Source organism: Virgibacillus siamensis, assembly GCF_900162695.1.
Lineage (GTDB): Bacteria > Bacillota > Bacilli > Bacillales > Amphibacillaceae > Lentibacillus > Lentibacillus siamensis_A.
On the sequence record NZ_FUIH01000007.1, the window covers coordinates 2069963 to 2185305 of the forward strand.

The 115343-nt window shown below is 43.4% G+C and carries 105 protein-coding genes and 3 tRNA genes (2 of these 108 running past the window's edge); 28 read left to right on the forward strand and 80 right to left on the reverse strand.

Annotated features, from left to right (window positions below; genetic code table 11):
- The 16 genes from B1K71_RS14200 to B1K71_RS14275 all read right to left on the reverse strand — a co-directional run.
- Positions 1-1133, reverse strand: partial view of a Na+/H+ antiporter NhaC family protein gene (locus tag B1K71_RS14200; RefSeq protein WP_077328174.1) — the 5' portion only. Its footprint begins 355 nt before the window's first position; the window shows 1133 of its 1488 coding nt (coding positions 1-1133); the start codon lies at positions 1131-1133; the stop codon falls past the left edge of the window.
- Between the two features lie 252 nt (positions 1134-1385).
- Positions 1386-3542: a DNA topoisomerase III gene (locus B1K71_RS14205; protein ID WP_077328176.1), complete on the reverse strand. Its 2157-nt coding sequence runs from the start codon at positions 3540-3542 to the stop codon at positions 1386-1388.
- Positions 3543-3626: 84 nt separating this feature from the next.
- The gene (locus B1K71_RS14210; protein WP_077328178.1) at positions 3627-4418 is read right to left on the reverse strand and encodes an SDR family oxidoreductase; all 792 of its coding nucleotides are present in this window, start codon (positions 4416-4418) and stop codon (positions 3627-3629) included.
- Between the two features lie 147 nt (positions 4419-4565).
- A complete protein-coding gene (locus B1K71_RS14215; RefSeq protein WP_077328180.1) occupies positions 4566-4949 on the reverse strand; it encodes a 5-carboxymethyl-2-hydroxymuconate Delta-isomerase in 384 nt (127 codons plus the stop codon).
- A 14-nt stretch (positions 4950-4963) separates the two neighbouring features.
- Positions 4964-5719 carry a fumarylacetoacetate hydrolase family protein gene (locus B1K71_RS14220; RefSeq protein WP_077328181.1) on the reverse strand — a complete coding sequence of 252 codons (756 nt, stop codon included), beginning with the start codon at positions 5717-5719 and terminating at the stop codon, positions 4964-4966.
- Entirely contained in the window at positions 5716-6384 is a 669-nt protein-coding gene (locus tag B1K71_RS14225) for a fumarylacetoacetate hydrolase family protein (protein ID WP_077328183.1), read from the reverse strand. Before B1K71_RS14225 ends, B1K71_RS14220 begins: the two co-directional genes overlap by 4 nt.
- A gap of 15 nt (positions 6385-6399) precedes the next feature.
- Entirely contained in the window at positions 6400-7803 is a 1404-nt protein-coding gene (locus B1K71_RS14230; protein ID WP_077328184.1) for a dihydrolipoyl dehydrogenase family protein, read from the reverse strand.
- On the reverse strand, positions 7804-9021 hold the full coding sequence (locus B1K71_RS14235; RefSeq protein WP_077328186.1) for a dihydrolipoamide acetyltransferase family protein: 1218 nt from the start codon (positions 9019-9021) through the stop codon (positions 7804-7806).
- A gap of 24 nt (positions 9022-9045) precedes the next feature.
- A complete protein-coding gene (locus tag B1K71_RS14240) occupies positions 9046-10185 on the reverse strand; it encodes a Leu/Phe/Val dehydrogenase (RefSeq protein ID WP_077328188.1) in 1140 nt (379 codons plus the stop codon).
- A 35-nt stretch (positions 10186-10220) separates the two neighbouring features.
- A complete protein-coding gene (locus B1K71_RS14245; protein WP_077328190.1) occupies positions 10221-10697 on the reverse strand; it encodes a flavin reductase family protein in 477 nt (158 codons plus the stop codon).
- 22 nt (positions 10698-10719) lie between these two features.
- Positions 10720-11703 carry a 3,4-dihydroxyphenylacetate 2,3-dioxygenase gene (gene hpaD / locus B1K71_RS14250; RefSeq protein WP_077328192.1) on the reverse strand — a complete coding sequence of 328 codons (984 nt, stop codon included), beginning with the start codon at positions 11701-11703 and terminating at the stop codon, positions 10720-10722.
- A gap of 35 nt (positions 11704-11738) precedes the next feature.
- Positions 11739-13199, reverse strand: a complete 1461-nt coding sequence (gene hpaB, locus B1K71_RS14255) for a 4-hydroxyphenylacetate 3-monooxygenase, oxygenase component (RefSeq protein WP_077328194.1) — start codon at positions 13197-13199, stop codon at positions 11739-11741.
- 15 nt (positions 13200-13214) lie between these two features.
- The gene (hpaE, locus tag B1K71_RS14260; RefSeq protein ID WP_077328196.1) at positions 13215-14699 is read right to left on the reverse strand and encodes a 5-carboxymethyl-2-hydroxymuconate semialdehyde dehydrogenase; all 1485 of its coding nucleotides are present in this window, start codon (positions 14697-14699) and stop codon (positions 13215-13217) included.
- A gap of 18 nt (positions 14700-14717) precedes the next feature.
- Positions 14718-15620: a 2,4-dihydroxyhept-2-ene-1,7-dioic acid aldolase gene (gene hpaI / locus B1K71_RS14265; RefSeq protein WP_077328198.1), complete on the reverse strand. Its 903-nt coding sequence runs from the start codon at positions 15618-15620 to the stop codon at positions 14718-14720.
- 229 nt (positions 15621-15849) lie between these two features.
- Entirely contained in the window at positions 15850-16524 is a 675-nt protein-coding gene (locus B1K71_RS14270) for a GntR family transcriptional regulator (protein ID WP_077328199.1), read from the reverse strand.
- Between the two features lie 224 nt (positions 16525-16748).
- Positions 16749-17645 (reverse strand): AEC family transporter, encoded by an 897-nt coding sequence (locus B1K71_RS14275; RefSeq protein ID WP_077328201.1) that lies wholly within the window; start codon positions 17643-17645, stop codon positions 16749-16751.
- 633 nt (positions 17646-18278) lie between these two features.
- On the opposite strand from B1K71_RS14275, the gene B1K71_RS14285 reads away from it, so the two are divergent.
- A complete protein-coding gene (locus B1K71_RS14285; protein ID WP_077328205.1) occupies positions 18279-19118 on the forward strand; it encodes a CvfB family protein in 840 nt (279 codons plus the stop codon).
- A gap of 52 nt (positions 19119-19170) precedes the next feature.
- On the opposite strand, the gene B1K71_RS14290 is transcribed toward B1K71_RS14285, so the two are convergent.
- On the reverse strand, positions 19171-19446 hold the full coding sequence (locus B1K71_RS14290) for a hypothetical protein (RefSeq protein WP_077328207.1): 276 nt from the start codon (positions 19444-19446) through the stop codon (positions 19171-19173).
- 105 nt (positions 19447-19551) lie between these two features.
- Positions 19552-19779 (reverse strand): DUF2164 domain-containing protein, encoded by a 228-nt coding sequence (locus B1K71_RS14295; protein ID WP_077328209.1) that lies wholly within the window; start codon positions 19777-19779, stop codon positions 19552-19554.
- Between the two features lie 134 nt (positions 19780-19913).
- Here B1K71_RS14295 and B1K71_RS14300 point away from each other — a divergent pair, with 134 nt between their 5' ends.
- The gene (locus B1K71_RS14300) at positions 19914-21611 is read left to right on the forward strand and encodes a M3 family oligoendopeptidase (RefSeq protein ID WP_077328211.1); all 1698 of its coding nucleotides are present in this window, start codon (positions 19914-19916) and stop codon (positions 21609-21611) included.
- 111 nt (positions 21612-21722) lie between these two features.
- Here the strand turns inward: B1K71_RS14300 and B1K71_RS14305 are convergent, their stop codons facing one another.
- Positions 21723-21923: an alpha/beta-type small acid-soluble spore protein gene (locus B1K71_RS14305; RefSeq protein WP_077328213.1), complete on the reverse strand. Its 201-nt coding sequence runs from the start codon at positions 21921-21923 to the stop codon at positions 21723-21725.
- Between the two features lie 166 nt (positions 21924-22089).
- Here B1K71_RS14305 and B1K71_RS14310 point away from each other — a divergent pair, with 166 nt between their 5' ends.
- Positions 22090-22875 (forward strand): HAD family hydrolase, encoded by a 786-nt coding sequence (locus tag B1K71_RS14310; protein ID WP_077328215.1) that lies wholly within the window; start codon positions 22090-22092, stop codon positions 22873-22875.
- A gap of 85 nt (positions 22876-22960) precedes the next feature.
- On the opposite strand, the gene B1K71_RS14315 is transcribed toward B1K71_RS14310, so the two are convergent.
- The 5 genes from B1K71_RS14315 to B1K71_RS14335 form a co-directional block, all read right to left on the reverse strand.
- Positions 22961-26371 (reverse strand): phosphodiester glycosidase family protein, encoded by a 3411-nt coding sequence (locus B1K71_RS14315; protein ID WP_175631920.1) that lies wholly within the window; start codon positions 26369-26371, stop codon positions 22961-22963.
- Between the two features lie 510 nt (positions 26372-26881).
- Positions 26882-27790, reverse strand: coding sequence for a homoserine O-acetyltransferase MetA (gene metA, locus B1K71_RS14320; protein ID WP_077328219.1), 909 nt, complete (start codon positions 27788-27790; stop codon positions 26882-26884).
- A 330-nt stretch (positions 27791-28120) separates the two neighbouring features.
- Positions 28121-29734, reverse strand: coding sequence for an FMN-binding glutamate synthase family protein (locus B1K71_RS14325; RefSeq protein WP_077328221.1), 1614 nt, complete (start codon positions 29732-29734; stop codon positions 28121-28123).
- A gap of 142 nt (positions 29735-29876) precedes the next feature.
- Positions 29877-32252: a penicillin acylase family protein gene (locus tag B1K71_RS14330; protein WP_077328223.1), complete on the reverse strand. Its 2376-nt coding sequence runs from the start codon at positions 32250-32252 to the stop codon at positions 29877-29879.
- Between the two features lie 87 nt (positions 32253-32339).
- Complete coding sequence (locus B1K71_RS14335; protein ID WP_077328225.1) at positions 32340-33194, reverse strand: chemotaxis protein; 855 nt, start codon at positions 33192-33194, stop codon at positions 32340-32342.
- Positions 33195-33444: 250 nt separating this feature from the next.
- On the opposite strand from B1K71_RS14335, the gene rfbA reads away from it, so the two are divergent.
- The 8 genes from rfbA to B1K71_RS14375 all read left to right on the forward strand — a co-directional run bounded on the left by rfbA (position 33445) and on the right by B1K71_RS14375 (position 41469).
- Complete coding sequence (gene rfbA, locus B1K71_RS14340) at positions 33445-34377, forward strand: glucose-1-phosphate thymidylyltransferase RfbA (RefSeq protein WP_077328227.1); 933 nt, start codon at positions 33445-33447, stop codon at positions 34375-34377.
- On the forward strand, positions 34370-35377 hold the full coding sequence (rfbB, locus tag B1K71_RS14345) for a dTDP-glucose 4,6-dehydratase (protein WP_077328229.1): 1008 nt from the start codon (positions 34370-34372) through the stop codon (positions 35375-35377). The genes rfbA and rfbB overlap by 8 nt, the downstream gene beginning before the upstream one ends.
- On the forward strand, positions 35356-36306 hold the full coding sequence (locus B1K71_RS14350; protein ID WP_077328231.1) for a glycosyltransferase family 2 protein: 951 nt from the start codon (positions 35356-35358) through the stop codon (positions 36304-36306). Before rfbB ends, B1K71_RS14350 begins: the two co-directional genes overlap by 22 nt.
- Positions 36307-36310: 4 nt before the next feature.
- Positions 36311-36985: a GNAT family N-acetyltransferase gene (locus tag B1K71_RS14355; protein WP_077328233.1), complete on the forward strand. Its 675-nt coding sequence runs from the start codon at positions 36311-36313 to the stop codon at positions 36983-36985.
- Positions 36986-36987: 2 nt separating this feature from the next.
- Complete coding sequence (locus tag B1K71_RS14360; protein WP_077328235.1) at positions 36988-37353, forward strand: EamA family transporter; 366 nt, start codon at positions 36988-36990, stop codon at positions 37351-37353.
- Positions 37354-37365: 12 nt separating this feature from the next.
- Complete coding sequence (gene rffA / locus B1K71_RS14365) at positions 37366-38478, forward strand: dTDP-4-amino-4,6-dideoxygalactose transaminase (RefSeq protein ID WP_077328237.1); 1113 nt, start codon at positions 37366-37368, stop codon at positions 38476-38478.
- Positions 38441-40120, forward strand: coding sequence for a DUF6044 family protein (locus B1K71_RS14370; RefSeq protein WP_077328239.1), 1680 nt, complete (start codon positions 38441-38443; stop codon positions 40118-40120). The genes rffA and B1K71_RS14370 overlap by 38 nt, the downstream gene beginning before the upstream one ends.
- A gap of 233 nt (positions 40121-40353) precedes the next feature.
- Positions 40354-41469: an NADH:flavin oxidoreductase gene (locus B1K71_RS14375; protein ID WP_245799286.1), complete on the forward strand. Its 1116-nt coding sequence runs from the start codon at positions 40354-40356 to the stop codon at positions 41467-41469.
- Between the two features lie 217 nt (positions 41470-41686).
- Here the strand turns inward: B1K71_RS14375 and B1K71_RS14380 are convergent, their stop codons facing one another.
- Positions 41687-42172 (reverse strand): NUDIX hydrolase, encoded by a 486-nt coding sequence (locus B1K71_RS14380; protein ID WP_077328241.1) that lies wholly within the window; start codon positions 42170-42172, stop codon positions 41687-41689.
- A gap of 263 nt (positions 42173-42435) precedes the next feature.
- Here B1K71_RS14380 and B1K71_RS14385 point away from each other — a divergent pair, with 263 nt between their 5' ends.
- Positions 42436-43887, forward strand: a complete 1452-nt coding sequence (locus B1K71_RS14385; protein ID WP_077328243.1) for an MFS transporter — start codon at positions 42436-42438, stop codon at positions 43885-43887.
- A gap of 292 nt (positions 43888-44179) precedes the next feature.
- Here B1K71_RS14385 and B1K71_RS20415 read toward each other — a convergent pair whose 3' ends face one another.
- Together B1K71_RS20415 and B1K71_RS14390 are read right to left on the reverse strand one after the other, a co-directional pair.
- Positions 44180-44257, reverse strand: a complete 78-nt coding sequence (locus B1K71_RS20415; RefSeq protein ID WP_428848874.1) for a putative holin-like toxin — start codon at positions 44255-44257, stop codon at positions 44180-44182.
- 338 nt (positions 44258-44595) lie between these two features.
- Positions 44596-45177, reverse strand: coding sequence for a GrpB family protein (locus B1K71_RS14390; protein WP_077330269.1), 582 nt, complete (start codon positions 45175-45177; stop codon positions 44596-44598).
- Positions 45178-45719: 542 nt separating this feature from the next.
- Between B1K71_RS14390 and B1K71_RS20420 the strand changes: the two genes are divergently transcribed.
- Positions 45720-47281, forward strand: a protein-coding gene (locus B1K71_RS20420) for an IS3 family transposase (RefSeq protein WP_428848847.1) whose coding sequence is annotated in 2 segments (ribosomal slippage) — positions 45720-46377 and positions 46377-47281 — 1563 coding nt in all. Because the reading frame shifts where the segments join, the coding sequence is not laid out codon by codon here.
- Between the two features lie 774 nt (positions 47282-48055).
- Positions 48056-49213 (forward strand): acyl-CoA dehydrogenase family protein, encoded by a 1158-nt coding sequence (locus tag B1K71_RS14405; protein WP_077328245.1) that lies wholly within the window; start codon positions 48056-48058, stop codon positions 49211-49213.
- Positions 49214-49258: 45 nt separating this feature from the next.
- Here the strand turns inward: B1K71_RS14405 and B1K71_RS14410 are convergent, their stop codons facing one another.
- The 10 genes from B1K71_RS14410 to B1K71_RS14455 form a co-directional block, all read right to left on the reverse strand.
- The gene (locus B1K71_RS14410) at positions 49259-50326 is read right to left on the reverse strand and encodes a tartrate dehydrogenase (protein ID WP_077328247.1); all 1068 of its coding nucleotides are present in this window, start codon (positions 50324-50326) and stop codon (positions 49259-49261) included.
- Positions 50327-50355: 29 nt separating this feature from the next.
- The gene (locus B1K71_RS14415; protein WP_077328249.1) at positions 50356-51903 is read right to left on the reverse strand and encodes a Na+/H+ antiporter NhaC family protein; all 1548 of its coding nucleotides are present in this window, start codon (positions 51901-51903) and stop codon (positions 50356-50358) included.
- Positions 51904-51925: 22 nt separating this feature from the next.
- Positions 51926-53062, reverse strand: coding sequence for an alanine racemase (gene alr / locus B1K71_RS14420; protein WP_077328251.1), 1137 nt, complete (start codon positions 53060-53062; stop codon positions 51926-51928).
- Between the two features lie 36 nt (positions 53063-53098).
- Positions 53099-53953 carry a D-amino-acid transaminase gene (gene dat / locus B1K71_RS14425; RefSeq protein WP_077328253.1) on the reverse strand — a complete coding sequence of 285 codons (855 nt, stop codon included), beginning with the start codon at positions 53951-53953 and terminating at the stop codon, positions 53099-53101.
- Positions 53954-53965: 12 nt separating this feature from the next.
- Entirely contained in the window at positions 53966-54946 is a 981-nt protein-coding gene (locus tag B1K71_RS14430) for a pyridoxal-phosphate dependent enzyme (protein WP_077328255.1), read from the reverse strand.
- A gap of 234 nt (positions 54947-55180) precedes the next feature.
- Complete coding sequence (locus B1K71_RS14435; RefSeq protein ID WP_245799288.1) at positions 55181-56371, reverse strand: M20 metallopeptidase family protein; 1191 nt, start codon at positions 56369-56371, stop codon at positions 55181-55183.
- 281 nt (positions 56372-56652) lie between these two features.
- Positions 56653-57021 carry a RidA family protein gene (locus B1K71_RS14440; protein ID WP_077328257.1) on the reverse strand — a complete coding sequence of 123 codons (369 nt, stop codon included), beginning with the start codon at positions 57019-57021 and terminating at the stop codon, positions 56653-56655.
- Positions 57022-57062: 41 nt separating this feature from the next.
- Positions 57063-58499 (reverse strand): NAD-dependent succinate-semialdehyde dehydrogenase, encoded by a 1437-nt coding sequence (locus tag B1K71_RS14445; RefSeq protein WP_077328259.1) that lies wholly within the window; start codon positions 58497-58499, stop codon positions 57063-57065.
- A 21-nt stretch (positions 58500-58520) separates the two neighbouring features.
- Entirely contained in the window at positions 58521-59873 is a 1353-nt protein-coding gene (gabT, locus tag B1K71_RS14450; RefSeq protein WP_077328261.1) for a 4-aminobutyrate--2-oxoglutarate transaminase, read from the reverse strand.
- Between the two features lie 55 nt (positions 59874-59928).
- Positions 59929-60606 (reverse strand): GntR family transcriptional regulator, encoded by a 678-nt coding sequence (locus B1K71_RS14455; protein ID WP_077328263.1) that lies wholly within the window; start codon positions 60604-60606, stop codon positions 59929-59931.
- 200 nt (positions 60607-60806) lie between these two features.
- Here B1K71_RS14455 and B1K71_RS14460 point away from each other — a divergent pair, with 200 nt between their 5' ends.
- Positions 60807-61793 (forward strand): 2-hydroxyacid dehydrogenase, encoded by a 987-nt coding sequence (locus B1K71_RS14460; protein ID WP_077328265.1) that lies wholly within the window; start codon positions 60807-60809, stop codon positions 61791-61793.
- A 75-nt stretch (positions 61794-61868) separates the two neighbouring features.
- On the opposite strand, the gene B1K71_RS14465 is transcribed toward B1K71_RS14460, so the two are convergent.
- From B1K71_RS14465 to B1K71_RS14480, 4 genes are all read right to left on the reverse strand, one after another.
- Positions 61869-63056 (reverse strand): M24 family metallopeptidase, encoded by a 1188-nt coding sequence (locus tag B1K71_RS14465; protein ID WP_077328267.1) that lies wholly within the window; start codon positions 63054-63056, stop codon positions 61869-61871.
- A 294-nt stretch (positions 63057-63350) separates the two neighbouring features.
- Positions 63351-64760, reverse strand: a complete 1410-nt coding sequence (locus B1K71_RS14470; protein ID WP_077328269.1) for an APC family permease — start codon at positions 64758-64760, stop codon at positions 63351-63353.
- A gap of 73 nt (positions 64761-64833) precedes the next feature.
- A complete protein-coding gene (locus tag B1K71_RS14475; RefSeq protein ID WP_077328271.1) occupies positions 64834-66171 on the reverse strand; it encodes an aminotransferase family protein in 1338 nt (445 codons plus the stop codon).
- Positions 66172-66440: 269 nt separating this feature from the next.
- Positions 66441-67265, reverse strand: a complete 825-nt coding sequence (locus tag B1K71_RS14480; protein ID WP_077328273.1) for an aldo/keto reductase — start codon at positions 67263-67265, stop codon at positions 66441-66443.
- Positions 67266-67417: 152 nt separating this feature from the next.
- Between B1K71_RS14480 and B1K71_RS14485 the strand changes: the two genes are divergently transcribed.
- Positions 67418-67493 (forward strand) — tRNA-Thr (locus tag B1K71_RS14485).
- Positions 67494-67503: 10 nt separating this feature from the next.
- A tRNA-Ser gene (locus B1K71_RS14490) sits at positions 67504-67593 on the forward strand.
- Between the two features lie 52 nt (positions 67594-67645).
- Here B1K71_RS14490 and B1K71_RS14495 read toward each other — a convergent pair.
- A complete protein-coding gene (locus B1K71_RS14495; protein ID WP_077328274.1) occupies positions 67646-68410 on the reverse strand; it encodes an alpha/beta hydrolase in 765 nt (254 codons plus the stop codon).
- Positions 68411-68552: 142 nt separating this feature from the next.
- Between B1K71_RS14495 and B1K71_RS14500 the strand changes: the two genes are divergently transcribed.
- The 7 genes from B1K71_RS14500 to B1K71_RS14530 all read left to right on the forward strand — a co-directional run bounded on the left by B1K71_RS14500 (position 68553) and on the right by B1K71_RS14530 (position 76154).
- Complete coding sequence (locus tag B1K71_RS14500) at positions 68553-69320, forward strand: 2-keto-4-pentenoate hydratase (RefSeq protein WP_077328275.1); 768 nt, start codon at positions 68553-68555, stop codon at positions 69318-69320.
- A gap of 208 nt (positions 69321-69528) precedes the next feature.
- Positions 69529-70626 carry a branched-chain amino acid aminotransferase gene (locus B1K71_RS14505; RefSeq protein WP_077328277.1) on the forward strand — a complete coding sequence of 366 codons (1098 nt, stop codon included), beginning with the start codon at positions 69529-69531 and terminating at the stop codon, positions 70624-70626.
- A 105-nt stretch (positions 70627-70731) separates the two neighbouring features.
- Positions 70732-71235, forward strand: coding sequence for an AMP-binding enzyme (locus B1K71_RS14510; RefSeq protein WP_077328279.1), 504 nt, complete (start codon positions 70732-70734; stop codon positions 71233-71235).
- 227 nt (positions 71236-71462) lie between these two features.
- The gene (locus B1K71_RS14515; protein WP_077328281.1) at positions 71463-72848 is read left to right on the forward strand and encodes an MmgE/PrpD family protein; all 1386 of its coding nucleotides are present in this window, start codon (positions 71463-71465) and stop codon (positions 72846-72848) included.
- Position 72849: 1 nt separating this feature from the next.
- A complete protein-coding gene (locus B1K71_RS14520) occupies positions 72850-73677 on the forward strand; it encodes a phosphosulfolactate synthase (protein ID WP_077328283.1) in 828 nt (275 codons plus the stop codon).
- Between the two features lie 563 nt (positions 73678-74240).
- The gene (locus tag B1K71_RS14525; protein WP_077328285.1) at positions 74241-75083 is read left to right on the forward strand and encodes a YitT family protein; all 843 of its coding nucleotides are present in this window, start codon (positions 74241-74243) and stop codon (positions 75081-75083) included.
- A gap of 18 nt (positions 75084-75101) precedes the next feature.
- The gene (locus B1K71_RS14530; RefSeq protein WP_077328287.1) at positions 75102-76154 is read left to right on the forward strand and encodes a dipeptidase; all 1053 of its coding nucleotides are present in this window, start codon (positions 75102-75104) and stop codon (positions 76152-76154) included.
- A 295-nt stretch (positions 76155-76449) separates the two neighbouring features.
- On the opposite strand, the gene B1K71_RS14535 is transcribed toward B1K71_RS14530, so the two are convergent.
- The 20 genes from B1K71_RS14535 to B1K71_RS14625 form a co-directional block, all read right to left on the reverse strand.
- Positions 76450-77646, reverse strand: coding sequence for a pyridoxal phosphate-dependent aminotransferase (locus B1K71_RS14535; protein WP_077328289.1), 1197 nt, complete (start codon positions 77644-77646; stop codon positions 76450-76452).
- 57 nt (positions 77647-77703) lie between these two features.
- Positions 77704-78666 (reverse strand): threonine ammonia-lyase, encoded by a 963-nt coding sequence (gene ilvA / locus B1K71_RS19950; RefSeq protein WP_245799290.1) that lies wholly within the window; start codon positions 78664-78666, stop codon positions 77704-77706.
- A gap of 30 nt (positions 78667-78696) precedes the next feature.
- Positions 78697-79281 carry a 3-isopropylmalate dehydratase small subunit gene (leuD, locus tag B1K71_RS19955; RefSeq protein ID WP_077328291.1) on the reverse strand — a complete coding sequence of 195 codons (585 nt, stop codon included), beginning with the start codon at positions 79279-79281 and terminating at the stop codon, positions 78697-78699.
- A 12-nt stretch (positions 79282-79293) separates the two neighbouring features.
- Positions 79294-80700 carry a 3-isopropylmalate dehydratase large subunit gene (gene leuC, locus B1K71_RS14550; protein ID WP_077328292.1) on the reverse strand — a complete coding sequence of 469 codons (1407 nt, stop codon included), beginning with the start codon at positions 80698-80700 and terminating at the stop codon, positions 79294-79296.
- Between the two features lie 21 nt (positions 80701-80721).
- Positions 80722-81828 (reverse strand): 3-isopropylmalate dehydrogenase, encoded by a 1107-nt coding sequence (gene leuB, locus B1K71_RS14555; RefSeq protein WP_077328294.1) that lies wholly within the window; start codon positions 81826-81828, stop codon positions 80722-80724.
- A gap of 1 nt (position 81829) precedes the next feature.
- Positions 81830-83386 (reverse strand): 2-isopropylmalate synthase, encoded by a 1557-nt coding sequence (locus B1K71_RS14560; protein ID WP_077328296.1) that lies wholly within the window; start codon positions 83384-83386, stop codon positions 81830-81832.
- The gene (ilvC, locus tag B1K71_RS14565) at positions 83373-84416 is read right to left on the reverse strand and encodes a ketol-acid reductoisomerase (protein ID WP_077328298.1); all 1044 of its coding nucleotides are present in this window, start codon (positions 84414-84416) and stop codon (positions 83373-83375) included. The genes B1K71_RS14560 and ilvC overlap by 14 nt, the downstream gene beginning before the upstream one ends.
- On the reverse strand, positions 84397-84585 hold the full coding sequence (locus tag B1K71_RS14570; protein WP_077328300.1) for a hypothetical protein: 189 nt from the start codon (positions 84583-84585) through the stop codon (positions 84397-84399). Before B1K71_RS14570 ends, ilvC begins: the two co-directional genes overlap by 20 nt.
- Before the next feature lie 30 nt (positions 84586-84615).
- Positions 84616-85134: an acetolactate synthase small subunit gene (ilvN, locus tag B1K71_RS14575; protein WP_077328302.1), complete on the reverse strand. Its 519-nt coding sequence runs from the start codon at positions 85132-85134 to the stop codon at positions 84616-84618.
- The gene (ilvB, locus tag B1K71_RS14580; protein WP_077328304.1) at positions 85131-86852 is read right to left on the reverse strand and encodes a biosynthetic-type acetolactate synthase large subunit; all 1722 of its coding nucleotides are present in this window, start codon (positions 86850-86852) and stop codon (positions 85131-85133) included. Before ilvB ends, ilvN begins: the two co-directional genes overlap by 4 nt.
- Before the next feature lie 145 nt (positions 86853-86997).
- Positions 86998-87159, reverse strand: a complete 162-nt coding sequence (locus B1K71_RS19960) for a hypothetical protein (RefSeq protein ID WP_175631921.1) — start codon at positions 87157-87159, stop codon at positions 86998-87000.
- Positions 87160-87451: 292 nt separating this feature from the next.
- Positions 87452-89131: a dihydroxy-acid dehydratase gene (gene ilvD, locus B1K71_RS14585; RefSeq protein WP_077328306.1), complete on the reverse strand. Its 1680-nt coding sequence runs from the start codon at positions 89129-89131 to the stop codon at positions 87452-87454.
- Between the two features lie 24 nt (positions 89132-89155).
- Positions 89156-90121 carry a bile acid:sodium symporter family protein gene (locus tag B1K71_RS14590; protein WP_077328308.1) on the reverse strand — a complete coding sequence of 322 codons (966 nt, stop codon included), beginning with the start codon at positions 90119-90121 and terminating at the stop codon, positions 89156-89158.
- A 166-nt stretch (positions 90122-90287) separates the two neighbouring features.
- Positions 90288-91073, reverse strand: a complete 786-nt coding sequence (locus B1K71_RS14595) for a carbon-nitrogen family hydrolase (protein ID WP_077328310.1) — start codon at positions 91071-91073, stop codon at positions 90288-90290.
- Between the two features lie 60 nt (positions 91074-91133).
- The gene (locus B1K71_RS14600) at positions 91134-91691 is read right to left on the reverse strand and encodes a helix-turn-helix domain-containing protein (protein WP_077328312.1); all 558 of its coding nucleotides are present in this window, start codon (positions 91689-91691) and stop codon (positions 91134-91136) included.
- A 44-nt stretch (positions 91692-91735) separates the two neighbouring features.
- Positions 91736-92638, reverse strand: coding sequence for a hydroxymethylglutaryl-CoA lyase (locus B1K71_RS14605; protein WP_077328314.1), 903 nt, complete (start codon positions 92636-92638; stop codon positions 91736-91738).
- A gap of 2 nt (positions 92639-92640) precedes the next feature.
- Positions 92641-93903 (reverse strand): hydroxymethylglutaryl-CoA reductase, degradative, encoded by a 1263-nt coding sequence (locus B1K71_RS14610; RefSeq protein WP_077328316.1) that lies wholly within the window; start codon positions 93901-93903, stop codon positions 92641-92643.
- A 299-nt stretch (positions 93904-94202) separates the two neighbouring features.
- Positions 94203-95093, reverse strand: coding sequence for a homoserine kinase (gene thrB, locus B1K71_RS14615; RefSeq protein ID WP_077328318.1), 891 nt, complete (start codon positions 95091-95093; stop codon positions 94203-94205).
- On the reverse strand, positions 95090-96151 hold the full coding sequence (thrC, locus tag B1K71_RS14620; protein ID WP_077328320.1) for a threonine synthase: 1062 nt from the start codon (positions 96149-96151) through the stop codon (positions 95090-95092). Before thrC ends, thrB begins: the two co-directional genes overlap by 4 nt.
- Entirely contained in the window at positions 96148-97452 is a 1305-nt protein-coding gene (locus B1K71_RS14625) for a homoserine dehydrogenase (RefSeq protein ID WP_077328323.1), read from the reverse strand. The genes thrC and B1K71_RS14625 overlap by 4 nt, the downstream gene beginning before the upstream one ends.
- A gap of 530 nt (positions 97453-97982) precedes the next feature.
- Between B1K71_RS14625 and B1K71_RS14630 the strand changes: the two genes are divergently transcribed.
- A tRNA-Ala gene (locus B1K71_RS14630) sits at positions 97983-98055 on the forward strand.
- Between the two features lie 125 nt (positions 98056-98180).
- On the opposite strand, the gene B1K71_RS14635 is transcribed toward B1K71_RS14630, so the two are convergent.
- The 13 genes from B1K71_RS14635 to B1K71_RS14695 form a co-directional block, all read right to left on the reverse strand.
- The gene (locus B1K71_RS14635) at positions 98181-98933 is read right to left on the reverse strand and encodes an amino acid ABC transporter ATP-binding protein (RefSeq protein WP_077328325.1); all 753 of its coding nucleotides are present in this window, start codon (positions 98931-98933) and stop codon (positions 98181-98183) included.
- A gap of 15 nt (positions 98934-98948) precedes the next feature.
- The gene (locus B1K71_RS14640; protein WP_077328328.1) at positions 98949-99650 is read right to left on the reverse strand and encodes an amino acid ABC transporter permease; all 702 of its coding nucleotides are present in this window, start codon (positions 99648-99650) and stop codon (positions 98949-98951) included.
- Entirely contained in the window at positions 99634-100449 is an 816-nt protein-coding gene (locus tag B1K71_RS14645) for an amino acid ABC transporter substrate-binding protein (RefSeq protein WP_077328330.1), read from the reverse strand. The genes B1K71_RS14640 and B1K71_RS14645 overlap by 17 nt, the downstream gene beginning before the upstream one ends.
- A gap of 158 nt (positions 100450-100607) precedes the next feature.
- Positions 100608-102158 carry an L-glutamate gamma-semialdehyde dehydrogenase gene (pruA, locus tag B1K71_RS14650; RefSeq protein WP_077328332.1) on the reverse strand — a complete coding sequence of 517 codons (1551 nt, stop codon included), beginning with the start codon at positions 102156-102158 and terminating at the stop codon, positions 100608-100610.
- An 87-nt stretch (positions 102159-102245) separates the two neighbouring features.
- On the reverse strand, positions 102246-102701 hold the full coding sequence (locus B1K71_RS14655) for a CoxG family protein (protein ID WP_175631922.1): 456 nt from the start codon (positions 102699-102701) through the stop codon (positions 102246-102248).
- Between the two features lie 69 nt (positions 102702-102770).
- Complete coding sequence (locus B1K71_RS14660) at positions 102771-103673, reverse strand: DMT family transporter (RefSeq protein WP_077328336.1); 903 nt, start codon at positions 103671-103673, stop codon at positions 102771-102773.
- A gap of 127 nt (positions 103674-103800) precedes the next feature.
- Positions 103801-104511: an FAD-dependent oxidoreductase gene (locus B1K71_RS14665; RefSeq protein ID WP_077328338.1), complete on the reverse strand. Its 711-nt coding sequence runs from the start codon at positions 104509-104511 to the stop codon at positions 103801-103803.
- A gap of 145 nt (positions 104512-104656) precedes the next feature.
- A complete protein-coding gene (locus B1K71_RS14670) occupies positions 104657-106033 on the reverse strand; it encodes a M17 family metallopeptidase (protein WP_077328340.1) in 1377 nt (458 codons plus the stop codon).
- A gap of 71 nt (positions 106034-106104) precedes the next feature.
- Positions 106105-106794 carry a copper homeostasis protein CutC gene (locus B1K71_RS14675; protein WP_245799293.1) on the reverse strand — a complete coding sequence of 230 codons (690 nt, stop codon included), beginning with the start codon at positions 106792-106794 and terminating at the stop codon, positions 106105-106107.
- Between the two features lie 39 nt (positions 106795-106833).
- Positions 106834-107040, reverse strand: coding sequence for an asparaginase (locus tag B1K71_RS14680; protein ID WP_077328344.1), 207 nt, complete (start codon positions 107038-107040; stop codon positions 106834-106836).
- Between the two features lie 75 nt (positions 107041-107115).
- Positions 107116-107991 (reverse strand): NAD(P)-dependent oxidoreductase, encoded by an 876-nt coding sequence (locus B1K71_RS14685; protein WP_077328346.1) that lies wholly within the window; start codon positions 107989-107991, stop codon positions 107116-107118.
- Between the two features lie 93 nt (positions 107992-108084).
- The gene (locus tag B1K71_RS14690; protein ID WP_077328347.1) at positions 108085-108279 is read right to left on the reverse strand and encodes a hypothetical protein; all 195 of its coding nucleotides are present in this window, start codon (positions 108277-108279) and stop codon (positions 108085-108087) included.
- A gap of 90 nt (positions 108280-108369) precedes the next feature.
- A complete protein-coding gene (locus B1K71_RS14695; RefSeq protein WP_077328349.1) occupies positions 108370-108900 on the reverse strand; it encodes a hypothetical protein in 531 nt (176 codons plus the stop codon).
- Positions 108901-109209: 309 nt separating this feature from the next.
- On the opposite strand from B1K71_RS14695, the gene B1K71_RS14700 reads away from it, so the two are divergent.
- A complete protein-coding gene (locus B1K71_RS14700) occupies positions 109210-109620 on the forward strand; it encodes a ribonuclease HI family protein (protein WP_077328351.1) in 411 nt (136 codons plus the stop codon).
- A complete protein-coding gene (locus tag B1K71_RS14705; RefSeq protein WP_077328353.1) occupies positions 109617-110594 on the forward strand; it encodes an NAD(P)H-quinone oxidoreductase in 978 nt (325 codons plus the stop codon). The genes B1K71_RS14700 and B1K71_RS14705 overlap by 4 nt, the downstream gene beginning before the upstream one ends.
- Positions 110595-110636: 42 nt before the next feature.
- On the opposite strand, the gene B1K71_RS19965 is transcribed toward B1K71_RS14705, so the two are convergent.
- A complete protein-coding gene (locus B1K71_RS19965) occupies positions 110637-110789 on the reverse strand; it encodes a hypothetical protein (RefSeq protein ID WP_175631923.1) in 153 nt (50 codons plus the stop codon).
- Between the two features lie 260 nt (positions 110790-111049).
- Between B1K71_RS19965 and B1K71_RS14710 the strand changes: the two genes are divergently transcribed.
- Positions 111050-111556: a GNAT family N-acetyltransferase gene (locus B1K71_RS14710; RefSeq protein WP_077328354.1), complete on the forward strand. Its 507-nt coding sequence runs from the start codon at positions 111050-111052 to the stop codon at positions 111554-111556.
- Between the two features lie 188 nt (positions 111557-111744).
- Here B1K71_RS14710 and cysQ read toward each other — a convergent pair whose 3' ends face one another.
- The 4 genes in view from cysQ to sat are tightly spaced (at most 15 nt apart) and all read right to left on the reverse strand, a layout consistent with a single transcriptional unit that may run on beyond the window.
- Entirely contained in the window at positions 111745-112545 is an 801-nt protein-coding gene (gene cysQ / locus B1K71_RS14715; protein ID WP_077328356.1) for a 3'(2'),5'-bisphosphate nucleotidase CysQ, read from the reverse strand.
- On the reverse strand, positions 112545-113147 hold the full coding sequence (gene cysC / locus B1K71_RS14720) for an adenylyl-sulfate kinase (RefSeq protein WP_077328358.1): 603 nt from the start codon (positions 113145-113147) through the stop codon (positions 112545-112547). Before cysC ends, cysQ begins: the two co-directional genes overlap by 1 nt.
- 11 nt (positions 113148-113158) lie before the next feature.
- Positions 113159-114943 (reverse strand): SLC13 family permease, encoded by a 1785-nt coding sequence (locus B1K71_RS14725; protein ID WP_077328360.1) that lies wholly within the window; start codon positions 114941-114943, stop codon positions 113159-113161.
- A gap of 15 nt (positions 114944-114958) precedes the next feature.
- Positions 114959-115343: the final stretch of a sulfate adenylyltransferase gene (gene sat, locus B1K71_RS14730; protein ID WP_077328362.1), read on the reverse strand. Its footprint extends 767 nt past the window's final position; 385 of the gene's 1152 nt are visible here — the last part of the coding sequence; its start codon lies off the right edge, out of view; it ends in the stop codon at positions 114959-114961.

Here is a 115343-nt window from a genome sequence, read left to right on the forward strand (position 1 = left end):
TTTAATAGTGCAACTATGCCCCAAATCGCAAGCTCAGCTTTACGGACGGAGTTTTTAATCCATTTAACCAAGCTTTTCGTGATGGCATCCATCGTTCCACCTAATTTTAATAAATGTGCTGATGCTACAATTAACAAAATCAGAATGGCCATATTGAAATATCCGGTAAGTCCCTCAATCAGCGCCCCTTGGATAACGGTGTCCGAATTCGGGTTAAAACTTAATAAGTCACCCAATTCCTTACCACTTATTCCAAACTGATGCATGATAAAGATTAATGGAATCGTTGAAATGATCCCCCATGTTAATGAAGTAAGTAAGTGTTGTCCTGATAAAGCTAGGATAAGTACAATCGCAAATGGCACCAGCATCAAAAGACCACCCGGGTTAACAGAATCAACCATTGATTCCATTGCTCCCTGGTTTGCACTGGCATTTCCGCCACCGCCAAAGATAGCAAATAAAATAACAGCCGGAACTGCTGCCACAATTGCATATTTAAAACGGCTGCGTACAACCCCGGGTACATCAGCATCCTGCGTAGTTGCAGAAACAATCGTCGTATCCGAAACCGGTGCAAGGTTATCACCAAAAACCGCACCAGCTAAAATAGCCGCAAACATAAATACCGGATCACCGCCTACAGCGACACCTGCCGGGTACATTAACGTACAAAATGCAACCGTCGTTCCATATCCGGTACCTACAGCAGTTGAGAAAGTGGCCGCAAGCAAGAAGGTCAATGCAACAAAAAGACCGCCAGTCACACCGGTTATCGCACCTATCCAGACCAGTCCTTCCACAAGACCGCCAACTTGCAGGACTTGTGCGAACATACCTGCATAGAACCAGGCCACCATTGCAATAACCCCTACAGGCTGTGCCAGTCCATCAAATAAACCCTGTGCATAATCTTCCCATTTACTTTTACATAAGAGCAAACCGATTGTAAGGCCGATAATGGCACCCATCACCAGTCCTACTTCAGAAGATAGCTGCAGCACACTAATTGTAATCGCATAAACGACAAAAAATAAAAGCGGTATTGCTGCTCCAAAGGCGCCAAATCTGAATTTCAGTGAGTCAATCGTTTTTTCCCCTGTAGCTCTTTCCAGTTCTTCATTATTCGACATCGTGTTCCCCCCAAATCTATTCAAGCAAATCTGTTTAATAGTTTATCAAAATATTCTAGTCAATGCATTAAACATTGTAATATTTAGATCTTTCTCACTAGGGTTCTTGTCGAAAAAAACACTAAAAAGGCCGGGACAAATGTGTAAAATCCAAGTTCGAGTAAATCGTGGAAATGAAGCGCATAACCGCTCCGGAAATTTCCCAATTGTTCGTCCTTTACATTACACGTGATATGTCCCAGCCTTTTAAGTTTATTCTTTTTTCAATTTGGCCAATTGTTCCGCCAATGCATTGTTCTTGAAACTGTCGTCCTGTTTTTTTAAATATTTATTAACATCTTTTTTAGAGACCTTCTGTTTTTTCTCCTGCTCTTTTCGTTTGTTGAAGGTTGAAAGTTTCTCACGATGGCCGCATTTGCATGTGAACATTTTGCCCTCGCCTTCACCACGGAGTTCCATACGCTTATGACAATTCGGGCATCTGGCATTTGTGTGTTTGGCAATGTTCTTTTTATGTCCGCACGATCTATCCTGACAAACGAGCATTCGGCCCTGTTTATTTTTTACTTCAAGCATTAACTTCCCGCATTCCGGGCATTTGGTTCCGGTCATATTATCATGCTTAAATGTTTCATCACTTGTCTTAATCTGTTGAACCACTTCACGGGCATAGTCTTTCATTTCTTTGATAAACTGATTTTTATCCAGTCTGCCTTCCGCGATCCGGCCCAGCTTTGTTTCCCATTCAGCTGTTAGGGCAGGCGATTTCAAGTCTTCCGGCACAAGGTCAAGCAGCTGTTTCCCTTTTGACGTGATAAAAATATGCTTGCCGCGCATTTCCATGTATTGACTGTTGAACAGCTTCTCAATGATATCCGCACGGGTCGCCACTGTGCCAAGTCCGCCTGTTTGATTGATTGTTTTTGCCAGATGCTTATCATCAGAGTTCATGTAACGAACCGGATTTTCCATCGCCTGCAGCAGTGCGCCTTCCGTAAACCGCTCCGGAGGCTTTGTTTCCCCCTCCGTTTTGGTTATGTTCAGGTGCTGAAATTGATCACCTTTCTGAACTAATGGGAGACTTTGAGCATTTTCTTCCTCATTGTAAATCTCTTTCCATCCAAGTCGTTTAACCGTATTTCCTTTTGTGTGGAAATGTTCTTCCCCGATTTGAGCCTCAATTATTTGCTGTTCATACTCGTGAGGTTCCGCCAGAACAGCAAGGAAACGTTTAACCACAAGGTCATAGATTTTACGCTCCTTATCATTCAAATCAGCCAAAATCACCGGCTGTTCTGTCGGGATAATTGCATGGTGATCAGATACTTTGCTATTATCAACTACCGATTTCGGCAGCTTCCAGTCCCGTTTCAAAACCTTATTCGCAAAACGGCTGTACTGATCGACACCGCACGCTTTCACGCGTTCCTTCAGCGTTGGAACGATATCTGTTGAGATAACCCGTGAATCCGTCCGTGGATAAGTCAAAACTTTATGCTGTTCATACAATTTTTGCATCAATGATAATGTTTGTTTTCCCGAAAACCCAAAAATACGGTTCGCATCACGCTGCAGTTCGGTCAAATCATACAATTGCGGCGCATGTTTTTTCTTTTCGGTTTTGTTCACATTCACAATCCTGGCAGGCTGGTTTTTCAACTGTTTCCATAATGCATCTGCTTTTTCTTTAGAAAAAATCCGGCTGTTATTTTTTGTATCGTGCCAGTTCAATTTCAATCCTGTATCTGTTTTTGCCTCGATTCCGTAAAACGTTTTCGGCTTGAATTCTTTAATTTCCCTCTCTCTTGCTGCAATCATAGCAAGTGTCGGCGTTTGAACACGTCCGCTTGACAACTGTGCGTTAAACTTGGTTGTCAGGGCGCGTGTTGCATTCAGCCCGACATACCAGTCGGCTTCAGAACGGGCAACAGCAGCATGATACAGATTTTCATACTGCTTTCCTGGTTTCAAATGTTTAAATCCATCGCGGATTGCCTTATCAGTAACCGATGATATCCAAAGCCGCTTTACCGGCTTCTTGGTTCTTGATTTTTCAATAATCCACCGTGCTACAAGTTCCCCCTCGCGTCCCGCATCGGTCGCTATAACAATAGCGTTAACATCATTACGATTCAATTGCGTTTTAACAGAGTTAAACTGTTTACCGGTTTTTTTGATTACAACCAGTTTAAGATGTTTCGGCAGCATGGGGAGGTCTTCCATGCGCCATGTTTTTAATTTATCATCATATACTTCCGGGTCGGCTAAAGTTACCAGATGTCCCAGTGCCCAGGTTACGATATAATTTGATCCTTCAAAAAAGCCATTTCCTTTTTTATTGCAGTTCAGTACTCGTGCAATATCCCGGCCAACGGAAGGCTTTTCCGCTAAAACCACTGTTTTGCCCATTATTTCAAAATCCTCTCTCGTAAACATTCTTATGCCAGTTTAGCATAATTGGCACGGATATAGCAGTAACAGCATTTACAAAGATTAGAGTGCTTCGACAAGGCCACCATCCACAATCATTGCCTGACCGGTTATATATGTGTTTGCACCGGAAGCAAGAAATACGATGGCTCTTGCAAACTCGGCAGGATCCCCGTATCGTTTCATCGGAATAGCCTGCACTTCATCAGACTCAACTTCTTTCATCGATTTTCCACTTTCGGCTGCCAGTTTTTCATTTAATTGCTGAATGCGGCCCGTTTCAATTTTGCCTGGTCCAATTGTATTAATCAAAATATGATCTTCTCCAAGTTCACGGGCAAGACTTTTGGCAAGTCCAACAATACCGGGGCGCATCGTATTTGATAAAATTAATCCATCCAAACTTTGTTTAATGGAAGATGATGCAACGTTTACGATTCTGCCGCCGCCCTGTTTTTTCATATGCGGGATAACCGCACGGGTTGCACGAATGAAACTGAGAAGATTCAGTTCGAACGCATGGTACCAGTCATCATCGGACATATCTGCAAAGTTTCCGGCAGGTGGACCACCGGCATTATTAACCAGAACATCAATCGGACCATTCTGTTTAACAGCTGTATCGACCATTTTAGTAATGTCCTCACCGTTTTTCATGTTGCAAACAGTATAATGGACATGCTCATTGCCGGTTTCCTGCTTAATTTCATTTGCAGTCTTTTGAAGTTCTGATTCATTACGGCTGCTTATAAAAACATGTGCACCTTCTGCCGCGAATTCCATTGCAGCAGCTTTGCCGATTCCTTTACTGGCGGCAGTAACAATAACTGATTTTCCTTGCAGTTGAAGATCCATTTGCTCTCCCTCATTTCACTGATTACTTTTTATTAAGTTTACCTGAATCAGACATTCTTTTCCAATGGAGCAGGTTACGCGAATGAGTCACGTTTTTAGGTTGAAATAAAAAAGCCCAAAACTCCTTTGGAATTTTAGGCCGATTATTTATCTGAACCGTTCATGAATATTATTTTTCTTATATGTCCCGCCTTCACCAAATTCATATAATTCCATCGACAGTGCGAGGTAACGATTATGAAAATGTTCCGTAAAGTGTTCTTCAATCATTTGAAAAAGGTTATCACAAACTTGCTTTTTCACCTCTTTAGAACGGCCACCGCCGATTTTCAATGTCACATGAACAAAAGCATCATTCCCGGAACCATCTGCAATGCAGTAATCAGTAAGCTTTATCGCACGGGCACGGATACCGCCGGTTGGGAACACTCCCTTTTCGGCAATCAGCGTTTCATTCACCTTTTTCAACAGAGTTGGCATTTCTGCCTCATTAGCAATATTATCCGTATATTCAATAATGATGTGCGGCATAGATCAGACCTCCTTCACCTATTGAATTCCCTGTCGCCGACAATCGTATTTTGGAGTGCACCAATTCCTTCTATCTCCGTGACAACCACGTCACCTTCATAAACATGCACAGTACCTTTTGGAGTTCCTGTCAAAATAACATCATTTTCATGAAGCGTCATAAAACTGCTTAAATATTCAACCAGGTATGGGATATCAAAAACCATGTCAGCGGTTGAGCCTTCCTGTTGTAATTCACCATTTACATAAGTGTGAAGTGTGAGTTGCATCGGATCCATGATGTCCGCCTGATCCACAAACCAGGGACCGATTGGAGTCAGCTGATCACGGTTTTTCGCTGCCAGATTCGGACGATAATAGTTTTCCAGATAATCACGGATGACATAATCATTTGCCACGGTATACCCGGATATATATTGATATGCTTCATTGCGCTGAACATTATTTGCTGTTTTTCCGATGACTGCCGCCAGTTCACATTCATAGTGCATATGGGTCGCATCTGCCGGTCTTCTTGACTGCCCCTTATGCCCAACCAGCGCATTCGGCCCTTTCAAAAAGACAAGTGGTTCATCCGGTGCCTTAAAGCTGATTTCACTTGCATGATCCGCATAATTCAGACCGAGCGCAAAAATGGTTTCCGCTTTGACAGGCGGAAGCCAGATGACATCTGAAGGGTTCACAACCCGTCCATCAGTAAGCAACAATCTGCCATCTGATTCGATTGCATCATGCACAGCACCAAAACAGGCTACACGCGCATGCCTCATTTACAATCACCTTCTTTCAACGGGACAATCCGATTCTCCAGCACACCGACTGTTTCAATATCAATTCGAACAGTATCCCCTTCCCCAATCAATGGTGCATTTTCCGGCACACCGGCCAACAAAATATCACCTTTGGAAAATGTCATAAATTGACTGATGTCTGAAATAAGCTGTGCCACAGGGCGGACAAGATTTGCTGTATTATTCTCCTGAACAAGCTTGTCATTGACATAAACCCTTATTGGAAGCATATCTGCATCATGAATAGATGCTTTTTCCATCACAGACCCCATCGGACAAGTTCCATCCCGCACTTTATTTTTGATATCCGGGCGAAAAAAATTGTCATGCGGCACACTGATGTCATTGACCACCGTAAATCCTGCAACATAATCCATTGCCCGATCCGATGGCACATTCACGGCCGTTCTTTCAAATATAATGCCCAGTGCAGGCCCTGCCTGAAGCACGGAAACACCCTCCGGCATTTCCACTCGACCATAGTGATGATTGTGGGTGTTTTTTGGTTTAATGTATAAAACCGGTCGTTTCGGCGGTTCTTTATACGGTTTTTCATGTAATGCACTTTCCATCTTTTCCAACTCACCCTGAAAATTAAAGAGCACTCCATATACACTCCCAATATCTGTTAACCTCTTATTCATTGGATCCCTCCTCTGTCAACGTTTGCTTTTCGGTACATGAATGGCAATCCCTGACAGTTCCTCAACGGATTCCAGCAAACTCTCATTAAAACTTGGATGTGGATAAGAAGGAAATATCAGGTCCTCATCCCGTGCCGCCATTTCAAGTGCAGTAACAGCTGTACTGGACAGTTCTATGGCACCATGTCCAATCATGTGAATACCAAGTAATATATCTGTCTTTTTCTCTTTTATGACAGTTACAAGACCCCCTCTTGTATTTGCTATCGCTGCATAACTGTTTCCGTTCATTGGAAAACTGCCTATTTCGGTATCGTATCCTGCATCAGTTGCTTCTTTTTTGGTCAGTCCAACCGCCGCGATTGGCGGATTAGTATGTACTACAGACGGTATAAGTGTCAAATCAATCTCACTTTTCAACCCGGCAATCGTTTCGGCTGCTGCTTTTCCTTCCTTGATGGCTTTGACTGCTGTAAGGGCTCCACCAGTTACATCCCCGGCTGCATATATATGAGGAACTGAAGTTTTAGCAGTTCGATCAGTTTGAATGAATCCATCAGCCGTCAGATCAATGCCGATCCGTTCAACTCCCAGATCTTTAAGATTCGGTTTTTGCCCTGCACACACAAGCAAATATGATGCCTTTTCAGCAATCGTTTCCCCATTTTTTGTTAATTGAACAGAAACTTTTCCGTCTTTTGGCACTGTATCTGTCAATCGATACCCGGATTTCACTTGGATCTTTGCTTTCTTAAGGATTCGTTTTATCTCCCGATTTATCGAAGCATCAAATGGAAAATCCACTCCATGAAATAACTTTACTGATGCTCCAAGCTGATTAAAGCAGGATGCCACTTCCAAAGCGCGGTAGTCATTTCCGTAAATCACAATGGATTCAGGGATTTCTGTCAGCTGATAGACTGATTCGGGCGTTAAAACCTGTTCTTGTGCCATTCCGTGCCAATCCGGATGACTGCCAGTCGCAATGATGGCATTCGTAAATTCATACACGTCAAATTGATGTCCTTTTTCAACCCCGATTTTATGGTCACCGATAAAGTTTGCCTGTCCAGTTATCACTTCAATTTGATTGGACACCAGTAATTTCTCCACACCTGCACGCAGCCGTTCAATAACGCTATGTTTATACTGCTGCAATTTGGAAAAATCCACATTCAAACCGGTTATCCCAATTCCCATTTCTTGCAAATCTCGAACAGAAGCCAGCTTCGCGGCGGTATGTGTGAACACTTTGGACGGAATACAACCTTTATTCAAACAAACACCGCCAATTATATCTTTTTCAATCAGTGTGACTGTTTGCCCCAGTTGGGCGGCACGGATGGCAGCCTGATAACCGCCAGGACCGCCGCCTATAATGATCAAATCACGTTGTTCCGCTAATTCGCCAACGACCATTTATACCAGCTCCAATATCAGTTTATTCGGGTTTTGCAGCAGTTCAATGAACCGGTTGGTGAATTCTACCGATGCAACTCCATCTGCCACCCGATGATCGAATGAAAGTGACAAAGTCATCATCTGTCTTACCGCAATATCATCATTCTTCATGACAACTGGTGTTTTCTTCGTTTTGTGGAGTGCCATAATCGCTGTCTGCGGTGGATTGATAATAGGAGTTGCCCCGGTTCCTCCAATCGGCCCGACATTGCTGATTGTAAATGTACCATGTTGCATTTCAGCTGCACTTAGCTTTCCTGTCTGGGCTTTTTTCGTCAATTCTTTCATTTCCACATTGATTTGCCGGATTGTTTTTTTATCGACATCCCGTAACACCGGAACAACAAGCCCTCTATCCGTGTTGGTCGCGAGTCCTATATGATAATTTTTCGACAGACGGATAACCTGATTTTCCTCATCCAATTGTGCATTAAATAATTGATGCTCTTTCAATGCTATCGTTACTGCTTTCAGGAAAAAAGCAACAGCCGAAATTGACTCCCCTTCCCGCTTCAGGTCCTGCCGCAATGCAAGCAGATCTGTCAAATCCGCTTCATCAAAATGTGTGACATGCGGAATCGTTGTAATGGCCTTGGTCAGCCTGTCACCAATTTGTTTTCGAATACCATTATATGGAATCGTATCTGTATCGACCGGTTCACTTACCTGTTCCAGTACCGGATCAGATACTCCATTAATTGCTTGATGCACATCTTCTTCGGTAACACGCCCGCCAGGACCAGTTCCTGTAATCCGTTCAATATCCACATCATTTTCCCTGGCAATTTTACGAGTGTACGGTGCAGCAAGAATACGATTGTATTTGCCTATTGATGTAGCGGTGGAACTCCCTGTATTTTCTGCCGGCACCGTTTGTTCCGCATGCATTTGTTCCATTTGTTTGTTCTCAATAGCAGGGGAATCTGCTTTCCCTGAACCGAAGCCATCATCAATTTCAATCAAGGCTGTTCCTACTGTAACGATTTCGCCTGCCTTATAATGAATCGCCTTAATTCTCCCGGCTGCAGGTGAAGGAATCTCCGCAACCATTTTGTCGGTTTGCAGTTCAACCAGCGGCTGATCAACTGTTACTTCATCACCTACTTTTACAAAATAATTGGTGATTTCACCTTCATTCATTCCTTCACCAATATCATGAAATTTCACATCAGCCACAATACCACCTCCTCCAATTCAGATTTATTCGCGTATTTGCCATTTCGGACGCCTTCCGCGCATGAAGAAATTACTTTGGTAACGCTGTTGTTCCAATCGCTTTTCACATTTCCGATCGGCGGCTTCCACAGTAGTAATAAATTCCCTGTCCGCCTCTTTAAAAATTTCCATAAGGGAATGGTAGATTGCTTTTGTTTTTACAAGAACACGCTCTTTATTTGAACCGTAAAGCTCATCTGCAACCTGTATAAGTCCGCCGGCATTCACAATGTAATCCGGCGCATATAAAATCCCTTTATCACGAAGTTTTTGGGCATGATCATGCTTTGCCAGCTGATTATTCGCCGAACCGACAACCGCCTGGACACGCAGCTGTTCAATCGTCCGGTCATTCAGAACACTGCCGAGGGCACATGGAACGAAAATATCCGCCTTCTCACCATAGATCTTTTCATTATCCGCAATCTTAACGGATCCGCTAAATTCAGCTGCCCGTTTCTTTAGTCGAGTTAAAATAGTTTGATTTATATCAGATACAATGAGATCAGCCCCTGCATGAAGCAAATGCTCTGCGACCTTGAATCCGACTTTGCCCAGCCCCTGAATTGCGTAAGTTTTTCCAGCCAGTTCATCATTTCCGTAAAGGAAGGAATTAGCTGCCTGCAGCCCGTAGATAACGCCCTGCGAGGTCGGAATAGACGAATCACCGCTGCCGCCAAATGCTACCGGAACACCATTGATAAAATTTGTTTCCTTCATTGCATGTACAAAATCCGACATGGTTGTTCCCATATCGGTTCCTGTGTAAAAGCGACCGTTAAGCGACTCCACATACTGCCCGAATGCACGAAATAACGCCGGCGATTTATCATGTTGGGGGTCCCCAATGATGACCGCTTTTCCACCGCCAAAATCGAGATCAGCTGCCGCACATTTATACGTCATTCCTTCCGAAAGTCTTAGCACATCCTCCAATGCCTCGTCTACTGACCCATACGGCCGCATCCGTGTACCGCCGAGTGCAGGACCCAATGTTGTATTATGTATCGCGATGATTGCCTGCAGTCCGGTTGCCGGATCATTGCAAAAGACCACCTGCTCATGTCCGGCAATTTTTTGGAACATGTTTTGCTTCACTGTTATCACATTTTCAAGTTGTTTCATTTATTTACCTCCCCCTGAAAAGAAACCCCTTATAATCACTTAACCTCAGCGGGGCCGTGTATCTGTTTATATTTTCCAGAAAAAAATGTCAGCGGTTCACCATCCGCAATCAAAATATCTGTTACCTCCCCGATATACAATGTATGATCGCCGGCAATAACAGAGTCGTACACTTTACAGGTCAGATTGGCAAGTGAATTCGGTATCGTTGGCATATCGTTGAACCAGTTAAACGGGACCGTCCGATGCTGTTTCAACTGGCCGGCAAAATACGCTGACATATCCTGCTGATCTTCATTTAGAATACTTACCGCAAATTTTCCGGCACTCTTCACATAATTGTTCATATGCGCCTTCTCATCGATTGAAATCAGCACCAGTTTTGGATCAACTGATACCGACATGAAGGCATTTGCAGTCATACCATAGATTTCATCATCCACTGCCGTTGTAATCACAGTAACTCCAGTTGCAAACTTCCCCATTGCCGTTCGAAATAATCGACTATCCATTTGTCTACACCCTTTCCATCAGCTAGATTACAAATGACGGTTTATGCTGCTTTAATTTAGCCGGTTTCGTTTCAACTTTTGCACCTGTCAAAACATCCAGTACCGGAGATGCTTCATTGAACCAGCAATCCGGCGCTTCATGACCCCAAAACGTTTGCCGCATGGAATCATTAATATCCCAGCGGATTGGTTTAAAGTCAGGGTCGCTTGTTAAATAATCCCCGTTATACAATTCAACCCGATGACCGTCTGGATCCCGCAAGTAAAGGAAAAATGCATTGGACAAGCCATGCCGGCCCGGACCGCGTTCAATATGTTCCGCAAAACCGCTTGCAGCAAGCACATCACATGTATGAATAATAGCAAGCGGATCCGGCAGCCAAAATCCAATATGATGCAGTCTGGGACCTTTTCCGTTCATCAGTGCCAAATCATGAACCGTCTGTTTGCGGTGAAGCCAGGCAGCCCATATATTCCCGTTTTCCGTATCGGTATACTCCGAGCAGCCAAATCCCAGTTCATTCCGGTAAAAATCATAACCTCCCTCGACATCCGACACCATGCAGTTAAAATGATCAATCCGCTGCATTCGTGCCCCTTTATACATATCATAGCGCTGCAGCATTCTTTCCGCCGATTCCATTTCAGCAAAAAATTCCAGCGGCATCCCATTCACATCTTGAACCCGGAGTGTCTCGCCAATCGCATGTTGTTCTCCTTTTTTCATCCATTTCGTTGTAAAACCTTTTCGTTCAAATATTTTTGACAGCGCTTTCAAATCACCGCCCGAAGTTACTTTATAGCCTAATGCCTCAACACATGGCTCATCTGCTTTCTTCAGAACAAGACAGTGATGTGTATGTTCCTCCAGGCCGCGTAAATAAATATGAGTTTCATCCGCCTCTGTTTCAATAAAGCCGAGCACGTTCACGTAAAAATGACGAGATGCATCCAAATCTGTAACATGCAATACAGCCCGTGCACACCTGATAATGTTCGCGTTCATTATTCTCCCCCTTAAGAACCTTCATCTTCCCGCTTCTACACGTTCACACTGCTGCTGTTTTTCAGGAAATCCTGAACATATTTCTTATATTGCTCCTTATCATATCCGTCAAAATATGCCATGCCCATCTTGATCGGGTCCCCGAAGAAATAGTATTCATAATGTGTTTGACGTGATCCGAATGCACTTAATGTCATATCCCATGCAAGCCGGAAAAGCTTCACACGTTCTTCGCCTTCGAGGTTTTTACCTTGCAGTCCGCGGTGGATAATCGGTCCGATTTCTTCATGACGAAAATCGGCTTCAGTCGGAATTCCCATCAGCCCTGACGCACCAAGAATCCGCACAATTTCTGCCATTCGCGGGTAAATCCTCGGATACCAGTTTCGAGCTGCATTCAATGCATCAAAATCCGGTGTCATTGTACCTGATTTATCCAGTTTTGCATTATGTTCTGCCCGATAAAGGTGTGATTTTATCGTTTCCAGATTCAGCATAATTTCAGTCCCTTTGTCTTTTACATGTTGAAACTGATCAATGCCAATTGCATCCATCACATTCAGCACAACACCAAGCAGAAACTCTGTCTTGATAACGTTTTTAGCTACAACCTGGTGTGACATATGAACAACTGCATTGGTCTCACGGAATGTACGGTTGCAAACGGAGGAGTTTCCGCAGACAAACACCCGCTCCCATGGTACAAACACATTTTCAAATGATACGATTGCATCCCCTTCTTCAAACCGGGAACCTAGCGGATGATCCCACGCATTTTTTCCGTAGTCGAATGCTTCCCGGCTGATGAATTTTAGTCCCGGTGTATTATTCGGTACCGCAAATGCCAGCGAATAAGGATCATCATGTTCGCCCGATTTTTTAACGGTTGATGGGAATACCAAAATTTCATCTGTGATACCGCCTTGTGTTGCCAAAAGCCGGATGCCATCCACAATAATTCCATCATCCCGTTTTTCCACCAGATGCAGGGCCACATTGGCATCTTTCTGCTCATGCTGCATTTTTGCCCGGTTGACCTGCGGATGGATTAATGTGTGCGTAAGGCTGATATCATTTTCTCTGGCATATTCATAGAAATTGCGGGCATTTTCCGCAAAATATGGATCCGCTTCAGCAAACAGTTCATTATTCATTCCCATCGCCATCACTTCAGCATTCAAATAATCCGGGGAACGCCCCATCATTCCACCACTTGTCATCGCCCATTCCTGCATTGCCTTCCTGCGCTTGATTAGATCCTCGATTGACTTCGGCTGCAGAAAGGTCATTCCGACCCTATTACCGCTCGTTGGCGATGTATACAGCATTATATCCGGTTTTTCGTACTGAAGATCATACAGATTTGCCATGGATTGAATAACGTTTTTGAATGCTGGGTGTGTCGTCACATCATCTACACGCTCTCCATGAATGTACACATTGTTTTTTGCTCTTTTTAACCCCTGAATATATCCTTCACCTGTTTTTGCCGGCATCGTATTCCCTCCTTGTTATTTTCCGAATTCCGGTATTCGGTGATTGCCGATTGAGACATGTATCGCTTTTGGTTCGGTATAAAACTCCAGTATGGCAAAGTGCCCTCCTTCACGTCCGATACCGCTTCCTTTCATCCCGCCGAAAGGAATTCTCAAGTCACGGACATTCTGGGCATTAATCCAAAGCATACCGGAATCAACCGCTTGTGCAACCCGGTGGCCACGCTTGATATCATTTGTCCATACAAAACCCGCCAGACCGTATTCAGTTCCGTTTGCCATGTCAATTACTTCTTCTTCCGTTTCAAATTCAATCACGGACATGACTGGTCCGAATATTTCTTCCTGACTGACCCGCATATCATTTGTTGCATTCAGCAGTAAAGTCGGCGGCACAAAATTTCCTGCCTGCATGTCTGCCGGCACGGCCCCCTCGACTACTTCACACCCTTCCTCTTTGGCCAGGTCAATATATCCGGTCACTTTGTCAAAGTGCCCTTTATCAATCAGCGGCCCGAGCTGTGTTTTCGGATCCATCGGGTCACCCATTTTCACTTTCTCCACTCGTTGCCTTAACGCTTTTATAAATTTATCCTTTATGTTTTTTTGAAGAAACACCCGTGAATTCGCTGTACACCGCTCTCCATTAAAAGAAAAAATCCCCCAAACTGCTGCATCAAGCGCCCGGTCAAAGTCAGCATCATCAAACACGATAAGCGGTGACTTCCCGCCAAGTTCCATTGATGTTTTCTTCAAAGAATCCGCGGCATTTTTGATAATCGTTTTACCTGTAACTGTTTCACCGGTAAATGAGATCGCTTTCACTTTTTCGTTTTTAACAAGTGCTTCGCCTGCTGTTTCCCCGTATCCATGAATAACGTTAAAAACACCTGCTGGTAATCCTGCCCGGTCAATGATATCTGCCAGACGATTGGCACTGAGCGGTGACAGTTCTGCTGCCTTCAAAATAACCGTATTACCTGTGGCCAACGCTGGTGCCACTTTCCATGTGGTCAGCATAAAAGGTGCGTTCCACGGTGTGATTAAACCTACCGCACCAAGCGGCTGATAAACTGTATAGTTAATAAATTCATCGTCCACCTGGTATGCATCCCCATGCATCCGTGACTGAACCATCCGCGAATAAAACCGGAAATTTTCAGCCGCACGTGCTGTCATTTTACGTGTCTGGCTGATTGGCAATCCTGAATCAAGTGATTCCAGAACAGCAATTTCTTCCGCTTCATTTGCAATCAGATCTGCAATTTTTTCAATATATGCCATGCGCTCTTTTTGTTTCATACTACCCCACGGACCATGGTGAAACGCATGGTCAGCAGCCTGAACCGCTTTATCAACATCTTCATTGTCACCTTTGGCCACCCGGTTTGAGATTTCATTTGTGTATGGGTTTAAGTTATCAAAATGTTCGGAACTTATTGCATCTGTAAACACTCCATTGATGTATAACTTTACATCATCCACTTTCCTATGTTCCAACTATGTCACCTTCTTTCGTTATAATAGATTATAAGTTTTCAAAGTGGCGCGGATTTCTTCCTGCACCTCCTTGGACGGTACATCGAGCGGTTTTCTGAGTACCGGCTTTATTTTGCCCATCATGCCGAGTGCTGTTTTTGCCGGAGCAGGATTGGTGTCACGGAATAGCACATCGTTCAGCGGCATCAAATGATAATGCATGTCTTGTGCGCCCCGTACATCTCCTGCTTCCCATTTGTTGTATAGATCAGCCACTTCCCTTGGGGCAACGTTTGCCGTTGCACTTACATGACCGGCACCGCCAATTGCCAGCATTGGATAACAAAGCACTTCAATACCCGAATACAGGTTGAAATCACGCCCCGCCTTCAGCAGAACTTTGTTGACATGTTCAAAGTCTTTATTGGATTCTTTCACACCGATAATATTCGGACAGTCTTTCGCCAGCGCCGCAATTGTATCCGCTTTCAAATTTACGGCTGTTCGACCGGGAATATTGTACAAAATGATAGGGATATCCACTGAATCGGCTATTGTCTTAAAGTGTTTATATAGGGCGTTCTGATTCGGTTTGTTGTAATACGGTACAATGACAAGTGCACCATCCGCCCCCATTTCCTCTGCTGCTTTTGTCATTTTAAGTGTTTCCTGGTGGTTGGTTGAACCGGTTCCCGGAATAAATGGAACACGGTTATTAACTGTTTTACAGGCTGTTTCCATGACACTAAATCGTTCTTCCACCGACATTGAACTTGGTTCCCCGGATGTCCCGGTTACGGAAATTCCGTGACTGCCGTTTTCAATGTGCCAGTTAATCAGTTCCTTAAATTTGTCAAAGTCAATGCGCTCGTCTTCATGAAACGGTGTAATCACAGGTGATATCGAGCCCCTGAATCGCTTTTTTGCTTCTTCATACGCCATCCGATTTTCCCTCCGTTTCGAATGTTAAATACCTACCAAGTCAGTTGGATTTATATAAATTTTCTGAACAGTTAAATCGTATATGATTTAGTATATAATGTCAACGGGAATTATTGATGTTCCTGAGGGATGCTTCTGACGAACAGCAAATTTTCGTTATTCCAGCAAGTGAAAATTACTTCTAACGGCAAAACGGCAAAAAAACCTGTAACATAACTTTTTCGTGAAGTTATCCTACAGGGTTGTTGGTTTCCATCTGTTGCAGTCTCCGTCGTTCAAAATCCTCGGCTGTTTTTATTTTATGCATACGCGAATGCTGTTCAATTTCGGAAAAAGAGCCGCCATATTCAAAGTACCGGATGATTTCTTTATGTTCTCTGATTGATTCCTTTACACGAAGCGAATACAACATAGATCCTGCCCCGCGGATGGAATCAAGCCTGTTCCATGTATCTCTGATTGATTCGAGTAAATAATCATTGTTGCACGCTTCACAAATAACCCGATGAAACCTGGAATTGAGCTTGCCGAAAAGCAATATATCAATATTTTCCAAAGCCTCCTCCATTTGCTTATTCAGATCTCTTAACACCGGTATTTTTTCCTTGGGGAAGCGTTTTGCGCTAAGTGCGGTCGCATGCCCTTCCAGCAATGCCAAAACCCGCAGTGTGTCCGAGTAATCGTTTTCGTTCACCTTGGCAACGACCGGCCCCACATTTTGCTTGTAAAAAACAAGCCGTTCCGATTCCAGTTGCCGGATTGCCTCCCGTACCGGTATTGTGCTTGTATTCATTTCCTTGGCAATTTGGTCAATGACAATCCGCTGTCCTGGAACATAAATCCGTTCAATAATTCTTTTTTTCAATCCTTTATACACTTTTTGCTGTTTCGTTTCTTTTTTCATAATATACTAATAATATACAAAATAATATATGATGTCAATTTAATCTTTCAATAAAACAAAAGCGCTGACTGGAATTTCCCGGTCAGCGCTTTTGTTCTATAAAATTGAAATGATCCAGCCTATTACTACAATAGCACCTATAATCATTAATATTGTTCGTATCATTCTTTCACCCTTCCATCATGCTTTCCAATTGAATACCCTGTCACAAGACAGGGCAAACATCAGGTAATAATGTTGAGCAGGACAGTTACCGAGACAATACTTACAAGGGTTGTAACAAGGGTGATACTTGATACAAGGTCAGGTTCTGTGTCAAATTCAATCGCAAACATGGTTGTTGTTGCTGCACTTGGCATTGCGGCAACAATTACCAATATGGCAGCAATAAGCGGATCGGGATTTACCATCCAAATAAACAAAAACGCAAGCAGCGGTGATACAAGCATTCGAATTATTACCGATGATGTAATGACCTGCCAATTGAATTTCAAGGATGTAATGGAAGCAAGCTGCATGCCAAGCATAACCATCATGAGGGGTATGGCTGCATCCCCCAGCATGGATATCGTTGAAAAAACAGGTTCGGGGATTTCCCATGGAAGTGCCTGAAAAACAAATGCCAGGATGGCGGCGTAAGTTGCTGGCATTTTGAATACTGTTTTAATTGCACGTGCTACACCACTTGTTCCACGTGAGGCATAGTAAACCCCGACGACGTTCATGACAAGTGACTGGAAAATCATAAAAAACACCGCATATGGCAGTGCTCTTTCACCCAAACTGAACAGCATAACCGGCACACCATAGTTTCCCCCATTCATAAATGCTGTCGTTAAAATGGCTCCGCTTTCCACCGATTCTTCCCACTTAAAAATCCTTGTGAGCAATTTATTGATTAGAACCATCATTACCAGAAGAAACAGTGCAAAAGCAACGATTACCGTATATCCCCGATTAAAGCTGGATTCATATAAAGATGAAAAAACAAGTGCCGGTAAAAAAATATATATCGATGTCGTCGCAAGAGACTTCACGTCCAGAATACGAATCCGCTGTAACAAAAAACCCGATCCGAATACAGCCATAATCGGCAATACAACCTGAAAAAATAATTGCATTTTTCTCTCTCCAATATAAAAAATATGTCTCATCTTAAAGGATCATTATCCTTTGATAGTCTTCTATCAGTCTATCACACAGCAGACGCGTGCTCGAGTATGGTGACTTCACGCATGGAGATGATGGATGGTATGTCTCCCCCTCACCTTTTCAAAACTTGAAACCAAAAAAACTTGACATACCGGTCTTTATATGCGATTATATAATTCGGTACATTTTGAAGTAGCAAGTAAGTGGTAGTTTTGGCATTCTGCTAGTGATTTTTGTAGATGCTTATTCACACTGGCGCGGCTTCGGGGTCGCAAGGACATCAGAGCAGGTTGGGCTGATGTTGCTTAAGTTAGAAAACACCAGTGGAACAATACCGCGGCAAATGAAATCAGTGGGAAAACTTGTTTTATGCAAGCCATCGTTCCCCTATGGCAAGTTATTTTACTTAACTGCCTGCAGAAAGATTTCCATTCCCAATCGCATGCATTCAGGAATGATAGTATAAAATTGAAAACTTATGTGTTACTTTGCAAATCAAAGGGGTACTCTTTTAGTGAGGGTACCCCTTTTCCAATACATTACAACAAAAGTGTAAGCGCCTGTTTAGATACTCTTTATTTTTTAAAAAAGGATGGATTTCAATGAAACCAGGAACAATACAGACACTCGAAGTTATCCGGAAAATAGATACCGGGTACGTTTTGGAAGGTGACGTGCTGCTCCATCACAATGAAACTGAAAATGAATTGGAGCACGGGCAACAGGTTGAAGTTTTTCTGTATACGGACAAAAAAGGGAAGACTGTTGCAAGTGGAAAAGTTCCGTTTATTCAAATGGATCATTACGGATGGGCAAATGTAGTGGACGTAATTCCGGGTCTCGGTGTATTTGTTGATATTGGCACTACAAAGGAAATACTTGTTTCGATAGATGATCTGCCGTTGTTTGAGCGCGTCTGGCCAATCAACGGCGACAAGCTGTTCGTAACGCTGGGGCACGATCGGAAGGGACGCCTGCTTGCTATCCCTGGATCAGAAAATGCATTTGACCACTTATGGGAAACAGCGTCAGAGGATCTTTTGAACAAGTCGGTTAATGGTCGGATTTATCGAACCAGCAAGGAAGGTGCAGCGGTAATCACCGAAAATCACCATCGGGGCTTTATCCATCATACCGAACGCAAAACTGAACCCCGTCTTGGCGAGCTGGTCCACGGGCGTATTATTGATGTGAAAGACGATGGATCCATCAACATCTCACTCCGTCCGCTTAAAAAGGAAAGCCGGATTGAAGATGCCGATAGTATTTTAATGCACCTGGAGCAGAACGGAGGGGTCGTCCCTTTCACTGATAAAAGCGAACCGGAAGATATACGGGGAACCTTTAACATCAGCAAAGCTGCCTTCAAACGGGCACTGGGAAAACTGATGAAAGATGGAAAGATTGAACAACGTGAAGGAAATACGTATTTAAAAAAATAATGCGCCCTCCCAAAACAAAAACAAGCAACCACTAAATGGTGGTTGCTTTCTTTCAGGAGTGCTGACCGGAGTCCACAATCGAAGTGGCGACTGCAGTTACTGCTCCAGCGAACAGACATGCAATCCCCCATCCTCCAAGACCTAATCCGGATACCACAATATTTTGGGTTACTGAAATAAATAACAAAATTAATCCAATACCAAACACAATGACAGCTGGTATGTATATTGTGTATTTACTATAGGATGAAGCCTTACTGATGATGATGTTTAAAATCATTAAGACAATTAAAATTACCAGTCCAATAAGTAGGGCAGTGCCAAACATCCAATCACCTCATCTTTCTGTTCCAAACTTACTTCCAGTTTACCTAGGAACCAATACAAAGTCAATTTAATTTGACATCTGAAATCACGGAAAATATCATGGATCTTATTTCATAATACCGTACATATCATCCAATTTTTCTTCTATATACGATTTACTTTCTTCCACACCAAGATTATAAAATATCGGTCCGATTTCTTCGATAATAAAATCCGTCATCAGCATTGCCGCAAGATTCCCAATATCCTCGCCCCGTTCAGTTGCAAAATATTCCATAATTGTTTCAGCCATATTTTCTTTCGTTTCTTTCGATATATCAAATTTTGATTTCACATAAATCCCCTCCCTGACAGTTTCTGCATTTTGTTGAATATTATGTTCCTCATGATCAGCTTATAATATATTTAACAATTGGCAAAGGATTTTTTGGTTACTTGTCGAATTATACATATACGAGGAGGAATACGATGAAAACTTTTGAAAACTATACATACGAAAGACCGGACATGAAGAAAACGAAAGAATCATTCAATGATCTGTTGGATGCTTTTAAAACCGCAGATTCAATTGAAGGACAAAATAAGGCTATAAAAGCCATCAATGATTTCAGAAATGGATTATCTACACTTTCCAATCTGGTTTATATCCGTGCTTCCATTGACACGAATGACGATTTTTATCAAAACGAACGTGATTATTTTGATGAAATTGAACCGGAAATAACCGAAATGGACACTGCTTTCTATAAAGAGCTTGTACAGTCTCCTTTCCGTGATGCATTGGAGGAGCAGTGGGGACCACAGTTGTTTCAGATTGCTGATTACATGATCAAAGCATTTTCACCGGAAGTAATGGAACTGCTGCAAAAAGAGAACAAGTTATCATCCGAATACTCGAAGCTGGTTGCATCCGCGCAGGTGGAATTCAATGGCGAAACGTACACACTCGCTCAGCTTGGTCCGTTTGCACAGCATAAAGACCGCTCCGTCCGCAAAAAGGCCAGGGAAGCAAGCGCAGGCTATTTTGCCAGTCATGCAGAAAAATTTGATGACATTTACGACCAGCTCGTCAAAACGAGACATGAAATTGCCACAACACTCGGCTACAAAAATTTCGTGGAACTCGGGTATGTCCGCATGCTGCGAATTGATTACGATGCAGACATGGTAAAAGTGTTCCGTAAACAGGTACGCGAATCAATTGTCCCGCTTGTAACAAGACTTTATCAAAAACAAGCGGAACGAATTGGCGTGGACAAGCTGAAGTTTTATGATGAGGGTTTCAAGTTTCGAACCGGCAATGCAAAACCAAAAGGTAGTCCGGAATGGATTATTGAAAATGGAAAAAAGATGTACGAAGAACTTTCCGGTGAGACGAGGGAATTTTTCCAGTTTATGCTGGACCGCCACCTGATGGACCTGGAAGCGAAGAAAGGGAAAGAAGCCGGCGGTTATTGCACTTTTATTGAGGATTATCAATCACCATTCATTTTTGCCAATTTCAATGGAACTTCAGGTGATATTGATGTGTTGACCCATGAAGCAGGCCACGCATTCCAGTTCTATTCCAGCCGGAACATTGGGATTCCGGAATATTTAATGCCGACATATGAAGCTGCAGAGATCCATTCGATGAGCATGGAATTTTTTACATGGCCATGGATGGAGCTGTTTTTCAAGGAAGAAACGGATAAATATAAATATTCCCATCTTGCCGACGGATTACAGTTTTTACCATATGGTGTTGCAGTGGATGAATTCCAGCACCTTGTATATGAACATCCGGAATGGACATCGGATGAACGGAAACAGGCCTGGAAAAAGCTTGAAGAGATATATCTGCCACACCGGGATTACGATGGACACCCGTATCTGGAAGCTGGCGGATTCTGGCAGCGTCAAGGGCATATATATGATGTGCCATTTTATTATATTGACTACACACTTGCCCAAATATGTGCTTTCCAATTTTGGAAAAGATCACGTGAAGAAGGTTCAAAAGCATGGCAAGACTATCAGAATCTGTGTAAGCTTGGCGGGTCTAAATCATTCCTTGGACTGGTGGAAGCCGCAAACCTTCGTTCACCATTTGAAGAAGGAACGGTGGAGTCAGTTGTCGATTCAATCGAAAAATGGCTTGAATCAGCTGAAACAAAATTGCAATAGCACAAGAAAAAAGGCCATCGCCGATTTTTATAGCGATGGCCTGATATATTTCGCATAAAAAAAGGGTTATAAACCTCATTTATGCCTACATCCTGGTAATCCTGCACCAACCTATTTATTTCTGTTGGACATGCTTGATTCAGCGATTCTAATCATGCGTTTCACCATTTCTCCACCTACTGCACCATTATCACGTGCTGTTGTGTCCGCACCAGGCTGGACACCGAGTTCATTGGAAATTTCATTTTTTAAATTCTCGACCGAATCCCTGGCACCCGGCACCAGCAAATCGTTATTATTGTTGTCTCCCATCGCTGATCACTCCCCATGGTTTTGAAACAGATGAATATACCTGCTTCCATATTATTTTTTGATCAAATCATCCGTCTATCCTTGTTAAATAATTCATGTTTCGATACAAATGCTTAGATGAATATGCTACAATGCGATAAAGACTTATCGACAGGAGCGATGCACAATGACTTATAGAATTTTATTTTTGGATATTGACGGGACCACCTTAGGACCGGACCATACAGTACCGGAATCAACAAAACAAGCGATTAAAAAAGTAACGGAACAAGGACTCCATATATTCTTTGCTACCGGAAGGCCACTCCATGAATTGAATCAGCTTTCCAGAGAGTTGGGTGTTTACTCATACATAGGTTATAACGGTGCACATGTTGTTCATCAAGGCAAAACAATTCTAAATGCCACGCTTAACCGGGAAATTGTCCAAAAGTACTTGGATATTGCCTATGAGCATGATCATGAAGCTGTATTGTATACAAAGGAAGCCAACTGCTTCACAACCTTAACCAGAGATTTTGTTAAGCAATTTATTGATACATTTCAGCTCAAGCAAAATAAAATATTTACCTGGGAAAAAGCAGATGAAATACTTGGTGCCACATTACTGAACGTAAACCCTTCACAGGAGAACCTCTATGACTTTGACCCATCCACACACCTATCACCTGTACAGGTGGCAGGTGTTACGAATTGCTATGACATCATTCGGGACAATGTCAATAAAGGGAAAGCTGTTGAGCGAGTTTTAAAAGTATTGGACATTAAGCCGGAGGAAGCAATTGCTTTCGGTGACGGAATGAATGATAAAGAAATGCTTGCTGCTGCAGGCGAAAGTTTTGCAATGGAAAACGCTCACCCCGACCTGTTTGAATATGCCAAGCACCGGACAACATCCGTTGAGGAAGATGGCATTGCAAATGGACTGAAAAAACTGGGACTGCTTGTCTGAAGAATTATCAGGATTTTTCCAGTTACGAAAAAATCCCGTATCACGACTAGTGTGGTACGGGATTTATTTTTATGCAGAAGTTTGGTCAATTTACATTGGTCAATTCAATTTTCTGTTCCGCTTGTACGTCATTTGATTCAACGACCAAAGAAATTTCACCGGAAGATAATGCTTCAAGCGTATGGGAAGCAGTATCAAAAACTGCTGCATATTTACCGGATTTTTTTGCTTGCTCCAGTTTACTGTCCTTACCGATAAAAAGATTTCCACTGCCCTTCCAAGTAACTGTGGCAGGGTATTCCAGCGGAAATTCAAGATTTCCATGCTGATGACCTGTCGCACTGATGGTAACTGTCTCACCGACATCAACCGCATCAGGTGCATGCAGCGTAATGGACTGCAACAATGGCCGCACCTTAGCCTGTATCCATTCGGAACCATAAACATTGCTTCTATCTGATGCCTGATCTGGTCCATTTGCTTTATCAGGTACCGGGGTCGCATCCACACCAAACATTGTCCAGGCATAGAACCCGCCTTCATCAGGTGCCCCATAAGGCGCTTTTCCGGATGGTCCTACAACCATATACGGAACACCCTCCACCCGTTCAACATTTACTGTATGTGCATGACCGCTAATATAGATGGCGCCTTTCCCATCGGAATTTTTTCGAAAATTTGTGAGCCATTTCTCTATTAACGCTGCTTCTTTACTGTCCTGCAGTTGGCTGTTGTCGGTGGGAAGCGGATCCCGTGTCGGATGATGACTAAATACGACAACGTTATTAATGGCGGGATCCGTTGTTGCACCTTGAAGTGATTCTTTCAACTCAGGCAGTTGCTCAAAATCACTTGTACGGAAGCTGCCTGTTGAGGAATCAAGCAATATAAAACGTGTTCCTTCATGATCAAAGGTAAAACGATTTTCTTCAAAAACATCCAAGAAATTATTAAGTGTTCCAGGTCCGGCTATTTCATGATTGCCGGGGATGTAATAAATCGGTATGCTGTCCCCTACTTCTTCTTCAAGAAGTTGTTTGGCAAACTCAAAATCCTCCTCCCAGGCAGTGTCAACAAGATCACCATTAATGACAAGGAAATCAGGATTTTCCCGGACAATTTGTCTGAGTGATTCCCGGGCCATTTTCGCTGCCCGTCCATTTGGTGTAGCTGCAGTAAATTGACTGTCAGCAAGAACTGCAAATTTCCAGCGATCACTGTCAATCGTGCCGTTTTGTATAATGAGTGAATCAGGTTCTTCCTCACTCTGTTCAGGCATATCGACAGCGGGAGGTACTTCGACTGTCAAATTATCAAAAATCAATTGCCCTGTATATTGTTCATCGCCATTGGTTTCCACTGGATAAATCCGCCATAAATTCACAGGGTATTGAATCCCATCCGGCAACGTTGTTTCAACATACTTCCAGCCAGTCCAATTGACTTCATCCGCTAAATTTAATGTATATCGCGTATCTGAAGCATCTTCAATTACCATCCGCAGCCAAGCTCCATTACCATCACCTTTTACCCATAAGCCAATCTTCTGAACATCTCCTGGCAATTCCAGTTTGGGTGATGCTTGTAAGTAAGCTGCACGCGTTGCCGTAGTTGTCGTAAAATCATAATTTAATTTGATCCCCTTTCCTTCTTTACCAGAGGCAGGTTCAAGGGAAGCCTTGACACTAAAAGGATACTTTGCCGATTCCCAGCTTGTTAATTCTTCAAAATCCGAAACCGTCTCAGAGGAAAACCCTACTGTTGCAGGAACTTTTATTTCCATATCAAGCACTCGAATGGTGATTAGGGTTGCTGAACCATCCTTTTTTGGCACAATCTTAAAACCGCCATGCTTATTTTCCTTAATCGAAATAACGGTTTCATCATAATCAAGCTCAATATCCCTCGACTCAATCGGAGCGGAATATCCGGCTTCGTCATACCCGATAACAGTAAATGTATCTTCACTGCCCATTTCCAGACTGAGATGCGCAGTTGTGGTCTCAATCCGATCAAGCTCTCCAAGTACTGTCAGCGGCGCTGTGCCTTTAACGGATTTGACTTTTGCCCGTGCCTGTGCGGACCCTGATTTTTCTGCATAAAAAACGCCATTTTTATCAAAAGACCCGACATTCGCCGGTATTGCCTGCCAGGAAATATCATTCACTGCTACCGGAAAATAATTTTCATCATATCCAAGCCCGGTAAACGTTCGGCTTAAACCCGGAAATACCCGATTGCTGTTTTCAACATCTATTACGGTTTCAACGGTAAAGCCTGTTAGTTCACCACTGCCGGCTTTCGCGAAAATACCGATTCCATTTGGCACGTTCCGCTCTTCTCCATCAGAAGGAGAATTAACCACCCTTGCGTCTGCTTTGCCGGGTTTCCGTGCCACCATTGTGGTTGATCCCCCGCCATCAATATTTAAGGCTGTATAGGCTCCCTGTTCCTTCATAAAATGTGCTAATTCTTTATACGTCATCCCCCTGCTGTCCACTTGCCGTCCATCAATTGCAGCGAGAATCATCTTTTTTCCGTCCCGGGAAAGCCCGACAGCTGTCCGTGGAGCTGTTGTAGTATCATCCAGTCCCGCCTGAACCTGTCCATTTTCAATTAAAACTGCATTGCCACCGACCGCAAAGTCCATCATCGCCTCATCATCAGCCTTCGGTGCATATTCAACCGTAACACTGTCACCAATTGTGAGATTCCGAAGTCGATCAGCACCTTGTCCCCTGCCTGTCAGTACAATTGTACCTTCTCGAATTTCACCTTTACCTGCACTATTATCTACTGCAATTACGTTACCATTTCTAACAGTTACCTCATAAATATCAGACCCTGTTTCAGAACGTTGCGCTTTTCCCCAAAGTGGTGTATACAGGCCAATTCCACCTTCTGGAACCGTGTATTGGTTGAATGCCGCAAGCGGATAATCACCACTTGGAAGGTGTATTGTCCCATCAAGAAAAATATCTGTAATATGTCCTATTCCATGCTTGTCCACACCGACAGTCAACGTATGCGTACCCTGTGGTCCTTTTAATAGTTTGCCATCTTTAATTGCGGTCCCGAGAGGTGCATTTGTATCATTGATGTCAAAAAAGTCACCATTGACACCACCGATTGCCCCCGCCGCTGCTGCCATTTCCGACACTGGCTTCGCTTTTGAAATTTCACCAGGAAAAAGAAGATCTGTTGAGCTTTTATCATTCGTGAGGTCGACGGTCATCATTTCACCATTAATCCAGCCACGTGAATCAAACCGTTCAAACGTTGTCAATTCAATACCCGGACCAATTGTTGTTGTCTCTTTTTCGGAAACAATTGTTGCACCATCCGGACCAACAGTTATTTCCGGCTCTGTCCGATCAGAAGATGACCGCACTTCAGATGCAGGGTTGAAAGCTGCATCTGCCTGCATCGCAGGAACAAACAATACCATTGCTAAAACGAACATCTGCACACTGCGAATCCACCATTTTTGATTCATCAGAATTCCCCTCCTATAAAATGATTTGTTCAGGTATTGCCAGTGAAGATACAGGAACCTCCCTTCTTCATTTTTTTCAAGGTATGTGAAGGGCATTTTATAACCCTTATACCAAATAGTTATAAAGCGCTTTCAAAAGAGTAGTTGGGTAATTTCTGACTGAGTTGCTTAAAGGGGACAAAGATCAAATTCAGGGACTTTCTATCCAGTGCTGTTTCTGTAATCGAGTTTATCTGACAATCACTTTACCAACATCTGTATAAATTTTACAACTATAAAGAAAACGAATGCTTAAAAACAGGTAAAAGGTTGCAAGAATGGAAGTTTAACAAGCTGTAAAACATGTTACTTTTGTATGTTACGAGGAAAAATAAATGTGATTTGACCTGTGCTATTCTTACCAGGAAGTTTTTCAGTATTTTCCTAAGTAAAAAATGCGCGAAAAACTGCAATCGCTATTCTTATGCGATTGCAGTATGGTCAAATATTTTTTTAGCTGCAGCTATAAGCCTATTCCCATTCAAATGGCGTTTCCTGATACACATAGTAATTCAGCCAGTTGGAAAAAAGCAGATGACTATGTGACCTCCATACATTGGGCGGTCGTTCGTTTACGTTATTATCGGGAAAATAATTCAAAGGTTTATCGATTTCCAGTCCCCTGTCAATATCACGTTTGTATTCCTCGGCCAGTGTGGTTGCATCATACTCCAAGTGCCCTGTAATCATTACATTTTTGGCATCGTTGGACATGATGATGAACGGTGCACCTTCTTCAGAAACGGACAGCAATTTTAATTCGGGGTTCTTTTCTACTTCCTCCCCGGAAACGGTGGTATACCTGGAATGCGGTGCGAGATAAATTTCATCAAATCCGCGCACAAGTTTTATTGTCGGATCAGAAATTTGGTGTTTAAAAATACCAAAGCTTTTCTTTGGCAGCTCATATTTTTTAATTCCATAGTGATGATACAAGCACGCCTGTGCTCCCCAGCAAATATGTAATGTGGAAGTCACATTGCGTTTAGCCCAATCCATTATTTCCGTCAATTCCCCCCAGTAATTTACATCCTCAAATTCAAGATGTTCAATTGGGGCACCGGTAATGATCAACCCATCGTAACGACGTTCTTTAACATGTTCAAACGTTGTATAAAAATTTTCCAGGTGATGTCGGCTTACATGTTTTGAGCGATGGGTTTCCGTCCGCAAAAAACTGATATTAACCTGAAGCGGCGTATTCCCAAGTAACCGCAACAGCTGCAGTTCGGTTTTTTCTTTTTCCGGCATTAAATTTAGAATTAATATATTAAGAGGACGGATATCCTGTGTCCTTGCACGATCTTCGTCCATCACAAATATTTTTTCCTGTTTTAAAGCATCACTTGCAGGTAATTCTTTCGGTACATTGATTGGCAACTGATCACTCCTCCCCTTCCAGCCTCAAATGTTTGTTTCATTATAGAATTCAATTCAGGCAATTGGCAAAAAGTTGATTCCTATCTATAAACTGAATTTGGCGGATTCCCCTTCCCCCTGAAATCGTTAAAATAATATCTCTATTTAAACAAATTAACGACACTTCATCAACTATATGATACTGTTGTTTCGATAAGGAGTTCGCACACTTAGGGGGGAATTCGCATGTTTCAGTGAGGACTTCGCACATTTGGGCAGGAGTTCGCATGTTTTACAGGAAGATTTATAGAAACTTTAAAAATGACCCCAGTTGAACTGGGGCCTGATTCATTATGCATTTGCACTCCCTTTTCCATGGTCCTGTACCATTGATTCATAAATGTCGTCGAGTGACCATGTTTTGCCTTTATCATCTTTATACACGATATGTTCCTTGCTGAAATGGACCGGGGAGTTTAGCCCGGATGCCGCTGCGATACGGAACAGACCTTTTCGCATTGTAATCAGATAGTTGGCGGCGCGGTATTTTTTTTCATCAATAACAAGTGCTCGTTGCAGATCCGGGTCTGTTGTTGCGACACCGACTGGACATACATTGGAATGGCACTTAAGTGTTTGAATACACCCAACCGTAATCATAAAGCCGCGTGCTATGTTTACAAGGTCGGCACCCATTGAAAGGGCGATGGCCACCCTGTCAGGTGAAAACATCTTCCCGGATGCAAAAATTTTCACTTGATCCCGTACACCATATTTTTTCAGAGAATAGTCTACAAGCGGAAGTGCTGAACGAATCGGGAGTCCGACACTGTCTGCCAATTCCTGGTATGAGGCACCGGTTCCGCCTTCACTTCCGTCTACAGTGATAAAGTCCGGCCCTGTTCCGAGTTCCTTTATTGTTTTTGCCAATTCTTCTGCTTCCATATGACTGCCGACAACAATTTTCATTCCAACCGGCATTCCCGTATGTTCACGAATTTTTCCGATAAACCCAAATAGTGACGGAATATCATCAAATTCAGGAAAACGGTTTGGACTGTCAATTGACTCGAACGGTTCCACCATCCGGATTCTGGCAATCTCTTCGGTAACTTTTTCCCCGTCGAGATGGCCGCCGCGTGTTTTAGCCCCTTGCGCAAGCTTCACTTCGAATGCTTTTAATTGGGGGATTTTACTTTTTTCCAACAATTCATCCCAATTGAAGTTACCTTCTTTATCACGGACACCAAACATTCCGGGGCCGATTTGCATAATAACATCGACATTGCCTTTTAAATGATATTCAGAAAGTCCGCCTTCTCCTGTATTCATCCAAGCACCTTTGGCGATTCCCAGTCCCTCGGAAAGTGCTGTTATTGCCCGATCACCCAATGAGCCATAACTCATCGCAGACATACCAATCTGACCTCTTACCTTAAATGGGTATCGGCAATTCTCCCCGATGATGATGGTGTCATCCTCATCAAGCAGGTAAACAGGTGATTCATCTTCCTCCCAATCCTCGGTCCGCTGCGTAAATAACGGGTCTTTAATTAATAAGTAACGCCCGGTAGTCTGCTTGGTTTCACGATCCATTTTCAATTCTTCCGTCAGTTTCGGAAACATGGAATTCCTAACATAATAACCTTCTTCCTCAAAGTTCCGCTGCGAACCAAATCCCATGACATCCCGTTTATATTTTGCCTTTTTTACAATATGCTGATAATCATTCCTTGAAAATGGTTTTCCCTCCCGATCATTATCGAAAAAATACTGACGCATCTCCGGTCCGATTTTTTCCAGGAAATAACGAATACGACCCAATACCGGATAGTTGCGCAATACCGGATGCTGCCGCTGTGTCCGGTCTTCCACAAACAATCGAATTCCAATCGCCAGTAAAATCAATATAATTAACGCTGCCGCAATGAAGCCGATAACAATCAGGATCCCTGCTACGTCCATGTTACGATACCACCCTTTTGCAAATTATATATCGTTAGGATGTATCTTAAGATAGAATATTATCCATTTCCTGCAAAAAGAAAAAACTGCCCGGCGAAATCATTGCCTGACAGTTCGAATGTAATCTTATGTGTGGTAAAGCTTATGGCATTAATATAAGCCGGTTCCCTTTCATGCCTTTCGTTTTCGTAATATGATAATTCCCATTAACCCAGTTATCCATTTGATCGTGATACCACTTGCTTTTGAAATGCCCGGCCTGACCGGGACCAACAATATGGTATCCCTTCCACATTTGGTTCGTATCGATTACAAAACGCCATGATGCACCATGATCAACAATTCCCGTTTCCTGATTGTAACTTGCGGCCATTGGCGTAACACTGCTTCCACCAACAGGAATCGGATCCTCTCGATTGAAGAAGAATTCCAGAACCGGACTTACCGATGAAAGTGGATGATAGAACTGGACCTTATGATAATCGCCCCATTTCCAGGCCATCAGATCACTGCCATATACAGTGGTGAGTTCCTCCAACGCATTTTTCAATGATTGATGGAGCACCTTTTGCATACCGCCATTATCCTCTATCCAATCGGACTTATTCCCCCTTCGCAGTATATTATCTGTCGTCTGACCTTTTCCGCCGAACAACTCCATGATGTCTTCCGGAATGGCATCTTCATACAAAATTGTTTCTATTTCCTCCATCCAGCGATGAAATAAAAGCGGTTGCGGTGCCGCTTTATTGTCCTTGTAATTCCAGTCCTGCAATAATGTTAACGCCTGTTTTTCCGTATCAGACAGATCTTCAGCTTCAAGTACTTGTAAAAAAGCGGGAACAAACTCTTTTGCCCGTAAATTCATCTGATCCATCTGCAATGCCATCATATCGTCTGCCGTAAAATGATCACCTGATTTCAGTACTTCCGTAATTCGTTCAAACCGGTACGGCTGTGCCCAGACATTACTAATATGATATGGATAGTTAGCACCGACAATTTTATTATTTGCCGTCGCAATAAATCCTTTTTCCGGGTTAACGACTGTTGGCAGTTCATCAAATGGGATGAATCCTTTCCAGTTATTTTCCGCTTTCCACCCTTTCAGTGGAAGCAGCGCATCATTCCCATCCTCATAAACTGGTATTTTCCCGTTCGCTTTAAACGCAATCATTCCTTTTTTCGATGCGAAAACAAAATTTTGTGCGGGTGCATGAAATTTTTCCAGTGCTTTTTCGAATTCGGACCAATTAGATGCCCGGTTCATATCCAAAATGGCAGCAAGTTCTGTCGTCGGATCAAGTGCCGTCCATCTTAGTGAAAGTACCATGTCCCGGGCGCTCTTATTGGCAAATCCGGAAATAACCGGACCATGACGGGTTTCGACGACCTCATACTTAATGGTTTCACCGCCTTTTACATGAATGGGTTCCTGGATAACATTCGCCTCTTCCCATGTGCCTTCATATAAAAATTCATGTTCATTTTTCGGATTTCGTTTTTCAAGATAAAGCTGCTGCACATCGGGGCCCGTGTTGGTCACACCCCAGGCGATTTCGTCGTTATGACCAAGAATGATTCCCGGTACACCGGCAAAAATAACCCCGCTTACATTCATTTCCGGCGTTTCCAGGTGCATTTGATACCATATCGATGGCGTGGCAAACCCAAGGTGCGGATCATTTGCCAGAAGCGGCTTGCCGGATTTGGTCTTTTCGCCGCTGACAACCCAATTGTTACTGCCGTTATATGCATGCGGAATAACCGCATGTGTAAAACTTTGGGCAATATTGACCTGTGTTTCATCCATTATAGCCGGTTTGTTTTCCGGATACTTCGGAAACAATTCATATGCTTTTTCCGGAGTAAAATGGTTTAGGGCATAATAATTAAATGCCTGACGTTCCCAATGCCCGCCAAGATCAAAAGCCATGTATTTCCCAATCGTGAGTGAATCTATCGGTGTCCATTTATCCGGTTCCTTTCCGAGCAGTGTGAATTCAACAGGCAGACTGTTATTTGCTTTAGCCTGATCAATATATGCATTTACACCATCACTAAACCATTGCAATACATGCTTGCTTTCGTTGGAATACATTTTATAGGACCTTTCCGCAGCACGTCTTAAACCGAGTGTCCGGAAATACTTATCCTGTTCTATTGTTGCCTCGCCAACAACTTCACTCAATGTGCCTGAAGCCTGTCTGCGTGACAGCTCCATTTGGAACATTCTGCTTTGTGCCTGGATATATCCTTGTGCCATGTATAAATCATGAGCATTTGCTGCTTTAATATGTGGAACCCCATTTTCATCCGTTATCACGGTAACCTTATCATGAAGGGCAGACAGCTTAATCGTTCCTTCCGTCTGTGCTATTGAACGATTAATAAAAGCATTTACAAAAAATATAAGAATAGGTCCAATGATCAGGATGATTCCAAGTGTGATCAGCGTTATTTTTTTCTTATTGCGCTTTGGCCTTGGTTTAATTACCCGATTAGCCGCAGTCTCCATTGTACTTCTCCCCCCGTTTTATAGGCGCTCATGTATATTTCGGTGTATACTGCCGGAAATCCTGCTAAAACGAGGGAGTACAATCTGTTATCGACTGGCATTAACATTTTTCCATACACGAAGCAGGCCATCTGTAATCTTTGAAATCACATCGCCATCTGTATCATATTTGGCATGGGACAGCGGATTCCAGCTTGTCAGCAGTCCGCCGGCGTTCACTTCAACATCTTCAGTCACTGCTTCTTTATAAGCATCATTAAGTCCTTTAAGCGGATAAGCCAAAATATCGTCTTTATCATAAAAATTCAGCCATTCCCCGGTGATGCCAGGATAATGATCTGTCATATGGGGTGATGGTACTGTGATTGGTGACCCGAAATCAATATAACGGAGAGACCAAAGAGCCATTGGACTGCCCAGCGAATAAAACAATGCCATCGTTTCACAATTCTCTATCGGTGTATCATCAGAATTTTGTTTCGTTAATGCCCGTATGTTGCTTCTTCTGTACTGCAAATCATAAAAATAATTACTTGCCACAATAGAACCCAGACTGTGACTGATGACACAAAGCGGCGCCGTTTCACCCGCCCGCTCTTTCAACTGACGAATTGATTTTGCGACAACTGTATGCACCTTATCATAATTTTGTCCGCCCGCGCTTGTAGGCTGGTAGGCAACAGCATCTGATAAAAATGTAATCACAAATTGCCTGAGCCATCCATAATCCAAGTCTGCATCATGCTGCATACTTTTCCAAAGCTGCTGCTGCTCCTGTGCAAATACGGATGACCAGAAAACAGGTTCAAATTCCAGGTCAACCCGGTTAGTTCCGCATTTATCCCGGAAGTCACCCGAAATCTGTTGAATCATTTTTTCGGCAAAATCACGTTCCGGAGTCCCTGCACCATGCAAAATGAGTACGCCAATTTTTTGTCCCATATTTACCCTCCATTTCTGTGATCCTGTTTTAGCATATTCCCGGAAGATGCAAACCTTTCATACCAGTTGATTTCACATCTGAATCGCACATGTTGTTTCTACTTATATACCCCATTCGAACAATTTGTAAAATAAAGAAAGTAATTAAATTGAAATCGAATTGTAAGATTATTTACTCGAAAAACGGTAATAGAATATATGGAAAGGTTTATTTTCATGAATTTATTACCAATAATAGAGGATGGTTCCCATGAAAGGTATCATACTTGCTGGCGGAAGCGGCACAAGATTATCACCGAGCACAGACAGTATAAACAAACACCTTCTTGCTGTATTTGATAAGCCGATGATTTATTATCCACTTTCCGTTCTTATGCTCGGTGGGATTAAGGACATTCTGATCATTAGTACACCTCAGGACAGACCGCGCTTTGAAGAACTTCTTGGTGATGGAACAGCATTTGGCATCAAACTGACCCATATGGAACAGACCGAACCAAACGGCATCCCGGAAGCATTTATCCTCGCAGAAGATTTCATCGGGAATGACAATATCACGCTGATTCTCGGCGACAATATTTTTTACGGACAGGGATTCACGACTTTGTTCCGGCGCGCATTGGAAAACCATAACCATGCAACAGTGTTCGGTTATCGGGTAAAGGATCCGGAGCGGTTCGGGGTTGTTGAATTTGACCACAACCAAAAAGCTGTATCACTGCAGGAAAAGCCCACTGATCCAAAATCCGACTTCGCTGTTACCGGGCTGTACATTTTTGATTCCCAGGCAGTTACGATAGCCAAACAATTGAAACCGTCGGAGCGCGGCGAATTGGAGATTACAGACCTGAATAATGAATACCTGAAAAAAAGACAGCTTGATGTTCAGCTTCTTGGCAGAGGTTTTGCCTGGATGGACGCGGGAACACATGAATCACTGTTTGAAGCAGCAGAATTTGTGAAAATCACCCAACAACGTCAAGGATTCAAACTCGCCTGTCTTGAAGAAATCGCCTACTATATGGGCTATATAAGCCAGCATGCATTATTTAAAAAAGGTAAAGCAATGGAAAAAACCGACTATGGCCGCTATTTAATTGAAATCGCCAAACGAAAACATACAGAGCAATACTGGGAAGAAATTGACCGAAATCCAATGTTAGGACTGGTGGAAAATGAATAATACAATTCTTGTAACAGGTGGATCCGGATTTATCGGGTCCAACTTTATTACTTATTTTATGGAAAAACATCCAGGCTGCCGGATTATTAATCTGGACAAGATCACTTACGCCGGGAATCCTAATAATTTACGTCAGGTGGAACAGTTGGACAACTACCGTTTTATCCGGGGTGACATTACAGATGAGCAGCTCGTGAACAGTATATTTACCGAATTTGACATTACAGGTGTCATCCATTTTGCCGCTGAATCACATGTTGATCGATCCATCAAAAATGCATCATCCTTTGTTGAAACAAATGTGTTAGGCACGAATGTATTGCTGCAGGCTGCGCGTAATTCCTGGCGGGATAAAGGTGAATTGACTGAACGGCGGTTTCACCATATTTCCACCGATGAAATATACGGATCTTTAGGTAATGATGGGAAATTTAATGAAGACACCCCGTACAACCCGCGCAACCCCTACAGTGCATCAAAGGCCGGGGCAAACTTACTGGTCAACAGTTACGGGGCCACTTATGGAATGAATGTCATTATTTCTTCAAGCTCCAACAATTACGGTGCACGGCAGCATGAAGAGAAGTTAATTCCCACGGTTATTTCCAACGCGTTGAAAGGAAGTTCCATTCCCATTTACGGAGACGGGCAAAACATCAGAGACTGGCTGTATGTAAACGATCATTGTCAAGCCCTGGACCTTATTTATCATCAAGGCAATCGGATGGAAACGTATAATATCGGCGGCGGAAATGAAAAAACAAATATGGAACTCGCCATCACTATATGCGATATATTAGATCATCTGAAACCGGAGACTTACAGTTATAAGGAATTAATCAAATTTGCCATGGATCGGCTTGGCCATGACCGGCGTTATGCAGTAGACGATTCAAAATTACGGAATGAACTGGGCTGGAAACCGGTAACCGACCTGCAAACCGGATTGCGAAAAACTGTTGAATGGTATGTAAACAAATGGGATCAAGTTACCCTTTAATTTCTGTCGTTGTACCGGTTTATGGCTGTGAGGTTTGTCTGAAGGAACTATGCAGCCGTGTTACGAAAACGATTGAAAAAATACCAGCCCATTTTGAAATCATTTTAATTAACGATGCAAGCCCTGACAATGCTTGGGAAACTATTACACAGCTCTCTGCCAGCGATGAGCGGATTAAAGGTATTGATCTGGCAAGAAATTTTGGTCAACATCACGCCATCACCGCCGGACTGGATTATACGGTTGGAGACTGGATTGTTGTCATGGATTGCGATCTTCAGGATCAGCCCGAGGAAATTGAAAACCTTTACCAAAAAGCACTCGAAGGATATGAAGTGGTATTCGGCAACCGGACCATACGACAGGATAACTGGTTCAAACGGCATACATCAAAACTGTTCTACCAGGTATATGACTATTTATCCGGGCGAACTTCGGATCATACGATAGCCAATTTTAGCATCAGTTCCAAAAAAGTCGTGGAAGGTTTCCGGCGGATGCGGGAACAAAACCGCTTCTTCCCCCTGTTTATCCAATGGATGGGCTACAAGACCGGAACTGTTCGTGTTGAACACAGTGCCCGTAAAGAAGGTAAGACTTCCTATAATCTTAAAAAACTGGTCACCCTTGCAACTGATGCAATTATTTCCCAGTCGAATAAACCGCTCCGATTATCCATTCAGTTTGGATTTTTAATAGCCCTAGGTTCTTTTATTTATGGGCTGTATCTGTTTATTCGATACTTTTTCCTGGCACAACCGGTTCAGGGGTGGACCAGTGTAATGGTCTCCATCTACTTTATAGGCGGATTGATTTTTTTCAATTTCGGTGTTCTTGGACTCTATCTCGGAAAAGTGTTTAATGAGGCTAAAGGACGTCCACTCTATCTGATACGCGATACGACAGAAGACTTAAAAGAACGGAGATGATGGTATGGAAACACTCAGAGAGACGCCATGGGATAAACGGAATTTCAACATCAACACCTACGAAGTACTTGATTATTCCGAAACAACCCTTCAAAAAACCGACAATCTTGAAGGACACTTCACATTAAAAGTCAATCCGCTGGAAAGTCCTGAACTGTTATTAAAACACGGATTTTATTATATGGACACGTTAATAGAACCTGTCTGCCAGCGGGAAAACCTGAATATCTTCTATAAAGAAGGAACTTCCATTTCTAAGGATTACGATCCTGATGAAATATTGCAAATTGCTAATGAAGCCTTTATGCACGGGCGATTTCACCGTGATTTTCACATACCTGATAACCTGGCCGATTTACGCTACGCAAACTGGGTAAATGACCTCATTAAGAATGATTCTATTTTTGCATTAAAAGATCATGGCCGGACAGTAGGGTTTTACGCTTACGACCAGGATAAAGTTCTGCTTCTCGGCATCACACAAGAATACCGGAAAAAAGGGCTTGCAAAAACATTTACCAGCCAGGGATGTCAGAAACAGTTTACCTTTGGATATGATCAGCTTCGCACCTCTATTTCAGCGGCGAACGTTGCATCACTGAATTTGTTCCAGGCACTCGGATTCAAGCTTTCGAAAACCATTGATGTCTATCATAAAATGAATGGTCCGGGCGTGTAGTCATGGGTTATTTTTATATATTTGCAACCATCTTTTTTACGGTATATGGTCAATTGATTCTGAAATGGAAAATTGATCAGGCAGGCAGCCTGCCACAGGATTGGTCCGACAAATTAATATTTCTCGTGCAGCTGCTGCTTCATCCATGGATACTATCCGGGTTCCTGTCCGCATTTATTGCATCATTATTCTGGATGGCCGCTATGACAAAATTTAACATCAGCTATGCCTATCCATTTATGAGTCTGTCATTTGTACTTGTTTTTGTGTTATCGGTGTTTTTATTTGGGGATCCGGTGACGGTTCAAAAAGTTATCGGATTAGCTCTGATTGTAGCGGGCATTATTGTAACCAGTCAATCATTGTGAGGTGATCGTATTATGATTCCGTTCAACAAACCATGTTATGTAGGAAGTGAAGAAGAAGTCATTAAAGAAGCACTGCAACAAACGAAACTTTCCGGTAATGGTCCATTCGGCAAAAAATGTGCGGAGTGGCTTGAGCAGCAGCTAAAATGTGAGAAAGCACTCCTCACCCCTTCCTGTACTGCGGCCCTGGAAATGACAGCGCTGTTGATTGATGCAGGACCCGGAGATGAAATTATTATGCCATCCTATACATTTGTTTCAACTGCAAACGCATTTGCACTGAGAGGGGCTTCGATACGGTTTGTGGATGTTGACCCGGCAACCATGAATGTATCCCCTTCTGCCGTCAAAGCCGCTATCACTTCCAAGACAAAAGCCATTGTTGTCGTCCATTATGCAGGTATATCCTGTGATATGGATGCCGTTATGGATATCGCCAGAAAGGAAACTTTATGGGTAATTGAGGATGCAGCACAAGCATTAATGAGTACGTATAAAGGAAAACCACTTGGTGCAATCGGTCACTTTGGCACAATCAGTTTTCATGAAACGAAAAACTATACGTGTGGTGAAGGCGGAGCATTAATCATTAATGATGTCGATGCAGTTGAACGTGCCGAAATTTTACAGGAAAAAGGAACAAACCGGAAACAGTTTTTCCGTGGCGTGGTAGATAAATATTCCTGGCGTGATATTGGCTCATCCTACCTGTTGAGTGATATCAATGCAGCTTATTTATCCGTACAGCTGCAGCATGCCGGACAAATCTTGACAGAGCGGATGAACTGCTGGGACCGTTATTTCGAGGGTCTGAGTGATGTCGATGAAATCGGTATTCCATTTGTTCCGGCCAGTTGTAAACACAATGCGCACATGTTTTACATAAAAACAGACGAGGCGCAAAAGTTAATTGCCTATCTGGAAGAACGTGACATATTAGCAGTAACACATTTTGTACCGCTGCATACTTCACATGCCGGAAGAAAATTTGGAAAAATGGCAGGTATGGACCAGCACACATCTGCAGAAAGTGAACGGCTTGTCCGTTTGCCATTATATTACGGGATGGAGGAAGAGGCTGTCGATTATGTGGTCAACCATGTTAAAAACTATTTCAGCGCATAAACAAATACTAGTGGCATGTTTGGTTATTATCGCATATTTGATGCCCTATTATATACTTGGCGAAGATACACATATCCGGGTTCACGATAACCTGGATTCTAATATTGTCTGGTATAAGCTTCTTGTGGAAAGCGGACAATTTTTTTCCATGGGAACACTGCCAAACATCATTAATGGTCTGCCAAGAAGTACGCTGGCTTCCCCGTTTGATGTGATGGTATGGCTGAATGTGCTTTTGGAACCAATGACGGCATATACTGTCGGGCAAACGGTGATGCGATTTGTCGCGTTTACCGGTATGTACCTACTGTTACGGCGGAAAGTTAATTCAATATGGATTACAAGCGGAGCAGCACTCGGGTTTGCCCTGCTCCCTTTTTGGCCATCAGGATTACTGTCAATTGCCGGACTGCCGCTTGCACTGCATCTCTTTTTGAACTTTCGCAAGCATGGCTGGAAAACACCTGTTTATCATTGGATTATTTTATTGCTGTTTCCATTCTTTTCAAGCTTTATTCTGACATTCGTATTTTTCCTTGGATTGATGGGTGTTATCTGGATTATAGATTGGATCCGCTCGAAGAAAAGTAATTGGGCATTTTTCACTGCCATTTCCTTCATGACCCTGCTGTATCTGGTCAAAAACTACATATTGATTTACAGCATGTTTTTCAGTGAAGGTTTTACTTCACATAGAGAGGCACTTAATCTGGGACACAACAATTTAGCTGAAACATTCGAATTGTTTATGCACAATTTTATTCACGGGCATACGCATGATATGGCGGTTCATACAAAAATCATCCTGCCTGTTATTGGTGTGGCATTGGTCGTGGCCGCCTGGCGCAAGATTAAACCAAAGCTGCTTATTGGACTGATTTTATTCAATGCACTGCTTTCCCTTTGGTATGCATTCTGGTACTGGGAAGGTTGGCGCATGATAAAAGACAATTTTATGATTGCCAATACCTTTAATTTCAGCCGCATCCATTTTCTTGATCCGATGATCTGGTATATTTGTTTTGCTCTGGCATTGTGGATTCTATGGCGATATCTGTCATTTGGAAAAGTGCTTGTATCGATATTACTGGTGGCACAACTGCTGATTTTGATTGGGCTCAATGAAGAGATAAAATACAGTTCTATCGGCACCCCGACTTTTGCTGAGTTTTATTCGGAAAATTTATTTGCAGACATTCAAGAATATATCGGGAAAGATCCATCAGAATACCGCGTAGTGAGCATTGCCACGCATCCAACAATTGCACAATACAACGGTTTCTATACATTGGATACATACAACAACAGTTTTCCACTTTCCTATAAGCACAAGTTCCGAAAAATCATCGCACCGGAACTGGAAAAAAACGCGACACTGGAAAACTATTTTGATACATGGGGCGGCAGACTTTACATGTACGTTGCGGAACTCGGCAAACATTATTTGTTTACAAAGGACAGTAATAAAGTACTTGATCATCTGAACATCAACACAGCAGCACTGCGTAATCTTGGCGGCGACTACGTACTGTCTGCCCTTCCGATTAAGAACCACCGGGAGAACGATTTAATATTTGAACGAAGCTTCACGACAAATGCATCACCATGGAAAATATACCTGTATAAAGTGGAACCTGACTAATTAGAGGTTCCACTTTATATTGGTATAGCAGCAAATTGTCCGACTATAACCGGAATAAAGAATAATTAGTTACCCCAGTCTTCAATTAAAAGTCCGTAAACAATTTCATCCTCATATTTTCCTTCTTCCATGAATCCAAGACGTTTTGAAATGAATATTAACACCATGTTCTCACTCAGTGCCCAATAATGGCAAATCAATTTTAAATAGTTTAAACTTGCGGTGGAATAGAAATGAGTGAAAGCAAGGTGATCATAATGGAAGAACTATTTACACAAGGCAACATAGGAAAGCAAACTTTAAAAAACCGATATATTGTGGCTCCGATGACACGCGTCAGCTCAGAAGAAGATGGTACACCGAATGAACGCGTGCACAAATACTATGAACGTTTTGCGAAAGGAGGATTCGCGGCGGTCATCACTGAAGGGGTATATCCCGACACAGAGCATAGCCAAGCCTATAAATACCAAGGCGGGCTGGCCACTGAAAAACATGCAAGAGCTTGGGCACCAATTGTGAGAAGTGTAAAATCGCATGGGGCGTTAATGATTGCACAGCTGATGCACGGAGGGGCCCAAACACAGGGGAACCGCCATACAGATGTTACGGTTGCACCTTCCGCTTTTTCTCCGTCAGTAGATAAAGTGGAAGTATACTACGGCAGCGGCCCCTTTCCAACAGCTAAAGAATTAACTTTAGAGGGCATTGAAAAAGTGAAACAGGGCTTCATTCGTTCGGCGGAACTTGCGAAAGAGGCAGGATTTAGCGGCGTTGAATTACACGGAGCAAATGGTTATTTACTGGATGAATTTTTATCTGAAATCAGCAATCATCGAACAGATCAATATGGCGGCAGTGTTAAAAACCGCGTTCGTCTTCTCAAAGAAGTAATAGAGGAAGTAGGAAAAGCAATTGGAACTGACATAATTCTGGGCATCAGGATTTCCCAACTGAAAGCAACGAACGGCAGCTACAAATGGCCGGGCGGCGAAAAGGATGCGGAAATCATCTTCTCTGAGCTCGGGAAAACGAATGTCGATTATATACACATCTCGGATGATGACGCGGCTACACCAGGGTTCGGCGAAGACACAATGACGATGTCAGAAGCTGCTAAGAAGTTCACGGACAAGCCTGTTATCGCATGCGGAAAATTAAGTGATCCATCAAAGGCTGCAAATGTTTTGAGACAAAATCAAGCTGACTTTATCGGAATTGCCCGCCAAGCACTCGCACAACCCAATACACCTAACCGCGTCCGGAACGGCGATTCGCTTAATAAGTTTGACGGCAAGGCGATTATGACTCCACAAGCGTACGTAAAGGATTTTGAATTGGAAATGTAGGGAAATAAGAAGAGGCTGGGACAAAAGTGATTTATCCAAAAGAAAACTCGAACAAATTTACTGAAAATGGAGCGTATAGCTGCACCGGAAAATCCCTCATTGTTCGTCTTTTGAATTACATGTTTTTGATATGTCCCAGCCCCTCCTTTTCATAGCTGAATTTTTCGTGTTTGCTGCCTTCCGTTTGATTTTTACCGGGGTCAACGAATCATAATCATTAAATTGTTCTTTTAAGTTTCACTTCAAATTCCGGTTTTGTTACGTAATCCATATAAAAAATATTACCTTCGAATTCCAAATAAGCTTGGAATCTTGTTCTGAGCGCGGGAGAAGTTACCATATCCAGCACTTCATTCTTTTTCACCCATTTACTATTCGATGTTTCATCTGAAGAAGATAGTTCTCCACCTATGGGCTTGCATACATAATCAAACATTACTTTTGCAGGTACTATTTTCACACCGCTATGTCCTTTGTATGTTCCAGTATTCGAATAAATGCTAGTAAGATGGGAGATTTCAACATCAATGCCGCTTTCTTCCTTCACTTCTCTAATTAATCCATCCATCAGATTTTCACCAGCCTCCACTTGACCACCGGGAAAAACCCACTCACCACTTCGGCGTTCCTTAACGATCAATATTTCTTCGTGATCGTTCTCTACAAAACCTAGTGCTGCAACAATATGTACAGGCATTTGCATTTGATCTACCCCCTAAAAATAGTGACTGGAAATCAGTATAACAATACTTCATAACACCAAGTTGTTCTTCAATTGAAAAAAATTCAAAGAGCCCCCTTTACATCAAATAAACTTTTCATAAAAAAGGCAAAGAAGGTACATAATAAAACCAGAAATTTTCTTATCCACATTTACGTGGTGTATCTCTAAAGTAACCCGGCAGCGCAAAATTTTCAAAGCGGGTTTAACTTATATATACCATGTTAAGGGAGTTGCTGTATAAAATGAGATTTAACAAGAAAAAAATTAACGTTGTAGATATTAAACAAACGAAGAAAAGCGTGTATGCTACTGGCATAGGAAACGCTATGGAATGGTTTGATTTCGGTTTATATTCATATTTAGCCGTTATTATCAGTCAAACCTTTTTTAGTGCTGTTGAGAATGATCAGCTTAAATTAGTGTTCACATTTGCAACATTTGCGATTGCTTTTTTAATGCGCCCGCTAGGCGGTGTTATATTTGGAAAAATCGGTGATAAATCGGGAAGAAAAGTTGTCTTGACTACCACGATTATTGTAATGGCTTTTTCCACATTTCTAATTGGTGTATTACCTACGTATGATCAAATAGGTATATGGGCGCCTATACTTCTATTAGTAGCCAGAATTATTCAGGGTTTTTCAACTGGTGGCGAATACGCAGGGGCAATGGTCTATATTGCAGAATCTTCTCCGGACAATAAACGCAATATGCTGGGAAGCGGATTGGAGATTGGCACGCTCACTGGTTTTATATTGGCTTCCTTGCTTGCCAGTTCACTCTTTATCTTTTTATCTGATCAACAGATGTCCTCATGGGGCTGGAGAATACCGTTTCTGCTCGGATTACCTTTAGGGCTTATTGGGTTGTATCTCAGGAAAGGATTAGAGGAAACGCCGATTTTTGAAAATGAACTTTCCGATGATGAGAGCGAGGAGGAAAGCTTCCTGTCCATTTTAAAAAATCATAAAAAAGATGTCCTTGTATGTTTTGTAGCTGTCGCGTTCTTTAATATTACAAACTATATGCTTTTATCATACATGCCTTCATACTTGGACGAGATTATTGGCTTATCCAGTACAACAGGGACCATCATAATTACAATTATAATGGTTATTATGGTGCCGCTTGCTCTGATGTTTGGAAAGCTCAGTGATAATATCGGAAACAAGACCGTATTCCTAATTGGATTGGGCGGATTAACACTATTATCTGTACTCGCTTTTTATTTTTTGAATTTAAATTCTTTGATATTTGTTTCTTTAGGTATCCTGATTCTGGGTGTCCTGCTTTCAACTTATGAAGGCACAATGCCTGGAACACTGCCAACGATGTTCACAACCGATATCCGTTATCGTACATTAGCCGTAACATTCAATGTCTCCGTTTCATTATTTGGCGGGACTACCCCATTGGTTGCAACTTGGCTTGTTTACCAAACTGGAAGTAATTTAGCACCCGGATTCTACCTGACAGTCATTAGTATCATCGGATTTTTAGTGACAGCATTCTTTTTCACTAACACATCAGGAAAATCCCTGAAAGGTTCTTATCCAACAGTTGCTACCAAATCCGAATTTAAAGAAGCCGTCGAAAATCCAAAAGATGCATTATGGTGGAAAGAAGGCGTGGAAACATCTGAAGAAATGATACCAGTTGAAGAAAAAAAGAACAATCAGGATTCAGATAAATAAATAACGATGTGCTGTCGGGCACCGTATAAAAAATAGACTGGCTTCGCATAAGTTGTTTATATAATTTCGCTAAACTGTGAACTCGTTGTACGAGAGGTAACAAAAACATTGATTTTTTTTGTTTGCAAACCGTTTTTTCGTGTTATAATAAACATAGAAATAGGAATAAGACATAAATTAATAAAGACCGAAGATACGCTAATATCTTCGGTCAGCAATGAATCGCTCCCCTTCAAGAGGGGTCAGCGCAAGTAAGGAATAGACCTCACTAGCCTGGTAAACTAAGGGAGGTCTATTTTTCATGGTCTAAAATCGTCACAATCAGTGTTGCGAAAGCGATCATTAGAACCATTGTCTCAAAAACAGACATAGGCAACACCCCCTTCCGTTATAGCGTATCGTACGACACTACAACCGACAGGAATGCGCCGACCTCCCTTGAGGAAAACGCGATTATTGCATAGTTCTATTATATCACTAGCCCAAGAGGTTTAAAGAATTTTTTTAACTTTCCTTTAGCATTTATTCTAATAATAAAATCTTATTTCCTCTGTCCTGATCCTTGGCCATTATATGCAATATAGGGGTATTCTTTTTTAGAGAAAAGCACCCGATTAAAGAACAAAGGTTGTTTCACTAGCAGATATTCAAATTGACATTACCTAGCCCTGTGACTTTCAATAACAGGGCTAGGTAATGTCAAACGTTCTATTCTTTGGCTTTTGCTCGATCCATGATTTCTTGAACTATTGAGTCTTTGGCATCAGCGTAATGTTGCACGTGTCGCCATTCACGCTTTGCCAGGTTGCGCTTGACGCGTGCATATTTGTCCCGATCAGAATTGTTGGTACGTAGCCAGTCACGAAAACGCAACATACGATCTACCTGTGATGCCCCTTTGCTGAATACGTGCAAATTAATGTCTGTATCAGGCCCCTTGAACATACGGTGTTCAAACCACTCGGGTTCCCGAATACGTAGCGTGTAACCAGCTTTCTCCAAGCTAGGGACAAAGCTCGATTCATCGCCAGAGTCTGTTACAACCAAAAGAATATCGATAATTGGTTTTGCACAAAGCTCTGGTACTGACGTTGATCCTACATGTTCCACTTGTAATGCCCTATCCCCGAGTTCTGAACGAATTCGCTTAGCTTCTCTATCGAATAATTTGGGCCAGCGTGAATCATATTCCAATAGAGTAATGGTGGCATTGTGGGGTTTACGCTCCCCAACCGTAACAGTTTGAAGTTCTTCATCACTTATAGATGTTGAATTTGAAACGTCATCCATTGGCGGCAATTAATTCACCCCCTTATCCCCGTCTTTTTGTTTAGCACATGAATATACCACAATTTTGTTGGGACTACAACTGTCCATTATCTATACTCTTGTTCAATAAAATGATCCTTATATGCGATATTGGCATTATCCATTGTTAAGGAATGGCACCCCATTGCCGCATAGTCAAATCCAGTTTCTTAAGCTACCGTGCGCGTTTACTGAACAATGATTTTATACCATATAAGAAGAAGACAAAAAACTGCCTACCAAATACAGTATAAATAACAACAATATGTTATAATAAAATACAATAGACTGGCTTCGCATGTAGGGGTGGCGCACCGATTGACCTTTTTGGACACTTCCGAGAAGGGAGGTGTTGCCTATGGACATGACAAATGTATTAGCGCTTATGATATCCTTCGGGATGTTAGTTGCGTTTATAATGTCTGACCATAAAAAATAACCCCTCGTGTGCTTGATTGATATGCTCCCCTTAAAGTAGACAGATTAAAAAATAAAAATCTGTTTATTTTAAAGGGAGTATTTTCATGTACAAAAGAAGGAGTCGTCCTTCAGAGGAAAAAATTAAGATTTTACATGCGTGTGAATCGGGGGAGTATTCGTTAAATGAAATATGTTCCTTTTATCACGTGCATCATCAAACGATAAAAGCTTGGCAAGAAAAATACAATAAACATGGTATGAACGGGCTTCGGGAAGCTAGATCAAAGAAAAGATACCCAGAGGAATTAAAACGCTCAGCAATTAAAGACTATGAATCTGGCAAATATTCTTTAAGGGATATAGTAAGAAAATATGAGATTTCCGATCCAAGAGTTTTAAGGCAATGGATTAAAAAGTATAATGGTCATAGTGTAATGAACGTAAACAGGAAAGGGCGGACAAATACTATGGCCAAAGGAAGAGAGACAGAATGGCGCGAACGGATTAATATTGTATTGGATTGTCTTTCCAGAGGTAAGAATTATCAAAGCACGGCCGAACAGTATAAGGTATCTTATCAGCAGGTATATCAGTGGGTGCGGAAATACGAATCTAGGGGTGCGGATGGTCTAAAGGACGGTCGTGGAAGAAACAAAACAGAAGAAGAACTGACGCCTGAAGAAAAAACAAAATTTGAAATCAAAAGGATAGAGAAGGAAAATGAACGGCTGAGAGCGGAGAATGCTTTTCTAAAAAAGCTGAAGGAACTCGAAAGGAGGGATCACTAAGCAGGGTTCGATTGGAAAGAGAATTTACAGCAATCAAGGAACTACATGAGAATGAAGGTTTTCCGATTAAACTTTTATGTGAAGTGGCTGGGATTGTGCGTTCATCTTACTATAAATGGCTGAATCGGATACCTACTGCAGAGGAAAAGCAAAACAAAGTGCTTCTCACCGAAATATACGCCGTGCATGAAGAACACAATGGTATTTACGGTTATCGTCGGATGAAGATGAATATCAATCGTCGACTGGGACGTAAATATAATCACAAACGAATTTACCGGCTCATGAGACTCGTCGGTATCAAAGCAGTTATCAGAAGGAAACGAAACCCCTATATTAAATCTACACCTCAGCACATTGCCGAAAATACATTAAACCGTGAATTTACGGCTGACATGCCAAACGAGAAATGGGTGACGGACGTTACTGAATTCAAGTATGGACAGGGTTCAAAAGCCTATTTAAGTGCAATTCGCGACTTATATGACGGATCGATTATCAGTTATGTATTAAGTCGATCAAATAATAATCCATTGGTTTTTGAAACCTTTGATAAGGCAGTGAAAGCAGAACCCAAAGCTAAACCAATATTGCACAGCGATCGCGGATTTCAGTATACTTCCAAAACGTTTAAACGAAAACTTGAAAAAGCAGGCATGACGCAAAGTATGTCACGCGTTGGCAGATGTATTGATAATGGTCCGATGGAATCCTTTTGGGGCTCATTAAAATCGGAAGAGTATTATTTAAACACGTATAATTCCTTCGAAGAATTGGAAAAGGCAATTGAGGAATATATCGAATTTTATAATCGTAGACGTTATCAAGAAAATCTAAACGACCTTAGCCCTTATGAATATAGAACCAAAGCCGCTTAACTTATTTTTTATTATTTTTACTGTCTACTTGACAGGGTGCAGTTCATGATGGGCAATTGAGGGATCATTTTCGCTCTTGCGCCGCCCCTCTTGTTGGGGTTCGGTCTATTATATCGTAGGCGTTACAGCGTCTACGGTATTATTATTATATGAACTCTTATATATAGTATACCCGATTTTTCTAAAAAAGAAAACACCAAACTGTTGCTTTTGTGCAAAAGTACCTTCCGACTTAAATTTCAGTTTTACAAATCTTTTGCTGTTATTCAACATTGTGACCCGTCTCCACAGAATTAGGTGTCAGGATTTATTTATACGAATAGGTAAGAGTTTGACGTTATCGCCCTCTTTTCCCTTCGTTCACACCGTACGTGAGACTTTCACCTCATACGGCGTTCCAACTAATCCAATTCAATTTAATCATCAACACTTTTGAATAGTAATGTCACGTGTCTCAATTCTTCCGTTTCAATAAGTCGGTGCCTCCCATGGGAGGTGAACCTCTTTTAGTCTTACGAGACCATGAATTAACAAAGGTTAACGTTTCAATTATTTACACTGGTATTGAAGATTGACAACCCTGCATAATTTAAGTATAGCAAACGAATTCCTTACAGAAAAATTTGGAAATTAATTTCTATGGTAATTCATACAATACATTAATCAGGTGACTCAAATATGCCTCGGTTTCTTTTCTTGAACTCTGGTGACCATAATGGAATAATAGACTTGTAAATCCGACAAAAATAATTGGAATAAAGCGAGTGAAGTTTTATGACAACATTAACTGATTTAAATACGATGGAAGAGCGTCTTGAGCTGATGAAGGAAACGGTAAAGCCGTTTAAACAGCGCGGGGAAATTCATGATAAGGAAGGAACATTCCCTTTTGATAATTTCAATGACTTGAAGGATATTGGTTATCCGGCCTTGACTATTCCGAAAAAATTCGGCGGCATGGGGATTTCCTTATGTGAGATGCTCAAGCATCAGGAAATAATTGCGCAGGCGGACGGTGCAACTGCCCTTTCTATCGGATGGCATATGGGCATCACAAAGCACACCGGTGAAAATGAAAGCTGGGATCATACAAAATTCCAGGCTTTTGCTGATGATGTTAAAAAAACCGGCGCACTAATGAACAATGCTGCCACTGAACCGGCTACAGGAAGTCCGACACGCGGCGGCAAACCGGAAACGACTGCTGCAAAATCCGGTGACGGCTGGATCATTAACGGCAGAAAAACATTCACGACGATGGCACCAATCCTTTCATACGCTGTGGTCAGTGCGACCATCGAAGATTCTGATGAGGTAGGTAACTTTTTGATCAGACGTGAACTGGATGGGGTACATGTTGATGAAACATGGGATTCTGTAGCCATGAAAGCTAGTGGCAGCCATGATCTTGTCCTGGAAAATGTTCGTGTTGCTGCAGATGATTTGATCGGTTATTTGACTCCGGGTAAGAAAGCTCCTGCTGGTTGGCTCCTTCATATTCCAGCATGCTACCTTGGAATCGCCAAAGCCGCTCAGGAGTATGCCACCAAATTCGCAGCAGAATATTCTCCAAACAGCATTAAGGGCACGATAGCAGAATTGCCAAATGTAAAGGAAAAACTTGGTGAAATGGAACTCCGTATCATGCAAAGTTCCGGTTTTCTGTACAGTGTGGCTGCCAAATGGGATGCCAGCAGTGACAAAGTGCGGGCATCGATGAAAGCTGAGTTGGGGGCTGTTAAAGTTTCTGTTGTGAACCAGGCAGTTGAAGTCGTTGACCTCGCAATGCGTGTAACCGGTGCACGTAGCTTATCAGCAAAAAATCCGCTCCAGCGCTACTATCGTGACGTCCGTGCCGGAATTCACAACCCTCCGATGGATGACATGGTGATCATGCAGCTGGGAGATCATGCTTTAAATAGAATGGAGTAAACGAAAGGATAGCCTAAAATAGGCTATCCTTTATTATAATTAATCTTATTTACTTTTTAATTGTTCAACAATCCTGTCGCCAACATCAGCGGTGGAAGCGTTCCCGCCCAAGTCAGGCGTCAGTATCTCTTTTTCGTTAATGATGTCGCGAATGGACGAAAGAATTGCTGCGCCCCATTTATCTTCATCAAAAAAATCGAGCAGTTGACTTACAGACCAGATTGCAGCGAGCGGATTTGCAATTCCTTTGCCGGCAATGTCCGGGGCGGAACCGTGCACAGGCTCAAACATTGATGGGAATTTCTTTTCCGGATTCACATTTGCCCCCGTTGCCAAACCAAGTCCGCCCGTTAGTGCGGCACCAAGGTCAGTTAAAATGTCCCCAAACAAATTGGATGTGACAACAACTTCGAATCCGCCGGGATCATTAACGAAATATAAACTGGCTGCATCAACCAAATACGAATAGGTTTCAACATCCGGATATTCTTTTCCAATTTCTTCAAAAACCTCATCCCAGAAAACCATTGAATAATTCAGTGCGTTCCCCTTGCTGATGCTTGTCAGAGTTCTACCGGAGTTTCGTGCTTCTTCATAAGCATAACGGATAATCCGTTCCGTTCCTTTTCGGGAGAAAACTCCCGTCTGCAATGCAACTTCTTCGGGCTTTCCTTTAAAAAGCCTGTCACCGGCACCCGCGTACTCCCCTTCACTGTTTTCGCGGATGATCAAAAAATCAATATCCCGCTCTGTACGTGCTTTCAGCGGGGTTAATGCTTCATTCAAAAGCGTTATCGGACGCAAATTCACGTACTGATCAAATTGCTTACGGATTTTCAGTAATAAATCCCACAGTGAAATATGGTCCGGTACACCGGGGTACCCGACAGCCCCCAAATAGATAGCATCAAACTGATTAAGCTGTTCAATCCCATCATCAGCCATCATTTTTCCTTCCTGCAAATAATATTCGCATCCCCACGGAAAAGAAGTAAATGAAAATGATAGACGATCATCAAGCTGCTCAATTGCTTTTAATACCTTAACTCCTTCTTCGACGACTTCCGGGCCGATTCCATCTCCCGGAATCAATGCTATATTGATTGTTTTCATAAATGCCTCCTCAAAACTTCAGCGTATTGTCAGGCTTGTAATTTCTCCTCGCGCATATATTTCTGTTTGTTGCGTCTTCCCAAATAACGAATTACTACAAATTGTATGATAATACCAGCAATCAGCATTACAATACTGTTTTCAATAAGAGAGTAGGACAGAAACAGCAGTGCTGCAATGCCTGCGGGAATGAGCGCATAAGGAATTTGTGTGTTCACGTGTGCAATGTGGTCCGATTCGGCAAAGATGGAAGCCATAACAGTCGTATCGGAAATCGGTGAAACATGGTCACCGAAAATGGATCCAGCGAACACAGCACCAATCACGATTTGCACAAGGTCAACACCGCCGAAACTGTAAGCAAGCGGAATCGCAATTGGTGTCAGAATGGACATCGTTCCCCATGACGTTCCGGTCGCAAAGGATATGAACATCCCTATGATGAAAACGAGAAAAGGAATAAGTGCTGCTGTCATCCAGCTTTCTGTTGCACTGACAACATATTCTGCAGTCCCAAGTTCCGAGGTAACGATCCCGATTGACCAAGCCAGCACGATGATAATTAACGCTGGAAGCATTGTTCGGATTCCGCCTAAAATGGTATCTTCACATGTTTTTAAATCCATCCCCTGAAAAAGCGCAATGATCATTCCTGCCAGTGTCATCGCAAATGCACCCCATGTCAGGGAAACAGCGACATCGGTATCTGCAAGGGCTTCCATAACGGACTTCCCTTCAGCACCTCCGCCTGTAAACCACAATCCCCAAACACTGACTGCAATCAATGTCACAAGGGGAATAATAAAGTTCCATACACTGCCTTCTTTTTTAAACGGCTCGCCAAGGTCTTCATCAACTGAAGACAAAGGCGTCGAACCATCCGGTATCAGCTTCCCGGTCGTTTGTGCACGATGTTCCGCTTTTGCCATCGGACCAAAATCCCGCATGGCGATTATCATGGGGACGGCAAGCAAACAAAGAATCGCATAAAAATTCCAAGGAATTGATTGTAAAAATACAAAATATGGTTCTGCCCCAACCAGGCCGATTCCGGCAAATGCAGCCGCAATCAATGAAACCTGAAAACCGATCCAATCTGAGACTGGTCCAATAGTTGCCATTGGGGCTGACGTTGAGTCCAATATGTAGGCCAGTTTTTCACGTGAAATTTTATGCTTGGCTGTTATGTCCTTAGAAGCGTTACCGACAATGACCGAATTTACGTAATCATTAAAAAAGATGACAATCCCTAAAATATAGGGCAAAAGCTGGACACGTTTATTTGTCGTCAGTTTTTTATCCAGCATTTTAATAAGACCGTCCGAACCACCAGTCTTGAACATAAATGCTGCACCGGTACCAAGCAATGCTGTCATTACTAGAAAACGTGCATTCCATGGATCAATCATAACATCTTTCATCCAGGTAAATGTAATTCCCACACCTTCAAACGGGTCGCCGCCTGCCGCAATCAGCCCGCCGACCCAAATACTGATAAACAGCGACAGCAAAACCCGTTTTGTAACAATAGCCAGAACAACAGCTACAATCGGTGGTACAATCGATAGAAAATCCATGTCAAGCCCCCTTCCTTTTGAATCAGCTATATTCCCGTTGAATTCGTTGCATCAGACTGGATAGAACCTCATCCACGTTACTATTCATCCAATCAGCAATTTGCGGTGCAAAAATTTCCTTATCACCCTGTTTTCCCATAATGGTAACCGTATCACCCTCAGTTACGCCTTCAATATGGCTGACATCAATAAGCGTCTGATCTAGTGCGATAGCTCCTACAATACGTGCCCGCTTTCCCCTGACAATCATCTGTCCTTTATTTGATAATGCCCGGTGATAACCATCTCCAAGACCAATCGGGACAACAGCGATTTTTTCCGTATCCTTGGTTATATAGCTGCCGCCGTATCCGACAGGTGTATTCGGCGGCAATTCCCGAACCCGAACAAGTTTGGATTGCAGACGCATAACCGGTTCTAAGTCTACTATCTTTTTTTGACGAGGTGCCGGCGGATATCCGAATAGGGCAATTCCGGGACGGACCATATTCAGATGCATATCAGGTCGTTCAATCGTAATGGTCGATGCAGCCACATGTTTGACCGGAAAGTGGAAACCGTAATTTTCAAGTTCCGAAACCGTATCCAGAAACAACTGATATTCGTGTTCTGTCTTTTTCCATTCTCCTTCATCTGCACTGGAAAAGTGCGTGTAAATGCCTTCCCAGCGTATACCCGGCAGCGAATAACATGTTTCGCAGAATGACAATACATCTTGCGGATCAATGCCAAATCGGTGCAGCCCTGTGTCAATTTTGACATGCACAGGAACGGTTGTATGCTGTTTTTCGGCTACGGTACTGATTTTTTCTGCAAGCTCTTTAGAAGCAACAAAAGGGGTTAGTCCATACTCCATTACATCACTTGCCTGTTCCAATGTGATAGAGCTTAAAATATGGATTGGCACATTAATTCCGCTTTCCCTCAATAATGCACCTTCCTCAACACCAGTCACACCCAGTCGGTCAGCTCCGGCATTTACAGCCGCTTTTCCAATTGGGACAACACCATGTCCATAGGCATTTGTCTTAATGACTGCCATCAGCATACTGCCATTTCCTGTAAGCTTTCGCAGCTGCTGTACGTTGCGGTGAAATGCGTGAAGATCCACCTCCGCCACCGTCGGATTATGGGATGTTATCATCGCGGAATGCTGCATATTCAGGTCCCCCTTCAGGTTATACGTTTTTTCGAATCACGCCCTGCTTTCCGTATTCTGCTCATACAAATTGCGAAAAGCGTGAATCAATTGTCTGGTTATATTACCCGGCTGGCCGTTTCCAATTATCGAATCATCCACCTGCAGCACCGGAATGATATCAAGTTTCGTTGCGGAAACAAATACCTCGTCAGCTGCTAACAGTTCATCAACTGTAAATGTCTGTTCATTTACATTAATTCCAAGTTCTGATGCCAGCTCCAGCAATTTTCGCCGCGTGATTCCATTTAAAATATAGTTATCTGCTGGATGCGTATATAATTCGCCGTTTTTTACCATAAACACGTTCGATGCACTCGCTTCTGTAACGATATTTCCTCTATGCAAAATCGCTTCGATGGCATCATTCTCAACAGCTTCCTGCTTTGCCATTGCATTTGGAAGCAGATTAAGGGTTTTTATATCACAGCGAAGCCAGCGGATATCTTCAACAAGTACTGCTTTTGCCCCTTTATCTTCTACATCGGTCATACGCTCTTCTTCCCGTGTATAGGCTACTATGACTGGCGAAACATCTGCTGACGGAAAATAATGTTCCCTTGATGCAACCCCTCTGGAAACTTGCATATAAATAATACCTTCATGCAATTCATTGGTAGAAACAAGCTGTTCCAGTCTCTTTTTCAGTTTTGCAGTTGATTCCGGTAAGGTTAACCGGATTTCCCGGGCACTTCTTTCCAACCGCTGCATATGCTCATCAAGCATTAAAGGTTTTCCATTATAAACCCCGATCACTTCGTAAATCCCGTCTCCGAACTGGTATGCCCGATCTTCAATATTTACTACATTGTTCCGTTCGATAATCTCGGTATTAAATAACATCTTACTCATGAAAATACCTCCTTATGCGTTTTTGTTCTCCTGCATGATTTTTAGAATCACGTCTGTATCCACACTGCAACCCGTTACAATAGCAGCGACCTGTGAACCCGGTTTAACTTTCTCATGTAAAAGTGCACCGATGCCGGATGCCGCAGCTCCTTCAATAATCATTTTATGCTTATCAAGCATAAAAGCCATTCCATCCGCAAACTCCTGTTCATCCATTAACAGCAACTCATTAACATATTTTTGGACCAAGGTAAACGTATACTGATTTTGCAGACCGATTCCACCCAGCAGACTGTCCGCCAATGTATCATTTTCGTCTATTTGTATCGGTTTGCCTGCTTGAATACTTTCGTACATGGCTGCACCCTGTCTCGTGGATAACCCGATAAGACGGATATCGGGATTCGTTTCTTTTAAAGCTATCCCCAGCCCCGAATGCAATCCGCCGCCTGACAAACCACCTAGTACGGTATCAACTTCCGGCAGATCTTCAAATAATTCAAGACCAATCGTACCCTGCCCCGCGATAATATGCGGATCATCAAAAGGATGAATGACCGTAAGCCCATCCCTTTTTTCCAGTTCATAGCTTCGTGCTTCCGCTTCATCCTGAGATTCCCCGTAAATTTCGACATCTGCCCCTGAATTCTGAAGCGCTTCCACTTTACCGCCGGGAACTCTGTTGGAAATACAAATTTTTGCTTGTATTCCGAGCTTTTTTGCCATATATGCGACACTCACTCCAAAGTTTCCGGTTGAAAAGGTTGTTATCCCTTTCCTCTTTTCCGCATCTGACAAACTCAGAATCTTGTTGGCTGCGCCTCTGATTTTAAATGAGCCGCTCGGATTCATATTTTCCAATTTTAAATGAACCGGAGCATCTGCAATTTTTGATAGTGCAGGTGAATAAATGAGGGGCGATTTCGGAACGTATTGGGCAATCCGATTTTTGGCCAGCCAAATATCTTTTAATGCAAGCGTCTCACCTGCCATTTATATCCCTCCTTTTTATGGTAGAGTTGTTGGCATGGCTGAGCTATCCAACTTTAGAGTTCCTTTCTCCCCATTCGGTGGGCTCTCCCATTTCAGGGTTTTCTCTCCCATTCATGAGGGGCTCTCTCCCACTTCAGCGTTTTCTCTCCCATTTTTGAGGGGCTCTCTCCCACTTCAGCGTTTTCTCTCCCATTTTTGAGGGGTTCTCTCCCACTTGCCTTCCATTTAAGGTCTCTATTTGATACCCATCAAAAACTGTCTTGCGGATTCCGTGAAAATCGCAGCTCCAACCGGCAAAACACGTTCATCAATATCGAAGTTTGGTGTGTGCAAGTTCCGGCTTTCTCCGTCATCAAGACCACAGCCAAGGAAGAACATGGCACCTGGTACGGTTTTGGTCATATGGGCAAAATCTTCACCACCCAATCCAAAGGGAACATTTTTAATCGTGTAATCAGGGTACAGGTTGCGAAATACATTGCGTATCGCCTGATTCACAACCGGATCATTTGCAAGTGCAGGATCTTCTGCCCGGATTGACAGCTCATAATTACCGCCGAGCGGCTCTACCAATGAGAATGCTTTTTCCAACTCCTGGTGCAAAACATCACGTACTTCAGGCCGGTAACTGCGAATCGTTCCTTTTATGCTTACTTCAGATGGAATCACATTACTGGCAAAGCCGCTTTCGATACTGCCAATGCTAATTACACCGGCATCTAATGGCGAAATCCTGCGTGATACGATGCCATGTAATGCCGAGAGCACCGGCCCGAGCAGCCACATTGGATCCAAGGCCAGGTGTGGATAGGCGCCATGTCCGCCTGAACCGCTAATCGTTGCCTCAAACACGTCACCACTTGCCATGCTGTAACCATCATGAATCTTAACTTCACCGAAAGCATCTTCCGGGCTCATGTGAAGTGCCATGACACGCTCCACATCTGCCAGAAGCCCTGCCTGGATTAAGTAAGGCGATCCGGTTGAACCAAGATCATCAGCCGCTTCCTCCGCCGGCTGAAATAAAAATTTCACCGTTCCTTCCACCTCGCCATTTTGAAAGAGTTCGCCAAGCAAAGTTGCCGTTCCAAGTACAATGGCTGTATGTGCATCATGTCCGCAAGCGTGCATGACACCATTTTTTTTCGATTTAAAATCATGCTTATTGACTTCCTCTATCGGCAATGCATCCATATCGGCCCGGATTGCGATAGTACGGCCGCTTCCGGATGAAAGGATTCCAACGACTGCAGTTGGATAGCCAATTCCGGTTTCCACCTTCATTCCGGGGATTTCAGCAAGTTTTTCTGCAACAAAACGGGATGTCTCCACTTCTTCAAAACTCAGTTCCGGATTCATATGAAGATGTCGCCGCCATTCCGATAATTGCGATAACAGTTCATCTGCCTTCGATTTTACATTCACGGTTTGTGCCTCCCTTCCACGGTCAATTGGCAAAAAGACGAGACTGGGACAAAAGTGTTTTATCCAAAGGAAAACCTGAACAATTTATTGGAAATGGAGCGTATAGCCGCTCCGGAAATATACTTCGCTTTCCGTGGGCGGCTGCTGAGCCTCCTCGTGCTTACGCACTGCGGGGTCTCACCTATGCCTTTCCTCCCGCAGGAGTCTGCGCATATTTCCTCCGCTAAATCGTCGTTCGTCTTTTGAATTACACGTTTTTGATATGTCCCAGCCTCGTCCGGTCAACTGACTGCTGCAATTGCGGTTATTTCCACCTTTGCACCAAGCAGTTGACTGCCTGTTGTTATCCTTGCCGGTTTGGTTACGACTTCTTTAAAATATTCCGCATACACACGGTTAAATTCCGCTGCAGTCGCTTCATTCAATTCTGATATATGGCATGTGACATGAACAATGTCCTCCAACCCGGCACCTTTTGCAGCCAAAATATTGTTGATATTTTCCAAGCAGGCAGCAGTTTGAGCGGCAATCGTCGCACCGCCGGAAGCACCATCCTGACCGGAGACAAAGATAAAATCACCTGACTGTATTGCTTGTGAATACGGTCCGCTCGGCTTTGGAGCACCGGTTGTTTCAATTGCTTCCTTCATTTACATCGATCCCTCCTGCTTTCTGTAAATGCCTTAATGCCTTATTCCATTCCCATGGAAACATATTGTGATTCGACGAAGGCATCCATTCCTTCATGGCCGCCTTCTCTTCCAAGTCCACTCTCTTTCATTCCTCCAAATGGAGCCTGTGCTGCAGATGGTGCACCATTGTTCCAGCCGACGATACCGTAATCCAATTGCTCAATTACCCTGGTACCTCTTGCTGCATTTTTAGTAAACACATATGCTGCAAGCCCAAACGGCGTATCATTTGCCAGTTTAATAGCTTCTTCTTCGGAGCCCACTTTCTGAATTGGAATAACCGGGCCAAAGGTTTCTTTCTGCATCATTTCCATCGATGGGTCGGCATTTGTTACAACGGTAGGTTCAAAAAACAGCCCGTTTCCGTCTTCAGGCTCTCCGCCGACCTTCACTTCAGCTCCTTTTTCTACCGCATCTTTCACATGACTTTTGACTTTATCCAACCCGGCCTGGTTGATTAATGGACCGATATCCGTAGTGTCCTCTTCCGGATTTCCTACCTTTAACCCTTTCACAGCCTCCGTAATTTTATCGACGAATTGATCATAAATTCCTTCCTGTACATAAATACGGTTTGCACAAATGCATGTCTGACCGGCATTACGGAATTTGGATGCCATCAGCCCATTAACAGCCACATCAACATCTGCATCATCCAGAACAAGCAATGGTGCATGGCCGCCAAGTTCAAGCGAAACATTCTTTACATTGTCAGCACTTTGTTTAATCAATGTTTTACCAACTTCAGTTGAACCGGTAAATGTAATCTTGCGAACCCGCTCATCCTCCATAAATGCTTTTGTAATTTTGGAAGAGGATCCTGTAACAAGGTTGACAACACCTTTTGGAAATCCTGCTTCTTCACACAGTTCCATTAATTTCACTGCCGTAAGCGGGCTTTCCCCGGAAGGCTTCATAATAAATGTACAGCCTGCTGCAAGTGCAGGGCCCATCTTACGTGTCAGCATGGCAGCCGGGAAGTTCCATGGTGTAATCGCCGCAGCAACGCCGACTGGTTTTTTCCATACTTGCAGGCGCTTATCCCCTGCATGGGAAGGAATGGTCTCACCATAAATGCGTTTCGCTTCTTCCGCGAACCACTCAATAAACGATGCAGCGTATTTCACTTCACCCCGCGATTCTTTTATCGGCTTCCCCATCTCCAGTGTCATCATTTGTGCAAGTTCATCTTCATGTTCAAGAAGCAGATCATTTAATTTTTTCAAATAACCGGACCGTTCATAGGCCGTCAGTTTAGACCAGGAACCGAATGCTTCATGTGCTGCTTCGACAGCTTTAGCCCCTTCAGCTTCGCCGCCATTCGGAACCGTACCGATTATATTCCCGTTTGCCGGATTGGTAACTTCCTTTGTCTCAAGATTACCTCCAACCCACTCTCCATTTATATGCATGAAATAGTTTTTTACCTCAGCCATTTTTACAACACTCCAATTCTATTATTTCGTTGCTCCGGTCATCACAGCTTCCACTGATTCTTCCAGCAGTTCCAGCCCTTCTTCAAGCTGTTCATCTGTAATGACTAACGGCATCAGCAGGCGGACAACATTATCATAAACACCCGCTTTTAGTACGATTAATCCGCGTTTGTGTGCTTCCTGCAATACCTGGGCAGTCTGTTTTTTGGCAGGTTCTTTCGTTTTCCGGTCTTTCACAAGTTCCAGTGCACACATTGCGCCAAGACCGCGATAATCACCAATCACATCAAATTTGTCATACATTTTCCCGAACTTTTCCATAACACGTTTACCTATTTTTCGCCCGCGTTCCGGAATGTTCTCTTTTTCCATGACATCCAAAACAGCAATACCTGCTCTGCAGCCAAGCGGGCTTCCGCAATATGTGCCTCCCAGCTCACCGGGACTTGCTCCATCCATAACTTCTTTACGGCCAATGACTCCGCTGATTGGCAACCCGGCAGCCATTGATTTGGAAATCGAGATCAGGTCTGGTTCGATTCCAAAATGACTCATTGCGAAGTATTCTCCTGTACGTCCGAATCCGGTTTGAATTTCATCAGCAATAAACAATATGCCATGTTCTTTGCACAGTTCGTAAACACCCTGCACAAAATTCTTATCCGGAATAATAAAGCCGCTCTCACCCTGTACCGGTTCCATAACGAATGCCGCCACCTGTGTCGGATCAACCTCTTTTATAAAGAAATCTTTAACCTGCTGCAGCATATAATCCGAATAATCTCCAGTACTCATTGATTCCGGACGGCGGTAATGATATGGATATGGTGCATGATAAACTTCAGGTGCGAATGGACCATATTCATATTTATAAGGCTTCACTTTCCCGGTTAAGGACATCGTCATCAATGTCCGTCCGTGAAAACCGCCGGAAAAAGAAACAACCGCCTGGCGATTTGTATACTTGCGGGCAATTTTCACTGCGTTTTCAACCGCTTCCGCACCGCTGTTTAAAAACATCACCTTCTTCTCAAAATTCCCCGGTGCAAGCGCTGCCAACTTCTCTGCAAATTCAATATATGGGTCATACATCATGACGTTGAAACCTGTATGAATGTAGCGGTCAACCTGATCATGCAACGCATCTGTTACAGTTTCATGGCTGTGACCGACATTAATACAGCCGATTGCCCCGGCAAAATCAATGAATTTATTGCCGTCAACATCCTGAAGCAAAGCACCTTTGGCTGATTCCACAAATGTCGGAATACCATACCCTACCCCTTGCGGAACAATATCATGCCTGCGGTCAAGCAGTTCTTTTGCTTTCGGACCGGGCAACTCGGTTTTTACATTTGCAAATTTTCTACTCATCTCATTCAGCCTCCCTGATAGATTTATAGTGTCAGACCCCATAACGTACTGGAATCTAATTGGCTTGCACGCGGTTTTCGTCATTTACCCCGAGTAATTTCTCTTCCACATATTCAATGTGGTTGCTGACCCTTTGTTCCAACGCATTCTTATCTTTGGAAATCAGCGCCTGTAATAATTCCTTGTGTTCCCGGTAAAATGACTGTGGATTTGAGTAATATTGATCTAAATGCATCAGAAATGTACGGATCTGCACCTGCAGCGAATTATAAATCCTTACAATTCTTGCATTCCCACATAAATTCACAACAAAACTGTGAAACTCCATATCAAGATCAAATAAACCATTCCAGTCATGCTCATCGGCTTTTTCTTTCATTTGACCAGTGATTTTTTCTAGTTTTTGGATGTGATCATCATCCAATTTCGGCATTGCTTTTTTAAATGCCTGTGACTCAATAAGTGTGCGCAACTCAATAATTTCATTTAAATCCTGTTGGGTAAAATCAGTTACATACGTTCCCTTTCTCGCTTTACTGACAATCAACTCCTCTGTTTCCAAAATTTTAAATGCTTCCCTTATCGTGCTCCTGCTGACATCAAAGCGTTCCGCCAAATCTGTTTCCAGCAGGCGGTCGCCAAATTTGATGGATTCGTTCCAGATTTCTGTTTTCAACTGATCTGCAATCAATTCACTAAGTGGTTTCTGCACGATAATATTATCATCGCCCATTACCGGACTCCCCTTCTGCATTTTCTGCAAAATGTATTATGTCGATTGTCGACATCATCTTATATATCCATCATAATTCAGACTATTCGGATTGTCAATTTCAATTCCAATAATTTTAAATATTATATCTTTCAGTTGACTTTCCTTTGTTATATAGATACGTTTGGATTAAAACTTATTGTTAGAAAAGGATGAGGGCCATGAGGAAGAAGATTCTTGCATATAACCGGGTGGAGAAACCTGTACTGGAACGATTGCAGAAGAAATATGATGTTCAGTTTTTCAAAAATGTAGACACGAACACAGACACCGAATTCCTTGATTTTCTGCAGGAGGCTGAAGGTGCCATCGGATTGGAATTGCCGGTCGACCGTCAGCTGCTGGAACATGCCCCAAACTTGAAAATTATCAGCAACGTTTCAGTCGGGTATAATAACCTCGATCTGGACGCACTTAAAGAAAAAAATGTGATGGCAACCAATACTCCGGGTGTTCTGACAAATACAGTTGCCGATACGGCATTCGGTATTTTAGTTGCCGCAGCAAGACGTATTCCGGAACTTGATTATTATGTAAAGGAAGGTAAATGGGATGTCGAAGCGGTCGGACCGGAACTATTTGGAACGAACGTACACCATAAAACTCTTGGAATTATAGGTATGGGGCGAATCGGCAACGCAATTGCCCAGCGCGGACACTTCGGTTTTGACATGGATATTCTGTATCACAGCCGTTCCAGCAAACCAGAAGCTGAAAAGCAATTTAATGCAAAATATTGTAATCTCGATAAATTACTGGAGGCATCCGATTTTGTTTGTATGATCACACCATTGACGAAACAAACGGAAGGCATGATTGGCAAAGAGGAATTCAAACGCATGAAAAAATCAGCAATTTTTGTCAATGCCTCGAGGGGAAAGACAGTTGTGGAAGAGGATCTCATTGAAGCACTGAAACAAGGTGAAATTGCCGCCGCTGCACTGGATGTTTTCGAACAGGAGCCGATTGATTCTGACAACCCGCTTTTACAAATGAGCAATGTTGTCACCACCCCGCATATCGGTTCATCCACCGTGGAAACGGAGTTGAAAATGTCAGAACTGGCAGCAGATAACCTTGAAGCAGGATTGAATGGCGAAAAACCGCCTAATCTTATTGATGCAAGCGTTTGGGATAACAAGGGGTAGTATGAAGTTTAGCAGAAAGTAAGCTTAAATAGAAAAGCCGCATCACGTTAATCAGCGTGATGCGGCTTTTTATTCTCAGGCAAGCCGTATATTCGGTTTCACGTACAGTTCACGCGGAAAATTGGCAAGAATTGTACATCCTGAATCAGTTACCAGAAAAGATTCGCTGATTTCGACACCCATATTTTCCATCCATATTCCCGGAATCAGGTGGAATGTCATATTAGGCTCCAAAATCGTTCTGTCACCCGGTCTCAGACTTGCCGTATGTTCTCCCCAATCAGGCGGGTAATTGAGACCCATCGAATATCCCATACGTGATTCTTTCTTAATGCCGCTCCGTTCGATCACCCTTCGCCAAATCATTTCAAGTTCCTCACATGAAATACCAGGCTTCACGGCATCAAGCACAGCGTCTATTCCTTCAACAACCACATCCGATACAAATTTCATATCATCTGACGGCTGTCCGATGGCCACTGTTCTTGCCAATGGTGAATGGTACCGCCTGTAGCAGCCGGCAAGCTCAATGATGGCAGGATCTCCATTTTTAAACCTGTCGTCCGTCCAGGTCAGATGGGCTGCTGATGTTTTTTCACCTGTAGGCAGCAAAGGGACAATGGACGGGTAATCCCCTCCAAAATCTTCCGTTCCTCTAATTTGCGCATGTGAAATTGCTGCTACGACATCACACTCGCGAACTCCTTCATTGATCGTTTCAAAAGCCACATGCATAGCCTTTTCAGAAATTTTTGCCGCCTTTTTAATATATTCGATTTCCTGATCCGATTTAATAATTCGTACCCAGTTTACCATGTTTGTGCCATCTTTAAACTTTGCATCCGGAAGACCTTGTGTCAGTTGCATATAGGATCTTGCCGTAAAGTAATATGCATCAAGTTCCACCGCAATTGTCTGCTTATCCCGATTTCTTTCTTTTAATAAATCACAAACGAAATCCATAGGGTGCCTGACTGCCGATTGTACATAATGATCACCATAAGGTATTATATGTCCGCCATCAAGCCATGTCGTATGCTCGGCGGCACTCGCATCCTGGCCGCGGCCTACCCATATCGGCTGTTCCTCATCAAGCATCACAATGAGCATTTGATGTACATAAAAGGACCATGCATCATATCCGGTCAAATAGTTCATATTCGCGGGATCAGTGATCATCAGCATATCAACCCCCGCATCCAACATACGCTGTTTCGTGCCAGCCATCCTCTCCTTAAATTCCGAAACAGTAAATGTTAACATAATCATCACTTCCTTCAATCATTCTTCCAAGCGACTTTATGAAAGCGGTTACTCAATTTGCATGCAGATTCCTATAGTGGTATTTGACAACTTTTATAAAAAATAAACTACTTTCTATAGTAAATGTGGCATATATAAGAAATGGTACACGAAAAAAACTTGTCGATTGTCGACATTGTCTTTACTATATAATACTCCTTTATTGGTGAAATTGTCAATAATAATTGTATTATTTTAAATCTTTTCGCAATGAATGAGCGATGTCCTAATTTGAACATCACTCATTCTTTTTTACTATGCGATTCGGTCAATTTCTTTTTTCATATGTTCATCGGCATATTTTTTTCCATATTTATTAACCGAATACTTATACAATATCAATCCTAAAACAGCCCACAAACCTATTATTACCCATTCATACGGCCAAGCCAGTGCTGAAGGCATTCCCGGCATATAAAGCACCGATATTCCTATCGTCATAGCAATTGCAATCCAGCCGATTGTTGCGCCGCCGGGGAGCTTAAGCGGCCGTTTCATTTCCGGTGCCCTCTTACGTAATATAACGAAGGATACTGCCACCATCAGCCAAGCTACAACGAGGCCAAGTCCTCCTGCATTGACCAGCCATACAAGTGCTGGACGTCCAAATAGCGGAGCAATTACTGAGAAAAACCCAATCAGCAAAATTGCTTTGTACGGTGTTTTATATTTCGCATGTAGTTCACCAAGGCTTTTAGGAAGCATCCCGGCATTTGCCAGTGCATAAATGGCTCTGCTGCCGCCGACATAAAATCCGATCCAACTGGTTAAAATACCGCCAATTCCGCCAAGCACAAGAATATTCCCCATCATCCGGCTGTCACCAAATGCTTTTGCCATCGCATCTGCAGTCACCAGATTCGAGTCAGCCAATTCAGATGGATTCAATATACGAGACACACCAAAAATAACAGCAATATACCAAGCAATTGCCAAGATAACCGAAATAATCAGAAGCTGGCCGATGCGCTTCTGTTTCAAATTTATTTCTTCAGCTGCCTGCGGGATAACGTCAAATCCGACGAACATGAACGGTGTCATAATGATTACTGTCAGCAGCCCGGCAATCCCTTCTTCAAACAGCGGCTGCATATTTTGTGCGTTCCCGCCGATGGTACTGCCTGTTATCAGCAGCAGACCAGCAATCAATATTAGCAATGTAAGGATAAATGAAATTACTGTTGTCAATTTAATACCGCGATAATTTATCCACGTAATAATAATCGAACCAATAATCCCGACGCCTGCCCATGTAATGGTTACGTCCCAACCGGCTATTGTGTATAATTTCCCCATACTATAACCCGGAACGAGATAATCAAAAACGGTCGGAAGGGCAACTGCTTCAAAAGCCACGACTGATACATACCCGAGTATAATCGCCCAGGTTGTTATAAAGGAAGCAATCCTGCCCATTGCTTTATAACTGTACACATGCTCCCCGCCTGCAAGTGGCAGGGCTGAGGACAATTCAGCGTATGTCAACCCGACAAAAATGACAAGTATCCCGCCGATGGCAAAAGCTAAAATAGCACCAAGTGAACCTGCCTCCGTAATCCAAAGTCCGGTCGTTACCACCCATCCCCAGCCAATCATCGCACCAAACGCCAGTGCGAGCACATCTTTGTTCCCAAGTATTTTCAGCAATTTTTGTTCGTCATCCATGTTACATCCCCCCAACGGTTAAGTGATTTTATGATTAAACAATATGCTTGTTTGACCGAAAATATTTTGATTGTCACAGTTTGAGTTCATTTTGCACAGCTAAAATGGCATCATAAAGTTTTTCAACCAATGTGCTAACCTGCTCCTGATTGATAATAATTGGCGGGGCAAAACAAATGATATCCGTGTTTTCATATGTAACCGGACGGCAGATGACACCCCGCCTGTACAGTTCCTCAATCACATTTGGGGCAACCTTCAAATCAGCCGCAAAACGTTCATTTGTCTCGGGATTCCGTACCAGTTCAACAGCACCAAGCATCCCCTTAGCCCGAACATCTCCAACAAATTTCAATTTCTGTTTGATATCCTTGAATCCCTGTAAAAGGATTTCTCCCATTTTCCGTGCATTTTCCACCAGGTCTTCCTGTTCCATGATTTCAATATTTTTCAGTGCTACCGCAGCTGCAGTTGGGTGGCCGCTATACGTAAAACCATGAAACAGTGTTCCTTTTGACTTTCGTTTAAGCACGTCATGTACGTGATCAGAAACAACGACACCGCCAAGCGGCACATAACCACTCGTTACACCTTTCGCAAACGTCATCAGGTCCGGCTGAAGATCCCAATTTTCCACACCGAACATTTTTCCCGTCCGTCCAAAGCCGGTAATAATTTCGTCGGCAATGAACAAGATTCCATATTCATCACAAACTTTTTGTACTTCTTTCAAGTAATCATCCGGCGGAATCAGGACACCTCCTGCTCCCTGTATAGGCTCAACCATAAATGCCGCTACTTTTTCCTGTCCTTCTTTTTCAATCATGTCACGTAATGAAGCAGTTGCACTATTTGTACTTCCTCCATATGGGGTGTCTGCATGGACAAAGTCGGTCATCATATGGCCGGCCATCCCCCAAAATTCGGGAATACCAGTTGCGCTTGTTGATGCTGCGGCGACACCGTGGTATCCCCGCTTTAATGATATAATTTTTCGGCGTTCCGGCTGCCCCTGTATTTTCCAGAAATGTCGTGCCAATTTAATTGCCGAGTCATTCGCTTCCGAACCACCTGAAGCAAAAAAGACCGCATTTAAATGGGCTGGTGTAATGGATGCTATTTTTGCAGCCAATTCAATAGCGGGTTCGTGACTGAACGTTGAAAATGCTGAACTGAATGCGAGCTTTTTCATTTGAGCCGCTGCTGCATCCGCAAGTTCCTCCCTGCCGTGTCCAATATTGACATTCCATAATGAAGACATCGCATCAATGAATGCGTTTCCATTTTTATCGTACAAATAGACGCCCTCTCCTTTTTCCATGATCACTTTTGGTCCGTTTTCCTGCTGCTGTTGAATGGATGACGTCGGATGGATGAAGTGCCGTTTATCCAGTTCAATTAAATCTTTCATTCAGATTCCTCCTTGAAAATTTCTTAGTATTCTTGTTTGCTAATGAAAAAACCAGCAATATGAACAGACAAATTCCCAATTTGCCTTTCGTTCATATAACTGGTTTATATCCAAGCAACTGCCTTATTTCATCAACAAGGTCAATCAGATTTTGCAGTTATTTTTATTAAATTATTGTAAATTTACCAAAAATGTGATGATTGGTCAAAGGGTTTTTCGAAAAAATTCAGATGTGACGAAAATAATACCCTTAAATGAAGCGTATCGAATTAAAAGTCATCCGGATTGGAACCGCTTCGATCATTGATGTTTAATGCGCTGATCTGTGCCATTTCTTCATTGGACAGCGAAAAATCAAATATATCCGCATTCTCAATGATGCGCTGTTCATGAATCGATTTTGGAATAGTGATTACGTTTGTCTGTATATCCCATCGCAAAATAACCTGTGCGACCGATTTTTGATACTTTTGGGCAATTTTTGTGATGACCGGCTCATTCAAAAGTTGTCCCCGTTTTAATGGCGACCATGCTTCAAGCTGAATATTTTCTTTGCTGCAAAAGTCTCTTAATTCCACTTGGGTCAAGTGCGGATGATATTCCACCTGATTGATGACAGGTTTCTCATAACTGTTTTCCAGCAGATTTTTTAAGTGATGGACATGGAAATTACTGACACCAATCGCACGGACTCTGCTGTCCTGGTAAAGTTTTTCAAGTGCTTTCCACGTTTCATGGAATTTCCCGCTGACCGGCCAATGAATAAGATACAAGTCCAAATAATCTGTTCCCAATTTTTCAAGGCTGGCATCAAATGCTTTTAATGTATTGTTAAATCCCTGCTGATCGTTCCACACTTTAGATGTAATGAAAAGTTTTTCCCTCGGGATACCGGATTCCCGAATACCTTGTCCGACACCACGTTCGTTATCATAAAAAGATGCCGTATCAATAGACCGATACCCATGCTTAATTGCCGTTTTTACCGAATGGATAACCGTCTCACCATCTTCCACCTTATAAACACCAAGACCAAATCCCGGTATCTTTACCCCGTTATGCAATGTAACCATATCCTGCAAACTATTTATCATATAACATGCCTCCTCAGGTGCCTGGCACCATCGTTTCTACCACTATGGTATCTTACTATTTGGTCTTCTCCAAATAGTGCTGGATAATTTTGTTGGTGCTCACCCCTTGATGAATTTCCGAAAAAGGAGTATTATTCTCTATGGAACATTTTGCTGGTGTAGCACAGTTGGCAGTGCACGTCACTCGTAATGACGGGGTCGGAGGTTCGAATCCTCTCACCAGCACCATCCATAAATTGGAGAAGTACCCAAGTCCGGCTGAAGGGGACGCACTCGAAATGCGTTAGGGCGTGTAAGCGTCGCGTGGGTTCGAATCCCACCTTCTCCTTTTCACAGAAAGCCAGTATGCTGTCACATCGCAGCGTACTGGCTTTTTTACATTATTCCGAGCGCAACCGGTTCACAAATGCCACACATTTTTCTGCTATCAATTCTTTATCATTATCCAACGTTGCTACATGGTAACTGTTCTCCAATTCTATCAGTTCACGATCCTCCGATGAAATAGAGTCATAGATCTCCTGTGAATTTTTCGGTGGTACAACATGGTCTGTGATTGACGAAAAAACCAGAGCAGGAGCGGTTATTTTTTCCAAATTGCCGCGAACAATCATAGACAACGTGATTATTTCCTTCATTGACTTCACTGGTGTTTTAGCGTAAGCAAGCTCTTCAATGCCTTCTTTCTTAATATCCGAACCGATTCCATCCACGAATCTGGTTTCCGTATCTTTGAGCGACTCGTATGTTTCAATCAAGTCTGGCATATGAATCGCGGCATTGATCGGCATAATCCCCTTTATCCTTCCAGCATCAGCATGTTCAGCCACATACAGTGTTAGTGTGCCGCCCATGGAAAGACCCGTTACAAAAATCTCATCGCACGTTTTATTCAGCACTTCCAGGCCTTCCCCAACTGATTTAATCCATTCCCTGTATTCCGACTGCTCCATTTCTTCCGGTGCAGTTCCATGTCCTTTTAATCTTGGCCCGTACACCGTAAAACCTTCATCGGCCAGTCTTTCCCCCAAAAAGCGCATACTTTGTGTGGATCCGGTGAATCCATGAATGACGAGGACCCCTGTATGGTTTCCCTGATAATAAAAATCTTCCGCTTCCTTCATCACTTCAAATGAATCAGACATACTTTTCCTCCATTCAACTATATGTTAAAAATATTCTATCATATTGTGCCATCGCTATGCCTAATTAAGCGATTCTATTACATGCAGATGTTTTATATCTGATATAATGACAGTCAAACATTATAAATTGAGGTGTTCAACAATGGCCAATACAGCTAAACTTGCCGAAACATTATTCAGTGCTTTTCATCATTGCGAACCGATATCCAAAGATGATGTCCCAAAAGACCTTAGCAGCAGTGAAGCATATGAGATCCAGCATTTGCTGACGGAATTAAAAGCGACACAAAATCAGGACAATCTGGCAGGCTACAAAATAAGCCTGACAAGCAAAGAAACACAACAATTATTTGATTCCACCACACCACTGTATGGTGCATTAACAACGACCAGTATTTCAGAAGGTACAATTGAACTGGATAAAATGCTGTCACCGCTTATTGAAATTGAGCTAATGTTTATGGCAAACGAGGATTTAACCGTCTCCGATAACCGTGAGTCCATACTCCGAAAAACGAGCATTGCTCCTGGACTGGAAATTCCGGACTCCCGATTTACTGACTGGTTTCCGAAAACAAGCATGGGGCAGGTCATAGCGGACAGTGCGGTTGCCGGAAAAATAACAGTCGGTGAACTAGTGAACGGCATGACTTATGAACAGCTTGGCGGGATTAACGCTGAACTGACCCTGGATGGTGAAAAAATAGCGGAAGGGCCATCCACTGAAGTGCTCGGCAATCCTGTGCATGCTGTAGAATGGCTGATTCAGGAACTGGCAAAGAGCGGTCATGCCATTGAAAAAGGAATGATCATTTCTGCCGGCACCTTCATCCTGCCAAAAACATTGCAAAAAGGAGTCTATCACGTTCAGTTTGATAAACTTGGAGAATTAACCCTGAATGTCATCTGATAATATCAGCAATTCGCGGTCACAAAACCCATTGTGACCGCTTTTTTAACAACACTCTAATATTTTTCGACAAAATTCGGGTAGTGCCGCGCACCTGTAGAAGTACAATTTTTCATTAAATTTGAAACTTTTGGCGTTTATCCATTGCAAAATGTGGCAATATGAATTATCATAGATATTAAATTTTTACACCGAGGGGGCTAACAACATGGAAGATCGGTCCATTCAAGTCAATCTTTCTGCAACTAGAAAGGAAAAACCGAAATCAGAAGAATTACAGTTTGGAAGAACGTTTACGGACCATATGTTTGTCATGGATTATTCAGAACCTGAAGGATGGCATGATCCTCGAATTGTGCCGTACCAGAAGCTTGAGGTCGATCCATCAGCCATGGTATTTCACTACGGTCAGTCAGTTTTCGAAGGGCTGAAAGCATATCTATCGCCAACTGGCGAACCACAACTGTTTCGCCCGCAAAAAAATATGCAGCGGATTAATCATTCGAATGACCGCCTTTGTATTCCGCGGATTGACGAGGAATTTGCCTTAAGTGCAATTCAGCAGCTTGTTGAACTGGAAAAGGACTGGATTCCGAAAGCTGAAGGAACATCGCTTTATATCCGCCCATTTATTATTTCCACCGAACCATATATCGGTGTTGCACCATCACGTCATTATAAGTTTATGATTATACTTTCTCCAGTGGGCCAGTATTATAAAGAAGGAATCAATCCGGTTAAAATTGCTGTAGAAAACCAATATGTCCGTACGGTAAAGGGCGGAACAGGTGAAGCCAAAACCGGCGGAAACTATGCAGCCAGTCTAAAAGCACAGGAACTTGTTTCAGGCAGCGGATTTGCACAGGTTTTGTGGCTCGATGGCGTTGAAAAGAAGTATATCGAAGAAGTCGGCAGCATGAACGTATTTTTCAAGATTGATGGAGAAATTGTTACCCCTGCATTGAATGGAAGTATTTTAGAAGGTGTAACGCGAAACTCGGTAATCGCCCTTCTGAATCATTGGAATATCCCAGTAAATGAGCGGAGGGTCTCCATGGAAGAACTGCAGCAGGCCCATAAAGATGGGCTGCTGGAAGAAGCATTCGGTTCCGGTACAGCTGCGGTCATCTCCCCTATTGGCCAGTTAACCCTGGATGGAGAAGACATGGTCATCAACAACCGTGAAACAGGACCGGTTGCGAAAAAGCTGTATGACACCTTGACCGGCATTCAATATGGAAAAATCGAGGATCCATTTGACTGGATTGTTCCCGTCAAATCCCATACCTTTTCCAAAGCACAATAGCAAAAACTCCCGGTTGCTTACTTGTACCGGGAGTTTTCCATTTTTATTGATTAAAACGCTTTCAGACTTGTGCTATAATGGTAGTTAGCAAAGGGGAGTTTATATATGAGCGAGACGGAAGTACGTGTTGTAAATGAATTTGGGCAGGATGTTGCACACAATGGCGAGGAAATCGGTGAAGTCATTGTCAAAAGCCCAAGTGTTATAAATAGCAGTAAAAGGGCAGATCAGACAATTGTTAATGGCTGGCTCCATACTGGTGATATGGGTACAATTGATGAAAACGGCAGCATACGGATTGTGAATAAAAAGGCAGTGCCGGAAACAGATAAACATGTGTCAACCGTTGAAGTGGAAGGTATTTTTTATGAACACCCGGCTGTTCAGGAAGTAGCGGTTCTTGCCCGTCCGGACAAAGCCCTCGGCGAAGTGCTGCACGCGATTGTTGTGCTTCACGATGGCAAATCCGCATCCGAACAGGAACTGCTCGAATATGTCAAAGAAAAATTGGAACCTGCCAGTTGTCCAAAGTCCATTACATTAATGGATGAATTGCCAAAAACTCCAAGCGGAAAAATTCAAAAGATCAAATTGCGTGAATCTGTCTGAAAACAAAATTCATATATCTATAATGCTTGCATGGCTGTTACCAGTCTGCAGGCTTTTTTTATGGCTAAAATTATCTTATCACATATTATAAGTATTTAATATCATATTTTCAGTATTAAATAATTTATTTTTATCACTATTGTGTATAACATAATAAGTGAAGAAAGCAAGAGATCTTGTTTTCAGTTCCCAATTGGCCAAAGGGAAATTATTTGGAGGTGATTCACATGTCAAATCAACGCACAATGGTGGAACAGCTTGCAGATTGGGCGCATGATGTCCGCTGGGAAGATCTTTCCCGGGAGGCAATGCAGGCGTTAAAAGGCCGCATGCTTGATTCCGTTGGCTGTGCAATCGGAGCTTTGGAAGGAAAACCGGTCGAAAATATTCGCCGGATGACGAAAGATTTCGGAGGAGAACCGCTTGTCACATTAATTGGCGGCGGAAAAACGACACCGGATTATGCAACACTTTACAATGGTGCTGCAGTACGGTACCTGGATTTTAATGATTCATATCTTGCAAAAAATGAAACCGGACATCCGTCCGACAATATAGCACCGGTTCTGGCAGCTGCCGAATATGCCGATGCAGATGGCCGCGAATTTCTGCCGGCTCTGGCCCTTGCCTATCAGGTACAGTGCCGATTATCAGATGTTGCACCAGTCAGGGATCACGGATTTGACCATACCGTTCAAGGTGAATATGGTGCCGCAGTTGGCGCAGCAAGGGCAATGGGACTTAACAGCAGTCAGATTGCCAATGCAGCATCCATCGCCGGAACCGGCTATAATTCACTGCGCGTTACACGGACCGGTGAGCTGTCCAACTGGAAAGGTCTTGCTTACCCTAATACAGCAATGGGAGCAGTTCATGCTGCGATGCTTGCCAAATATGGAATAACAGGTCCACGTGAAGTTTTTGAAGGAAACAAAGGATTTATGGACACCATCGCGGGAAATTTCGAGCTGGATTGGACCAAGGAAAATCTTGAACGTGTCACGGAAACAATCATTAAACGGTTTAATGCGGAAATTCATTCACAGTCGTCCATTGAAGGATTGCTTGAGCTGCGTGATCGTGAACAAATCAAACCGCAAGATATTAAAGCGATTCGTCTAACCACTTTTGATGTCGCCTATAACATCATTGGGGGCGGCGAAGAAGGTGGCAAAAAACTTATCCGATATAAAGAAGAAGCAGACCATTCGCTGCCATATATGCTTGCAGCAGCTTACCTGGATGGCCAAGTAATGCCGGAACAATATGATCCTGAACGCATTTCCCGAGACGACATCCAGCAGTTACTGAAAAAAGTGGATGTAAAGCCGAGTGAAGCATACAGTGACCGTTTTCCGGATGAAATGGCAAGCCGTATTGAACTGGAAACAAACGACGGGCATATTTTTGACATTGAAAAACATGATTATCAAGGATTCAAGACACAGCCGGCAAGCTGGGATGTGCTGATGGAAAAATATAACGGTTTAACTCGAAAAATAGACAGTGAATTAGCGGCGCAAATTGCTGATAAAATTCAAAATCTGGAAAATGTGAAAATCAGCGAACTAACCGAATTACTTGGTCAGGTAAAAATCAAGGAGGATGAGTAAAATGGCAAATGAAAGAGCTTTTCAACAAATCCGTATGAATAAACGTCAGGAAAAACCACGCACAAAAGGGGTTACTGAAATTCGCGGACCTTATTATGCTGTCATGGGGAAACGTTATTTACAGGATATTTTAGAAACCATGGGTGATTATGTAGACATTCTGAAATTCTCCGGTGGATCGTTCACCTTGTATCGCGAAGAGCAATTGAAGGAACTGCTTGATCTGGCACATCACTATAATGTTAAGGTCTCTACAGGCGGATTCATCGAAACTGTGCTGACACAGGGACCAGAAGCCGTAGATCATTATATTAGTGAATGCAGGCGGGTCGGCTTTGACATCATTGAAATCTCAACCGGCTTTATCACCATGCCTGTCGATGATATTGTACGGCTGGTTGAAAAGGTACAAAAAGCCGGACTTCTTGCCAAACCGGAAATTGGCGTACAATTTGGCTCTGGCGGTACCAACTCAGTTGAACAAAACGAAGCAATGGGCATTACCGATCCGTCACAGGCAATTGAAGTCGGCAAACGCTGCCTTGATGCCGGTGCCTATATGCTCATGATTGAATCAGAAGGAATTACCGAGAGCGTCCGTGAATGGCGCACCGGAATCGCCACACAATTCGCTCGTGAACTTGGCACAGAAAACGTTATGTTTGAGGCTGCAGATCCGGATGTTTTTGCATGGTATATCAAAAACTACGGACCTGAAATCAACGTTTTCGTCGACCACAGCCAGATTGTGCAGCTTGAAGGACTGCGCCGCGGCATCTGGGGCACAAATGACTTGTGGGGCCGTGTCCTTACCTTTGACGGCAAATAATAGAATACTGGATAATTCTAAAACCGGGCATGCAGCATGCCCGGTTTTTTTGTTTTGTGCGAAGTATTATCTCTTTTTGCTGATTTTCCCATCAAAATTTTCGATCCATTACAAGTTCGAAGGTTCGGGAGAGAATTTGCACGTTTGCCTGGCTGGTTCGCACGTTTACGCAGGCAGGATTTATATCCATTCGAAAACCCGGCAGCCATATCCAGATGCCGGGTTATTGTTGGTACGTTTATTAGTTCAAATTCAAAGCTAAGGTGGCTAGCACAAATGCTACGAGGGGTATATACCACAGTATATCCACTGATCTCCGCTTAGCTGTATTTCCTTTACCTTTCATAAAGAAATACCCCCTGTCTAAAAATCAGTATATGTTTTATAACAAAGTATAGTTTAGTATGGATATCCAAAAATAGCAATACCTTTTTAGGTTTTTTTATAAAAAATTTTCATTGCAGTTAAAAGACTGTTTTATCGCCTCTGAATAAGGTAACATTTAATTATGGACGGCTTATCAAAGTGCGTATCTGCATCACGATAAGGGGAGGAATTATGATATGCTGAACAGAACAGCCAAAGACGTACTGCTTATTATAATTGGATCGTTTATTTTTGCAATCGGGGTCAATTATTTTGCCATTCCGAATCGGTTATCGGAAGGCGGTGTAATTGGTATTACCATCGTTACATATTACCTGTTTGAATGGTCGCCGGGGATTGTCAATTTTATTCTGAATAGTTTATTACTTGCCATCGGTTATAAATTTTTTACCAAACGTATAACGCTGTACACGATTATTTCCATCCTTTTCTCATCCCTGTTTCTTCATATTACCGTAGACTGGGGAAAAGCAATTAACGGGGACACGCTTTTGGCGGCACTTTTTGCCGGGCTGACGGTCGGTATCGGGCTTGGGCTCATTTTCAGATCAGGCGGAACATCAGGTGGTTCAGCAATTCTGGCACGGATGGCTAATCAGCTGCTTGGATGGAGTATTGGAAAAGGGATGCTGGTGATTGATATTCTTGTCATCGCGGGATCGGCTTTTATTATCGGACAGGAAAAAGCTATGTATACGCTTGTTTCCGTTTATCTTGGTGCAAAAGTAATCGATGTTATTGTCGAGGGTGCCAATGAGCGGACATCCGTACTGATCATATCAAGTCATCCAAATGAAGTACTTGATCAGGTAACCAATAAAATGGCTCGCGGTATCACGGTCCTTGAAGGCCGCGGCGGTTATTCCCAGGTTGATAAGGAAGTATTGTATCTCGTCATCAATAAACAGGAAATAGTCCAATTGAAAAAGATCATGGAAGATATTGATCCAAATGCCTATGTAACGGTTCACAGTGTTCAGGAAATCTTCCGAAAAGGCTATAAAGGTGCAAAACAATAACATGTAAAGGAGCTTTTTATGACAAATTTTCCAGTATTCGACGGACATAATGACACACTTTTACGACTTTATTTTTCCGAAAATGAGAATGAGCAATCCTTTTTTGATGAAACGGGCTTTCATATTGATATGACAAAGGCGAAAAAGGGAGAGTTCGGCGGCGGTTTCTTCGCGATGTTTACGCCAAATGAAAATTATGAAGTGGAGCCAGAGGATTACATGACGGATGACGGTTACGATGTTCCACTTCCACCGCAAATCAGTCATGAAGCTGCCCTTCGCCATACAAACGCCTTGGCGGCAAAGCTCATAAAAACTGAAAAAGAATCGAAAGGTGCTTTCAAAATAGTACGAACTGCGAATGAGCTGACACACTGTCTGGAAAATAACATAATTGCAGCTATTTTTCATATGGAAGGTGCAGAGGCAATTGATACAGATTTTGATGCCCTCCACGTTCTTCATCAGGCTGGGCTGCGTTCGCTCGGCATCGTCTGGAGCCGGCAGAACGTTTTCGGTGAAGGGGTTCCGTTCCGGTATCCATCCTCCCCTGATATCGGGGCTGGATTAACAGATGCAGGTAAACAACTTGTACGGGAATGCAATCGGCTGGGGATTATGATTGATAATACACACCTGAATGAAAAAGGGTTTTGGGATGTAGTAAAACTGACAGATGCACCGCTTGTTGCCACCCATTCCAATGTACATGCAATTTGCCCGATTTCCCGGAATCTGACTGATAAACAGCTGGCAGCAATTCAGGAGTCCAATGGTGTCGCCGGAATCAATTATGCGGTGAACATGCTTCGGGAAGACGGTGGACTTGGCACCGACATTCCACTTGATAAAATTGTCCGTCATATTGCATATATAGCAGAAAAGTTCGGAGTAGATCATGTCGCGCTTGGATCAGATTTTGACGGCACCGCCATTCCGGATGAATTGCAAAATGCTGCCGGATTGCCAAAATTAACGGATCGACTTAAGGCATACGGTTTTCATGACGACGAACTGCGTAAAATCACCCATCAAAACTGGGAGCGTGTCCTGCGTGATACATGGAAGTAAACCAAAAGCGCAAGTGCCCGTTTAGCAAGTATATTATGAAACTTTATTCAGTGGTGGTTCCCCACTGAATATGAGTTGAACCAATCGGGCTTGAACTGGCAGTTTCCTCGCGTTTTTTGACGAGGATTACTGCCGATATACTCACTCTTCTGTCGATATATCCACTATTCTACCGATATAAATACCCTTCTGGGCGCTGGAGGTGGACGTGGCTCATTTGGTAATCTAATTAATTAGACACAAGCATAAAGTCTTATAATTTACTACAGTAACAGCAAAAAAAGCAACCAGGCAATCATGCCTGGCTGCTTTCTTTATGAAATATTCCCAATCGGCCAATCCGGTCGACCGCTTCTTCCAGCCGCTCTTCATTATCAAGCAGCCCGACTCGGACATAACCTTCCCCTTTGGAACCAAAGCCATTTCCCGGTGCAACAACAACGTGCGCCTTTTCAAGCAAAAGGTCAGCAAATTCTTCGGACGAATAGCCTTCTGGAACGGGCAGCCATGCAAAGAAAGTTCCCTTGGGTGCCTCTGCTTTCCAGCCAATCCTATCAAGAGCCGCAACAAACCGCTGACGTCTGCTTGTATATGTATCCACTATTTCTTCAACGCCTGTCTGATCGCCAAGCAATGCCTCTGCGGCTGCTTCCTGTACTGCACCAAATAAGCTGACGTACAAGTGGTCCTGGATTAGTTCCAGACTTTCAATGACAGATGGATTACCGACAGCAAAAGCAATACGCCAGCCTGCCATACTATAAGCTTTTGACATCGTATAAATTTCAATACCAATATCCTTTGCTCCGTCCGACTGCAAAAAACTGACAGGCTTTTCATCTTCAAAGCCAATTGTTGCATAGGCAAAGTCATGTACAACGCAAATATCATGCTTTTTCGCCAATGCGGCTGTCTTATCAAAAAATTCCCTGTTCGCCGTTGCAGCAGTCGGATTGTTAGGGTAATTCAAAATCATTAATTTCGCACGTTCCAATTCATCTGCTGTCAGCTGTTCATAATCCGGCAAAAATTCATTTTGGGCAAGTAATGGCATAAAAGCTGCTTCTGCATCAGCCATTGCTGTACCCGACAAATAATCCGGATAACCCGGGTCCGGCATTAACGCCAGATCCCCCGGGTTTAATAAACACTGACTCATTTCAACAAGCCCGGATTTGGCACCGAACAAAACAGCAACTTCTGTCTCCGGATCAATGAACAGATTATACTCCCGTTTATAAAAATCCGCGGCAGCTTTTTTCAAGTACGGAAATCCGCGAAATGGTGTGTATTTGTGATTTATCGGCTTTCCGGCTGCAGCCTGCATTGTTTCTACGATATTTTCGGGTGTCGGCACATCCGGATTCCCCTGCCCAAGATTAATGACATCGTGCCCCTGTTTTACTTTTTCCTGTGCTTTTTTGACGAGCTTGGCAAAAAACTGTTCCGGTAATCGTTTCAGCATATCTGACTGTTCAAATTCTCTCAACATGCTCCCTCCCTGATTGTTTATCATATCGATGATGATCATCCTTGTAAAGATTACAAATCAGGAAGCAAATGCATTTTGACGTTGTGCCAGTTTCTGAATATCCGGCAGTCTGCCAATATCAAGATTACCTCCGCTTACAACAACACCGCAATGCCGTGAAGGGATCATATCATGGTATTTAAACAACGCTGCAAGGGATGCAGCACCGGCACCTTCGAGCAATGTCTTGTTCCGCTCCAGCATGTAAACAATCGCTGATGCAATTTCCTCATCATTTACGGTTACCATATCATCTACCACTTGACGAATAATAGGTAATGTGTGACTGCCCGGCTGCTTAACAGCAATTCCTTCAGCAATCGTGTCAACTTTGTTCAGGTGGTTGACTGAATTCTGATGAAAGCTGGAATACATGGCATCCGCACCAGCTGCCTGCACGCCGATTACCCGAATAGAACGATTGACATGCTTCACAGCAGTTGCGATTCCGCTGATCAGTCCACCACCACCGACAGGAACAATAATGGTGTCCAAACGATCTTCCTGCCGCAGCATTTCCATGGCGATTGTTCCCTGTCCTGCCATAATCGCTTCATCATCAAATGGATGAATATATGCTGCTCCTGTCTCCTTTTGTCGTTCGAGTGATGCTTCGTATGCCTCCTGAAATGACTCACCAATAAGCACAACCTCTGCCCCGTAGGATTTTGTTGCATTAACTTTGGCAAGTGGAGTCCCTTCTGCCATAAAAATGGTTGCATGTGCCCCAAGTCTTGCTGCTGCATATGCCACACCTTGTGCATGATTACCGGCCGAAGCGGTAATCACACCATTTTCCAGACGTTTCTTGGAGAGCTGCATCAATTTATATGTTGCACCTCTGAATTTAAAGGCTCCTGTTTTCTGCTGGTTTTCCATTTTAAAATGAACTTTTTTTCCTACCCGATTATTTGTTGTTGTTGAGGATAGTAATGGTGTACGGTGCACGAACGGTTCAAGTTGTTTCCATGCACGGTACACCGCCTCCCCTGTTAAGCAATTCCCAAGATTTTACACTCCTTTTGATTCATATGCGTGAATTTGTTCTTCCAGTTTCAATGTCAAAGCAATATCATCCCAGCCATTCATCAGCTTTTCCTTATTATATGGATCAATGGAAAATGAAATGACTTTTCCTTCATTATCCGTTATCTGCCCTTTTGCGAGATTCACTGTCAGCCTAAGGCCGGATGATTCCGCTTCTTCCATCCATTCGTTCACTTGGTCCGCATTCATTTGCACAGGAATAATCCCATTTTTTAATGCATTATTGTAAAAAATATCGGCAAAACTTGGTGCAATGATTACTTTAAAACCGTAATCGAGCAAAGACCATGGCGCATGCTCCCGAGATGAGCCACAGCCAAAGTTTTCACCCGCAATCAAAATAGAAGTTCCTGCAAACTGGGCTTTATTCAAATTAAAATCTGCACGTTCCTCACCAGCATCATCATACCGCCAGTTATAAAACAAAAACTGTCCAAAGCCGGTTCGTTCCACCCGTTTCAAAAATTGTTTCGGGATAATCTGGTCTGTATCGATATTGGACCGGTTAAGCGGCAATACGCTTCCTTCGTGTTTCTGAATTGCTTCCATGACTTCCACCTCCTATTGCAGAACTTCCGTATATTTACGAACATCCACAAAATGTCCTTCAATCGCTGCAGCTGCTGCCATTTCCGGGCTGACCAGATGGGTTCTGGCGCCATTACCCTGCCTGCCTTCAAAGTTACGGTTAGACGTGGAAGCGCATCGGCCGCCTGGCGGAACTACATCATCGTTCATCGCCAGACACATGCTGCACCCAGCTTCACGCCATTCAAATCCGGCAGCTTTAAAAATATCATCCAGCCCTTCTTCTTCCGCTTTTAATTTAACAAGGAATGAACCGGGAACAACGATTGCCCGCACATTCGGATTAACTTTTTTACCGCGGACAACTTCGGCAGCTTTCTGTAAGTCACCAAGCCTTGAATTGGTACAAGAGCCAATGAACACATGATCAATTTCAATCGATGTTATCGGCTGATTTTCCTCCAGTCCCATATAATAAAGAGCACGCTCAACATCTTCTTTATGATCAACTTCCTGAAGAGATGGTGTGGATCCGCTGACAGGTACACACATGCCCGGGTTCGTTCCCCAGGAAACCTGTGGCTCGACTTCCGCTCCATTAATGGTCACCGTCTGATCATATTCCGCACCCTCATCGGTTCTTAAGCTGAGCCATTCATCTGCAAGCACCTCGAATTCCTTGCCATCCGGTACATTCGCACGTCCGCGCAGGAATTCGACCGTTTTTTTATCCGGACTGATTAAACCGGCACGTGCCCCTGCTTCAATCGACATATTGCAGACTGTCATCCGACCTTCCATTGACAAGTTCCGGACCGCTTCACCGGTATATTCGATGACATGGCCGGTACCGAAACGAACGCCGAATTTTGCAATAATTGACAGAATCAAATCTTTGGCAGTTACGCCGGGACCAAGGTCACCATCGACATGCACATTCAGTGTTTTCGGGCGTTCCTGCCACAGCGTCTGGGTTGCCAGAACATGTTCCACTTCACTTGTTCCAATTCCAAACGCCAAGGCACCGAAAGCACCATGTGTTGATGTGTGACTGTCTCCGCAGACAATCGTTTTGCCTGGCTGTGTCAACCCCAGTTCCGGACCGATAACGTGAACAATTCCCTGTTCCGGATGGTGCATATCCGCCAATTTAATGCCAAAATCCATACAGTTCTTTTTCAATGTCTCCATTTGCTTGACAGAAATTTCATCTTTGATTGTGTCACGATTTTTCGTTGGCACATTATGATCCATTGTTGCATAAGTTAAATCCGGTCTGCGCACTTTTCGGTCATTCAAACGCAGTCCTTCAAATGCCTGTGGGGATGTAACTTCATGAACAAGGTGTAAATCAATGTACATCAGGTCCGGTTTTCCTTTTTCCTGATGGACCATGTGTTTATTCCATATCTTCTCAACAATTGTTTTCGGTTTAGTCAAGGTTATTTCCTCCTTTCTTTTTTAAAAGTACGAGCTGCAAATGCTGTCTGAAACACTTTTTGTTGTCAGATTATCAACGATTACTTCGGTTATTTCCGTCGTACCCACAAGCTTTCCGCCAAGATGATTCAAATCTGCTGTATGATACCCTTCATTCAATGTCCGGTTTACCGCGGCTTCAATTTCAGAAGCTTCTTCTTCCATACCGAATGAATGACGCAGCATCATAGCTGCAGATAAAATCATGCCAACCGGATTAGCCATCCCTTTTCCTGCAATATCCGGCGCTGAACCATGAACAGGTTCATACAAGCCAACACCATCAGAACGAAGACTTGCGGACGGCAGCATTCCAAGTGATCCGGTCAAAACAGAAGCTTCATCACTTAAAATATCACCGAACAGATTACCAGTAACAATAACATCAAAGTGGTCCGGATTTGTCACCAGCTTCATCGCCGCTGCATCAACAAGCATATGCTCAACCGTTACATCAGGGTAATCCTCTTTTTTTGCATCGATTACTTCACGCCACAACCGGCTTGATTCAAGCACGTTTGCTTTATCTACAGAAGTAACTTTCCCTTTACGCTTTTGAGCACTTTGAAATGCTTTTTCTGCAATGCGTTCTATTTCCCACCGTTCATAAGACAGTGTATCAACAGCAGCATTCCCGTTATTGCGTCGTTCACTTGGCTTGCCGAAGTATAATCCACCGGTCAATTCACGCATAATCAGAATATCGCTTCCGCTGATTACTTCTTCTTTCAATGGTGAAACATGTGCCAGTGCCGGAAAACTTTTAATCGGCCTCAGATTCGCAAACAGCCCAAGCTGCTTGCGGATACCAAGCAAACCTTTTTCAGGTCGCTTATGTGCCGGGAGTTTATCCCACTTTTTCCCGCCAACAGCACCAAGCAAAACAGCTTCGGCCTGCTGACAGGCTTTCAGTGTTTCATCCGGCAGCGGTGTATCATAACGGTCAATCGCATCTCCGCCTATCGCATGTTCATGAAAAGCAAAACTATGGCCAAATTCCGTAGCAATTGTATTCAACACAAATTTCGCTGACTCCATCACTTCTTTGCCAACACCATCTCCTGGCAGCAAAACAACCTGTTTGTTCATACTAAAATCCTCCTTTAGCAGCCGATTGCTTCGGCTTTGATTGGTGAAACTGAATCATATAGCGGTTCACCGCATTTAAAAATGCATTCGCTGACGCCTCAACGACATCCTGTGCTGTACCGCGGCCACTCATTGACTCACCATTAACGCTAAGCTGAACGTGTGACTCAGCAAGTGCATCCTTGCCGCTTCCAACCGAATTCAACTGATAATCGGTCAATTTCAATTCTTCATCTATTAAACTGTCAAGTGTATTGTACAAAGCTTCCACACTGCCCTGACCGGTTCGGGCTTCCTGTACAGTCTGGCCATCCGGCGTTGTCAAAGCGACTGTTGCTGTAGGAATGTTTGCCGTCCCGTATTGCACTTGAAACATATCAAGATGATACTTGGCAACACCTGCCTGATCCGTGCGAATTTCCATCAGAATCGTAAAAATATCATCATCAGTTACTTCTTTCTTCCGGTCTGTAAGTAATTTGAACTGTTTAAATGCCTTTTTCAGATTTTCTTCTGTAAGTTCAAACCCAAGCGACTGCACTTTGTCCTGGAATGCATGGCGTCCGGAATGCTTACCAAGAAACAGTGTATTCGACTGAACACCGACCATTTCCGGTGTAATAATTTCGTACGTTTCTTTGTTTTTCAAAACGCCATCCTGATGAATGCCTGATTCATGTGAAAATGCATTTCGTCCGACAACCGCCTTGTTTGCTTGCACATACATACCGGTTAATTTTGCAATCAGATCACTTGACCGCTTAATTTCATTCAATTTCAATCCGGTCCTGTACGGATAAAAGTCGGAACGGATTTTCAGTGCCACCGCAAGTTCTTCCAATGACGCATTACCTGCGCGTTCGCCAATTCCATTCACCGTTCCTTCCACCTGTGTCGCACCATTTTCCACCGCGGCGATTGAGTTGGCGACAGCCATCCCAAGATCGTTGTGACAATGGCAGGAAAGGTGAACCTTGTCGATGTTCGGCACATTTTCTTTCATATACTTGAACAGTTCCCCGTATTCTTTTGGAGTCGTATAACCGACTGTATCCGGCAAGTTAATAACGGTTGCACCGGCATCAATTACCTGTTCAATAATCTGAGCCAAAAAGTCCCAATCGGAGCGGGAGGCATCTTCTGCTGACCACTCCACTTGCGGGAATCGCTGCCGGGCATATTTGACAATCTCTGTTGCTGTTTCGATTACTTGCTCCGGTGTTTTCTTAAGCTTGTGTGTCATATGGATCGGTGACGTTGCGAGGAAGATGTGAATACACGGTTCTTCCGCATATTTTAATGCTTCCCAAGCTGTATCAACATCTGACTTCACCGCCCTTGCAAGCCCTGTTACCGATGTTCCTTTTACCGTTTCAGCAATTGCTTTTACTGCTTCAAAATCACCATTGGAGGAAGCAGGAAAGCCTGCCTCCATCCGGTCAATACCCAACCGTTCCAATTGTTTGGCGATTTCCAGCTTTTCCAGCTTATTCAGATTAACTCCAGGTGATTGTTCACCGTCTCTCAGTGTTGTATCAAAAATCTTAATTTGTGGCATGAACTTTCACATCCTTTTGTTTTTCTTCGTTAGCTTGCAATGGCTGTTGTACAAAAGGCATTAAGGCACGGAGCTCCTTTCCGACTTTTTCGATGAGATGAGTGTTTTCTTTTGCATTGGTTGCATGGAATTGCGGCCGGTTTGCTTTGTTCTCCAAAATCCATCCTTTAGCGAATTCACCGGAACGGATTTCTGAAAGAACTTCCTGCATCCGTTCCTTTGTCTCATCGTTGATAACCCGCGGTCCGGATACAAAGTCACCCCATTGAGCTGTATCGGAAATGGAGTAGCGCATATTCTCAAGTCCGCCTTCATAAAGCAAGTCGACGATCAGTTTCATTTCGTGCAAACATTCAAAGTATGCAACTTCCGGCTGATACCCTGCATCGGTCAGCGTTTCAAAGCCCGCTTTCACAAGGCTGGTCAGCCCGCCGCAAAGTACTGCCTGCTCCCCGAACAAATCGGTTTCGGTTTCTTCCTGAAATGATGTTTCCAATACACCTGCACGTGCTGCGCCGATTCCCTGAGCATAAGCAAGTGACAGTTCCTTTGCATTTCCGGTAACATCCTGACCGACACCATACAGTGCAGGTACACCGGCGCCTTCAGCGTATGTTCGGCGTACAAGATGCCCCGGTCCCTTTGGTGCTACAAGAAACACATCAACATCAGATGGAGGCACAACCTGATTGAAATGGATGTTGAACCCGTGTGCGAACGCGATTGCGCTTCCTGGTTTCAGGTTCGGTTTGATGCTCTCTTCATAAACAGTTGGCTGATGTTCATCCGGTAGCAGTACCATGACAACATCTGCCTCTTTAACTGCATCCGCAACCGCTTTGACGTTAAATCCGTCGTTCTCTGCTTTTTGCTGTGATTTTCCCGGTCTAAGCCCTACAACAACTTCATAACCGCTCTCTCTCAGGTTCAATGCGTGTGCATGCCCCTGTGAGCCGTACCCGACAACTGCAATTTTCTTTCCCTTCAATACCTCTTTGTTAATATCCTGATCATAGAGTACTTTTGCCATTTGAAACATCCTCCTTGTTTTGATTTAAGTTTTTATTTTGCAGCCCCTCGGAAATCGAGGCTGGTTTTGCTGGTTTATCAGTCAAAATCTCCCATTTATCAGTCAAGTCACTTACTTTATCAGTCAACGCTGCACTTTTATCAGCCAGTATGGCTATTTTATCAGTCAAACCGCTACGTTTATCGGTAACTTGCTGTTTTCACACTGGAAAAGCATTCATTTCGGTAACCTGCTGCGGCTGCTGTCCGCGTAAAAATGCGGTAACACCTGTTCGTGACAATTCTTTAATGCCATATGGGCGAAGCAATGAAATGAGCGCCTCCACTTTGTCCGGCTTGCCGGTCACTTGGATGGTCATGCTATCTTTTGATACATCAATGACCGTGGCACGGAATGGCGCGATAATTCCCTGAACTTCCGCCCGCAACTGCCCGCTTCCTTTTACTTTAATCAACGCCAATTCCCTGGCGACTATTGCTTTATCCGTAATATCCGAAACTTTCAGCACATCGATTTGTTTATGCAGTTGTTTTGTTAACTGCTCAAGTTTTTGATGGTCACCGACATCAACAACGAACGTCATTTTCGAAACACCTTCTGTTTCCGATGTACCGACTGAAATGCTCTCAATGTTGAACTGCCGTTTATGCAGCATCCCGGTTATCCGGTTAAGTACACCACCGCGGTTTTGAACTGTTGCACTAATAATCCGTTTCATCTTTTCACCCCTATCATTTCATGAATGCCCTTGCCAGGTGCAATCATCGGATATACCTTTTCGGACGGGATAACCCGAAAGTCGGCTACAACCGGACCATCGTGTGAGAACAGGTCTTTTAATACTTCTGTGACATCCGAATCTTTTTCTGCCCTTAATCCCTGGATTCCATAGCATTCTGCCAGTTTCACAAAATCAGGATTGAAAGACAAAATCGATTCCGAGTGACGGCCACCGTAAAAACTGCCTTGCCATTGCTTCACCATGCCGAGTGCCTGATTATTGACAATGATAACTTTCACAGGCAAGTTTCGTTCACTTACGACCGACAGTTCCTGACTTGTCATCTGGAATCCGCCGTCCCCGACGATTGCTACAACCAAATCATCCGGTGCGCCGAGCTGAGCACCGACAGCTGCCGGAAATCCAAATCCCATCGTTCCAAGGCCGCCTGAAGTTACCCAACGATTTGGCTGATCCATCGTGTAGTACTGTGCCGCCCACATCTGATGCTGCCCGACATCGGTTGTCACGATTGCCTTTCCCTCTGTCTGCCGATGAATTTCCTTTATCAGCCACTGTGGGGAAACTGCTTCATCCGAATGATCATACCAAAGCGGATATTCCGTTTTATTTGATGCTATTTGCTGCAGCCAGTTTTCCCGATTAATATCGGGTACTTGTTTTCCAAGCAGGACATTCAGTGCCTCCGCTGCATCAGCAACCACCGGAATTTCTGTTGCAACATTTTTGCCGATTTCAGCAGGATCAATATCGATATGCGCCACTTTCGCGTTTGGTGCGAAATGTTTCAAGTTTCCGGTCAAGCGGTCATCAAATCTGGCACCGATGTTGATCAGTAAGTCACTTTCATAGATTGCCATGTTAGCTGCATATGACCCGTGCATGCCTGCCATTCCCAGTGAAAGCGGTGCTGTGCCTGGAAATGTTCCAAGCCCAAGCAATGTTGTGGCTACCGGCAGCTGCCATTTTTCTGCAAATTGTTTTAATTCCTGTGATGCTCCAGCGAACTGTACACCGGCACCAGCCACAACAACTGGTTTTTCTGACCGTTTCAACGCATCGGACAACTTTTCAACCTGAAGCGGATTCGGAATCTTCGTCGGTTTGTATCCCGGCAATTGAAATTCGCTGGAAAACTTTCGTGTTGATAATTTTGCCGAAATGTCTTTTGGAATATCGACAACAACCGGACCCGGCCGCCCTGTTGAAGCAATATGAAATGCTTCTTTGACGATACGCGGCAGTGATGCCAATTCCTTAACCTGGTAGTTATATTTGGTGATCGGAGTCGTAATCCCCAGAACATCTGATTCCTGAAATGCATCGGTACCAATGACCCCGGTTGCCACCTGTCCGGTAAAAATAACGAGCGGTAACGAATCCATCATCGCATCGGTAATACCGGTAATCAGATTCGTCGCCCCCGGACCTGATGTTGCAATGACAACACCAGGCTTCCCGGTGACCCGTGCATATCCCTCAGCGGCATGAATCATGCCTTGCTCATGTCTGCAAAGGATATGTTCAAACGATGCATTGCTGCGGTACAAAGCATCATAAATCGGGAGTACTGCACCGCCAGGGTATCCGAAAATCGTGTCGGTCCCTGCCTCCACAAGAGATTCAATAAGCACATCAGCACCTGTCACTTTCTCAGTTGCAAATTCCATTTCAGGTTTCGTCTCCACTTTCACTTCTGCACGCCTCCTTCAACAATTTTTCAATCAAAAAAAGACCCTTCTCTCCACATACACCCGCCCATCAGGGAGAATGTTTGGGGAGAAAAGGATCTCTTTTCACGGTACCACCCATGTTTGCAGTATCCTCACGAACACTGCCTCACCAGGCTGTCAGCCAGCCTTTTTTGATAACAGGTATTCCGTGGAATACCCGGCAGCACCTAATTGGAATTAAGTTTCCGTTCAGTACTGCACTCAGGGACGATGTCAGAACATCATGCACTTCCGGGCTTCCAGCAACCCCGGCTCTCTGTGAATGCATGGAATATGCTCCTTTATTCCCATCATCGAATTAATTATTTAAAGTGATCTTCAAGAGTCTGAAAATTTTATATTGCCGATAATGTTATAATGTTTTTGCGGAAAGGTCAACAGTTTTTTAAAAGTTTTTTGATACTTTCAATAAGTTAAAAAGTTTGAATGCGTTTACAACCCTGCCATGCGAAGAAAAACACTTTATATTACATTTCTGTTACAACCAGCCCCGCACAACAGCCCTCAACCCAAAAAATTCGGGTGGTGCCAGGCACCATCCGAATTTTGTCAAACATAATTTATTTGAAGTCGGTGACTGCGCCTTTGGAGGAGCAGGATACCGTGTGGGCATATTTGCCGAGCACACCTTTTTTGTACAATGGCGGTGCAGTCCATTCTTTTTTCCGTCGTTCCAATTCTTCATCGGAAACGTCCATCGAAATTTCTTTCAGGTCAGAATCAATGGTGACCATATCACCTTCCCGTAAATACGCAACCGGGCCGCCATCCTGGGCTTCCGGGGCCATGTGACCAACGACAAGTCCATGGGTCCCGCCTGAAAAACGCCCATCTGTCAGCAGTGCAACCTTTTCACCAAGTCCTTTTCCAACAAGCAGACTGGAAATCGACAGCATCTCAGGCATACCCGGACCGCCTTTCGGACCAACATAACGGATGACAAGTACGTCGCCTTCTTTAATTTTATTTTCACCAACCGCTGCAGCCGCCTCATTTTCTGTATCAAACACTTTGGCCGGACCGGTGTGATGGCTTACTTTTACCCCGGACACTTTTGCCACTGCTCCCCGTGGTGCAAGATTTCCCTTCAGAACGATTAACGGACCATCCACCCGTTTCGGATCACTCAAAGGCATGATGACTTTTTGGTCTTCATAGAGCGCCGGTGCCTCTGCCAGATTTTCAGCTACTGTTTTTCCAGTAACTGTCAAACAGTCTCCATGCAAATAGCCTTCCTCAAGAAGAAGTTTCATTACGGCTTGCACACCGCCAACATTGTGCAGATCCTGCATGACATATCTGCCGCTTGGTTTCATATCAGCCAAATGTGGTACCTTTTGCTGCATCCGGTTAAAATCATCAATCGTCAAATCCACGTCTGCTGCATGGGCGATTGCAAGAAGATGCAGTATCGCATTCGTCGATCCACCCAAAGCCATGACAACAGTAATCGCATTTTCAAATGCCTCTTTTGTCATGATGTCTTTCGGGTAAATGCCTTTTTCCAGCAAATGATAAACCGCCTGTCCCGCTTTTTCACAATCTGCTGCCTTTTCCTTCGATTCGGCGGGATTTGATGAACTGCCGGGCAGACTCATCCCCATCGCTTCCATCGCGGATGCCATTGTGTTTGCTGTATACATTCCGCCGCAAGCGCCTGCACCGGGACATGCATGGCACTCAATGCCTTTCAGTTCCTGGTCATCAATGTCTCCGTTATTATGCTTTCCAACACCTTCAAACACCGATACAAGATCGATGTCTTTTCCCTTATAGGATCCGGGTGAAATGGTGCCGCCGTAAACAAACACAGCTGGAACATCACTGTTGGCAATCGCAATCATGCAGCCTGGAATATTTTTATCACAAGCACCGATCGCGACCAATGCATCAAGATTTTCTGCACCAACAACCGCTTCAATCGAATCACCAATCAGATCACGGCTTGGCAGTGAATACCGCATTCCCTGCGTCCCCATTGAAATACCGTCAGAAACGGTAATTGTATTGAACATGAACGGAACACCGCCAGCTTCTTTTGCCCCTCTCTTGGAGTTTGCTGCAAGATCATTCAGGTGGATATTACATGGGGTAACCTCACTCCAAGTGCTGGCAACCCCAATCATCGGTTTCTTGAAATCATCATCGGTCACACCGACTGCCCGCAACATTGCACGGTTCGGCGCTCTAAGGGAACTTTCAGTGAATACATTACTTTTTATGCGTAAATCTTTCGTCATTCTCTATCATCCTCTCTTTTTCTATCAGACAACTTTTTTATTATCTTCCCCTGCTTTTCCGGACGTTTCATGCTGTTTTCCCCACCATGTAGCTAGTATGGGCCCGGAAATATTATGCCAGACACTGAATATTGCGCTCGGCACAGCTGTGATTGGGGCAAAATGCGCCACTGCCAGCGTTGAACCAAGCCCGGAATTTTGCATGCCAACTTCAATCGACAATGCCTTTTGATCGGCAAAATCAAATTTAAATAGCCTGGCCACCAAAAATCCAATCAAAAGTCCTAATACATTGTGCAGCACAACCACGGAAAAAATAAGCAGTCCTGTTGTGGCAATGTTTTCTGTATTCAATGCGACAACAGCAGATGCTACCGCAACAATTCCGATAACGGAAACAAGCGGGAGTACTTTAATGCTTTTTTCGACCTGTTTCTGGAATAAAAGTCGAATGACAATACCAAGCGCGATTGGCACCAGGACTATTTTCACAATCGATAGAAACATGGATCCCGCCGATACAGGGAGCCAATGGCTTGCAAATAATAGTGTCAGTGCCGGTGTCAAAATTGGTGCCAGCACGGTGGATACCGCCGTAACAGAAACCGACAACGCAGTATTTCCCTTGGCCAGAAATGTCATCACATTTGATGCCGTTCCGCCCGGACAACAGCCGACAAGAATAACGCCGACAGCAACTTCCGGCGGCAACTGGAATAACGTTGCCAATCCATAAGCAAGGAGCGGCATGATGGTATACTGCATCACCACTCCAGCCAGAACGACTTTCGGTGCCTTGAACACTCGCTTAAAGTCATCCAGCGATAGTGTCAGCCCCATTCCAAACATGATGATGCCAAGAAGGAGTGCTATATATGGAGCAATCCATGTGAAACCTCCTGGAAAAAAGAAACTGAGCGCCCCGAACAAAATGACCCAAAAGGCGAATGAGTTTCCTGCAAATGTACTGATTTTTTCAAGTACTTTCATGATGTTACCTCCCCCGCTAAGTTTAGAACAACTAATATTCGAATAATTTAATATAAAATTCTACCACTATCAGTCAAACTTGAAAAGCTATTTTTTCAAAAAAATTAGCAGGTGCAGTCGGTTCAACCGGCGACACCTGCTTGTCTGCTAGATTTCAAGCGGATTTTCAGTAAAATTTTGGAACCCTGCAGGAAAAAACAGGGACATCTGCTCTGACCTTTTTGGTAATGTCCAGCGAAATGGAACTGCTAATGGTTTGCTCCGTCAATCCATCCCCTTCTGCCTGGACGGTTCCCCATGGGTCAATTACCATCGAAGTACCGGCATATTCCACCCCATTATATGCTCCGATACTATTGCTCGATACAATAAACATTTGATTTTCGATTGCCCGTGCCAGCTGCAAAACCCGCCAATGCTCTTTTCTGGCAGTCGGCCATTCAGCAACAACATGAACAACTTGCGCACCGTCAAGCGCCAGTTTCCGCATCAATTCGGGAAAGCGAAGGTCATAGCAAATAATCAGGCCCATTTTAACACCGTCAAGCTCAAAAACTTCAGCGTGATTTTCTCCGCCAGTGAGGTATTTCGGTTCATCGAGCATCGGGACAAGATGAATTTTATCATAACGATAAATGGCCATACCGCTTCGGTCTATCGCAATACTGGAATTATAAATTTTCCCCTCTTTACGGTTTGCAAAGGATCCGCCAATAATATTAACCTCATATTTTTTGGCCAGATTGCATAAAAAACTGCTTGTGGGTTCTCCGTCATTGTCCGCATAATCCGGGAGCTCAGGCAATGTATAACCCGTCGTCCACATTTCCGGAAGCACAACAATATCCGGTTGCTCAAGCTTCACTGCCCGCTCCAGCCAGGCTGCAACCTTCCCCCTGTTAGCAGCAGGATCCCCGGGAATCACGTCCATTTGATAGATACTGTACCTCATCCAAAATCCCTCCAACACAAACATTTTTCGACAAAATTCAGGTGGTGCCAGGAACCTAAGTTAGTCAATAAAAACAGTCAGTACTTTAGCCGGTGCGTTATCCACAGGTACAAACAGATGCGGTTTTTCACCTCTAAAATATGCACTGTCGTCTTGTTCCATAAAGTGTTTGGTTCCGTCATAGTACAAATAGATGGAGCCTTCAAGAATGTAGATGAATTCATCCTGTGTATGTGTATACGCAGCATGCCGTACATTCGTATCCTTTGGAGTTACATGCACAATTGTCGGCTCAATCCCGGTGAACTGTGAACGGTTAGCGAGCAGTTCATACGAGTACCCCATATTTTCATCCCCGACTCTGGATGGACGCTCTTTCTTATGAAGCAGCACAAGATCCTTATCTTCCTTGTCATCAAGAATCCACGTCAGCGGTACATTCAGCGAATCACTGATTTTGGAAAGCGTTGCAATCGCAGAAGATGTTTGACCATTTTCAATTTTGGAAAGTAAACTTTTGGAAATGTCGCACTCATCCGCTACCTGCTGTTGCGTTTTCTTTTGCTTCAATCGTAATTGTTTGATCTTTTTTCCGATATAATCCAGCTTGATTGCAATCCTCTCCTATAAAGCAGGAAGCATTTAACAGTTTTTCACATGACTTATTTGGCACTGGCATATGCCAGTGACTTACTTGGCAATTCTTTACCAAGTTTATTCTGAATGAAAAATGCTGCTTCCTCGATTTTACGTTCATTGATACCTGTATTTATGCCAAGCCCGTGTAATAAATATAATACATCATTTGTCGCCACATTTCCTGCAGCCCCCGGGGCATATGGACATCCTCCCAGTCCGCCGACTGCACTGTCAAACCGGGTGATGCCATATCGGAGTGACGTCATAATATTGGCGATTGCCATGCCCCTTGTATTGTGAAAATGCATAATGATTTTATCTTCCGGAAAACGGGCGAGTACTTTTTCCAGCAATGCTTCCACCTGCGACGGAACCGCTGAGCCGATTGTGTCCCCAAGTGAAATATTATCTGCGCCATATTCAAAAAGCTGATCACAAACACGGATTACCTGTTCCGGGCTGACTTTTCCTTCATACGGACAGTCAAACACTGTTGAAACATAGCCGGTCACACGTTTTCCCGCTTTTTTTGATGCATGAATCACTTCACCCAAAACCGGATACGTTTCGTTAATTGATTTGTTGATATTATTCCTGTTATGCGTTTCACTCGCTGACATAAATACGGAAGATCCGTCAATATCGGCCTCCAAAGCATACTCCAGCCCTTTCATATTCGGGACAAGTGCTGAGTAAGAGACATCCGGATTACGCGTTATCCGTCTGCCAAGTTCACGTGCATCAGCTAATGCAGGAATCCATTTCGGATTAACAAAAGATGAAATTTCAATCTCCTTCACGCCCGATTCGGAAAGTTTATTAACCCAGTCAACTTTATCCTCCGTTGGGATCCACGTTTTCTCGTTTTGCAGTCCATCCCTCGGACCGACCTCTTTAAGTTGAACATATTTTGGCCATTGTACCATATTTATTCCTCCTCGTTTAGTGACTGAATAATTTCCTTAATATCATCAAATCCATATTTACCTTGTTCAGATGCTATTCTGACCACATCATCAATCTGGTTCGTTTTTGCCCCTGCCATCGAAGCCATGTTTCTTGCGTGCAGTTTCATATGTCCCTTTTGAATACCATCGCCCGCCAATGCTTTTAAGGCAGCAAAATTTTGTGCCAGCCCCACCGATGCAATAATGCCTGCGAGTTGTTCGGCTGTTTTAGCCCGTAATATTTTAGCTGACAGTTTTGCCACCGGATGGGATTGGGTTGCACCGCCAATCAAACCGACTGCAAGCGGTATTTCGATTGTTCCGGATAACGAGTCTCCCTCCCGTTCCCACTGTGTCAGCGCTTGATATCGTCCTGACACTGATGCATATGCATGTGCACCTGCCTCAATTGCTCGTGTATCATTTCCCGTAGCAAGTACAACCGCGGAAATGCCGTTCATGATTCCTTTATTGTGTGTAGCGGCACGATACGGATCAGCCACCGCTAACTCGCAGGCACTTAAAAACGTTGCCATTTTCGTTTCATCACCCTGAAACGGATTATGAAATGTTGCCCTGGCACGTACTAGCCGCTTATCAGCCAGATTGGATAAAATTCGCAGCACAACGTTACCACCGGTTATTTTTTCCACCATTGGTGTTGCTGCTTCAGCCATCGTATTTACTGCATTGGCACCCATCGCATCTTTCGTGTCAATGAGCAAATGGATGACAACCATCTTTTCACTGCTTCCCTGGATGACCTGTACATCAAGATCTTTGGCACCGCCCCCGAATGATACAAGGGTCTGATCCATTTTGTTGCACAATTCAAGGATATCTTCTTTGTTTTCGTATACCTTTGCCATTGCTGCGTATGGATTCTTCAAATTGGTAACCTGGATTTGTCCTCGCATAATCGATCCGGAGTATGATGTTGAAAACCCGTTCGTATCATACGTAAACTTTGCTGCATGGCTTGCTGCTGCAATCACTGAAGGTTCTTCCGTTGCCATTGGAATAAACAAATCTTCCCCATCCACTCTAAAATTAACCGCAACTCCAAGTGGAACCGGCAAACAGCCAATCACATTTTCCACCATCCGGTCAGCATCTTCTGCGGTAAATCTATGTTTTCCACTGATCAATTTTTTCTCATTCTCTGTCAAGCCAAGATGTCCCGCTATCATTTCCAGTCTCTGTTCCGGTGACAGTTTGTAAAAACCAGGCACACGTGACGTCACAACAATCCCTCCTCATTGAATGCGCTTACAACATTTTCATTCAATATTCGACAATTATATTCTATTTTGGTTTCGTGTCATTCAACATTGTTGAATAAATTATATAATGAATTTTCGCAAATTGTCAATGAGTATGTTTAAGCAGAAATGCAGTGGACTTTTGAGCGGAAAAATAGTGAACTTGGGCCGATTTGGTGTGAACTTAAGCCAAGTAAAACCGGATTGGAGCCGAATTTGATCAAACTTAAGCGAATTCATTATTATAGCAAAAAATAGCCTGAGCTTTCTTTCAGCTCAGACTATTTTCCCACCTGCAATCCGGTCATATCTATTTCTAATACAGCTATCTTATAATCAGGAAGCTTCCGTCGCATATGATCGCGAACCAATTTTCCTTCAGCTTCCGGAACAAATGAAATCATTGATGGTCCGGCACCGCTTATGATGGAACCGAATGCACCAGCTTTTTTTGCTTCGTTCCGGATCAGTTCATAGTTTGGAACAACGCCTGCCCGGTATGGCTCATGAAACAAATCCTGTTCCATCATACGTCCGGCAAGTCGATAGTCACTTACCAGCAATGCCGCCACCATAACATTACTGACAGCACTTGCGGACGAAGCATAATTCCTTAGAAAAGATTCGGGAACAAGCTGCCGCGCTTTTTCTGTTTTTAATTCTGTATCGGGTATATGGACAACAAGCCCCAATTCTGGGGTGGACACCTGTATATGCTCGATTCGTTCTTCCGTAACGGCACTGAATACAATACCACCGTATAAGGCTGGTGCGATATTATCCGGATGCCCCTCCAGTTCTGTACCATACTGCAATTTCTGCTCGTCGGTTAATCCTATTTCACAGAGCTGATTAGCCATTTCAATTCCTGCCAACACAGCCGATGCACTGCTGCCAAGCCCGCGTGCAAGCGGAATATCACTTTCCACGACCACTTTACAGCTTGGCAGCTGTTTTTGATGTCGTTCTGCTGTTTGCTTCGCAGTTTGAAAAATGAGGTGATCCGCATCATTCTCCACTGGCGGCAGGTATGGTGACTCATGGAAAAATTCCCAGCGTTCCTGCACCTCAACGTGCAATGTTAAATAGAGATTTACCGCCATCCCGCACGAGTCGAAGCCCGGCCCGAGATTACCGGATGAGCCGGGGATGGACATACTGAATTTATTCATGAGCGCACCTTGCCAAGCACATAATCAACTACAGTATCTTCATCATTCGGAAGGGAAACAGGGTCCACATGCACCTGCTCCATCGCTGTCTGTGGATCTTTCAACCCATTACCTGTTAACACAGCTGCAACAGTACTGCCTTTCGCAATGCTTCCCGACCGGCATTCTTTGATCAACCCGGCAATGGAGGCACACGAACCTGGTTCCGCAAAAATACCTTCCTTACGTGTCAGCAGTTGAAATGCTTCCATAATTTCCGCATCCGTTACGGCATCTATTTTTCCGTGTGATTCATCCCGTGCCGCAACAGCCAGTTCCCAGCTGGCTGGATTTCCGATACGTATAGCTGTGGCAACAGTTTCCGGACTCGTGATAACTTGATCAGTTGTGATTGCCGCTGCTCCTTCTGCTTCGAAACCGAACATTCGCGGCAAACCGGTATTTTTAACTTGATCATATTCTTTAAATCCTTTCCAGTATGCGCTGATGTTCCCGGCATTGCCAACCGGTATTGCAAGAACATCCGGTGCTGATCCAAGAAAATCACACACTTCAAATGCAGCTGTTTTTTGCCCTTCCAGCCGGTATGGATTTACAGAATTCACAAGTGTGACCGGTGTTTGCTCCGTAATTTTTCGGACCATTCGAAGCGCGTCATCGAAATTGCCTTCAATCTCAATAATTTCAGCACCATACATTTTTGCCTGGGCCAGTTTCCCAAGCGCAATTTTTCCTTTCGGGATAATAATCAGTGCATGCATACCAGCTTTGGCTGCATATGCCGCTGCTGATGCCGATGTGTTGCCTGTTGATGCACAAATGATCGATTTGCTGCCTTCTTCTGCTGCCTTGGCAACCGCAACAACCATCCCCCGGTCTTTAAACGAGCCGGTTGGATTGGCACCTTCCACTTTCCCGTATAACGTAATGCCAAGCTCCGCAGATAAATTTTCGAAATAGATCAGTGGTGTATTCCCTTCATGCAGTGTCAAACCCGGTATAGTCTCGAACACTGGTAAAAATGCTTTGTAGTGATCAATTATTCCACGCCAATTCATTGCGCCATTCCTCCCTCAATGCGATAACTGCTTTTTACTTCTTCCACAACATCGTTTGTTTGCAAATTTTCAAGTGCTTTCCCGATTTTATCCTGTGTTGTTTCATGTGTTACGATGATTACTTCCGCAGTTCCATTATCCTGCTTTTTAGGAACCTGCAAAATCCGTTCAAAGCTTATATCAAGTTCATTGAAAATTGACGATATTATCGTAAATGACCCTGCCACGTCTTGTACATGCAGCCTGACATAATAACTTCCGAACCGCTGATGAGACGCAAGGATTTTCTTTTCATAACTTGGTTCCAAATAACTTTTGCCCTGAATTCCAGTTATCATATTCTTTACTACAGCTGCGACGTCCGACATAACAGCTGCAGCAGTCGGCAGGCTTCCCGCACCAGGTCCGTAATACATTGTCTCCCCAACAGCGGCACTGTTTACAAAAACCGCATTATTTTCATTTTTTATCGCTGCGAGAGGGTGTTTTTCCGGTAAAAATACTGGTTCCACACCGACTTCAACCTGATGGTCGCGAACTTGGGTTACACCAACAAGTTTCATCGTCAGACCAAGTCTTCTGCCAAACTTCAGATCATCCACCGGAAAATTCCGGATCCCCCGCACTTCCACATCAGCTAAGTCTACAGGAACCGAAAAGGCAAGTCTGGCAAGAATAGCCATTTTTCTGGCAGCATCAAGTCCATCCACGTCACCGGATGGATCTGCTTCAGCAAAACCAAGCTCTTGCGCTTTCTGCAATGCATCTTCATATGCAAGACCCTCATCATCCATCTTTGTTAAAATGTAATTCGTTGTTCCATTCACAATCCCTGTGATTTTTTGGATTTCATCAGCGATAAGACCATCTTTAACCGTACGGATAATCGGAATCCCGCCTGCAACACTTGCCTCATACAACAAATCGCATTGATTGCGGGAAGCGGCATTTTCAAGCTCTGTCCCATGCAAGGCCATTAAATCTTTATTAGCGGTCACAACGTGCTTTTTATGTTGGAACGCTTTTTTCAAATAGTCCCGTGTCTGCTCGATACCACCCATTACTTCAATCACAATATCAATTTCCGGATCCTCCAATATATCCTCAACATGAACAGTGAGCAGTTTCGAATTGACTTGGATATCGCGATGCTTATCCGGATCCACGACTAAAATGCGCTTTACGGTAATATCACAGCCAAGTTGGTGCTGCAATTTTTCCCGGTGATTTTCAATTAACCGGAAAACTCCCATACCAACTGTTCCAAACCCCATAAGACCGACAGAAATTCCTTTTTCCATGTTTTCACCTCATTTATAAAATATAAAAAGACTCTTCACGCCCCCATAATTCCGGTATTAACCAAAATTATCGGGACGAAAAGAGTCTTCCTTCCGTGGTTCCACCCAATTTTATAGCACTATTGAAAATGCTACCTCATGTGACTGCATGCAGTCCGGTTTTGATAACAGGTGAGCAATCACCCGGCCTGACCTACTGGGAAATCCCGTTCGGCCCGGCACTCAGAGATGGTGTTGGAGCAGCATATACTTTCGGGATCCCAGCACCCCCGAATCTCTGTGAATATAAAAATTGCCCCTCGTTCTCCTCATCGATTTCAAAAAATTATATTGCGAACAATCATATACCGTTTTTGTCATCAGGTCAACCTTTTTTTAAATATTTTTGCAGCAACTTGTAAATGCAAAAGTTTTAACCCTTCATAAAAGCTGATTTAAGAAGGACTTTATTTTTCTGCTGAGACTCTATTTTATAAAAATACTACTTGAAAATTTTTATAAGAAGTCATATAATAAATATCGGAGTCAACGGGGCATTAGCTCAGTTGGGAGAGCGCTTCGCTGGCAGCGAAGAGGTCATCGGTTCGAGCCCGATATGCTCCATCATAAAGTGCAATTCCTGATTACGGGAATTGCACTTTTTTTGGAATGCAATAATAATGCGATGTCACACGTTTAATAACAAATAAAACACCTTTCCCACATTACCAGGAAAAGGTGTTTTTTACTTATTGTGACGGATTCAATATCCGCTGCAGGAATTGCTTGGTACGTTCCTCTTTTGGAGCCCTTAGAACTTCACTAGGCGGGCCCTGCTCGACAATGTAGCCGCCATCCATGAAAATCACTTCATCCGATACCTGTTCGGCAAATTGCAATTCATGCGTGACAACCGCCATTGTCCAATTTTCTTTCGCCAAATCCTTCATGACAGATAAGACATCACCAATTAATTCGGGGTCAAGCGCCGATGTTGGTTCATCAAACAACATCAGTTCCGGTTCAATGGCCAATGCTCGCGCTATGCCGACTCGCTGCTGCTGCCCGCCGGAAAGCTGGTGTGGATAAAGATCTGCTTTATCTTTCAGACCAACCTTTGTCAAAAGCTCAAGTGCGCGCTCCCGCTCTTTTCCCTTATTACGCCTCTGTACAATAACAGGGCCTTCCGTCACATTTCCCAGTGCAGTTTTGTGCGGGAAAAGATTATATGACTGGAATACCATGCCTGACTTTCGGCGCAGCTTTAGAACATCCTTTTTTGTCATTTTTTTGGAGAAATCCAGTTTGAATCCATCATGAAATGTATATGTCCCCTGGTCAGGTAGTTCTAATGCATTCAGGCAACGCAATAACGTTGTTTTTCCTGAACCGGATGGACCGATAATCGACAGGACTTTTCCTTTTTCAATCGTGATATTTAATTCCTTCAAAACTTCCAGGGAACCAAATGATTTGGATAACCCTTCTATATTTAAATACACCTCTGACCGCACCTCCTAAGCAGCATGACGTTCCAGACGGGTCTCAATTGCTTGCTGTACAAGAGACAGCAGAAAACAGACGACCCAGTATAAAATGGCCGCTTCAATATAAATCAGCATAAAATCATACGTAACGGCAGCTATTTCCTGTGCCTTCCGAAAGAGTTCCGTTACAAGAATGAGTGATGCCAATGATGTATCTTTTACAAGACTGATAAATGTATTGGACAACGGTGGTACCGATACTCTGGCTGCCTGTGGTATAATAATCCGCCGTAACGCTGTATTAGGCGTCATCCCAATTGTATAGGCAGCTTCCCACTGGCCTTTTGAAATGGATAAAATCGACGCACGAATAATTTCCGATGCGTATGCACCAACATTGATAGAAAACGCGATTATTGCACTTGGAAACGGATCAATGGTTACCCCCAGACTTGGAAGACCGTAAAATACAATAAATAACTGAACCAGCAATGGCGTTCCACGCACGGCTGACACAATTGCCACGGAAGGTGCACGCACGATTGGTGATTTTGACAGACGCATAACAGCAAGCAATAAAGCGAGCAAAAGACCCACTGTAAATGCAATTAATGTAAGCGGGATTGTATATTTTATCCCGCCCATTATCATTGGCATAAGAGAATTTTTAAACAGTTCCCAGCCGCCCATTGTCGCATCGATTGTTAACAGCAGACTATTTGACAGAAACATCTTCACCAAACCATTCTTTTGCGATTTTTGTCAGCGTACCGTCTTTTTTCATTGCTTTCAGTTGCTTATTAACAGCTTTTACTAACTTTTCATTTCCTTTATTGAATGTAAATGCTGTTTCAGAAGCATTATTTTCCTCGGCAGCAATTTTAATCTGTTTGCCGCCTTCTTGGTTGATATAGTCCAACACTGCAAGCTTATCATTGACTGTCAGATCCGCTCTGCCCTGTTTGATCAGTTCAATTGATTGGGCAAGACCTTCCACTCCGACAATTTCAGCACCATTTTCTTTGGCGATTTTCTGATAGTTGCTTGTCAGCGATTGTGCTGACTTCTTGCCTTCCAGGTCATCAAAAGAATCCACTGATTGATCGTCTTTCGGTGTCACAATGACGGCTTCTGAATACGTGTATGGTATGGAAAAATCATAATTAGCCTTTCGCTCCTTATTGATCCCAACTTGGTTTGCAATCATATCAAAACGTTCCGCATTCAATCCGGCAAACATTGAATCCCATTGTGTTTCCCTGAATTCCACGTCAACGCCCATGCGATTGGCGACTTCACGAATAACTTCAACGTCATAGCCAGTCAGTTTTCCTTCTGAATTGTGGAATGTAAACGGTGCGTAGGTTCCTTCCGTTCCGACTGTCAGTACACCGCTTTCCATCACCTTGTCATACAAGTCTCCCGATTTATTTTTTGCACTATTGGTCTGACCATTTTCCTCATCAGAGCCGCATGCTGCAAGTCCAAGGACAAGCCCTGCCAATAAAAATGCATATATTAATTTTTTCATTTCATTACCCCCAGTAAACTTATCGGAATTAACGCCTAATTGATTATAAGGTATTCTATGCAATATGTAAATAAATTGATTTGCATTCTGACACTTAGGGTTTCCGAAAATGAGCTTTTCATGAAAAAAGAGCCATCGTCGCGATGGCCCACTCCTCTCTATAATGTTTCTGAAACTGTTTTTGCTTCAAGAAAATTTAAAAGGTAGTCCGGTCCGCCGGCTTTGGCATCTGTACCAGACATTTTGAATCCGCCAAATGGGTGGTATCCGACAATTGATGCGGTACAGCCACGGTTGAAATATAAGTTTCCAACGTGGAAATCATACCTTGCCTTGTTGAGATGCTTGCGGTTATTGGAAATGACGGCACCAGTCAGGCCGTAATCCGTATTATTGGCAATATCCAGCAGTTCACTGAAGTCCTTTGCTTTGGCGAACGCAACAACCGGCCCGAAAATTTCCTCCTGCATAATGGTTGCATCCGGTTCCGCATCGGCAAAAATCGTTGGATAAACATAGTACCCTTTCGAATCATCTGTTTCACCGCCAAATGCAAGTCTGCTTTCATTTTTGCCAATATCAATATAGTTTTTGATTTTATCAAACTGTTTCCGGTTAATGACACCACCCATATATGGATTTTCTGCTGCGGGATCGCCAACAGTAATTTCCTTCGCATGCTCAACCGTTTTAGCCAATACTTCATCATAAACTTCTTCATGAATAACAGCACGCGAGCATGCGGAACATTTCTGTCCCTGGAACCCGAATGCGGATTGAGCAATCGCTTCAGCAGCCAAATCCAGGTCTGCTTCATTGTCCACGATAATGGTGTCCTTTCCACCCATTTCAGCGACAACCCGCTTTAGGAAATTTTGTCCTTCCTGCACTTCCGCAACGCGTTTATAAATCCGCGTACCTGTTTGCCTGGAGCCGGTAAAATTAATAAAGTGTGTTTTTGGATGATCAACCATGTAGTCGCCAAGTTCATTCGGCTCACCCGGCAAGTAGTTCACAACGCCAGCAGGAAGTCCTGCCTCTTCAAGCACTTCCACAAGTTTGCAGGCAATCACTGGTGTGTTTTCTGAAGGTTTCAGGAGAACTGGATTCCCCGCTGCGATTGGGCCGACTGTTGTTCCACACACAATCGCAAATGCGAAGTTCCACGGTGGAATCGTTACTCCCGGACCTATCGGCTGATAAAAATACGTATTATTTTCAAATGGACGGTCATTGATTTCTTTTCCTTTGCCAAGTTCAATTATCTGTCTGCCGTAATACTCCAGAAAGTCGATTGCTTCCGCAGTATCAGCATCCGCCTGGCCCCATGGTTTACCGGCCTCATACGACATCATTGCGGAAAACTCATGTTTGCGCCGGCGAACGATGGCGGCTGTTTTAAATAATACATCTGCTCTTTCTTCCGGTGAAAATTCACGCCATGTTTCAAATGCCTTGTAGGCTGCATCCATCGCCTGATCAACATGCGCCTTTTTCGCTTTGGATATAGATCCAATCAACTGAGATGTATTGGATGGGTTAAAGGATTCCAATTTGTCATCAGTAAAAATACGCTGTCCGCCGATAATAAGCGGATATTCTTTCCCCAAATCCATACGGCGTATCCTGCTCAGTGCATCTTCATATGCCTGACGATTTTCTTCATTTGTGAAATCTGTAAATGGTTCGTGTTTATAAGACACTACCATTTGAAAAACCTCCTTTGTGATAGGCATTCGACTAATATGCATACCTACTTAAGGATTTATCACAAAATGTTTTCTGTTAAACATGCACTATGTTATAGCAGGTTCACGATCAGCAATGCTGTCCGCGACCGCTTTTGTGAATCTTTCTGTTGTTTTCGGAACGAGCTGCTTTAAAACCGGATTCAATACTGCACCGGTCCAGCCTTTTGCGGTAACCTGAAGGCAGCCCGTCATAACAGTCTTCCGGTCATGAACTTTTTTAGCTTTAAAATATCCGTCTCCGGAAAAGTTTTCATTTAACCCGGTTACAGTAAATGATATCCGTTCAGGTTCTTGAATTCCGGTAATATCCAGCTGCATCCGAATTTCTTTTTGCACAAATCCGACCTCACCTTTTGCCTGCCAGACAGATCGGGTATTGCTCTGAATTTCATGATTAACATATCCGGGAATTAATGGTGCCAAATTATTAACATCCGATACAAATGACCAGACATTGCGTATCGGCACATTCAGTTCCAAATAATACTTACCATACGGCATATACGATCCTCCCCCACGGTAATAAATGCACATTCATTACTGTATGCACGAAAAAACTGGTTAGAAGTATTATTTTGAGAAATTCGTTTGGCTAACTCGCCGCCTGCGCTCAAACGCATTCACCAAAATGACACTCGCAATGGCAATAATTCCGCCTGCAACAGATAACAGGCTGGGCAGTTCATTGAGCCATATCCAAGCAACGAGAATGGCAAAAACCGGTTCAACATACATCATACTCGTTACAGCTCCGGCTTCACCTGAAGATAATGCTATTGCCCACGTTACATAAGCGATTGCTGCTGGAAAAACACCAACATATATTGCCGACAAATTAGCTTCCAGTGTTGCTCCTTGAATACTTTCAAATAAACCTGGAGAAAAAACAAAAAATGGCAGTGTTCCCGCCCATGTGAAATACGCTGTTAATTCAATCGGTCGGTAGCGCGTAAGCAACGGTTTCTGAAAAACAAAAAAGGCCGACGTTGCCATCGATGCAATTATAATCAGCAATGCCCCTGATGAAATACCGAACGATGCACCAGGTGAACCGAGTGTAATCAGAAAAATCCCCAGGAAGCCGACACCGAGTCCAATCCAGCCAAAAAGACTCGGACGCTCTTTCAGGAAAATCGCGGCGATAATTGCAGTGAAAATCGGTGCAGAGGCAACAAGCATCGCCGTTGTACCAGCCGGGACCGTTTGTTCACCAAAGGTAATTCCAATATGATAAACACTGATACCAACCCAGCCAAGCAGTAAAATTTTCACAAGATCTTTTTTCGCCGGCAGCCGGAATTTTGTTCCCGGCCAAAGTGCATACACCAAAAATACTGCCGATGCTATCAAAAACCTTGTCAGCACAAGATGACCGGAACTGTAGCCACCATGCAAACTGGCCCGGATGGCAGCAAACGTCGACCCCCAAATGACAATCGTAACCGACGCCATCATAAACGCCCATTTATTCACATCCACTGCCCCCTCTCTAATTTATCCATTATACAAATAAAATTCGGGCGGTGCCAGGCACCACCCGAATTTTTTCGAAAAAATATCATAGTGCTCGGACTATGATATTTCGGATTAAATCCTATTTTTAGTAGCCGGAAAATTCTTCGGCACGGATGTTATCTTCGTTTGCTCCGGCATCAACAAGCAATTGATACATGGCTTTCACCATGCCGGCGGGTCCAGCCAAATAATAAATCGGTTTGCTTATGTCGGACACATGTCGCTTGAGCATATCAGCATCAATATGACCGCTTTCGCCGCTCCAGTCATTCGACTGTGTCATGACAGGCACAAATTTGAAATTCTGGTTTTGATCTTCAAATTTTTCAAAATCTGCCATGAATGGCGCATCATCCGGGGTATGATTGGAATACAGCAATGTCATGTCATGTGAAGTCTGGTTCTTCGTTGCCTCAGCAATCATGCTTCGTATTGGCGTGATTCCAATACCTCCAATCAAAAATACAGCCGGTGTTGATTCGGTTTTATGCAATGTAAAATTCCCGTGTGGACCGTCAAATTTCACTTCAGTCCCTTCAGGCATATCCTTCAGTACCCGTTTGTATGCAGAATCACGCATCCGTGTCGCCGTAACCAGCTTATTTTCGGATGGAGCACATACAAACGAAAATGCCCTTGTATTGCCATCCTCATCCGTTACACCCGGATCAATCAACGTGAAATCACCAAACTGACCGGCCCGAAACTCAAATCCATCCGGCATTTCCCAATGGAACGCCATTGTATCGTTTGCGACTGTTTCTTTTTTAAGTAATTTAATCGTATCTGCAGACATCGTATTCAACTCCTTCTAAACCAAAAAATGGACTCATTATAAATCAGTCTATTTATCTTTTCCCTAAATATACCAATGTAAACAGCCTGTCGAAAAAAAGAACCGAAAGACTATTTAGGTCCCAGCACTGCATTACAAAACAACTTTACTTTGAAACATCCACAGTGTAATCGGCCAAAAGTCTTGCACCGAATCCGGATGCTGCCTTTGAGTAGTATCCATTTTCCTGACTTGCCATTACACCCGCCATATCAATGTGCAGCCATCGGCAATTTTCCGGAACAAATCGTCGCAAAAACAGCGCAGCTACAATCGATCCGGCTTCACCTTTTCCGCTCGTATTATTGAAATCCGCATAGTCACTATCCAAATAATTGTCATATGCATCAACAAGCGGCATCGGCCAATTAAAATCACCATTTTTCCGGCCAATTTCATGCATCTTCCGGGAAAGATCCACGTCCCCGAAGACGCCAGCAAGTTTTGAGCCAAGTGCATTGCCAATCGATCCGGTTAACGTTGCAATATCTACCACGTACGAAGCCTCCAGCTCACCTGCCCGAATCAAACCGTCTGCCAAAATCAGCCTTCCTTCCGCATCTGTGTTTCCAACCTGCACATTTAATCCATTTTTATAATGAATGACATCGCCTGGAATAACAGCTTTACGGTCGGGCATATTTTCCACAATCGGAATCAGTGCCACAACATTTACATCGGCATTGGATTCACTGAGCAGCTTCATTGCACCAAGAACTGCCGCGGAACCGCCCATATCCATACGCATGCCGCTGATATCTTTGCCCCTTTTCAACGTTATCCCGCCAGAATCAAATGTAACGCCTTTGCCGACTAGTGCAATAAGCGGTTTAGTTTCATCCCCGCGATACATTAGTTCAACAAAGGACGGCTCATGGATACTGCCGCGGCAAACGGTCAGAACACCATTCATCTTTCTATTTACAATTTCCGCTTTATCTAATACATTCACTTCCACATCTGTTCCATCAAACTCTTTTTGAATAATCGATGGAAACGTAGATGGACTTAAAGCACTGGGAATCTCATTTGTCACATCACGGGAAAAAGCCATTGCCGCTGCACGGATTTTCCCTGCCTCTACAAAAGTCTGCTTCCCTTCCAAAACTTGCAATTCGGTCTTAAACGATTCCTGATCAGATTTGTAACGTAAAAATTGGTACGCCCCAAGTTCCCATCCTTCCACAAAAGCTGTCAGCACATCACCTGCATTCAGTTCATCAAATGCTTTTGTCAGCCGGCTGGCATGAACAACAGCTTTTTCGATTTTCTGTTTGCGTAATGAACGTGCGATATCACCTGCTGTCATCCGTACTTGATCGTACGATTGATTTGATGCACCAGGGGCTTTTATTGCCACTAACATCTCATTATCTAAAAAAATTATAGAATATGAATTCATACTGTTATGAACCTGCTCACTGACAATCGCACTATCTTTTATTTTGTCATCCGTAGAAAATACAATCGATGTTTTAACCATTACTGTCTTCCCCCTTCTTGTGAATAATATCTATTTCGACATACGAAAGAAAAATCCTGCAACTAAATTTTTTAATGACCCGTCCAGTTCATAATTTGCTGCATCGCTTTCACATCAAATCCATTCTGAAAAGAGCCTCCCAACCGGACTGCCTTTCCGAAATGATATTCGTCCGCTCTGACAAAACTATGTATACTGCGGATATTTTCAGGTGACAAACCCGCTCCTGGCATAATCTTCGGTCCATCCATTTCCCTGGACAGTTCCACGAGCGATCGCAATTGGTCTTTCCCGTGTTCACAGTCACGTTCTCCGCCGGATGTCAAAATTCGTTTGACATGTGACTTATATTTTGCAAGCACCCGATATGCAGCTTTTTGTGATACGGCTTCATCAAATGCGCGATGGAAAGTAATATCCAGCTGTGGCGCCATCTCAATAATTTCCATTAATTTATTTTCATCAATCGTATGGTCATCCCGCAAAGCACCAAACACAATGCCGCTTCCACCTAAATCCAGTATGGCTTTAACATCTTCCCGGATTATTTCCATATCTTCTAATGAGTATGAAAAACTATAACTATGTGGGCGAACCATCACCTGTACAGGGATGGTAACACTCCCAATTACCTGTTTAAGTGTACCGATACTTGGTGTTAGACCACCTTCCTGAATGGCTGAAACCAGTTCCACCCGGTCTGCACCGCATTTTTCCGCCTCTATGGCTTCCTGTTTATTTTGTACAATTACTTCAAGCATAATCCGTCATTCCTTACACGTAAATTTTTGTTTCGCCAACTATTTTTCCATTATCATTAAAAATTTCATGCGCCGTACTTTAGCAGCCGATATTGGTTTCATGGCCGAACGATAAAAGACCTGCTCATAAATATCTCCCTTTTCATAGATCACGTCCTGTTGCGCATTCACCGCGCAAACCAATCCCTGATGCAAATTTTCGAGTTTTCCACCCCTGTATTCTTCTGCGATGATTTGGTGTGTCATTGATATCTCTCCTCTTTTGCCTTTCCGGCATCGATGTTCACATAAGAATGGCCTTTATAAGACCATTCTTTTGATTTACTCCTCAAACAACTTAATCAGGGCCTGTGTTCCGCTGTCTTCCTCGCCTTTTTCAGCAAGTTCCCTATATAATTCAAGCGATAGTTTCAGTCCCGGTGCGGAAAATCCCATATCCTTAGCTGACTCAAGTGCTATAGCCATATCTTTAATAAAATGTTTTACATAAAAACCCGGTGCATAGTCACCCTTAAGCATTCGCGGAGCAAGCTTGGACAGTGAAAAACTGCCGGCAGCCCCCGTTGAAATGCTGTCCAGAACCCTGGATGGATTCAGGCCAGCCTTTTTTGCATATACTATTGCTTCACAGACGCCAATCATATTTGTAGCAATCGCAATCTGATTCGCCAGTTTCGTATGCTGGCCAGCACCAGCCTCCCCCTGCAAAATAATGTTTTCACCAAGCACATCAAATATTGGGAAAATGTCATCAAACACGTTTTGCTCACCACCGGTCATTATGGCAAGTGTTCCATTTTTTGCACCGACATCGCCGCCGGACACAGGTGCATCCATTGCGTGAAGTCCCCGTTCTGATGCTCTATTGTAAATTTCCGTGGCAAGTGCCGGTTTCGAAGTTGTCATATCAATCACATATGTACCCGCCCTGGCGTTTTCCAATATACCACCGCTGCCAAAATAAACTCTCTCCACATCGGAAGGGTAGCCAACCATTGTAATCACAAGATCGGATGCTTGAGCCAGCTCTGCAACTGAATCTTTCCAGGCTGCACCGTTTTCCAATAATTCTGCTGCCTTTTGCTTTGTACGTGTATAAACATGAATCGAATATCCAGCATCCAGCAGATTTTGGGCCATACTTTTCCCCATTACACCTGTACCAATCATTCCAATTTTCACATTCGTTGGTAACATCAATTATGCCTCCCCCTTTTTTCTGACTATTACCTATATTATAGCGCATTTTCCAACAATAGAAAAAGCTCCTTCCGAGAAAGAGCTTCTATGTTATGATTTTCGATTGTCCATGGACTCCTGATTTTTCTCTCGGACTGCTTCTGAATCCGTATCACTGTAAATGTCCGTATTATGCCCCCCTGTGGTCCGCGCAATAAACGCTTTGGCTTCGTTATAGGTAAGCCCGGAACGCCTGCTTTGTTCGAGCGTTTCCTCTTGTGATAGCGATTGTTTTTTATCCTGCATCAAAAAACCTCCATTCGTTTTTTTATGATGTCCAATGGAGGCGATTTTTACAAATAATATATTGTTGAACTGTACTTTTTACTAAAGCTGCTATTTATTTAATGATTCAATTTTGGATTCTGCCCGAAAGACCCTTTTATTTAACGCCTCAGTACTGTCGTCAATATGACCGATAATTTTTTCAGTATAGTCACCCAGGCTGCTAACCAAATTTTTTTGCAGGTTATCGAGATTGTTTTCAAGCCGGCTTTGCCCATCTTTTAAATGGCTGACATCCGTCCGAAGACTGCCTACATTTTTCTGCAATCCCTTTAGTTCCGTATGCACTCCACCCATATCTTTTTGGAGACCATTTACATCTGTACGCATACCACTCATGCTTTCTTGCAATCCACTTACATCTGTACGCACGACGCCCATGTTTTCCTGCAACCCGCTTACATCTGTACGCACGACGCTCATGTTTTCCTGCAACCCGCTTACATCTGTACGCACGACGCTCATGTTTTCCTGCAACCCGCTTACATCTGTGCGTATACCGCCTATTTCATTCTTAACCCCATTCATTTCCGAACGCATGCCGGTCACTTCATCAAGAATTAGTTTCAATGTTTTTTCCAAAGGATCACCTCCAATTTAATAAATTTCCTGTCCTGTCTGATACTGATTTCATTATACCCCGTATTATTCTTCAACGCTAATCATCAAAAATTTACTTCGAACAAAAATTATCCGTCAAAATACGGGAAAATACTGTTAAAAAGACACTTTAGTAAAATTTCATCGTTAATAAAGACCATTTTGTTAGTTATTTATTATTTTTCCACTTTTTCCATCCGTTGAACCAAGGACAATTCGGCTTCCTGGTCATGAACAAAAATTTTATATACAATTGACCTAATATCAGGATGTGAAAGGAGACATGAAAGTTTGATCGAAGTATATACTGATGGTGCATCCAGCGGGGATCCCGGCATAAGTGGTGCAGGTATCTATATAAGAGCTGCCGGAGGAACATTGGAATATTCTTTTCCACTGCCGGAAATGTCCAATCATGAAGCAGAATTTCAAGCCATTCTTAAGGCGTTAGAGATTTGTGCGGAACAATTTCCGGGAGAAATTCTTTCATTCCGTTCTGACTCCAAGCTGGCGGTTGATACGATTGAAAAGGACTTCACAAAAAATGAACGCTTTCAGAACGTGCTGATTCTTATACAAGATGCAGCAGGCGATTTCCCACACTTTTTCATTAAATGGATTCCGGAAAAACAAAACGCTCATGCAGATAAACTGGCGCGTATGGCAATTCAAAAACAAAAAGACGGAGGAGGTAAATCATGAAAGCTATTCTTATCAAACAGCCTGGTGGCGCGGAGCAATTAATGATTCAGGAGTACCCAAAACCAGAACTGAATAAAGATGAACTCTTGATTAATGTTAAAGCGGCAGCTATTAATCGAACAGATATTATCAACCGAAAAAGTGAATCTGGGTATCTGGACAATCCCATTTTAGGTGTCGAGGTTGCCGGGATAGTTGAACAAGTGGGAGAAAACACAAAAATCAAGCCCGGCACACGTGTGATGGGGCTGGTGAATGGCGGCGGCTATGCGGAATATGCTGTCATGCCGGCAAATCGTGCAATGGAAATCCCGGACAACCTGTCATTTGAAAGGGCTGCAGCTATTCCGGAAGTATTTTTGACAGCCTATCAGACCTTATACTGGCACGGGCGGCTTGCAACGGGGGAAACAACGTTGATTCATGCCGGCGGTAGTGGCGTCGGTACTGCAGCCATTCAACTGGCAAAACAAATAAGCAACGCAACTGTCATCACAACTGCCGGTTCTCAGGAAAAACTTAATTTTGCTCAAACCTTGGGTGCGAACCATTGCATCAACTATAAAGAACAATCTTTTGATAGTGAAGTTTTGCGGGCAACAGAAGAACAAGGTGCCAACGTGATTCTTGATTTTATCGGTGCTTCCTACTGGCGGAAAAACATGAACAGCATTGCCGTTGATGGCCGATGGGTTCTGATTGGATTGCTGGGTGGTGCGGAACTGGAGAAAGTCAACTTAGGAGAATTAATGGGGAAACGAATTCAGTTAACCGGCACACTGCTCACACCAAGGAGCGACCAATATAAAGCTGACCTGACAGCAGAATTTGCATCAAACACACTTCCTTTCTTTCAGGACGAAAAAATCCGGCCAATTATTGACCGGGTATATTCATTTGATGAAATTCAGCAGGCACATGAACACATGGAAGACAACAAAAATATCGGAAAAATTATTATTCAAATTGATTAATAAAAAGCTGCACATTCCCCGTCATGTGCAGCTTTTTTCGTCTTATCGTTTTCGTTTATTCCGCTTGTTATCCAGGTTTAAGAACTCTCGATCCTCGGCAAACTCTTCCTTATGCCTTTTCGGGCTTGTGTCATATTTAATGACGTTTCTTTGTTTACCTTTATCTTTATTGCGGTTTTTATTTTGCTCAGACATATGAATCCTCCTTCTTGTTCTTTATCCTTCCACGATTTTGCGTAATTATTTTGCCCAATTTGTTCAAGCTATTGGTAAGGAGGGTTTCCAATGAGTAAAGGAAAGAAGAAAAAGAACAAAAGCAAAAAAGAATTAAATGCTATGCAGGAGGACCATAAAGCACATCAAAACAGACCGCCAAAATAATCGTAAAAAATGACGGACTCCCGCACTTCTGATACGATTAAATTTGTATAAGAAATAGGACGGGGGCGAGAATTATGGAACAAGATTTACAATTGCGTCCAGTTGAAAAAAATGATCTGGAATTTCTTCACAAGCTGAACAATAACCCGGATGTAATGAAATTCTGGTTTGAAGAGCCATATTTGTCGATGGAAAAACTGAAAAACATGTACGAGAAAAGCCTTGACAACACAGAGCATCGACAATTCATTTTATCGCTATTGGATGAAAACATCGGGTATGTCGGCTTATTCAGTATTGATGACAGGCACCGCAATGCAGAATTTGGCATTATGATTGATCCATCACATCAGGGTAACGGCTATGCAGGAAAAGCTACAAAGCTGGCACTGGAATATGGATTCAATCAACTTAACCTGCACAAAATTTATTTATATGCAGCAAAGAAGAACGAAAAGGCAATCCACATTTATGGAAAAATCGGCTTTCAGATCGAGGGCGAAATGAAAGAACACTTTTTTGTCAATGGCAGCTATCATGATGCAGTTGTCATGAGTGTGTTCCAGCGTGACTACAAGTAACAACTTTTACAAACCTGCACATATCGGTGTGCAGGTTTTATAATGTTGCAATTCTGTTTATGAAGGATCGCATTTTCCCAGGAACGCTCGTATTTTTTCCTAAAGAACCCTATCTTTTCTGCAAATGCTTTCTCTAAATAAACAACAAAACCTCGCCCAAATTCCCGGCGAGGTCCATTCTGCAGTATTTATGCTTTTGCCAGGAACCAACCATTTTTCAGGTTTTCCCGATTGTAATAAAAACGTTCCTTGTCTTCATGCCGCAGCACCTGTCCGCCTGCTGCTTCAACGATTGCCTGTCCGGCACCTGTGTCCCATTCCATTGTTGGTGCATAGCGCGGGTAAAAATCTGCTTTTCCTTCTGCTACAAGACAGAATTTCAATGAACTTCCGGCAGAAACAACATCAACTTCTGAATTGGCACGCAGTCCGTCGATGAATTCCTCCGTTTCTTCTGACATATGGGATCGACTTGCCACAACATTGATAACACTGTCATTCTTTACTTCAGGCAGCCGTGCACTTTTTTCCACCAGGTCACGGTCATCGGCAATGTCTGCTTTTGACACGCCTTCCAGTTTGAATGCTCCCAAACCTTCGCGTCCAAAATAAAATGTATCCAGAACCGGTGCATAAATGGCGCCCATTACCGGATATTTACCTTCAATCAACGCAATGTTTACTGTGAATTCACCGTTTTTCTTGATAAATTCTTTTGTCCCGTCAAGCGGGTCCACTAAAAAGAATTGTTTCCAATCTTTTCGTTCTGCGTACGAAATGTCGCGGCCTTCCTCACTTAATACCGGAATAGCGGCATATTCATCCTGCAATCCCTTCATAATTGCTTTATGGGAACGCTGATCTGCCTGTGTCAGCGGCGAATCATCAGCTTTCACTTCTACTTCAATGTCCTTCTCATAAACATCAAGGATTTCGCGCCCCGCTTCCAGAGAAATATCCAACAGCTTTTTCAGACTCACTTCAGCCATTATTTTACGTATCCTTTCTCTTTCAGATAAGCGACAATTTGCTGAACAGATTCTTCCAGGCTCTGTTTATCTGTGTCCACCGTAACTTCCGGGTTTTTCGGTTCTTCATATGGAGCATCGATTCCAGTGAACCCTTTGATCTCGCCGGCACGCGCTTTTTTATACAAGCCTTTCGGGTCACGTGATTCACAAGTTTCAACACTTGCATTTACAAATACTTCAATAAACTCACCGTCTTCCAGCAGTTCACGCACATCATCACGGTCTTCTCGATACGGTGAAATGAATGCAGTCAGTGTGAACAATCCGGCATCAACCATCAGCTTGGAAACTTCACCAATGCGGCGGATGTTTTCTTTGCGGTCTTCCGGGCTGAAGCCAAGGTTCTTGTTCAAACCGTGACGGACATTGTCTCCATCCAAGCGGTAAGTGCGGACTCCTTGTGCATGCAGTTCTTTTTCCAATTCAACGGAAACGGTTGATTTTCCGGAACCGGACAAACCGGTAAACCAGATGACCGCACTTTTGTGATCATTCAACTTCTGTCGATCTTCTTTCGTAACCTTTGAATCGTGCCATACAATATTTTCAGATTTTGCCATCATATTTCCTCCTAAAACCATACATTATAAATGATTGAAACCGATGTTACCATAACGAGAATACTAAGCGGTGTACCCACCTTGACATAATCCTTGAAAGTATACCCCCCGGGACCATAAACAATCAAATTGGTCTGGTATCCAATCGGTGTGATAAAGCTTGCTGATGCAGCAATTGCAATCGTAACCGCAAAACCCATCGGCTCCACATGCAACTGACTTGCCAGCGCCATCCCAATCGGAACCATTAAAACAGCCGCTGCGGTATTGGTAATCAATTCAGTAAACAGATTCGTTAAAAAGTAAATCATAAAAATAATCGCCAATATTCCAAATGGCTTTCCGAAGCTGACCAATACAGTCGCAATCCACTCAGCAAGCCCGGTTTCCTGCATCGCAACACCAATACCAAGGGCACTGGCTATTAAGAGCAATACGTCAAATTGCACATATTGCTTTGCCTCCTGCGGTGAGACAATCTTCGTTGCAATCAGAATTAGTACCGCAAGTGCCATCGCCTTGAACATGCTGAACACGCCAGCTGTAACAAGTGCTATCATGACAATGAGCAAGCCAATTGAAAACCAGCCTTTTGCAGGGTTTTTCTTCAGTTTTTCCGGCGTATCCAATGAAGATACCACATAAAAATCATTGGATTGCTGATTTTTTTCCAAAAAGTCAGTACCTGCAAGTAAGAGCAGCGTGTCACCAGGCCGCAGCACAATATCACCGACTTTGCTGTTGATACGCTCGTTATTACGGTGAACCGCGATAACCCCGGCATCAAATTTTGAGCGAAATTGAGACTGTTTAATCGTCTTTGTTGTCAGAGCCGAATCATGGGAAACAACAACTTCCACCAGGTTGGACGTTCCATTTTTCAAGTCATTCAACCCAATGTTGGTGCCTGTTTCAAGCTCAAGTCCTTTTATATCTTCCAAATCGGCAATTGTGGAAATCAGGCCGGTAAAAATCAGCCTGTCCCCTTCCTTGATCTTAGTCGTCGATTTAACCGGTGAAATGTGATCTTGGCCGCGAATAATTTCAACCAGGTATAGACCTTTCAAGTCACGGAGACCCGCTGCTTTAACCGATTTCCCGATGTGCTGAAACGCGTCAGATACGTGCATTTCTGCAATGTACTCCTTGGAGTCCTCTTTTACACGCTGACTGAACCCCTTGTTGTCCGGGAGAAGCTTGTGACCGATTGTAAACAGGTAAATCATTCCGACAATCGCTATCGGAATACCGACAATGGACAAGGTAAACAGCGAAAATCCGTCCATATTGTATGGTGCACTGGTCAGCATTCCATGCACAACCAAGTTGGTGGACGTACCAATCAGCGTAATAGTCCCACCCAAAATGGTTACATATGATAGTGGAATTAAGAATTTGGACGGTGCGATTCCGCGATCCTCACACCATTTTTTTATAACAGGCGTGAAGGTTACAACAATTGGAGTATTGTTCAAAAAAGCGGAAAAAGCAGATACTGGTACAAAAAAACGTACCATCGAACCTGCTTGTGTTTTACTGTTCCTAAGCCATCTTGTTATCATTTCATCGATAAGTCCGCTCTTTTGCACAGCACCCGCTACGATAAACAGGAGTGCAATCGTCAGCATCCCTTCGTTGGAAAAACCGCTTAATGCTTCTTTCGGACTCAAAATATTCGTGATCAATAAAATGACCAGGACAGAAAATACCACCATGTCGGGGCGCGCCACATCCAAAAGCAGCGCACCCAACATGGCTATTATTAAAATCAATACAAATATCATTTGAAAAGTCATGGGAGTTTTCCCCTTTTAGTTTTGCTGCATTCCTTTAATCAGAATGTCCGCAACTTCCGGACGTGAGAATTCTTTTGGAGGACGTTCCCCATCACGCAGCAGTGCACGAACTTTTGTACCGCTCAAATGCACATGGTTTTCTTTATCGTGCGGGCATGTTTTGGCAGTAGCCATGTTTCCGCATACCTTACAGAAGAACGCATGTTCAAATTTAAATACTTGAATTCCCAGTTCTTCTTCAAATTGGGAAATGAATTCCTGTGCTTCGTACGTACCGTAGTAATCACCTACACCGGCATGGTCACGACCGACAATGAAGTGCGTGCAGCCAAAGTTTTTACGTACTATCGCATGCAGTACGGATTCTTTTGGACCGGCATAGCGCATTGCAGCTGGATAA

Excerpts from the sequence above, each read along its gene's own strand:
- B1K71_RS14645 (WP_077328330.1), bottom strand. The coding sequence starts at position 100,449 with ATGAAAAAATTAATATATGCATTTTTATTGGCAGGGCTTGTCCTTGGA.
- cysC (WP_077328358.1), bottom strand. The coding sequence starts at position 113,147 with ATGGCAAAATCTGAAAATATTGTATGGCACGATTCAAAGGTTACGAAA.
- B1K71_RS14370 (WP_077328239.1), top strand. The coding sequence starts at position 38,441 with ATGTGGTCAACCATGTTAAAAACTATTTCAGCGCATAAACAAATACTA.
- alr (WP_077328251.1), bottom strand. The coding sequence starts at position 53,062 with ATGCAGCATTCCGCGATGATAACATCCCATAATCCGACGGTGGCGGAG.
- gabT (WP_077328261.1), bottom strand. The coding sequence starts at position 59,873 with ATGAGTAGAAAATTTGCAAATGTAAAAACCGAGTTGCCCGGTCCGAAA.
- B1K71_RS19960 (WP_175631921.1), bottom strand. The coding sequence starts at position 87,159 with ATGCATTCACAGAGAGCCGGGGTTGCTGGAAGCCCGGAAGTGCATGAT.
- B1K71_RS14335 (WP_077328225.1), bottom strand. The coding sequence starts at position 33,194 with ATGGGACAAAAAATTGGCGTACTCATTTTGCATGGTGCAGGGACTCCG.
- B1K71_RS14665 (WP_077328338.1), bottom strand. The coding sequence starts at position 104,511 with ATGTCTGCAGATACGATTAAATTACTTAAAAAAGAAACAGTCGCAAAC.
- B1K71_RS14245 (WP_077328190.1), bottom strand. The coding sequence starts at position 10,697 with ATGGATAGTCGATTATTTCGAACGGCAATGGGGAAGTTTGCAACTGGA.
- B1K71_RS14350 (WP_077328231.1), top strand. The coding sequence starts at position 35,356 with ATGGGATCAAGTTACCCTTTAATTTCTGTCGTTGTACCGGTTTATGGC.
- B1K71_RS14240 (WP_077328188.1), bottom strand. The coding sequence starts at position 10,185 with ATGAAACAACTTGAAAATGTGATAACAGTGAAGCAAAACATGTTCCAA.
- cysQ (WP_077328356.1), bottom strand. The coding sequence starts at position 112,545 with ATGGCTGAAGTGAGTCTGAAAAAGCTGTTGGATATTTCTCTGGAAGCG.
- B1K71_RS14390 (WP_077330269.1), bottom strand. The coding sequence starts at position 45,177 with ATGGATGACGTTTCAAATTCAACATCTATAAGTGATGAAGAACTTCAA.
- B1K71_RS14465 (WP_077328267.1), bottom strand. The coding sequence starts at position 63,056 with ATGTTAACATTTACTGTTTCGGAATTTAAGGAGAGGATGGCTGGCACG.
- leuD (WP_077328291.1), bottom strand. The coding sequence starts at position 79,281 with ATGGAAGCAATTCAGAAACACGAAGGAAGCGTATTGCCGCTTAACCGG.
- B1K71_RS14625 (WP_077328323.1), bottom strand. The coding sequence starts at position 97,452 with ATGGAAAAAGGAATTTCTGTCGGTCTTATGGGGTTTGGAACAGTTGGT.
- B1K71_RS14385 (WP_077328243.1), top strand. The coding sequence starts at position 42,436 with ATGAGATTTAACAAGAAAAAAATTAACGTTGTAGATATTAAACAAACG.
- hpaI (WP_077328198.1), bottom strand. The coding sequence starts at position 15,620 with ATGGCGTATGAAGAAGCAAAAAAGCGATTCAGGGGCTCGATATCACCT.
- B1K71_RS14495 (WP_077328274.1), bottom strand. The coding sequence starts at position 68,410 with ATGTCTGATTCATTTGAAGTGATGAAGGAAGCGGAAGATTTTTATTAT.
- B1K71_RS14520 (WP_077328283.1), top strand. The coding sequence starts at position 72,850 with ATGGCAAATGAAAGAGCTTTTCAACAAATCCGTATGAATAAACGTCAG.
- B1K71_RS20415 (WP_428848874.1), bottom strand. The coding sequence starts at position 44,257 with ATGTCTGTTTTTGAGACAATGGTTCTAATGATCGCTTTCGCAACACTG.
- B1K71_RS14475 (WP_077328271.1), bottom strand. The coding sequence starts at position 66,171 with ATGAAAGATTTAATTGAACTGGATAAACGGCACTTCATCCATCCGACG.
- ilvN (WP_077328302.1), bottom strand. The coding sequence starts at position 85,134 with ATGAAACGGATTATTAGTGCAACAGTTCAAAACCGCGGTGGTGTACTT.
- B1K71_RS14670 (WP_077328340.1), bottom strand. The coding sequence starts at position 106,033 with ATGGTTAAAACATCGATTGTATTTTCTACGGATGACAAAATAAAAGAT.
- B1K71_RS14590 (WP_077328308.1), bottom strand. The coding sequence starts at position 90,121 with ATGAAAGTACTTGAAAAAATCAGTACATTTGCAGGAAACTCATTCGCC.
- B1K71_RS14215 (WP_077328180.1), bottom strand. The coding sequence starts at position 4,949 with ATGCCGCACATCATTATTGAATATACGGATAATATTGCTAATGAGGCA.
- B1K71_RS14210 (WP_077328178.1), bottom strand. The coding sequence starts at position 4,418 with ATGGATCTTCAACTGCAAGGAAAATCAGTTATTGTTACTGCCGCCAGT.
- rffA (WP_077328237.1), top strand. The coding sequence starts at position 37,366 with ATGATTCCGTTCAACAAACCATGTTATGTAGGAAGTGAAGAAGAAGTC.
- B1K71_RS19965 (WP_175631923.1), bottom strand. The coding sequence starts at position 110,789 with ATGTCTGAGCAAAATAAAAACCGCAATAAAGATAAAGGTAAACAAAGA.
- B1K71_RS14285 (WP_077328205.1), top strand. The coding sequence starts at position 18,279 with ATGAAACCAGGAACAATACAGACACTCGAAGTTATCCGGAAAATAGAT.
- ilvD (WP_077328306.1), bottom strand. The coding sequence starts at position 89,131 with ATGACGAAAGATTTACGCATAAAAAGTAATGTATTCACTGAAAGTTCC.
- B1K71_RS14515 (WP_077328281.1), top strand. The coding sequence starts at position 71,463 with ATGTCAAATCAACGCACAATGGTGGAACAGCTTGCAGATTGGGCGCAT.
- ilvC (WP_077328298.1), bottom strand. The coding sequence starts at position 84,416 with ATGGCAAAAGTACTCTATGATCAGGATATTAACAAAGAGGTATTGAAG.
- B1K71_RS14525 (WP_077328285.1), top strand. The coding sequence starts at position 74,241 with ATGCTGAACAGAACAGCCAAAGACGTACTGCTTATTATAATTGGATCG.
- rfbB (WP_077328229.1), top strand. The coding sequence starts at position 34,370 with ATGAATAATACAATTCTTGTAACAGGTGGATCCGGATTTATCGGGTCC.
- B1K71_RS14270 (WP_077328199.1), bottom strand. The coding sequence starts at position 16,524 with ATGAAAAAAGAAACGAAACAGCAAAAAGTGTATAAAGGATTGAAAAAA.
- B1K71_RS14460 (WP_077328265.1), top strand. The coding sequence starts at position 60,807 with ATGAGGAAGAAGATTCTTGCATATAACCGGGTGGAGAAACCTGTACTG.
- B1K71_RS14410 (WP_077328247.1), bottom strand. The coding sequence starts at position 50,326 with ATGAAAACAATCAATATAGCATTGATTCCGGGAGATGGAATCGGCCCG.
- B1K71_RS14415 (WP_077328249.1), bottom strand. The coding sequence starts at position 51,903 with ATGGATTTTCTATCGATTGTACCACCGATTGTAGCTGTTGTTCTGGCT.
- B1K71_RS14685 (WP_077328346.1), bottom strand. The coding sequence starts at position 107,991 with ATGTTACCAACGAATGTGAAAATTGGAATGATTGGTACAGGTGTAATG.
- B1K71_RS14360 (WP_077328235.1), top strand. The coding sequence starts at position 36,988 with ATGGGTTATTTTTATATATTTGCAACCATCTTTTTTACGGTATATGGT.
- B1K71_RS14480 (WP_077328273.1), bottom strand. The coding sequence starts at position 67,265 with ATGATAAATAGTTTGCAGGATATGGTTACATTGCATAACGGGGTAAAG.
- hpaB (WP_077328194.1), bottom strand. The coding sequence starts at position 13,199 with ATGCCGGCAAAAACAGGTGAAGGATATATTCAGGGGTTAAAAAGAGCA.
- B1K71_RS14705 (WP_077328353.1), top strand. The coding sequence starts at position 109,617 with ATGAAAGCTATTCTTATCAAACAGCCTGGTGGCGCGGAGCAATTAATG.
- B1K71_RS14375 (WP_245799286.1), top strand. The coding sequence starts at position 40,354 with ATGAGTGAAAGCAAGGTGATCATAATGGAAGAACTATTTACACAAGGC.
- rfbA (WP_077328227.1), top strand. The coding sequence starts at position 33,445 with ATGAAAGGTATCATACTTGCTGGCGGAAGCGGCACAAGATTATCACCG.
- B1K71_RS14315 (WP_175631920.1), bottom strand. The coding sequence starts at position 26,371 with ATGAATCAAAAATGGTGGATTCGCAGTGTGCAGATGTTCGTTTTAGCA.
- B1K71_RS14675 (WP_245799293.1), bottom strand. The coding sequence starts at position 106,794 with ATGCTTGAAGTAATTGTACAAAATAAACAGGAAGCCATAGAGGCGGAA.
- B1K71_RS14690 (WP_077328347.1), bottom strand. The coding sequence starts at position 108,279 with ATGCAGGATAAAAAACAATCGCTATCACAAGAGGAAACGCTCGAACAA.
- B1K71_RS14405 (WP_077328245.1), top strand. The coding sequence starts at position 48,056 with ATGACAACATTAACTGATTTAAATACGATGGAAGAGCGTCTTGAGCTG.
- B1K71_RS14445 (WP_077328259.1), bottom strand. The coding sequence starts at position 58,499 with ATGGCTGAGGTAAAAAACTATTTCATGCATATAAATGGAGAGTGGGTT.
- B1K71_RS14500 (WP_077328275.1), top strand. The coding sequence starts at position 68,553 with ATGGCCAATACAGCTAAACTTGCCGAAACATTATTCAGTGCTTTTCAT.
- B1K71_RS14560 (WP_077328296.1), bottom strand. The coding sequence starts at position 83,386 with ATGCCACAAATTAAGATTTTTGATACAACACTGAGAGACGGTGAACAA.
- B1K71_RS14640 (WP_077328328.1), bottom strand. The coding sequence starts at position 99,650 with ATGTTTCTGTCAAATAGTCTGCTGTTAACAATCGATGCGACAATGGGC.
- hpaD (WP_077328192.1), bottom strand. The coding sequence starts at position 11,703 with ATGAACGCGAACATTATCAGGTGTGCACGGGCTGTATTGCATGTTACA.
- B1K71_RS14310 (WP_077328215.1), top strand. The coding sequence starts at position 22,090 with ATGACTTATAGAATTTTATTTTTGGATATTGACGGGACCACCTTAGGA.
- B1K71_RS14470 (WP_077328269.1), bottom strand. The coding sequence starts at position 64,760 with ATGGATGACGAACAAAAATTGCTGAAAATACTTGGGAACAAAGATGTG.
- B1K71_RS14290 (WP_077328207.1), bottom strand. The coding sequence starts at position 19,446 with ATGTTTGGCACTGCCCTACTTATTGGACTGGTAATTTTAATTGTCTTA.
- B1K71_RS14230 (WP_077328184.1), bottom strand. The coding sequence starts at position 7,803 with ATGGTCGTTGGCGAATTAGCGGAACAACGTGATTTGATCATTATAGGC.
- B1K71_RS14355 (WP_077328233.1), top strand. The coding sequence starts at position 36,311 with ATGGAAACACTCAGAGAGACGCCATGGGATAAACGGAATTTCAACATC.
- B1K71_RS14205 (WP_077328176.1), bottom strand. The coding sequence starts at position 3,542 with ATGGGCAAAACAGTGGTTTTAGCGGAAAAGCCTTCCGTTGGCCGGGAT.
- B1K71_RS14225 (WP_077328183.1), bottom strand. The coding sequence starts at position 6,384 with ATGAATAAGAGGTTAACAGATATTGGGAGTGTATATGGAGTGCTCTTT.
- B1K71_RS14605 (WP_077328314.1), bottom strand. The coding sequence starts at position 92,638 with ATGGTACAATGGCCAAAATATGTTCAACTTAAAGAGGTCGGTCCGAGG.
- B1K71_RS14300 (WP_077328211.1), top strand. The coding sequence starts at position 19,914 with ATGAAAACTTTTGAAAACTATACATACGAAAGACCGGACATGAAGAAA.
- B1K71_RS14430 (WP_077328255.1), bottom strand. The coding sequence starts at position 54,946 with ATGGCAGGTGAGACGCTTGCATTAAAAGATATTTGGCTGGCCAAAAAT.
- leuB (WP_077328294.1), bottom strand. The coding sequence starts at position 81,828 with ATGAACAAACAGGTTGTTTTGCTGCCAGGAGATGGTGTTGGCAAAGAA.
- thrB (WP_077328318.1), bottom strand. The coding sequence starts at position 95,093 with ATGAATAAATTCAGTATGTCCATCCCCGGCTCATCCGGTAATCTCGGG.
- B1K71_RS14725 (WP_077328360.1), bottom strand. The coding sequence starts at position 114,943 with ATGACTTTTCAAATGATATTTGTATTGATTTTAATAATAGCCATGTTG.
- B1K71_RS14330 (WP_077328223.1), bottom strand. The coding sequence starts at position 32,252 with ATGGAGACTGCGGCTAATCGGGTAATTAAACCAAGGCCAAAGCGCAAT.
- B1K71_RS14680 (WP_077328344.1), bottom strand. The coding sequence starts at position 107,040 with ATGACACACCAAATCATCGCAGAAGAATACAGGGGTGGAAAACTCGAA.
- B1K71_RS14440 (WP_077328257.1), bottom strand. The coding sequence starts at position 57,021 with ATGAAGGAAGCAATTGAAACAACCGGTGCTCCAAAGCCGAGCGGACCG.
- B1K71_RS14595 (WP_077328310.1), bottom strand. The coding sequence starts at position 91,073 with ATGAGGTACAGTATCTATCAAATGGACGTGATTCCCGGGGATCCTGCT.
- B1K71_RS14275 (WP_077328201.1), bottom strand. The coding sequence starts at position 17,645 with ATGCAATTATTTTTTCAGGTTGTATTGCCGATTATGGCTGTATTCGGA.
- B1K71_RS14505 (WP_077328277.1), top strand. The coding sequence starts at position 69,529 with ATGGAAGATCGGTCCATTCAAGTCAATCTTTCTGCAACTAGAAAGGAA.
- B1K71_RS14220 (WP_077328181.1), bottom strand. The coding sequence starts at position 5,719 with ATGAGGCATGCGCGTGTAGCCTGTTTTGGTGCTGTGCATGATGCAATC.
- B1K71_RS14510 (WP_077328279.1), top strand. The coding sequence starts at position 70,732 with ATGAGCGAGACGGAAGTACGTGTTGTAAATGAATTTGGGCAGGATGTT.
- B1K71_RS14455 (WP_077328263.1), bottom strand. The coding sequence starts at position 60,606 with ATGGGCGATGATAATATTATCGTGCAGAAACCACTTAGTGAATTGATT.
- dat (WP_077328253.1), bottom strand. The coding sequence starts at position 53,953 with ATGAGTAAGATGTTATTTAATACCGAGATTATCGAACGGAACAATGTA.
- B1K71_RS14655 (WP_175631922.1), bottom strand. The coding sequence starts at position 102,701 with ATGCCGTATGGTAAGTATTATTTGGAACTGAATGTGCCGATACGCAAT.
- thrC (WP_077328320.1), bottom strand. The coding sequence starts at position 96,151 with ATGAATTGGCGTGGAATAATTGATCACTACAAAGCATTTTTACCAGTG.
- B1K71_RS14535 (WP_077328289.1), bottom strand. The coding sequence starts at position 77,646 with ATGTTGAGAGAATTTGAACAGTCAGATATGCTGAAACGATTACCGGAA.
- B1K71_RS14325 (WP_077328221.1), bottom strand. The coding sequence starts at position 29,734 with ATGGACGTAGCAGGGATCCTGATTGTTATCGGCTTCATTGCGGCAGCG.
- B1K71_RS14530 (WP_077328287.1), top strand. The coding sequence starts at position 75,102 with ATGACAAATTTTCCAGTATTCGACGGACATAATGACACACTTTTACGA.
- B1K71_RS14380 (WP_077328241.1), bottom strand. The coding sequence starts at position 42,172 with ATGCAAATGCCTGTACATATTGTTGCAGCACTAGGTTTTGTAGAGAAC.
- B1K71_RS14710 (WP_077328354.1), top strand. The coding sequence starts at position 111,050 with ATGGAACAAGATTTACAATTGCGTCCAGTTGAAAAAAATGATCTGGAA.
- pruA (WP_077328332.1), bottom strand. The coding sequence starts at position 102,158 with ATGGTAGTGTCTTATAAACACGAACCATTTACAGATTTCACAAATGAA.
- B1K71_RS14305 (WP_077328213.1), bottom strand. The coding sequence starts at position 21,923 with ATGGGAGACAACAATAATAACGATTTGCTGGTGCCGGGTGCCAGGGAT.